The sequence below is a fragment of the Streptomyces sp. NBC_00223 genome, from assembly GCF_036199905.1.
GTDB lineage: Bacteria > Actinomycetota > Actinomycetes > Streptomycetales > Streptomycetaceae > Actinacidiphila.
In genome coordinates this window covers 6,762,501-6,877,843 of sequence record NZ_CP108109.1, presented here as the reverse complement: position 1 = coordinate 6,877,843, position 115,343 = coordinate 6,762,501, and the positions used below count along the sequence as shown (strand labels likewise).

Sequence of the window (115,343 nt, the reverse complement as noted above, 5' to 3'; positions counted from 1 at the left end):
GGGTGCTGCCACTCGCTGGAGACCTTGCCGCCGTAGCGGGCCGGCCAGGGCTCCCCCGTCTCCTCGGCCCGGCGCGCGATCAGGTCCGCCTCGGGCTGGGCGGCGTGGTGGCGCCACAGTTTCGGGTACGCGTGCGGGCGGCCCGCGAACTCGGGCAGTTCGCACAGCGGGGTGCCGTCGGCGGTGGTGGGCAGCACCGTGCAGGACGTGAAGTCGGCGGCGACGCCCACGACTTGCTCCGGCCGCACCCCCGCCTCCCGCAGCGCCTCCGGCACGGCGTGGCGCAGCACCTCGCGCCAGTCCTCGGGGATCTGAAGTGCCCAGTCCGGCGGGAGCGGGCGGCCGGTCGCGGGCAGCGCCTGGTCCACCACGCCGTGCGGGTACGGGTGGACCGCGCTGCCCAGCTCCGTACCGTCCTCGACCGCGACCACCAGGGCGCGGCCGGAGAGCGTGCCGAAGTCGATGCCCACGGTGACGGCGGGGAGGGTGCTGCGTGGCATGGTCACGGTCTCCGTTGACGCGGCGGCTCAGGGCGGTGTGGTGCTGCTGGACTCCCCGCGCCGGGCGCGATCGCACCACCTCGCGCCCAATTCTGCCGTGCGGACCGCGATGACGGGGGTGGGACGGGCGGCGAGCCCGGGCGGGCCGGGGCTTGGCTCTTACGAAGACCGGACGCTTGTTTCGTAAAGAACGCGGAAACTTGCGGCTCAGTCGTCGGCGGCCTTTCACTCACGGAAACAGGCATGCGTCGGGTTTTGTCGGGACACTCCTGCCTCGACACGTCAGCCCCCATGGGGAGTTCGGCGACCCGGCTAGTGCCGAAAGTCTTGACGGCACCTCATGTACGGCCTACGGTTCCCGAAACATTCGTGTGTGCTCCGAATCTTTCGCTCGCGCTCCTGCCCTACCGGACGTTCCCCCCACATCGCACCGCCGCGCACCCGAGAGGGCAGTCCCGGGCCGTGGCGGTGGACCCCGGAAAGGACACCACCGTCATGTCCCGAACGACTTCGACGAGGAGCCCCAGAAGGCTGCTCGCCACACTGCTGATGGGGATCGCACCACTCCTCGCGGCGTTCTTCCTGACCACGACCGCGGCCACGACCGCGCACGCGGCGTCGCTGGTCGAGGTGACCGGCTTCGGCTCCAACCCCACCAGCCTGCGGATGTACGTCTACGTGCCGAGCAGCGCGCCCGCGCACCCGGCGATCCTGGTCGCGGCCCACGGCTGCACGGGCTCCGGCCCCAACTTCTACTCCGGCACGGAGTTCGCCTCCCTCGCCGACCGCTACGGCTTCGTCGTCATCTACCCCTCGGCGACCCGCAGCGGCAGTTGCTGGGACGTGTCCTCCAAGCAGGCGCTCGTACGCAACGGCGGCAGCGACCCGGTCGGCATCATGTCCATGATCACCTACGCCGAACAGCACTACGGCGGCGACTCCGGCCGGGTCTTCGTGACCGGCGCGTCCTCCGGCGCGATGCTGACCAACGTCCTGCTCGGCGACTACCCCGACGTCTTCAAGGCCGGCTCGGCGTTCATGGGCGTGCCCTTCGGCTGCTTCGCCACCACGGACGGCTCCTCGTGGAACAGCGCCTGCGCCAACGGCCAGGTCAGCAAGACCCCCCAGGCGTGGGGCGACCTCGCCCGCGCGGGCGACCCCGGCTACAACGGGTCCCGGCCGCGTATGCAGCTGTGGCACGGCACCGCGGACACCACGCTCTACTACGCCAACTTCGGCGAGGAGATCAAGCAGTGGACCAACGTCCTCGGCGTCAGCCAGACCCCCGTCCTCACTGACACCCCGCAGTCGGGCTGGACCCGTACGCGTTACGGTTCCACCGGCACGCAGGCCCCGGTCGAGGCCATCAGCATCCAGGGCGTCGGGCACGCGCTGCCCACGAACGGGATGGCCGCGCAGGCGATCGCCTTCTTCGGCCTCGACGGCTCGGGCAGCACGACGGGCGGCACGACCACCGGCGGAACCACGACGGGCGGGACCACGACGGGCGGGACGACCACCGGCGGGACCACGACCGGCGGCACGACCAACGGCGGTACGACCGGCGGGAGTACAACTCCGCCGACCGGTGCGGCGTGCTCGGCCGTGTTCGCGGCCGTCAGCACCTGGCAGGGCGGCTACCAGGCCGAGGTGACGGTGAAGAACACCGGAAGCACGGCGCTGACCGGCTGGACCGCGTCGTGGACCCAGCCCGCGGGCCAGACGATCGCCAGCCTGTGGAACGCCGTACAGGGCACGTCCAACGGCCTGACCACGGCCAAGAACGAGGCGTACAACGGTCAGTTGGCCGCCGGCGCGAGCACCACGTTCGGCTACGTGGTCAACGGCGGCACCTCGTCCCCGACCACCCTCCCCATGACCTGCCGGCCCTCCTGACCCTCGCCCCGACGGGGGCGGCGCCCCTGACCCGACGCCGCCCCCACCCTCCGGCCCGGCTCAGGGGGCCGGGGGTGGTGGGGCCTTGTGGACGAAGGCGGACCGCAGGCGGTGGTACGGCGCCGTCGGGTCGAAGAAGGTCCGCCTCATCCGGGCCAACTCCTCCGACCGGTACGCGGCCAGCGGCTTGATCTCCTCGTCCCGCGCCCGCCGCGCCTTCTTGTCCGTGAGGCGCTGATGCGTCGACGGGTCCGCGGCCAGCGCGGTGGCCAGCGCGGCGACACGACCGGCGAACTCCCGGGGCGTACCGGGCACGAGCCGGTCCACCAGGCCGATCCGCTCCGCGGCCACCGCGCTCAGCGGCTCGGCGTCCCGCGTCAGCGCCTCGGCCGTCTCCGCGCCGACCCTGCGGGGCAGGGAGTAGGTCCAGAACTCCGAACCCGGCAGGCCCATGAGCCGGTAGTGGGGGTTGAGGACGACGCCGTCGCGGCACCACACCTCGTCCGCGGCGGCGGCCAGCATCACCCCGCCGGCCGCGGCGTTGCCGCCCAGCGCGGCGACCACGAGCCGGTCGGTGGTGGTGAGGACCGCCTCCACGAGGTCGTCGATCGCCTGGATGTTGGCCCACGACTCGGCCGCCGGGTCGGGGGCGGCCTCGATGACGTTCAGATGGATCCCGTTGGAGAAGAAGTCGCGGACGCCGCCGAGGACGACGACTCCGGTCGGCTGCGCGCAGGCGTACCGGTAGGCGTCCAGCAGCCGCCGGCACCGGTCGGTGCTCATGGCGCCGCCGGGAAAGCCGAACGCGACGAAGCCGACGCCGTCCCGCTCGCGGTAGCGGATGTCGCTGTATGTACGGCGGTCGGCGGGCAGTCGCAGCGGTACGGGAACCTCGGGCACAGGCGGCAGGTCCGCGCCCAGCGCCATCGTGGCCGGCAGGGTGAAGGTGGCCGGGCCGCCGGGGCTCCGCCGCCGCCGGAGCTGCGGAATCCACACCGCCCCGTCCGCCGTCGCCCGGCAGATCGCCTGGGCGCGGGTGGCGATGATCCGGCCCGGCTCCCCGCGCAGCCGGTCCTCCGGGTGGCCCCCGTGGAGATACCACTCCCCTCCGAGCAGGTCGTCGAGCACGCCCGGCTGGGAGTCGGCGGCGCGCAACGCGCACAGCACGCGGGTGGTGGAGTCCGTCCGCCAGTCGATACGGCGGTCGGTCTGCCGGAGGTACGGCCTGGTGCGCGCCGCGAGACTCCGCTGCGAAGCCGGCCGGTACGTACCGGAGGCGAACCGGTCGACCGCGAGCAGGACGGCTTCGAGTGCCGCGTCGGACGCCTCGCCGCGGTAGATGTCGCTCTTGCCCGTCCCCGGTGGGACCGCGAAGGGGACGGCGGCCCAGATGTCTCCCGCGTCCATCTCGGCGTCCGCCTGAAGGACCGTCACACCCCAGGTGTCATGGCCCTCGTGGACGGCCCAGTCGAGTGACGAGGGTCCTCTGTCGCCGGGCGGGCCGGGATGCACGATCAGGCAGGTGAGCCGCGACCACACGTCCTGGGGAACGGCCGTCTTCAGCATGGGGGCGATGACCAGTTCGGGCCCGTGCCTGTCGACCGCGGCGCGGACGGCCTCCTCGTCGCGGACGACCTCAACCGCCGCGAAGTGGCCTCGGTCCCGCAGCTCCGCCCGCACCCGCTGGGTCAGGCTGTTGAAGGCGCTCGCCACGAGAAGAATCCGCACCAAACCTCCAGGGCTCTCTGTCCGTCGTCGGCCCGGGTCGGTCGCCGAGGGACGGCGGGCAGCCCCGCGTCACCGAGGCGGTCCACCGCCCGCGTCGGGTCGGGCACCTGGATGCTGCACCCTGAGGCGGTCCGTTTCCGGGCGGCTCGACGGCAGCGGCGTCACGGTTGAGCCACCCGGGCGAACGGCGGGAGCGCGTACGACCGGGGCAGGCGCGTACCCCGCCCGGCGGCGTCGCGCTCCGCACGCGCGTCGGCGTCACCGCGTCCGACGCCGGATCGCGCGTTATCGTCGGGCTCAACGGCGTAGCCATGGGCGGGCGAAGGGGGACGCGGGGCGTGCAGAGCGAAGGGCGACGCGTGCCGCTGCCGTTGTCCGAGGACAACGCGCGCTGGCGGACCGTCTTCACCGAACGCACGGTCCTCGCGATCGCGCACAACGTCACCTCGGCCACCCGCCTGCTCGACCTGCTCGCGCTCTTCGACGGCGACAGACGCGTCGAGACCGTCTTCACCTGCACCGGTTCCTCGGCCCTCGACCACGGGACGCTCGAACTCTTCGAGGCCAGGGGCGTCCTGACCGTGCCCTGGGACATGGCGAAGGAGCGGACGTTCGACCTCGCCATCGCCACCAGCCGCGGCGGCGACCTGTACAACCTGCGGACACCGCTCATCGGCACACCGCACGGCGCCGGTTACAACAAGCTGCTGAACGGCAGCCGGGAAGCCTTCGGGCTCACCGCCGAGTGGCTGACGCACGACGGCCGGGTGGTGCCGTCCGCCATCGTCCTGTCGCACGAGGAACAGCTCGCGCGGCTCGCCGTCGACTGCCTCGATGCCGTACCCCTGAGCCTGGTCGCAGGCGATCCGTGCTTCGACGAGCTGTGCGCGAGCAGGCCGTTCCGCCAGGAGTACCGGGACGCGCTCGGCGTCCGTCCCGGCCAGAAACTGGTCGTGGTGTCCTCGACGTGGGGAAAGGGCTCGGCCCTTGACGCGACCCGCCCCGACGAGGACGTACTGCGCCGCACGCTCGCGGAACTCCCGTCCGACGAGTACCGCGTGCTCGCCGCCCTCCACCCCAACGCCTGGTACGGGCACGGCGCTTGGCAGACGCACACATGGCTGGCACCGCTCCTGGCGTGCGGGCTGCTGCTGCCCGTACCCGACTCCGAGACGTGGAAGGCGGCGCTGCTCGCGGCGGACGGACTTTGCGGCGACCACGGCTCCCTGACCCTGTACGGCGTGGCGCTGGGGATACCCACCGTCCTCGGTTCCTTCGCCGAGGAGAAGGTCGCACCCCGCTCCCCCATGGCCCGTCTCGGCGCGCTCGTCCCCCGCCTGTCCCGGCACCGGCCGCTGCTGTCCCAACTCCGTGACGCCGCCCGCCGCCAGGCCGACAACGCCGACCTGGCGCCGCTGCGCTCGGCCGTCACCTCACGCCCGGGCGAGGCCGCCCGGCTGCTGCGCACGCTGTTCTACGAACGGCTCGCCCTGCCCGAGCCGGACCTGCCCGCCGCCCCGCGTGCCGTGTCCGTGCCCGAGCCGCCGCCGGCCCACCGCACGTCCCCCGTGGCGGCGCCGATGTACGTGTCGTCGTCGGTCGGCGCGGAAGGCGAGCCGGTCACCGTACGCCGCTTCCACGCCGCCCTCCAACGACCCGGTCAGGAAGGCCACTTGGCGGGCGCCCATCTCGTCGCCGACATCGACGACCCGGACCGTCGGTGGCCCCGGTCGGCGGACGTGCTCTACGTACCGCTGGGCCGCGGGGCCGGCTGGAACGAGGAACGCCGGGCCGCCGCGGCCGCGCGCCACCCCGGGTGCGCGCTGATCGCCGTCGAGGAGCACGACGGCGGCTGCCTGGCGCTGTTCCGGGACGCCGGCGTACGGCTGCGCGCCAAGTGGCTTGGCCCGCGGCCGTGGTGGGCGTCGGCCGCCGTCGCGGCCTCGGTCCTGCACGACCGAATACTGTGCGGCCCTGGCCCCGCCGACGAGCACCGGGCGCCGTTCCGGGTCGAGGTGACCATCGGGGAGGGCGCCGGGACCGGCCTACTCGACGTCACCGCTCTCTGAGGCGCGCGGGCCGCCGGGGCTGTCCGGGCCGCCGCCGTCCGAGCCGTCCGTTGCCGGCCAGTCCGCCAACCTCTGCTCGACCTCGGGAACGAGTGCGCTGTTCTCGTCCCGCAACAGAGCGGCCGCTTCCGTCCAGTCCGCGCGGGCGCGGCGCACGTCCCCCCGCTCGCGCAGCAAGTCCCCCCGTACAAGCAGCGATTGGGCCCGCAGATAGCCGTTCCGACGCCCCTTCATCCCCGGCAGGGCCTCGTCGAAGGCGTCGAGCGCCTCCGCCGGATCCCCTGCCGCCAGCCGAGCCTGCCCGTAACGGAAGGTGGCTTTCGCCGTGTTGAAGCCGTCGCCCAGCTCGACGAACTGCTCCTTGGCGGAACGGAGTTCGGCCGCCGCCTCGTCATGGCGGCCGAGCCTGGTGAAGATCGGGCCTCGGTGCAGGGCGAGCAGCGCGCGGCCGCGCGGGTGGTCGACGCCGGTCAGCGCGTCGAGCGCGGCCGCCGAAAGCTCCAGCGCCTCCCGGGTGTTGCCGAGCCTGCCCTCCAGAATGGAGAGACCTTCCAGCACGCTGGACCAGGTGCGCCGCCTCCCCTCGGCCTCCTCCGCCGACCCCTCCGGCCGGTCGGGCGTGGGGCGGACGAGTTCGAGCGCCCGCCCGAACTGTGCGCGCGCCGCCTCCGGGTCGCCCGACTCCCGGCTCCACCGGTCGAGATGGGCGAAACCGAGGCCGTAGCGCATACGGGCGAGCGCGAGCAGGTCGCCGCACTCAAGGGCCGCGTCGCAGGCCACCGTGTACGTCTCGATCCAGTCGCTGTGGAAGCCGCAGCGCAGGTAGAAGGTCCACAGGCCCTGCGGCAGTCGCCACGCGGCCTCGTAGTACCGCGCGTGGTGACGGCCGGCCGCGTACGCCGTGCGGACCGCGATCCGCAGGGTCCGCCGCCGCCGTTCCAACTCCTTGACAAGAGCGTCCTGTTCGGCCGCACCGGCGCGCGGGTACGCCGCGTACGCATGCGTCGGGTCGTGCCGGTAGCGCGGGGAAAGACCGGCGTCGGAGCGTTCCGCGAGATCCACGTAGTGCTGGATCCACCGGCCCTGTACGGCGTCACGCTCGTCCTGCGACAGGTCGGCGAGGGCGCGGTCGGCGGCGTGCGCGTGGACGAGTCCGCTGACCGTACGGTACGAGCCGTCGTCCGTCCGTATGATCAGGCTGGCGTCCGCGAGCGCGCGAACGGCCTTGGTCCTGGCCGCGTCCGGGAGATCGGGCAGCATGGCCCGCACCACGTCGGGGTCGAACTCCGGTGTGGGGTGCAGGCCGACGCACCGGTAGACCGCGGCCGCGTCGGGGTCGCGCCGGCCGAGGTCGCGGTAGACGGTGCCGAAGATCTCGGCGCCGGGGACCTCGTCCAGGTCGAAGGCTTCCAGTCTGGCCCGGGGATCGGGGTCGGACACGGCGGCGGCGAAGTCCTCGATGCTGTGGGGCGGGTCGAAGAACATCTGCGCGCCGGCGATACGCAGAAACAGCGGATTGCCCTCGCACACCTCCAGGGTCCGGTCGATCTCCCGCTCGTAGCGCGCCTCGAATCCGGCCAGACCACCGGCGTTGACCAGCAGTTTTCTGCTGTGCTCCGGGCGCAGCGGCTCGATCCTGAACGCCTTGGCGTGGAAACGGGAGACGAGATTGCGCATCAGCGCGTTGCTGGTGATCACCACGACGCTGTCCGGCGATCCGGGAAGCAACTCCTCGATCTGCGCGGCGACGGCGACGTCCTCCAGCAGGACGAACACCGGTCCCCGCGCCGTGACTTGGCGGAACTTCCTTACCCGCGCGGCCGGTTCGGCGGGCACCTCCTGCACCGGTATCCGCAGATCCTGGAACCAGCCCTCCAACACGGCCATGTTGTCGGGGAGTTCACCGAAGGCGTCCCTGGCCAGGGTGGCGCTCAGCTCGGGCCCGGCGGCGAACGCCTCGCGGTGCCTGAGCAGGAACTGCCCGGCCAGCGCGGTCCTGCCGAGGCCGCGGGCGCCGTACACGTACAGGACGGTCGGTCCGGGGACACCGCGTCCGGCCTCCCAGGCGTCGTGCATGGCTTGCAGCAGGGCCTCGTTGTTCTCGTAGTCGTCCACGGAGAGCATCGAGAGACGCGCGGGCGGTACGGACGGCTCGGCGCTCGCGGGGGCCGTCGCGGCCAGCAGGTCCCTCAACGCCTCCAGCAGGGAAGCCTGTTGGTCGGCGAGCGTGCCGAGCGTCGTACGCAGCAGCGCCTCGACGCGCTCGACCGCGCCGTCCTGCCCGCCGTCCTGCCCGCCGTCCTGCCCGCCGTCCGCGGATCGGGCCGCCGCGGCGCGCAGTTGCTCCAACTCGGCGAGGACATCCGCGTCCTGCCCCTGGCGGCCGCGTCCCAGCAGGGCGGCCAGCCGCGGTCTCACCACGGACGTCCACGCGTCGGTCACGACCGACCCGGCCAGAGTCGTCAGCAGCGACGCGATCTCCGATTCCAGCAAGCCAATCCCCCGGGTCCGTACGGTCACTGTCTGCCCGTGCACGAACACCGTACGGGCTCGGCGTCGCTCTCTTCCAGAAGTTCGAGCGCGTCGACCGGAACGGGTCCGCGGCCGGGGGCCGCCACGCCCTTGGGTCAGAGCCAGCCCTTCTGCGCGGCCTTGATGCCGGCTTCGAAGCGGCTGCTGGCGTCGAGGCGTTCCATGATCGACGCCATGTGGCGGCGGACCGTACGCAGGGAGAGGCCGAGGTGGCGGCCGGCCGTTTCGTCGGTCAGGCCGGAGCCGAGCAGCCGCAGGAGCTCCCGTTCGGTCGCGGTCAGGCCCGTGTCAGGGTCCTGGGTACGGCTGGCGCCGAGCGGGACGGCGGTCTCCCAGGAGTGTTCGAAGAGGTTCACCAGGGCGTTGACCAGGCCCGGTTCGGTGACGAAGAGTGCGCCCTTGCGCGGGCTGTCGGGGTCGATGGGGACGAGGGCGCGGGCCCGGTCGGAGATGACGAGCCGCTGGGGCAGCACAGGGGCCGTCCGGACCTCGCCGCCCTGGTCGAGGAGCCAGTGGGCGTAGTCGATGGTGGCCGGGTCGTTGTGGACGCTGTCCTGGTACAGGGTTCTGATGGCCGCACCGCGGGCCGGCGCGGCGGAGTCCAGGGGACGGGACGCCGCGAGGTCGTCGGGGTGCTGGGCGGCGCCGGGATTGACCCCCAGGCACTCGAAGGACTCCTCGCCGGCCATCGTCTCCAGGCGGTCCTGTATGGCGTCCATACCCAGCAGGCGTTCGCCGTGGGCGGCGCCGGCGGCGTGGGCGGCGGCGCGCTCGGAGACCATACGGGTGATGGCGGCGCGGAAGGCGGCGACCTCGGCCTGACGGGCGGCGAGGTCGGCTTCCTGGCGCAACAGCACGTCGGCCAGGCCCACTTCGGGGCTGACCGCGCGGAACCGGCCGGGGTGGTCGCGTGAGGCGCGGACCAGCATGAGGTCCGCGAGGTGGTCCAGGGCGCTGTGCACCTGGGTCTCGCTCACGGCCAGCGCCGAGGCCATGTCGGCGACGAACGTCGTGAGCGGTGAGATCCAGCTGACCATGTCCGCCACCGAGACGGTGGGCACGCCCTCGGAGGGGACGTTCTACGTCGACGGCAGCCGGATCGCCTCCGTCGACGACGACGCCCACACCTACAGCGCGACCCTGGACACGGTCGAACTCGACGACGGACCGCACACGTTGACGGTCAGCGCGAAGAACTCCGACAGCAAGAACAGTCCCGTCTCCGCGGGCGTCCCCATCTTCGTCGCCAACAAGGCCACCGCCTCCACCGCGATGGGCGACTTCAACGGCGACGGCAAGGCCGACCTGGCCGTCCTCTACAAGAGCGGCCAGGACAGCGACGGGGTGAACCACACGGCCCTGTGGACGTTCACCAGCACGGGGTCGGGCTTCAACAACCCCGTCCGCAACTGGGAAAGCGTCGACGCCGGCACCGGCTCCTGGAACTGGGACCGCAGCAAGCTCACCTCCGGCGACTTCAACGGCGACGGCAAGGCGGACGTCGCCGTCCTGTACAACAACGGCGCCAAGGACGACGGCTACTTCCACACGGCGCTGTGGACCTTCACCAGCAACGGCACCGGCTTCGCCAACCCCGTCCGCAACTGGGAGAACATCGCCGCCGGTTCGGGCTCCTGGAACTGGGACCGCAGCGACCTCGGCTGACCGCTGAAGAGCCACCGGCCCCCGGCCCGCCGCGGAACCCCCGCGGCGGCGCGGGGGCCTTCCCTCGCCACGGCTCCGGACCAGCACCGCGAGCCGGGCCGATCACCGTAACAATTCATCGGGAATCCGCGTTTGACTGATGAAGTCAGTGGAACACCGAGGTCGGGCCTGTGCAAGGCAGGGTGTAGACCAATCTGCCGACCTTCGTATCCCAGGTCGGCAGACGAACCCGCCTTCCGCCCGAGGCCGACGCGGCCGGCCCGACAAGTGCGGCCTTCTCCTCGCCTTCGGGAAATGAAGTCACGTACGCCACTTGACAGCAAATCAGCTCCACTGGCTTCATGTGTTGCGGCACTAGGCGAGCTGGGCACACTCGGATGCCGGCTGCTGGTCCCGGTTCTCGGGACGGTACTCATGGGCTGCCCGACCCGAGCGTTTCCCCGTCGTCATCAGCCCAGCACCTCAGATGTGCACCGGACCGGCACCCCCGTGATCGACAACGCCCCGGCGTCGGCCTCCGGTCGTCCCCCCACAACCAGACAGGAGAGCTCCTGTGCCAACAGCGCTGATCAAGGTCCCGAGAACGGCGGCCGCGTTTCTACTCGCGGCCGCGGTGACGGTGACGGGTCTTCAGATCCAGTCGGCTCACGCGGCCGGCGAACCCTACCGCGACTCCTCGCTACCGGTGGCGACCCGCGTGGACGACCTGCTCTCGCGGATGACCCTGGACGAGAAGATCGGCCAGATGACGCAGGCCGAGCGAGTCGCCGTCAGCAACAGCGACATCGTCAACTACAAGCTCGGCTCACTGCTGTCCGGCGGCGGTTCCGCGCCCTCGCCCAACACGGCGAAGTCCTGGGCGGACATGTACGACGGCTTCCAGAACGCCGCGCTCACCAGCCGCCTGGGCATACCGATCATCTACGGCGTCGACGCGGTGCACGGCCACAACAACGTCCAGGGCGCGACGATCTTCCCGCACAACATCGGCCTGGGCGCCACCCGCGACCCGGCCCTGGTCCAGCAGATCGGCCGGGCCACCGCCGAGGAGGTCTCCGGCACCGGGATCGACTGGGACTTCTCGCCCTGCCTGTGCGTGGTCCGCAACGACCGCTGGGGCCGCAGTTACGAGTCCTTCGGCGAGACGCCCGCACTGCCGACGATGATGACCAGCTACATCGACGGCCTCCAGGGCACCTCCCTCAACGCACCCGGCTCCGTCCTGGCCACCGCCAAGCACTACATCGGTGACGGCGGCACCGACAACGGCGTCAACACCGGCAACGCCACGATGAGCGAGGCCGAGCTGCGCGCGATCCACCTGCCGCCGTTCCAGGAGGCCATCCGGCACAACGTGGGCTCCGTCATGATCTCGTACAACAGTTGGAACGGGGTCAAGGACCACGGCAACAAGTACCTGATCACCGATCTGCTCAAGGGCGAACTGGGCTTCTCCGGCTTTGTCGTCTCCGACTGGAACGGCATCGACGAGATCGACGGCCAGCCCGGCTTCACCGCGGCCGAGGTGACCACCGCCATCAACGCCGGCATCGACATGGTGATGGTGCCGAACGACTGGCAGAAGTTCATCACCACCCTGCGCGGTGAGGTGCAGAACGGCCACGTGCCGATGTCGCGGATCGACGACGCCAACCGGCGCATCCTGACCAAGAAGTTCCAACTCGGCCTGTTCGAGAAGCCGCTGACCGACCGCAGCTACACCCCGACCGTGGGGTCCGCCGCGCATCGCGCGCTCGCCCGGCAGGCCGTACGCGAGTCGCAGGTCCTGCTGAAGAACTCCGGGAACATCCTTCCGCTGGCCAAGACCAACAACAAGATCTTCGTCGCGGGCAAGAGCGCCGACGACATCGGCAACCAGTCCGGCGGCTGGACCATCTCCTGGCAGGGCAGCAGCGGCAACATCACCACCGGCACCACCGTCCTGCAGGGGATTCGCGCCGCCGCGGGTTCGGGCACCACGGTCACCTACAACTCCGGCGGCACGGGCATCGACAGTTCCTACAAGGTGGCCGTCGCCGTGATCGGCGAGACGCCGTACGCGGAAGGCTCCGGCGACCGACCCAGCTCGATGGGCCTGGACAGCACCGACCTGGCGACCCTCAACACCTTGAAGGCGTCCGGGGTGCCGGTGGTCGTGGTGCTCGTCTCCGGGCGCCCGCTGGACATCGCGGCCCAGTTGCCGGACTGGAAGGGGCTGGTCGCCGCATGGCTGCCCGGCACCGAGGGCAACGGTGTGTCCGATGTGCTGTTCGGCGACTACGCGCCGACCGGCAAGCTCCCCAGCACCTGGATGCAGTCGGCAAGCCAGCAGCCGATCAACGACGGTGACGGAAAGACCCCGCTGTTCCCGTTCGGGTTCGGTCTCACCTACGGCGGCACGTCGCCGAGCCACAGCGCCTACGACGTGACGCAGGCGGAGAGCTTCAGCTCGCAGTCGGGCACGCAGACCGAGACCACCACCGACACCGGCGGCGGACAGGACGTCGGCTACATCACCGCCGGCGACTGGCTCGCCTACAACGACGTCGACTTCGGAACCACCGGCGCAACCTCCGTCAGCACCCGCCTGGCCTCGGGCGCCGCCACCACCGGCACCGTCCAGTACCGACTCGACAGCACCACCGGCCCCGTCATCGCCACCGTCCCGGTCACCAGCACCGGCGGCTGGCAGAACTGGACCACCACCACCGCCAACCTCACCACGGCCGCCACCGGCAAGCACACCGTCTACCTCACCTTCACCACCAACGGAACCGGAGACCTCGTCAACCTCAACTGGTTCCAGTTCAAGCAGAGCGACAGCGTGCCGCCCAACGCCTACCAGCAGCGGCGGGCGGAGAGCTTCAGCTCGCAGTCGGGCACGCAGACCGAGACCACCACCGACACCGGCGGCGGACAGGACGTCGGCTACATCACCGCCGGCGACTGGCTCGCCTACAACGACGTCGACTTCGGGACGACCGGCGCAACCTCGGTCAGCACCCGCCTGGCCTCCGGCGCCACCACCACCGGCACCGTCCAGTACCGACTCGACAGCACCACCGGCCCCGTCATCGCCACCGTCCCGGTCACCAGCACCGGCGGCTGGCAGAACTGGACCACCACCACCACCGCCAACCTCACCACGGCCGCCACCGGCAAGCACACCGTCTACCTCACCTTCACCACCAACGGAACCGGAGACCTCGTCAACCTCAACTGGTTCCAGTTCAAGCAGTAGTTCAAGCGGCGGGTTCAGGATGTGGGTGCGAGCCCGAGAAAGCCGTCCCTCGCCGGGACGCTTCACGGCGGCCCGCAGCCGGACGGGGCCCGGTCGAGCACGATCGGCCGGCCCCCGATCCCCGGACGGACGCGCCAGGAGCGTGTCTCAGCGACGTTTTCTCAGCGACACGACCAGGTCCGCACCCGCCGCATCAGGCCCGGGTGGGCAGACTGCGACGCACTCCCTGTTGGGCTGACGAGAACCACGCGCTCGGCCGCGCGCCGGGCCCGGGGGCCGGCGTTCCTCGGCGTCTCCATGATCAACAGATCCGCCGATTATCAGAACATCCCTCATCACCAGCCGCTTTCGGCCGGACCGCCCGGAGCGGCGAGGACCGCTGCCCGCACTGCCGCGCCGCCCTCGCCGGGCCCAGCCGACCTACCCCGCCGCACGGGGAACCGGAGTCACTGCTACCGCGTGTTGACGGTCAGTGATGCGGGGTCCGGGCGTATTCGGCGCCAGGGGGACGTCCGCACGAGGGGAGACATGGTGATCGGATTTCGGCGCACAGAACGTCGGGCGAGACCGTACGGCCGGCGGCGCGGGGGCGGTGGACGCCGGGCGCTGTCGGCGGCGGTGGCCCTGTTCGCGACAGCCGCGCTGGGACTGGCCACGGCCGGACCGGCGCACGCGGGCCTGGACGGGCCGCTGGAGACCAACTACGACCAGCACTGCCTGACCAATGTCCTGCACATCGGCTCGTACGTCCTGCTCCAACCGGTGGACCGGGTCACCGTCGTGCTGGAGGCGGTCGACCACGACCCCGCCGACCAGTCGGTCCGGGTCACCTACGCCGTCCCCGGCTCGGTCGCCGCCACCACGCTGACCGGGCACTTCGATCCCGCCCTGCACAATGTCAGCTTCACCTTCGACATCACGCTCCCGCCCGCCTCCGGCACCCTGAACCTGACCTCCGCGGTGACCTGGGCCGACGGTACGGCCTTCAGCGACCAGTTCAGCAGACCCCTCCTCGGCTGCGGCACGGGGTCGACCGCGAAGGACACCAGCACCTGGAACAACTTCGTCGCCACCACCGCCACGCAGACCTGTGGAACCCAGGTGCTGCGCCTCGGTTCCACACCATTGCAAATGCCGTACGACCGGGTGACCGTGACGGTCGCGCAGGGGGCGCCGTACAACGCGTCCCTGCTGGCCGGTGACAGCTTCTGGACCGGCTACTGGGTCACCGGCGGCAGTCAGGGCAACACCGCCTACACCAGCGGGACGACGGGGACGATCGGCGCGAACGGCGCTCCGGCGACCGTCACCTACACGATCTACTTCCCGCCCGCCTCGGGAGAGCTCAACCTGCTGACGAGCGTCCGCAGCGGCAGCAGGACCTTCCCGGCGCACCTGTGGATGCCCATCACCTGCTGAGTCACCCGCCCGCGGACCATCCGTACGGCGGCCGCTGGGCCTGCCGGTCCGGGACCGCGGGGACGCCCTGGCCGCCGTCGAGGGGCCGGCGCCGCGGCTGACGCGGGTGGTCGCGGGAGCGGGCGGCGAGGAGGACGCGAAGGCCAGGTCAGTGGGTGCGGCCGCGGGGTTTGAGGGGGAACGGGGGGAGGGCCGGGGCCGCGAGACGGGGGCCGTCGTAGCCGTGGACCTCGCCGAAGGCCGTACCGCTCGCCCACTCCTCGCGCGCCCGCGCGACCTCCTCCCCCGTGCGTGCCACGAAGTTCCACCACATGACGAGCTTCTCGGCGAACGGTTCGCCGCCCAGCAGCATCAGCGCGCTGTCGTTGTCCGCGCTCAGCGCCAGCTCGCGGCGGCCGCAGCCCAGGTAGAGCATCGAGCCCGGCGCCAGCCGCACCCCGTCGACCTCGGCCTCGCCGGACATCGTGAGGACCGCGTACTCGAAGTCGGGCACCAGCGGGAGCCGGGCGGCCGTGCCCCCGGCCAGCGTGAGATCCGCGCCGACCAGCGGCGAGTACGTCGTACCGGGCGAGGTCGCGCCGTCCAGCTCGCCGAGGATCACGGTGGCGTGCAGACCGTTGCCGCCGGTCACCTCGGGCAGTTCCGCGTGGTGTTCGAAGGCGGGCGGGGTGTGCCGGTCGGCGTCGGGCAGCGCCACCCACAACTGGGCGCCGTGCAGATAGCGGGCGTGGTCGCGCGGCGACTCCTCGGAGTGCGCGATGGCCCGGCCGGAGGTCATCAGCCCCAGCTCGCGGGGCCGTACGGTCTGCTTGCTGCCGAGGCTGTCGCGGTGCAGCACCTCGCCCTGGTGCAGCCAGCTGACCGTCTGGAGCCCGATGTGCGGGTGCGGCGGCACCTGCATCCCCGGCTCGTGGGCGATGTCGTCGGGGCCGTAGTGGTCGATGAAGCACCAAGCTCCGACCATACGGCGGCCCAGATTCGGCAGTAGCCGCCGCACCACGGTGCTCTCGCCGAGCGGGACCGTACGGGCGGTGAGCAGTTCGTGGACCGGGGAGGCGGACACGTCGTCGCGGCCGCCGGACACGGTGGCGGCCGGCTTCACATCGAGGTTGCTCATGACCCGATGATGCCCTGATCATGCCGCCCACGCCCGGATCCCGCCCACCCGGACAGCCCACGCCCGGATGCCGTCCACCGGAACACCACCCGGCCACATCGAGCACCGACCCCCGCCGAGCGCCCGGCCCCGGTACAGCCCCCGCCCCACCAGCAGCCCGCCGCCGGAACCCCGCAGCGCCCCTCACACCACCGGATGCCCGCAGTGCACCAGATCCCACGCCTGACTCGTGTACGTCTCGCGCTCCCCGGCCGACAGGTGCGGGAAGTAGTCCTTGAGCCGGCTCACGACCTGCTGCTCGGACTCGTGGCAGTCGCGCATCAGGAATATCGCCTTGCGCAGGATGTCGGCGTCCATGGCCTCACTCCTCACAACCCCCGTGGGCCCGTCGCCCGCGGACCTCTCCAGCATCGCCCCGCGAGTGTCACCACTTGGGCAACGTGGCGTTCTGGATCCGCAAAGAATCGACCAGTTTCTCCGGTATGTCGGTGAGGCAGGCGCGCAGCCGCTCGCCCAGTGCCTTGGCCTGCGGATCCGCCCTGGTGGAGGCGGCCACCCCCTCCCCGAGCAGGTCGTGGACGACGAAATTCAGCGCCCGCAGATTCGGCAGCTCGTAGCGGCTCACCGGCAGCGCGGCCGTCTCGGGGAGCAGGGCCCGCAGCCGGGGTACGTCCAGATGGCCGCGCAGCCAGGCGTACGTCTCGTCGTCGCGGGCCCACACCCCGACGTTCGCGTCGCCGCCCTTGTCACCCGACCGCGCGCCGACCAGGGTGCCGAGCGGCAGCCGTACGGTACGGCCGGTCCCGGGCCCGTACCCCCGGGGCCGCTCCGGGCGCGGGCCACCGTCCACCGGGGGCACGGGAGATACGGGTACGGGCGGTACGGCGTCGGCGCGCGTCCCGGCGAAGCTGCCGCGCCCGGGCAGCCGGGGTACGGCCAGCCGGGTGCCGTTTGCGAGTACGGCGACGGTCCCGACCTCCTCCGCGGCGATCAGCGCGGGCCAGTGGACGCCGTACTCGGTGGGCTTCGGCGAGGCGTGTTCCAGGTGGAGCCCGGGGTAGGACGCGAGCGCGGTTCCGGCGACAGCGGTGAAGAAGCCGCGGCCGGCCCGCCCCGGATCGGCGTCCTTCACGGTGAGGGTGAGCCGGTCCGACTCGCCGCCGTGCTCGCGCCGCAGCTCGTAGCCGGCGAAGCCGCCGGGGCCGCCGGTCGCGTCGAGCAGGGTGGCCTCGGCGAAGTCGGCCTTGGCGTCGAGGTCGAGGCCGGTGAGAACGAAGGTGGCGGAATTGCGGTAGCCGCCACGGTGGTTGAGGCAGACCTTGAGGGTGGCGGGCGCGGGCTCGCCGGTGACGGGTCCGACCGCGACCCGGTCGGGGCCCTGCTGAGTGAGCGTCACGGTGTCGAAGCGGGCCACGACATCGGCGTTGGGGTAGGCGGGACGGCCTGTTTCGTAAAGGAGTTGGGCGGTGACCGTACCGACGGTGACCGCGCCGCCCGTGCCGGGGTGCTTGGTGATGACGCTGGAGCCGTCGGGGTGGAGTTCGGCGATGGGGAAGCCGGGGTGGACGGGGTCGGGAATCTCGGTGAAGAAGGAGTAGTTGCCGCCGGTCGCCTGGGTGCCGCACTCGATGATGTGGCCCGCGGTGACGGCTCCGGCGAGCGCGTCCCAGTCGTCCTCGGCCCATTCGAAGGCCCAGGCGGCGGGCCCGACAACCAGCGACGCGTCGGTGACCCGGCCGCAGATCACCACGTCGGCGCCCGCGCGCAGCGCCGCCGCGATGCCCCAACCGCCCAGGTAGGCATGGGCGGTGACCGGTTCGACGCCGGAGCCCGCGAGCGGGCGGCCGGTGGCCAGGTGGGCGAAGTCATGGCCGCGTGCCTGGAGTTCGGGCAGCCGGGGCAGCAGGTCGTCGCCCTCGACATGGGCCACGGAGGGGTGCAGGCCGCCGAGCGCGGCGAGTTCACGGAGTTTCGCGGCCAGGCCGGCGGGGTCGAGGCCGCCCGCGTTGACCACGATCTTGATGCCGCGCTCCAGGCACGTGCCGAGTACGTCGCGCATCTGGGCGAGGAAGGAGGCCGCGTAGCCGCCGTCGGGGTCGCGCTGCCGGGCCTTCCACAGCAGCAGCATCGTCAACTCGGCGAGATAGTCGCCGGTCAGTACGTCGATGGGCCCGCCCTCGACCATCTCCCGGGCGGCCGACAGCCGATCGCCGTAGTAACCGGAGCAGTTCGCGATACGCAGGGGCGTCTGGCGAGCGGTCACCGTACTCTCCCGTCACTTCGTCCCCGTGTCACCGACCGGTCGATCCTCTTGCCGGAGCCGGTGCCGCGCAAGACCCCGGGAGGCGCGGACGGACGGCGGTACGGCGGTGGTTGAATCGAGGGCATGACCGCATCTGACGACCCGGCGCCCGATGGCCGGCCCCCGCTGTCCGCCGACGAGATCATCGACATCGTGGACGAGCACGACCGTGTCGTCGGCACATCGCCACGCGGCGAGGCGTACGCCCAGGGGCTGCGGCACCGCTGCGCCTTCATCCTCGTCCGCGACGCCGAGGACCGGATCTTCGTCCACCGCCGGACCGCACAGAAGCTGATCTTCCCGGGCCTGTACGACATGTTCGTCGGCGGCGTGCTGGGCGCGGGCGAGTCCTACGACGAGGCGGCGCTGCGCGAGGCGGAGGAGGAGCTGGGCGTGAGCGGACTCCCGCGCCCCGAACCGCTGTTCCGCTTCCTGTACCAGGACGGGCCGCGTACGTGGTGGTCGGCGCTGTACGAGGTGCGGTGCGAACTCCCGGTACGGCCGCAGGTGGAGGAGGTGGCCTGGCACGCGTTCCTCTCCGAGGAGGAGTTGACGGCCCGGCTGCCGGAGTGGGAGTGGGTGCCGGACGGCCTGGAGGCGTACCGCCGCCTCACGCGCTGGCGCGCGAACCACTGACGGCCCGCCGACGCGGGTGCGGGCGACGGGCGTTGTACGGGCGCGGCTGCCCATCCGGACCGGCCGTCGCGCGGCTCAACGCGCCCGGCCCGTTTGGGTCCAGCGGCGTGGGCGCCCTCAACGCCCGGCCGCCAGCAGGGATTCCGCCACCGCCGTCCGCATGTACAGCACCGACCGGCCCGACCCAGTGCGCCGAGACGATCCCGGCGTTCCGCAGCGCGGTCAGGTGCTGGCTGACGCCGCCCGCCGACAGCCCGGTACGCCCGGCCAGTTCACTGGTGGACGCGGGCACGGCCGGCTCGGCGAGCAGCAGCGCCCGGGTACGGCCGAGTACGGCGGCCACCGCCTCCGAGACCGGAGGGCGTTCCCTTTCCCACACCGAACCGGCGCCCCGGCTGGGGTAGAAGAGCTGCTTGGCGACCGGCGGCGCCGCGGTCGTGGACACCGACGACCAGGCGAAGACCGAGGGGACGAGCACCAGCCCCATGTCGTTCAGATCGGTGGGCGCGTGGCAGATCTTCCGCTCGACGGTGAGCGTGCCCGCGCACCACCGGACGCTCGGATGCAGATCGCCGAGCACCGCCTCGGCCCCGTCGGCGGCCGGCCGCCTCGCCTGGTGGAAGACATCGGCCGCCAGGACCGCCCGCACCTTGGGCCAGTAGGGCGCGAGCGCCAGCTCCCAGTAGGCGGTGATCTCCGCGACGAGCCGTGCGACACCGGCGGCCGGGTCGTCGTACATCGCCTCGACCCTGGCGGTGGGCCTCCCGTGGACGCTCAGCTCGCGGCGGATCTCGGCGGCGGGGGTCGCGCCCAGCGCCCGCAGCTCGTCGGCGAGGTCGCCGGCGCAGGGCGGCGGGGTGATGAAGTCGGGGGTGCAGCCGGTGGGCGGCACGAGGTCGAGGAGCGGTCCCCGGTCGAGCCCGGCGGCGGCCGGCCGCGGCGCGACCTCCGCCCGCCGGCGGCGGTGCACCGACCGCGCGCCCATGGCCTGGCGGGCGCGGTGGGCGCGCTGCTGCTGCGGCCCGCGCCGGCCCGCCGCAACGGCCCTCGGGCGTAAGGCGGTTGCCCCGAGCGCGCGGTCCGGCACACACGGGGGTGCGCGGACCGCGACGGCCGGCCCGGTTCCGGGGTACGGGACCGGGCCGGCGGCGTGCGGGGCCGTGGCGAGCGTCCCGGTGCCCGCGCTGATCTTCGCGGCGGCCTCGCGCCGCAGGTGGGGAGGGCTCCCGCCGCAGGTGGGGGTTAGTGTGGACGGGTGAGCGACGACGGCGGGACGGGCGGCATACGGGAGTCGGCACGGCTGTGGTTCGCGCCGGGCCGGGTCCAGGAGGGCGGCTCGACGCCCGACTACCGCTTCTCGCTCGCCAACGAACGGACGTTCCTGGCCTGGATCCGTACCGCCCTCGCCCTGATCGGCGGCGGCTTCGCGGTCGACCAGTTCCTCACCGACCACCTCACGCACTGGGTACGGGTGGCGCTGTCGCTCGCGCTGCTGGCCGGGGGTGTGGCGTGCACACTGCGCGCGGTCAACCACTGGGTGCGCTGCGAGCGGGCGATGCGGCGCGGCGCGGACCTGCCGACCTCGCGTTTTCCGGCGGCACTGGCGCTGCTGATCGCGGTGATCGCGGTGGCGATGGTCGCCGCGGTCCTCTTCGGCTGGGCCGGATGACGCCCGCCGCCCCGGGCGGGCCCACGGGTTCCGGCGGGGGCTCGGTGGTGGTCGAGACCGAGCGCGACCCCGGTCTGCAACCGGAGCGGACCCGACTGGCATGGCGGCGTACGACGCTGTCGTGGGCGGTGGCGGCCGTGCTCGCGGGACGGCAGGTGCTGCACCGCGGCGGCGGGGTGGGCGCGGCGGTCGCGCTGTGCCTGGCCGCGCTGGTCTTCCTGCTCTTCCTGCGCCTCGCCCACCTGCGGATCACCCGGCTGGGCGCGGCCCGCCCGACGATGATGTCCGCGCGCGTCGCGGCCGCGGTGATGGCCTGCACGGTCTCCCTCGCGATCCTGGGCGCCGCCCTGGTCTGGTGAGGCCCCCCGGCACGGCGGGTGGCTCGCGGCCCCACGCGATGCACCCCCTGGGACGGGACTCGTCCACGCAGCCCGTACGGCGGGCTCCCCACGCACAGCGCTCAGCGCAACGCGCCGACCAGCGCCCGCACCTCACGGTCCGCGAAACCCGGCTCGCGCGCCACCGTCCGGATCAGCGCGTCGCGTACCTCGCGTGTGCGGCCCGCCGCGACCAGGGCGAGGGACTCGGCCAGGGCCTCGGGCAGCTGGCTGTGGTGCCAGGGCTCCCCCGCGTCCGCGTCGAACCAGTGCGGCGCCGGGAAGGACCCGTGCAGCTTGGGCTGGTCGTTGCCGAACCAGCACCAGACGTCCCGCGGCAGGGACACGTTGACCACATGCCCGGCGGGCAGCATACGCACCCAGGCCGCCGACTCCGGCGACTGCTGCCAGCGCCAGTGGTGGGGGCTGGTCCTGCCGCGGACGGTGACCCCCACGTACCGCAGCTTGCGGCGGATCACCGGCCACGGCTCGCGGCTCTCCTCGATCCACCCGGCCAGCTCACGGTGGATCAGCTCGAAGGTCGTGCCGCGGTGGACGGCGTCCACGACGGCCAGCGCCCGTTTGCGGCGGGCGAGCGCGTACGGTTCGAGGCCCGCGGCGGCCAGGTGCTCGCGGAAACGGCGGCGCTGGGCCGCGGTGAAGGGCGCGGTGAACCGTACGGAGACCGGCAGCCGGGTGAGCGCGCCGGGCCAGGTGCCGCCTTCGAGGGCTCCGGTGAGCAGGTCGTACACGCTGTCGAGGGAGCGGCCGACGAAGCAGAGGTCGGCCGCGCGGGAGCGGGCGAGCACCTTGCCCGTGCAGGCGACGAGTTCGGGCAGGTGCCACAGCCGGGGCGCCCCCGTGCCGTCGGTGAGCGTGCCGAGCCTGGCCGGGGCGGTGCCTCCGTGGGAGGACAGCGCCCAGCGGAAGGGCTGCGGCGGTGCGGGGCGGCGGGTGGTCACGGCGCCAGTGCAGCAGGACGGCCCGGCCGCCGTAAAGCGGATTGTCGCCAGCGGGCAAGCCAGCGGCCCGCTCAGGGCGCCAGGATGTCCAGCTCGCGCAGGGCGCCCACGCAGATCTCCCGCATCAGCTCCTCGGCGGCCCGGGCGTCGCGGGCCCGTACGGCGTCGGCGACGCGTACGTGCAGGGTGACGGCCGCCGGGTCCGGGGCGGCGAACATCACGTGGTGCTCGGTGCGCCCGGTCAGCACCTCGGCCACCACGTCACCGAGGCGTGCGAACATCTCGTTGCCCGACGCCTCCAGGATCACCCGGTGGAAGGCCACGTCGTGCACAAGGTACGCGGCCAGGTCGGCCGCCCGGCCCGCCGCGGCCATCTCGGCCGCGAGCAGGGTGAGTTCACGGCACTGCCCGGGGTCGGCGGCCGCGGCGGCGAGCCCGGCGGCGACGGGTTCCACGGCCGCGCGCAGGGTGGTCAGCGAGCGCAGCTGGCGGGGGCGGTCGGCGCCGGCGAGCCGCCAGCGGATGAGGGCGGGGTCGAAGACGTTCCACTCCTCGGTCCGGCGTACGGTGACGCCGACCCGGCGGCGGGACTCCACGAGGTGCATGGCCTCCAGGACGCGTACGGCCTCACGGATGACCGTACGCGACACGCCGTAGCGGGTCTCCAGCGCGTCGATGCGCAGTACGGTGCCGGGTGGATGCTCGCCCGAGGCGATCGCGGGGCCGAGTTCGGCCAGGACCCGGGAGTGCAGGCCGCCGCCGGCCGTACCGGTGTCGGCGGCTGTGCCCCTGACCGGGCCCGCGCTCGTGCTCGCGCCCGTGTCCCGTTCCCGTCGGTTGCGCGGCGACCCCTGCTCAGACATGAGGGCAAGCCTAGGTGGCCGTCCGCCCCCGGCCCGACCAGTGAAGTCGTATGACTTCTGCGCCATTGGACTTGAATACGTATGACCTATGGTGTTCAGTGATCGCCGGACGCCGGGTGGAGGTCTCCCCCATCTCCGCCCGGCGCCCCCCGAGGAGGTACGCAGGTATGACGGCCGCTCCCGAGAAGCTTCCCGTGATCGTGGTCATGGGGGTCTCCGGCTCCGGCAAGACGACGGTCGGCGCCATGCTGGCGGAACGGCTGGGCGTGCCCTACGCCGAGGCCGACGAGTTCCACCCGCCGCGCAACATCGCGAAGATGTCGTCGGGCCGGCCGCTGGACGACGCCGACCGCGCGCCCTGGCTCGACGCCATAGCGGCCTGGATCGTGGCGCGCGGCGACAGCGGCGGCGTGGTCAGCTGCTCGGCGCTGCGCCGCCGTTACCGGGACCGGCTGCGGGCCGACGCGCCCGATGTGTTCTTCCTCCACCTGGACGGGCCGCCGGGGCTCATCGCCTCCCGGCTGGCCGCGCGGATAGAGCACTTCATGCCGTCCGGCCTGCTGCGCTCCCAACTCGACGCCCTGGAACCGCTGACGCCGGACGAGGCGGGGGCGGTCGTCTCGATCGAGGGCGGGCCGCAGCGGATCACCGACCGGGCGATGGCCGTACTGCCGCTGTGACTCGGGGCGCGGGCCGAGGCGTGAGCCGGGACGTGAGCTGGGACGTGGCCTGAGGCATGAGCGAAGGCGCACCTGTGCGGTGCGCCCGTGTCGTCACCAGCGCGGTACGGTCGGGGACTTCCACCGCGGATCGGCCTCGCGCATCGCGGCGACGTCGTCGCGGTCGCGCATCGTGCCGTCGTCGTCCAGCCAGCGCCGGTGCAGGGTCCGCAGCGCGTCCTGGTCGAGGTCGACGCCGAGCCCCGGGCGGTCGGAGACGGTGAGCCGGCCGTCCTCGAAGACATGGCGCTCGGTGATGACGTCCTCGGTCTGCCACGGGTAGTGCGAGTCGCAGGCGTAGTCGAGGTTGGGGACCGTCGCCGCCACATGCGTCATGGCCGCCAGGCTGATGCCCAGGTGGGTGTTGGAGTGCATGGACAGGCCGACGCCGAAAGTGCGGCAGATGGCGGCCAGTTGCTGGGTGCTGCGCAGTCCGCCCCAGTAGTGGTGGTCGGAGAGCACCACCTGGACTGCGCCGCGCCGGAAGGCCTCCTCGATCTCCGGCAGGGTCGTCACGCACATGTTGGTGGCCAGCGGGACGTCCGTCCCCGCCGCGACCCGGGCCATGGCGTCGGTCGTGCTCGTCGGGTCCTCCAGGTACTCCAGCACCTCGCCGAGTTCGTCCGCGACCCGCAGTGAGGTCTCGACCGACCAGGCGCCGTTGGGGTCGAGCCGCAGCGGCTGCCCGGGGAACGCCTTGGCCAGCGCGCGGACGGCGGCGATCTCCTGCTCGGGCGCGAAGACGCCGCCCTTGAGCTTGAAGGAGCCGAAGCCGTAGGTAGCGGCGAAACGGCGGGCCTGGGCGACGATGCCCTCCGGGTCGAGCGCGGGCCCCCAGTCGTCGGACTCGCCCCGGCCGCCCGGGTGGGCGGCGAGCTTGTAGAAGAGGTACGCGCTGTACTCCACCCGGTCGCGGATCTTGCCGCCGAGCAGCGCGTGCACGGGCAGGCCGAGCGACTTGCCGAGCGCGTCCAGGCAGGCGACCTCGAAGCCGGAGATGACCGAGAGCCGCAGCTTGTCGGCGGTCTGCACGCCGCGCAGCCCGCCCACGTCCACCGAGTCCGACACGCCGGCGGGGACGCCGCAGACCTGCTCGGCGAGGGCGCTCAGGCCGTTCAGATCGCTGACCGAGCGGCCGGGGAGCGCCTTCGCCAGCGGCGCCGCGAGGTCGAGATAGCCGGTGTCGCCGTAGGTCTCGCCCACCCCGGTCGTACCGTCGGCGGTGATGATCTCGATGATGAGCCGCGGGGTGTACGGCTGGTGGAGCCCCTGGGTGTTGAGCAGCGGCGGGTCGGCGATGAGGATGGGGGTCAGCCGTACCTCGGCGACCGTGAGCGCTTCCGGCGCGGGCGCCGCCGTCGCTGTCCGTATATGTGAATTACGTTCACCCATAGATCCGGAGCGTAGGCGCCGGGCCCGGCGGGCGTCAATGAGGCATCCCGAGGGCGGCGCGGCGGAGACCGGGAGAGCTGGACTGCATACCGACTGGTCGGTACGATTCGTCGGGTACGTACGGCCGCCCCCGCACTCAGGCCCGGCGTGCTCGACCTTGACCGGCCCCGACCGGCCCACGAGGAGAGATGACGTCATGAGCGAGACCGACGACCCCCCGGGCCTGGACCTCGGCGCGCTGCGCCGCCTGCTCGACCGGGAGCGCCCCGGGCTGGTGACCGGCGAGCTGCGGGCCCGGCTGGTGGAGGGCGGCCGCTCCAACCTCACGTACCGCGTCACCGACGGCCGTTCCACGTGGGTGGTCCGCCGGCCGCCGCTGGGCCATGTGCTGGCCACCGCGCACGACATGGTCCGCGAGCACCGGGTGATCAGCGCGCTGGCCCCGACGCCCGTCCCGGTGCCGGGCACGGTCCTGCTGTGCGAGGACCCCGAGGTCATCGGCGCCCCCTTCTACGTGATGGACTTCGTGGCCGGGACGCCGTACCGCAGTGAGCGCGAGCTGCGGGCGATCGGGCCGGAGCGGACCCGGGCGGCCGTGCTCACACTGGTGGACACGCTGGTGGATCTGCACGCGGTGGACCCCGCGTCGGTCGGGCTGGCCGGCTTCGGGCGGCCCGAGGGCTTTCTCGACCGGCAGCTGCGGCGCTGGGGCAAGCAGCTCGACGCCTCGCGCAGCCGTGAACTGCCCGGCGTCGACACGCTGCACGCGGCCCTCGGCAAGACCCTGCCGGACTCCCCCGCGCCCGCGGTCGTGCACGGCGACTACCGGCTGGACAACGTGCTGATCGACGACACCGGTCGGCTCACCGCCGTGCTGGACTGGGAGATGTCCACCCTCGGCGACCCGCTCACCGACCTCGGGCTGCTGGTGATGTACAGCGAGCAGCACGACATGCCGCCGGGCCTGCCCGCCACCACGGCCGGCGCCGCACCCGGGCACCCGGACCCCCGCGAGCTGGTAGAGCGGTACGCGCTGCGCTCGCGGCGCGATGTGTCGGCGGTCGACTGGTACACGGCCTTCGCCTGCTTCAAGCTCGCCGTGATCCTGGAGGGCATCCACTACCGGTGGACTCTCGGCCATACCCTCGGCGCCGGCTTCGACCGTATCGGCGAGGTCGTCCCGTCCTTCATCGACCGCGGTCTGCGCACACTCCGGTCCTCGGCCGCCTGAGCGCGCTCGCGGACCGACCTACCCAAGGCGAGGCTGAGACCCATGGATTTCGGTTACGACACCAGGACCGAGGAACTGCGCGCCCGACTGGCCGCCTTCCTCGACGAGTTCGTCTACCCGGCGGAGGCCGTCTTCGACGAGCAGCGCGAGCAGGCCGTCGGTGACGCGCGCTGGTCTGCGCCGCCGGTGGTGGAGGACCTCAAGGCCGAGGCCGGACGCCAGGGTCTGTGGAATCTCTTCCTGCCCGGTGAGCACGGCGCCGAGCTGACCAACCTCCAGTACGCGCCGCTGGCCGAACTCACCGGCCGCAGCCCGCACTTGGCCCCGCCCGCGCTCAACTGCGCGGCGCCCGACACGGGGAACATGGAGGTGCTTGCGGAGTTCGGCACCCCGGCGCAGCGCAAGGAGTGGCTGGAGCCGCTGCTCGCGGGCGAGATCAGGTCGGCGTTCGCGATGACCGAGCCGGACGTGGCCTCCTCCGACGCCACCAACATCGAGACGCGGATCGCACGCGACGGGGACTCGTACGTCATCAACGGCCGCAAGTGGTACATCTCCGGGGCGATGAACCCCAAGTGCGCGGTCTTCATCGTGATGGGCAAGACCGATCCGGCCGCCGACCGGCACCGGCAGCAGAGCCAGATCCTGGTCCCGCGCGACACCCCGGGGCTCGAAGTGCGGCGCGGTATGCGGGTGTTCGGCTACGACGACGGTGATCACGGCGGCCACGGCGAGGTGGTCTTCCACGACGTACGGGTGCCCGTGGCGAATCTCGTCGGCGAGGAGGGCGGCGGCTTCGCCATCGCGCAGGCGCGGCTCGGGCCCGGCCGTATCCACCACTGCATGCGGCTGATCGGCATGGCCGAGCGGGCACTTGAGCTGATGTGCCGGCGGGCGGCCGGGCGGGTCGCCTTCGGCAAGCCGCTGGCCGCGCAGGGCGTCGTGCAGGAGTGGATCGCCGAAACGCGGGTGGAGATCGAGCAGTTGCGGCTGCTCGTGCTCAAGACGGCCTGGCTGATGGACACGGTGGGGAATCAGGGGGCGCACACGGAGATCCAGGCGATCAAGATCGCCACGCCGGTCGCGGTCCAGCGGATCGTCGACCGGGCGATCCAGCTGCACGGCGCGGGCGGGGTCTCGCAGGACACGCCCCTGGCGCAGCTCTGGGCGGCCGCCCGCACGTTGCGTCTGGCCGACGGGCCTGACGAGGTTCACAAGCGGTCGCTCGCTCGGCGCGAGCTCCGCAAATACGTCTAGCTGCGCGCACCCCCACCCCGGTCGACCTTCTCCCCCACGTCACGCCCCTGCCCTCAAACGCCGGGCAGGCTCTCTTTGGCCTCAATCGCCGGCCGGGCTGATCGTTGCCCTCAAACGCCGGGCGGGCTCCATGCGCCCTCAAACGCCGGGCGGGCTTGCTCTGCCCTCAAACGCCGGGCGGGCTGAGGTTTCTCCGGCCGAAGGCGCGGGGCTCGCGACCTGCCCGGCCGCGTCGCCCAAGCCCGCCCGGCGATTGAGGGCAGAGACGTCCGCAAGGCCACGCGGGTTCACCAAACCCAGCCCGGCCGGCGATTGAGGCCAACGAGAGCCCGGCCGGCGATTGAGGCCAAAGCCCGCCCGGCGTTTGAGGGCAGAGTCAGCCCGGCCGGCGCTTGAGGCCAAAGAGAGCCCGGCCGGCGCTTGAGGCCAAAGCCCGCCCGGCGATTGAGGGCACGGGGCTACGCGAGAACGACGACGCGGCCGACCGTCACGCCGTCGGCAACGCGCTGGACCGCGTCCGCCGCCCCCGCCAGAGGGACCCGCTCACTGATCAGCGGCGCGATCTCCCCCTCCGCCACGAGCCGGCTGAGCTCGTCGTGAGCGTGCCGCACGCTCACGGGATCGTGCGCCCGATAAAGCCCCCAGTGCAGCCCGAGGATCGCGTAGTTCTTGACGAGCGCGTGACTGAGCCCCGGCGCCGGAACCGTCCCGCTGGTGAAGCCGACCACCACGATCCGCCCCTCGAAGGCCACGCACTTCGTGGAGCGGGTGTACGCCTCGCCGCCCACCGGGTCGTAGACGACGTTCGCGCCGCGCCCGGCGGTCGCCTCCTTGACGACGGCCACAAAGTCCTCCGCGTACCGGTCGACCACGATGTCCGCGCCCAGCTTCCGCGCCGCCTCGGCCTTCTCCGGGCCGCCGACGACCCCGATGACCGTCGCCCCCGCGGCCTTGCCCAGTTGGACGGCCGCGCTGCCGACCCCGCCCGCGGCGGCGTGCACGAGCAGTGTCTCGCCCGGCCGCAGGGCCGCCCTGCGGTGGAGGCCGAACCAGCCGGTCTGGTAGCCGATGTGCAGCGCCGCGGCCGCCGCGTCGTCCAGCGACTCGGGCGCGGGGAACACGCCCTCGGCCGGCACGACCGCGTACTGCGCGAACGCCCCGCCGGGCAGCGCCGCCGTCGTGATGACCCGGGCGCCGGCTTCGAGCCCGGTGACGCCCTCGCCGAGCGCGGTGACCTCGCCGCACAGCTCGACGCCGGGCGTGAACGGCAGCGGCGGCCGGATCTGGTACGTGCCGCGGCAGAGCATCGCGTCGGGGAAGTTGACGTTCGCCGCCCTGACCCGCAGCAGCACCTCGCCGGGGCCCGGCTCGGGCGGGGGGACGTCGTCGAGCCGCATGACGTCCCGCGGCTCGCCGTTCTCGTGCACGCGCCATGCCTTCACGTGGTGACTCCCAAGCGGTCAGTGCCGCCGCACCGAGTGCAGCAGCAGGTCGGAGAACTCGGTGGCGACCTGGTCGGCGGAGAGCGGACCTTCCGCGTGGTACCAGATGCCGAGGTGGTGCACGGAGCCGAAGAAGTAGTCGGCGACGAGTTCGGCCCGCAGTTCGGTACGGAAGTGGCCGTCGCGCTGCCCCTCCTCGATCAGCGCGCGGAACGTCTCGTGGTAGCGGCGGCGTTCGGCCCGTACCGCCTTCTGCTTCCCGGGGCTGAGCTGGTGCATGGAACGGAAGAAGATCTTGGTGTCGTCCAGGTTCTCGATACTGGTGACGACCACGTCCGCGGCGGCCGCGGCGAGCCGGTCGGGCACGGCGGCGGCGCGCGCGACGATGGCGTCCAAGCGCTCGGTCTGGAGGCGCAGCACCCGGCCGTAGATCTCGTAGAGCAGATCGTCCTTGGAGCCGAAGTAGTGGTAGAGGGCGCCCTTGGTGACACCGGCCGCCTCGACGATCTCCTGTACGGAGGTGCGGTCGTAGCCGCGTTCGGCGAAGAGCCGGGTGGCCTCGGCCAGCAGCCGCTCCGGCACCCCGGTGGCCACGCCCGTACCAGCCCCGGTGGCCGCGCCCGTACCGGCACCGGCGCCCGCCCCCGTACCGCCGCCGCCCGCGCTGCCGCCGCCCGTCGCGTTGCGTGCCATGGCCCGTCCTCTCTGGTGAACCGGCGAGTCCCGGGCGGCGTCCCGCCCGCGTTCCGACCCGCATCCGACCGGCATTCCGACCGGTATGGACCCTATCCGGCCGCGGCCCCCGGTTCGCGGCGCGGGATCATTACGGTCCGCCGCTCTCCGCCGCCCGGGCCCGGGCCTCCTCCAGCTCCTCGTACGTCCGTTGAAGGCGGTTCATGCCGCCGAGCCAGCGTTCGGGGTCGGCGGCGCGGGTGCGGTGGTAATCGGCCACCTCGGGGTGCGGCAGGATCAGGAAGCGGTCCGCCGCTATGCCCTCGATCACCGCCTCGGCGACGTCCTCGGGTTCGATGGCGCCGGGGGCGAGGACGAGGTCGCCCGCCACGCCGGTCGAGGCGAGCATCGCGGTGCGGACGCCCTGCGGGCACACGGCGTGCACCCGGACGCCGCGGTGCCGGTAGGTGAGCGACAGCCACTCCGCGAAGGCCAGGGCGCCGTGCTTGGTCACGGAGTACGGTGCCGCGCCGATCATCGTCAGCAGGCCGGCCGCGGAGACGGTGGACACGAAACGGCCCTGCCCGCGCTCCAGCCACTCGGGCAGCAGGGCGCGGGCGGCGCGGACATGGCTCATCACGTTGACGTCCCAGGCCAGTTCCCAGGCCGCGTCCTCGGTCTCCGGGCCGCCGCCGGTGCCGACGCCCGCGTTGGCGCAGAAGACGTCGACGCCGCCGCCGAGCGCGGTACGGGCGGCGGGCACGATGCCCGAGGCGTCGCCGGGGACGACCGCGGCGCCGATCTCGTCGGCGACCGCGCGGGCGGCGTCGGCGTCGAGGTCGTTGACCGCCACGCGGGCGCCCTCGGCGGTGAAGCGGCGGGCCAGGGCGGCGCCGATGCCGCCCCCGGCCCCGGTGACGACCACCCGGGCGCCGCGCAGCGCTTCCACGACCACGACGTGTCTCCTTCGGCTCGACGCCTACCGGACCGACCCCCGGCCCTCCCGCATACTAAGCGGTCGGTCACTCCCGCCGAAACCCCGCCACGCGTCGCTCAGTGGCCGCCCTGCGGCCAGCCGGCCGCGTCGAACACCGCGACAGGGTCCAGATAGTCACGCCAGTGCGTCACCTTGCGGTCCTTGACGGTGACGACGGAGACGAAGCGGTTGTCGTAGGGGCGGCCGGTCAGGACCGACGTGCCGTGCACTTCGTACTCCAGGACGACCACCGAGGTCTCGGGGTCCCGGTGCACACGGAGGTTGTCCGCGCCGGACAGCGCCATGTAGTCGCCGTAGTCGCGGTAGAGGTCGACGATGTTCTGCCGCCCCTCGACCCGCCGGGGGTATCCCGGCACGGAGATCACGTACTCGAAGACCACGTCCTCGGCGAGGAGGTCGAAGTAGTCGTCACCGTCGACCAGGCCGCGCAGCCCCTCCGCGATGATCCGGAAGAACGGGCTGTTCGCGCCGAAGGGGGCGTCGTCACCGACGGTCCTGCTCATTTCTCCTCCAAGGTCCAGACGTGGGCGTTGCGCTCGGCGAACTCGCGGAAGGAGGTCGGCGGTCGGCCGGTGACCTGCTCGATGTCGTCGGTGGGCTTCGAACCGTCACCGGCGATGACGGCGCCGGTGAGCCAGCGCAGCATCACCGCGTAGTCCGCGGGGACGCCCGCGGCGAGTGCGCCGCTGATCCAGGCTTCCTGGTCGATGTCCTGGTGGCGGACCGGGCGCCCGCTCACAGCGGCGATGATGTCGGCGACCTCGCCGAAGCCCAGGGCCCGCGGGCCGGTGAGCGTGTACCGCGCCCCGGCGTGGGCGGCGGGGTCCAGCAGCGTCTCGGCCGCGACGGCCGCGATGTCGTCCGCGTCGACGAAGGCTTCCGTGCCCCCGCCACTCGGGACCGTGATCACCCCGTCGACGACCGGGATGTGGTCGTCGGCGAAGTTCTGCATCACCCACGCGGGGCGCAGGACCGAGTGGGTGACGGTCCGCCGGGCGGCGAGGCCGGCCTCGACGGCGGCGATGTCGATGCCCCGCGGAGCCCGGTCGGCGTTGTAGGTGCTCAGGAAGGTGACGTGGCGTACGCCGGCGGCCTCGGCGAGATCCAGGAAGCCGGCGACCTGGTCGGCGTATCCGACGCGCAGGACGGGGGTCACCAGGTAGAGCCGGTCCACGCCGGCCAGGGCGTCCGCGTGGGTGGCCGGGTCGTCCCAGTCGAATCGGACGTCGGCCCCGCGGCGGGACGCGGTACGGGTGGCGATTCCTCCTCGGGCGAGCTTCCCGGCCAGCAGTGAGCCGGTCCTGCCGGTGCCGCCCAGGACGAGTGCGGTGGGTGCTTCATTGCTCATGACTCGATGATCGTGACCCTGGACGAGTCAATCAATGTGTGTTCCGCTCGATTTTTTATGTCAGGCTCTCGAAGCCTTGACCCCGACGGTCGTTCCGCTCACTCTGCCGTCATGGACCTTTTGTACGATCATCTGGTGCGGGCGCGTGCCACCGGCGCCGTCTTCGCGCGGACGGTCGCCGAGCCGCCGTGGGGACTGCGATTGGGCGGCTCGATCCAGCTCGCGGTGCACACGGTCGTACGCGGGCGGGGATATCTGTGGCTGGACACCCCCGGGAGCGCGGTGGAGCTCTCCCCGGGAACGGTCGCTCTGGTGCGCGGTGGGCCGGACCACCACATCGGGCACGAGCCGGGCGCCGACTGCCTGGAACCCGAGGAGTTCCGGGCCCGGCACGCCCAGGCGGGCCCGGGCGACAACCCGAACGCGACGGTGTTCCTGTGCGGCGCCTACCAGTTCTCCGGCGATGTCGGCAGCGGACTGCTCGACGCGCTGCCGCAGATCATGACCCTCTCGGCGGCGATCGACGATCCCCTGCGGGACGTGATCACCCTGCTCTCACGTGAGCTGGTCCGTACCGAACCGGCCCAGCGGATCGTGCTCGACCGCCTTCTGGACCTGCTTCTCGTGCTGGCCATCCGCAGCGACTTCCGCCGCAGCGCGACCGCACCGCGCTGGTACCGGGCGTCAGGGGACCCGAGGCTGGGCGCCGCGCTGGAGGCCCTGCACGGGAACGCGGCCCACCCCTGGACGGTCACCGAACTCGCCGAGATCAGCGGCCTGTCCCGGGCCGCCTTCGCGCGGGCCTTCCGGGACGCGCTCGGCCAGGCGCCCATGCGGTACCTGACCGAATGGCGGATGACGCTGGCCCGCGACCACCTGCGCGCCGACGATCTCAGCCTGGCCCAGGTCGCCGAGGCCGTCGGCTACGGTTCGCCCTTCGCCTTCGCGGCGGCCTTCCGCCGCCGACACGGCGATCCGCCCGGAGCCTGGCGTCAGCGGGAAAGGGCAGCCGCGGGCGCCCGTCCGCTCACCACGCACCCCGGTTCTTGAGCGGGCCCGGGCTTCGCGCACCCGAAGCCGCACGCACGCACGCCGACGGGCCGGGTCCCTGGATCAGGACCCGGCCCGCCCGGTGTGTCACTCCGCCCCGCGGCTCACCTGTGCGCGGGGAACTCCACGACCTGCTGGAAGGTCGGGCGGTTCTGCCAGCTGATCCGGTCGTCCGTGACCCCGCCCAGCGGCCGCTGGACGATCGAGTCGGCGCACCACTGGTCGCCGGCCGAGCAGCCGCCGTCGTCGCCGGGGTAGACCGTGGCCGCCGAAGTGGCCGCCGCCTGCTTCAGGGTGGACAGCAGTACGTCGCGGCATGCGGCCAACTGCCCGCCGCCGCAGTACGCCTGGGCCAGCGGCCCCTGTACGGACCGGCCGAGCACCCGCCGCAGATCCTTGTCCGCGTAGCTCCACCAGCCGTACTGGAAGGAGCTGCCCGCGTGCGATCCGGTCGGCCCGTGGCCGGCCGAGGGCGACTCGTCGACGGTGAGGTCGGCGCTCAGCGCGTTGTACAGCCCGGTGCCGAGACCCGGCTGGAACTCGCCCTGGATCAGCAGCGGCCACCACGCGTCCATCACCCGTACCGCGTCCGCGTTGGCGTACGTGTGCGAACCGGCGGACGTCTCACGGCGTTTGGCGCCCGCCGTGCTCCAGGCCGTCAACTGCTGTACGGCGGTGGCCTCCTGGGAGTCGGTCACGGGGGCGGTGCCGATCACCTGGAGGAGTTCGGGCAGCACGTCCTCGCCCCGCAGGTCGGTCAGGGCAGCGTCCTCCATGGCCTTGGCGAGCGCGGAGCGGGTCACCCCGCCCGCCTGGACCAGCGCCTTGACCCGGTCCTCCAGCAGATCGGCGCGGTGCACCGAGCCGTCGCCGAAACCGGCCGCGGTGTACCCGGGCGCCTGCTTGTTGTTCCAGGACACGTAGTAGTCCTGGTCGACCGACTGCGGATGCTGCGAAGGCGGCGTGTAGTCGGCGGTGTTGTCGGTCGGGTTCCAGCCCCGCCAGTCGTACGCGGCCCGCGCCCAGACCGGGAAGGAGGCGTCCACACCGTCCGCCCGCACGGGGTTGGTGCCGCTGTTGTAGTAGGCGGTCTGCCGGGAGTCGGCGTAGAACCAGTTGAAGGTGTAGTTGATGTTCTGCGCCGCCTGCTCGAAGGAGGCGGCGTCATGGACGACACCGGGGTCGTTGAGCATCTGGAAGCCGATGATCGAGTCGGCCTCGTGCCGGTAGGAGCTGCGCAACTGCGTGTACGCGACGGGCTTTCCACCCACCGTGGCCCGGTACTCGACCGGCCCGTACGCCGTCCGCCACACCTGCATACGGTACGAGCCCGCCGCGGTGGAGTCGGCGGTGGTGGGCTGCCAGGAGTTGGTACGTTCCAGCTTCTCCATCGGGACGCAGTCGCCGTGGTAGAGGTAGTGCGTCGAGTCCTGGCACAGCTCGACGGCGTAGGTGTCGGTGACGTCCTGGGAGGCGGAGGTCGCGCTCCACGCGTAGTCCTGGCCGCGGCCCAGCTCGACGTACATGCCCAGGCCCGCGAAGGACGCGCCTCGGGCGCTGATGCCCGGGCCCTGCAACTCCTGGAGCATCAGCAGCTGTGGCGCGAAGTAGCCGGTCTGCGGACCGAAGACGGCGACCGGATGGCCGCTCGCGGTGTGGGCGCCGCTGACCACCAGGGCGTTGGACATGCCCTTGCGCGGCGCGGAGAAGAGGTTCGCGGGCAGTACGCCGGCGCTCTTGGTGGTGGCCTGGGTGGCGCCGCCGGTCGCGTCGTAGACGAGCGGTTCCGCGACGACCGAGCCGGGGTCGGGCAGCGCCTCGCCCTGCGGGTCGGCCGGCCTGCCCGCGTACGGGAAGCTGGTGCCGTCGTGGACGGTGGAGGTCGCCTCGGGGTCGTCGCGTTCGCGGAAGGACTCCCAGACCTGGGCGCCCTGGGTGACGCCGTACTTCTGCTGCGCGGCCAGCAGCGACAACGCCGACTCCACCTCTCCCCCGCCGCCGGTGCCGAAGAGCGCGCCGACCACGGAGGCGAGCGCGATCAGGTCGGTGAGCTGGAAGGGCGCGATGGTGCCCGCGTTGGTGATCGCGTCCATATGACCGGTGAGCACGTACTCGCCGGGGAAGTAACGGCCGCTCTTCGAGGCGGTGATGTAGGCGTTGATGCCGTCGATGTACGCCTGCGCGTCGGCGAGCGCCTGCTGCCCGCGCGGGCCGGCCGAGGTCGACAGCCAGTCGATCTGCGCCTGGAGGTCGGCCTCGGTGTACGGGGCCTGCCGCCAGAACTCCTGCTCCAGGCCGCGGTTGGCGGCCGCGCCGCCCGCGAAGGAGGACAACTGCCCGCGCCCGACGTGGCGGAAGAGATCCATCAGCCACAGCCGGTCCTGCCCGGCCGCGTACCCCGCGCCGAACTCGGTGCCGGAGCGGGTGGTGCCCTTGATGTGCGGGACGCCGGTGGCCTTGTCACGGGTGATGGTCACGTCGGAACGGGGGCTGGTCACCGAGGCGACCTGATTGGACGGCACCCCGAAGGACGAGTTGTTGAAGAACTTGGTGATCGTGGCGTCGGTCAGGCCCTGGTAGCCGCTCGCGAGCGAGGAGTACGGGCCGAGCTGGTCCATGGTGTGCGAAGGGCGGGTGCCGAGCACCTTGTTGGCGAGGATGTCGGCGAGGGTGGCGTTGCCGTTCTCGCCGGGCGGCAGGATGTCCGCGCACTGCCCGGCGCAGTAGTCGGCGGTGCTGTCCGCGGCGTGCGCCGCCAGTGGCCCGGGGGCCACCAGGGTGGCCCCGAGGGCCAGTAGCGCGGCGGCCGCCGCCGTTCTCAACGTACCGATGCGCCGTGGGGTCCGCAGTGGCATGTCTGCTCCTTCCGGAAGCCGGTGCGCGGAGGTTACCGCCGGTATATCGGCCCCCGGAAGATGAACATGCGTCAGCTTTTCCGAATCCTCACGCCTCCCGCAGGACGAACACGCCCCAGCCCAAGTAGCGGCGCAGGTAGGCGAGATGGGACCGGCGGTCGTGGTCGAGGAACTCCCGCATATCGGCCGCGTCGGGGTGGTCGGCGGGGACCGAACGCAGCCAGTCGGAGATCGCCCGCCACTTCTCGGCGGCGTAACGGTCCCAGCTGTCGCCGTCGGCGAGCACCATCTCGACCAGCTCCATTCCGGCCGCCTCGAACCGGTCGAGCGTGCCGACCAGCGACGTGAAGTCGTCCGGTTCCGCGCCGACCGCCTCGTACGCCTCCTCCGGCGCGGGCTCGGCCCAGTACGGCTCGCCGATCAGCATCAGCCCGCCCGGGCGCAGCGCGGGCCGCAGCAGCTCGATCGTCCCGGTGAGGCCGTCGCCGATCCAGGTGGCGCCGACGCAGGACACGATGTCGAAGGAGCCGGGTTCAGCCCGGTGCTTGGCCGCGTCGCCCCGCTCGAACCTCACCCGGTCGGCGACGCCCAGCTCGTCGACCCGCTCGCGGGCGGCGGTCAGGAACACCTCGCTGAGGTCGATCCCGAGGCCGCCGGTCCCGTAGCGCTCGGCCCAGCGGGCGAGCATCTCGCCCTTGCCGCAGGCGAGATCGAGCTGCTGCTGTCCCTCCCGCAGCCGGCAGACGTCGCCGAGGAGCATCAACTTCTCCTCGGTGTACGGGTTCAGGATGCGATGGCCGGATTCGGCGATCTCGTGGTGGCGCAGGCTCATGCGGCTCCTCGGCCGTGCGGGACCGTACGGCCCCGGGGGTGCGGGTCGCGGGCATGCTTCCTCATCCGGGCCGCGAACGCCAGCCGATGTCCCCGGTTTCGCCCGGTCGGGCGCCGCCTGTACGGGGATCGTCGCGCCGGGCGCCGGGCGCCTGCTTACGAGCCCGCCGGCCGCCTGCTTCCGGCGCCCGCCGGACGCCACGGCCTCCCCAGGCGCTCTGGCGGCTACCGATCAGTAGTGCGAGGATCGCGCCGACCGCGACTGGGCGACGAAGGGACTGTCATGGGCGAGTTACACGATCTGTCGGCGGTGGAGCAGGCGGCGGCGATCCGGGACGGCTCCCTCTCCCCTGTCGAGCTGACCGAGCACTATCTGACCCGGATCGAGCGGCTGGACGCCACCCTCGGCGCCTTCATCACGGTGACCCCGGAGATCGCCCGCAAACAGGCCGCCGAGGCCGAGGCGGAGGCCGTCGCCGCCCGCCGCGAGGGCCGCGAACTGCCCGCGCTGCACGGCGTGCCCGTCCCGGTGAAGGACCTCAACCCGGTGGCGGGCGTGCGCTGCACCTACGGCTCCGCGGCCTTCGCCGAGCATGTGCCGGAGACCGACGACCATGTGGTGACGCTGCTGCGCGAGGCGGGCACGATCCTGCTGGGCAAGACCAACACCCCCGAGTTCGGGCTGCCCTGCTACACCGAGAACAGGCTGGCGCCGCCCGCCCGTACCCCCTGGGACCTGACGCGGTCGGCGGGCGGTTCGAGCGGCGGGGCCGCGGCCGCGGTGGCGGGTGGGCTCGCGCCGATCGCGCAGGGCAGCGACGGCGGCGGCTCGATCCGTATCCCGTCCTCGGTGTGCGGGCTGTTCGGGATCAAGCCGAGCCGGGGCCGGGTCAGCGGCGGTCCCGGGCACGATGTGACCGGTCTGAGCACGAACGGCCCGATCGCCCGCACGGTCGCCGACGCGGCCGCCCTCCTCGACGTCCTGTCCGCGCCCACGCCGGGCAACCCGTACGGCGCGCCCTCGCTGCCCACCGGGGAGACCTTCGCGTCGTACGCCCGCCGCGAGCCGGGGCGGCTGCGGGTCGCCGCGCTGCCCGAGCCGCCGGTGCCGGGCGTCGAACTGCACCCCGACTGCCGGGAGGCGCACGACTCGGCGGCGGCGCTGCTGCGCGACCTCGGCCACCGGGTGGACGAGCTGGAACTGCCGTCCGACCGCTCGATCAGGGACGCGTTCAGCGCGGTGTGGGCGGTGATGGGCACGACCTGGCCGGTCGACCCGCAGGACGAGGAGAAGCTGATGCCGCTGAGCCGCTTTCTGCGGGCGGCGGGCGGTCAGGTCGGCGGGACGGCGTTCGCCCAGGGGATCCGCACCTTCCGCGCGCTCGGCCAGCGGCTCGCCGACACGCTGCTGACCGCGTACGACGTGATCCTCACCCCGACGCTCGCCAAGCCGCCGGCGCCGGTCGGGAGCCTGCGCGACGACGCCGATCCGAGGGCCGAGTTCGACGCGCTGGCCCACTTCACGCCGTACACGCCGCTGTACAACGCGACCGGGCAGCCCGCGGTGAACGTACCGCTGCACTGGACCGGGCAGGGGCTGCCGATCGGGGTGATGCTCGGCGGGCGGTACGGGGAGGAGGCCACGCTGATCTCGCTCTCCGCGCAGTTGGAGCAGGCCAGGCCGTGGGCGGGGCGGCACCCGGAGGTGTGGGCGTAGCGGAGCGAGGGGCCTCCTGGGGCGGCGGCGCGCCCGTGTGGCGGCGCGTTGACACACCGGGCCGCCGGAACCATGCTGAGCAAGCGCTTGGACACCGGCAGTCCGCCGCCGTACCGCACCCGAACGCCCCCAGGAGGCCCCCGCCATGCCGCAGCAGCCCCGCGTCTTCGCCTCGCTCGACGAACTGCGTGCCGCCGTCGGCGAACAGCTCGGCTGGACGGACTGGCTGGAGATCGACCAGAAGCGGATCGACGCCTTCGCGGAGGCGACCGGCGACCACCAGTGGATCCATGTCGACCCCGAGCGCGCGGCGGGCGGCCCCTTCGGCTCGACGATCGCGCACGGCTTCCTCACCCTGTCCCTGATCCCGTCGCTGACCCCGCGGCTCTTCCGGGTCGACGGCGTGACGATGGGCGTCAACTACGGGGTGAACAAGGTACGTTTCCCCGCACCCGTGCCCGTGGGCTCGCGGCTGCGCGGTACGGCCCTGATCGCCGAGGTGACGGAGGCGGGCGGCGGTGTGCAGCTCGTCACCCGGGTGACGATCGAGCGCGAGGGCGGCGAGAAGCCGGTGTGCGCGGCGGAGACGGTGGCGCGCTTCTACCAGTGAAGGCGACAGGTACGGGGGTGGTGGCGGGGTGACGGGGTGGTGGCCTTCAGACCGTGGGCCGGACCATCCGCAGCACGAGGTCGGCGTAGAGCGCGCCCACCTCGTCGGGCGTCCTGCGGCCCTCGGGGTTGAACCAGCGGGCCACGTCGATGCAGAGCGACAGTACGGCCAGCGTGGTCCCGGCGACCTCCGGCACGTCGAACTCCCCCGCCGTGACCCCGTCCTTGACGATCGAACGCATCGCGTCCTCGCTCTGCCGGCGCAGGGCCACGATCTCGCGGTAGTGCTCGGGCCCGAGCGCGCCCAGTTCGTACTGGACGATGCGGCCGGTGGTGTGGTGCTCGGCGTGCCAGCGGACGAAGGCCCGTACGGCGGCGGCCAGTCGCTCGGCCGCGGTGCCCTCGGCGTCCCTGGCCCCGGAGAGCATGGCCAGCGTGCGCTGGTGGCCGACCCTGCTGATCTGGTAGAGCAGCTCTTCCTTGGTCTTGTAGTGGATGTAGAGCGCGGCCGGGCTCATTCCGGCCCGGCCCGCGATGTCGCGGGTGGTGGTGGCGTGGTACCCGCGTTCGGCGAACGCCGCGACCGCGGCGATCACGAGCCGCCTGGCGGCGTCGGGGGTGACGTCGCCCCAGCCCTCGCCGGTTGCCGCCTCCGTACTCATCGCACGCTCCTCAGACCGGTCGGTTGACAGGGCCACACCCTACCGCCACGGTGAGCAAGCGCTTAGATGCTGAACGGTCGCTTAGCGTTTCGGCCGGGCCTTCGCCGTGACGGGTCCATACCGGGCCGGGTGCTGGGGCAGGGGCTGCCGGGCCGGGCCTTCGCGGCGGCGGACCCCAACCGGGCGGGCGGTCAGAACGCCGACACGCCGGTGAGCGCTCGTCCGATGAGCAGCTTGTGTATCTGGCTGGTGCCTTCGTACAGCGTCATCACCCGCGCGTCGCGCAGCAGCTTGCCCGCCGGGTACTCGTCGATGTAGCCGTAGCCGCCGAAGACCTGGAGCGCGTTGTTGGCGCAGCGCACGGCGGCCTCGCTCGCGTAGAGCTTGGCGACCGAGGACTCCGTGGCGAAGGGCAGCCCCCGGTCGATCAGGTCGGCGACCCGCCAGGTGAGCAGCCGGGCGGCGTCCACGTCCACGGCGATGTCGGCGAGCAGTTCCTGTACGAGCTGGTGGCGGGCGATCGGCGCCCCGAACTGCTCGCGCTCCCCGGCGTACCCGACGGCCGCGTCCAGGCACGCCTGCGCGATCCCGACACACCCGGCGGCGACCGACATCCGGCCCTTGGCGAGCGCGGACATGGCCACCGAGAAGCCCTTGCCCTCGGGTCCGAGCAGGGCCGACGCCGGGACGCGTACGGCGTCGAGCACGAGTTCGGCCGTCGCCTGGCCGCGCAGCCCGAGCTTGCCGTGGATCTCGCGGCGGGTCAGGCCCGGGGTGTCGGTGGGAACCAGGAACGCGCTGATGCCGCGATGGCCTTCGCCCCCCGTGCGGGCGAAGAGCAGCACGACATCGGCCCAGGTCCCGTTGGTGATGAACATCTTGCTGCCGCTGATCACATACGAGTCGCCGTCCCGTACCGCGCGGGTGGTGAGGTTCGCCGCGTCGGAGCCGGTGCCGGGCTCGGTCAGACCGAAGCAGCCGACCGCCTCACCGGAGGTGAGCCCCGGCAGCCAGGCGCGCTTCTGCCGCTCGGTCCCCCAGTGCGCGATCGACTTGGCGACCAGCCCGAGCGAGACGGAGACGATGCCGCGTACGGAGGAGTCGCCGCGGCCCAGTTCCTCGGTCACCAGGCAGTACGCGAGGTGGTCACCGCCGGAGCCGCCGTACTCCTCGTCGAGGGTCAGGCCCAGGAAGCCGAGGGCGCCGAGCCTGCGCACGATCGCCCGGTCGACGCTCTCCGCGCGGTCCCACTCCGCCGCGTGGGGAGCGATCTCGCGGTCGGTGAAGTCCCTGGCCAGGGCCCTGACGGCGGCCTGTTCCTCGGACAGTTCCAGGTTCACCGCGGCACCCGCCCTCTCTAAACTACCGCCGCTAGTTTATCAGCGGCAGCCTCTACTATGTGCGGCATGGCCCGCCCCCGCAAGCCCCTGCTCAGCCGCGACCGCATCGTGACGGCGGCGCTCGCTCTCATCGACGCGGAGGGGCTGGCCGCGCTGTCCACCCGGCGACTCGCGGCGGTGCTCGGGGTCAGCGGGCCCTCGCTCTACAACCACTTCGCCACCAAGGAGGCGATCCTCGACGCGGCCGCCGACACCGTCGTCGCCCAGGTCGATCTGTCGATGTTCGGCGAGGGCGAGGACTGGCGGACCGCGCTCCTGGAGTGGGGCCGCTCGTACCGCGCGGCGCTCACCGAGCACCCGCACATCGTGCCGTTCCTCGCCACCGGGCCCGGGCTTCGGCCGGCCGGGTTGCGGATGGCCGACGCGGTCTTCGGCGGCATGGTCGAGGCGGGGTGGCCGCCCGCGCAGGCGACCAGGATCGGCGCGCTGATGCGGTACTTCGTGACCGGCTCGGCGCTGGGCTCCTTCGCGGGCGGCTTCGTCGGCGACGCGGAGGCGTACGACCCGGCCGACTATCCGCACCTGGGCCAGGCCCATCTGCTGGCCGCGCGCCGCGAACAGGTCGACGAGAGCGCCTTCGAGACCGGGCTGCGCGCCCTCGTGGACGGGCTCGCGCTGCAATACCGGGGGCGCGGCGGCGGCGAGGGCTGACAGGATTCCGGTCATGTCACCAGCGCTCACGACCGGTTCTTCCGCCGCCCCGGACGGCTCCCTCGCGTTCGTCCAGGTCAACTACCGCAAATACGACGGCTCGCTGCACTGGAACCTGCGCATGCGGCGGCTCGGCGAGGACGAGCACGGCGTCTGGCTCGGGCTGCCGGCCCACGGCGTGATGCGCAAGGGCCACAATCCGGAGGTCTCCCTGCCGGAGGCCCATGTCGTGCTCGTCCCGCGCGCGTCGTGGTGGACGGCCATCTTCAACGCCGCGCCCGCCCGCACCGAGATCTACTGCGACATCACCACGCCGCCGCGGTGGATCTCGCCGGCCGAGGTGACCATGGTCGACCTCGATCTCGACGTGATACGCAAACGCGACGCGGACCGGCCCGTGCTCGTCGACGAGGACGAGTTCGCCGAGCACCAGGTGCGCTACGGCTATCCCGCCGACGTCATCGCCGAGGCCCGCGAGTCGGCGCAGTGGCTGCTCGCGGCGGTGACGGCCGGGTCCGGCCCCTTCGGCGGAGCGCACGAAGCGTGGCTGGAGATGGTGAGCTGAGGGGCGCGGGGGCGCGGCGGGCGTGGCGGGCGCGGGCCCGGCGAAGGCGCGGGGCGGGCACGGCGGCGGTCGTACGGGCGCCGGGCGCGGGGGCTGGGCGCGGGGGCTGGGCGCGCGACGGCGCAGGCGAGGCTCGCGGGCGGACGGACAGGCGGGCGGGCGCGGCGGGGCGGATCGCCGGGCGCGTGGGCGCGATCCGGCGGCCGACCGGGCGAGTTGGGCGTCGACGGCGGGGCAGGGGCGGGCCCCACGAGCGGCTGCCGGCCCAAGGGGGTACGAGGGCGCGCGGGCGGGTCGCACGAGCCGCCGGGCGCGGGGGCTGGGCGCGCGACGGCGCGGGCGAGGCTCCCGGGCGGCTGCCGGCCCAAGCGGGTACGAGGGCCGCGCGGGCGGGTCGCACGAGCCGCCGGGCGCGCGGCCGCGGGTCAGAACACGACGAGGGTCCGGCCGCCACGGCCCGCGGTCATCGCCTCGAACGCGGCCGGGATGCCGTCCAGGCCGACGCGGTCCGTGACCATGGCGGAGAGATCGAGGCGGCCGGCTCGTACATGCTCGGCGAGGACGGGGAGATCCTTCGCCGGGTCGCAGTTGCCGTACACGCAACCCGACAATGTGCGGCCGAAGTAGAAGAGTTCCAGCGCGGTGAAAGTGACCTGCTGGTCCTGGCCGCCGATGCCGACGACCGTCGTACGGCCGCCGCGGCGGGTGGAGGACCAGGCCGTGCGGATGGTGTCGGCGCGGCCCACGCACTCGATGGCGACATCGGCGCCGTGGCCACCGGTCAGCCGGCGCACCCGCTTGGCGGTGTCCTCGCCCGAGACGACGAAGTCCGTCGCGCCCGCGGCCTTGGCCAGCTCCTCCTTGCCGGGAGCGACGTCCACGGCGATGATCCGCCCGGCGCCCGCGATCCTGGCCGACTGGAGAACGGCCAGCCCGACACCCCCGACCCCGTACACGGCGACGGACTCGCCTTCGCGGACGGCCGCCGCGTGGTGCACCGCGCCGTAACCGGTGAGGACCGCGCAGCCGAGCAGGGCGGCGTCGGTCAGCGGCACCCCGTCGGGAAGCGGCAGGACCGCGCCCGCGGCGACGACCGTCTCCTCGGCGAACACCGCGGTGCCCAGGCCCGGGTGGAGCGGGCTGCCGTCGCTCACCAGCGTGGCGTACGGCGTGGTGGCCGCCTCGCCCGAGTTGGCGCACAGCCAGGGCTCTCCGAGCCCGCAGAAGTGACAGGAACCGCACGCGGGCGCCCAGTTGAGCACCACCCGGTCGCCCGGCCCGACATGGGTGACGCCCTCGCCCACCGCGACGACGGTGCCCGCGCCCTCGTGGCCGAGTACCGCCGGAACCGGCTGCCGCAGCGTGCCGTTGGACAGCGACAGGTCGGAGTGGCAGACGCCCGCCGCCGCGAGCCGTATCCGCACCTGGCCGGGGCCGGGCTCCGGCAGCTCGATGTCGGCGACGACCAGCGGGGCGTTGACGGCGGACAGAACGGCGGCGCGGACCACGGGATCTCCTGGGCGGTGCGGGCGGATCAGAGGCGGATCGGACTTCTCGGCGGACGGACGTACGGACAGGGCGGGCGGACAGGGCGGGCGGACAGCGGCGACGGACAGGGCGGGCGGCAGGCCCGGCGGGCGGACGGCTGCGGAGGGACCGCCACGGGCTCGGCGGGCGGCACCTCCCTCGTGGTCGAGCCCTTCGTACCGGGCCCCCTTCGGCCCCTTCGGCCCCTCCCCTCAGAGCTGAAGAGACTTCGTCTGCAGATACTCCGCCAGCCCGTGCGGACCCAGCTCGCGGCCGACCCCGGACTGCTTGTAACCGCCGAAGGGAGCCTGCGGGTTGAACCGTCCGCCGTTGATGTCGACCTGGCCGGTCTCCATCCGCCGGGCGAACGCCACGGCCGCGTCCTCGTCGGCGCCCCAGACCGCGCCCGCGAGCCCGTAGACCGTGCCGTTGGCGATCCGCAGCGCGTCCTCCTCGTCCTCGTAACGGATCAGGACGACGACCGGGCCGAAGATCTCCTCCTGGGCGACGGTCATCTCGGGGGTGACGTCGGCGAAGACGGTGGGACGTATGTAGTAGCCGGTGTCCAGGTCGTCGGGCGCCTCGGGGCCGCCCGCCACGATCCGGGCGCCTTCCTCGACGCCCTGCCGGATGTAGCCGCGCACACGGTCGAGCTGCTTGGCGTTGACCACCGGGCCGAGCCGCTCGCCCGGGACGTACTTCGCGGCGGCCGCGGCGGCGATCTCGACGGCCTCGTCGTAGCGCGCGGAGTCGATCAGCATCCGGGTCCACGCGCTGCATGTCTGGCCGGAGTTGGCGAAGACATTGGCCACGCCCACATTGACCGCGCGGGCCAGGTCGGCGCCCGGGAGGATCACATTGGCGGACTTGCCGCCGAGTTCGAGCGCGACCCGCTTGACGGCGCTGCCCGCCGCCGCGCCGATCTGCCGGCCGACGGCGGTGGAGCCGGTGAAGGAGACCAGATCCACGCCGGGGTGCTCGGCCAGTGCCTGGCCCGCGACCGGGCCAAGCCCGGTGACGAGGTTGAACACGCCCGCGGGCAGCCCCGCCTCGTCAAGGATCTCCGCGAAGAGCTGGGCGACCAGCGGGGTGTCCTCGGCGGGCTTGAGCACGACCGCGCAGCCGGCCGCGAGTGCGGGCGCGACCTTGGCGACGATCTGGTGCAGCGGGTAGTTCCACGGGGTGATCGCGCCGACGACGCCCACCGGCTCGTGGAAGACCCGGGAGTTGCCGATCCGCTCCTCGAAGGCGTGCTCGGCGGCGAGCGCGGCGAAGGTGCCCATCACGGCGGTCGGCAGGGCGGTGTGCACGGCGGAGGCGAAGCCGAGCGGCGAGCCGAGTTCGGCGGAGACGGTCGTGGCGATCTCCTTGCGCCGGGCGGTCATCAGCTCGCGCGCGGCGGCGAGCACGGCCGCGCGGTCGGCGGGCGCGGTGGCCGCCCAGCCGGGCAGCGCGGCGCGGGCGGCCCGTACCGCGTCGTCCACGTCCAGCGGGCCGCCGGCCGGGACCTGGCCGATGACCTGCTCGGACACGGGGTCGATGACGTCGATCCGGCCGATGCCGGACGCGGGCCGCCATCGCCCGCCGATGAACAGGGCGTCGTGCCCCTGGTGAACGCCCGCCGTCGTGTCCGCTGTCGCCGTGTCCGTCCTGCCGTCCACCCTGCTGCCCTCCGAGGTCGCCGCTCCGGGTCCGGCGCCCAAACTAGCGCCGTTAGTTTTAGCTGGCCAGTGCCTGCCGGGAGACCGCCGCGTGCCGAGGGTCACGGCGGGGTCCCGGGCGGTCCGGCGTAGACGTGGCGGCCCCGGTCAGTCGAGGACGGTCGCCAGATACGCGCGGACCAGTCGCTTGGTCTCGGCTATGACCCGGGGATCGCCCCTGGCGTCGGTGCGGAAGGCGAGCTGGAGGGCCGCGTCCGCGCTCTCCACGGCGACGGCCAGGGCCAGCCGCAGCCGAGGATCGGCGGGATCGCCGGTGAGCCGGTCGCCGAGCAGGGCCGGCAGCCGGTCGGCGAGATCCTGGTTGGTCTCGCCCGGCACTCCGAAGTCCACGAGCGCGAAGCCGGGCGCGGTGCGCTTCATCGCCGTGTACTCGTCGACCAGTACGTCCACCGCCGTACGCCAGTCGGTGCCGGTGTCCGGCCCGGCCAGCCGCGCGGCGGTCCGGGCCAGGAACTCGTCCAGATTGCGGTGGGCCAGCGCGTCGGCCATGGCCCGCTTGTCGGAGAAGAAGCGGTAGACCGAGCCGATGGGCACACCCGCCCGCGCGGCCACGGCGCGGGTGCTCAGCCGCTCGTATCCGCCCTCGTCGAGCAGCCGGGCGCACGCGTCGAGGATGCGTTCGAGCCGCTCGGTGCTGCGGCGCTGGACGGGAACACGGCGCAGCGCGCTGTCCGCGCCCGCGGCGCCCGCCTGTGCGGTCGTCATGGCCCACCTCCTGCTCTTCCGCCGTACCGGAACCGGGATTTCACCGGCGCTGTGCTTTCAGCCTAGGCGAGCGCGAGCACCGCGAATGAGTTGTCCACAGGCGGATTGTCCACAGGCCCGTTCGAGGGTTGCCGTCCTGATTCCTATGGCTCAGCATAGGAATCAGGACGGCAACCGCGGGAGCGCAGCATGAGTGTCACGCACAGCACGGACAACGCCGAGGCCAATGGCGGGGACAGAAGCCCGGGGCCCGACCAGGGCAAGGACCTGGAGTATTCGCCGGGCTTCGGCAACGAGCACAGCACCGAGGCGCTGCCCGGCGCCCTGCCGGTGGGGCGGAACGCGCCGCAGAGGGCCCCCTTCGGGCTGTACGCGGAGCAGTTGAGCGGCACCGCGTTCACCGAGCCGCGGGCCCGCAACCGGCGCAGCTGGCTCTACCGCATCCGCCCGTCGGCGGCCCATCCGCCCTTCCGCCGTATGGCGAACGGCTCGTTGCGCAGCGCGCCCTTCCTCGATGTCGAGCCGGACCCCAACCGGCTGCGCTGGGGGCCGCTGCCGCAGCCGCAGGAGCCGACGGACTTCGTGCAGGGCCTGGTCACCGTGGGGGGCAACGGGGATGTGCTGCGCCGCGAGGGCATCGGCATCCACTGGTACGCGGCCAACCGCTCGATGGAGAGCCGGGTGTTCTCCTCGGCCGACGGCGAGTTCCTGATCGTCCCTCAGCAGGGCGCGCTGCTGCTGCGGACCGAGCTGGGGCTGCTGCGCGCCGATCCCGGCCATGTCGCCCTGATCCCGCGCGGGGTGCGCTTCCGGGTGGAGCTGCTGGAGGACACCGCGCGCGGCTATGTGTGCGAGAACTACGGGCAGCCCTTCCAGCTCCCCGACCTCGGCCCGATCGGCGCCAACGGCCTGGCGAACGCCCGCGACTTCCTGGCCCCGGTCGCCGCCTACGAGGACCGCGCGGAGGACATCGAGGTCGTCAACAAGTTCGGCGGCAATCTGTGGGCGGCCGTCTACGACCACTCGCCGCTGGACGTGGTGGCCTGGCACGGCAACCATGTGCCGTACGTCTACGACCTGCGCCGTTTCAATGTGATCGGCTCGATCAGCTACGACCACCCGGACCCGTCGATCTTCACCGTGCTGACGTCCCCTTCGGACACCCCGGGGCTGGCGGGCGCGGACTTCGTGGTCTTCGCACCGCGCTGGCTGGTCGGCGAGGACACCTTCCGGCCGCCGTACTTCCACCGCAATGTGATGTCGGAGTTCATGGGCCTGATCGAGGGCGCCTACGACGCCAAGGCGGAGGGCTTCGTGCCGGGCGGTGCCTCGCTGCACAACATGATGTCGGCCCACGGCCCCGACCGGACCACCTTCGACCGGGCCAGCGCCGCCGAGTTGGCGCCGCAGCGGGTGGACGACGGGCTGGCGTTCATGTTCGAGACCCGGTGGCCGGTCGTGCCCACCGAGTCCGCCCTGGGCGCGGAGCACCGTCAGGAGGGATACGACGCCGTGTGGGAGGGGCTTGCGAGAAACTTCCGACCGTGACCTCCTCGCACCCCTCGTCCTCCTCGCACCCCTCATCGCCCTCGTCCGCGTCGTCCGCGTCGTCCTCCTTCGCCCCTGACTCCCTGGTCCTGAACCGCAAGCTGCCGCTGTGGTACCAGATCTCGCAGTCGCTGCGGGCGTCGATACTGGGCCGCCGCCCGGACGCCCCGCTGCGGCTGCCCACGGAGGACGATCTGGCCGCGCACTACGGCGTGAGCGTGCTGACCATGCGCCAGGCGCTCAAGGAGCTGGAGGACGAGGGACTGATCACCCGGCACCGCCGGCGCGGCACCTTCATCGAGCCGACGGCGCTGCGCGGCGCCCCGGTGAAGCTGCTCGGCTCGGTGGACGCGATCGTGGCCCAGCAGTCCGGCGGCCGTACGGCGGTGCTGGGCCACGGGACCGAGGCGCTTCCCCCCGAGGCCGCCGAGCACTTCCCCGACCTCACCGAGGCCATGGCCTACCGGCGGCTGCGCTGCGAGGAGTCGGGCGAGCCCACCAACTGGGCGGAGAACTTCGTCCGTCCGGAGCTGGCCGCCGGGATCGACCTCGCCGACCTGGAGCGCTGGCCGATGACGAAGGTACTGCGCGATGTGCTGGGGGTGCGGATAAGCCGGATCACCGACACCGTGGAGGCCCGGCTGGCCGACCCGGAGACGGCCCGGCTGCTCCAGGTGCCGCTGCTCAGCCCGATACTGCACTACACCGGGGTGACCTACGACGACTCCGGCCGGGCGGTGGACGTGGTGCGCATCCACTACCGGGGGGACCGCTTCTCCTTCACGGTGACGATGGAGGCGCCCTGAGGGCCGTCAGTAGCATGCGTGCGGTGAGCGATGACGCGCCCCTGCCGCACGATCTGATGCCGTGGCCCGTGCGCCCGCCGCGCATCGGCCGCGGCTGGCCGACGGCCCCGGAACCAGCCGGCCTGCCTGCCTGCGGGCGCGCTGGGCGCTGCTCACCACGGCCCCGGACACCGCCGCGCGCACGGCGCTGCTGCGCCCGGCCGCCTGGACCCGGACCACCACAACGGAGCTGCTGGAACTGATCAGCGTGTTGACGCTGCTGTCGCCGCTGCGTGAAGAGACCGACGACTTCGCCGCGCGGTCGGCCGCCCACGACGACGCCACGGGCCCGGGCGCGGCCGAGCTGCGGGCAGCCGGAATCCTGCCGGTGACCGCGGCCAGGCGCGGTCCGGCTTCCGTACTCGACCATCACGAGGAAGGTCCCGATGGTCAGTTCGCGCTGCTGTGAACGTGTCCGAGCCGTGCGGGCCGCTGGGGAGACGGCCGCGCGACGGGCGCACACCGAGACGCCGCGAGGGGAGCGGCGCTGAGCCGGGACGGTGTGGCCGTCGTACGTTCCGGGTGGTGAGCCGGGCCCTCGCGGGACCGGCTACCGCACCCGGGCAGCGGGTGGGTGCTTGACGGTACGGGTCAGTGGCGGTTGCCGAACAGCGACCTCCGCAGAGCACGCAGCGGCGCGAAGAGCGACACGCGGGCACCCCGATTGGCCTTGGTGTGCGCGGTGTTGCGCGAGGTCAGCTCCCGCATCAGCACGGTGGCCTCCTCGGTCTCGTGCTGCGGCGCGGCGGGGCCGGCCAGTATCGCGAGGTGCCGGTCCAGACGCGCACTGGTGGCGCCCGTACCGCAGTTGATGGCAGGCACTCTCGGCCTGCTGTGCATCGCTATCTGTTCCATTTCTCTCCCCACCCTGACGAGGGCGCCCGGCTCGGGCAGGGTAACCCTATCTCTCCGCCACGTCACGTGCGCATCCCCCGCTCACGTCCGTCGCCGGATTCACCTGCCGCCCAAGGGGGTTGACGTTCGGCGGGCCCGTGCGGCGTGAGCGGGGGGCGCCGGGCGTCAGACGGCGGCGCTGAACGCGGGCAGATAACCTCCCGACTGCCCTGCGGCCGTGGGGTGGTAGGACTCGTCAACCGGGATGGTCAGGCTGTTCAGCCAGACGGAGCCCGAGCACAGCTCGTGTCCGGTGAAATTGCCGCGGACGTCGGCGAAGCTGAAGCCGTGGTCGGCGGCCCGCTTGGCGATGACCCCGTCGAGGTCGTCGGACGCGGCGTTGATGGCGCTGCGCGAGGTGTCGCTCAATCCGATCCAGCAGTCACCGGGGACCTTGTAGAAGTGCGGGTATCCGACCACGACCACATGGGCGTTGGGGCCCTTGGCGTGAATCGCGTTGTACGCGGTGTCGAGCAGCCCCGGCAGGCTGTTGTCGACAAAGGTCCTGGCCTGGGCGACCCGGTTGAGGCAGGTGCTCTGCGAGTAGAGCACGCAGGTGGTCATGACATCGGAGAAACCGGCGTCATTGCCGCCGATGCTGATGCTGATCAGACTGGTGGACGTGTTGACCGGCCCGAGCTGGCCGCTGATGACGTCTCCGGTCTTGGCGCCCGAACACGCGGTGAAGGCGAACGACGAGGGGGCGTGGGCCGCGGCCCACAGCGAGGGATAGGCCTTGGTGCTTCGCTTGCAGTCCCCACTGGCGCTGTCGTAACTCCCCGAGCCGACCCCGGAGGAGTACGAATCGCCGAGTGCCACGTAGTTGGAGCCCGCGGAGTGTGCGGACCCGGCTCCGACGAAGGCGAGGACGGATGTGAGGATCAGCGCGGATGCGGCTGATGCAAAGCGGGACATTCTCATGAAACCTCCCTTAGCAGGTTCGCTGCCACATCCGTTGTACCGGTCGGTAACGACCGGCGGGAAGTGTCATGCGCATGAATATTGATGGGCCGTCAACAATGCGATTTCGAAAGCCTGTTGGGCTCAACAGATACATATCCGCACAGAGACGATGTAAATCAACCGAACCGGTGGATTCACCAAGCGCGCCCAGGGGTACGCCCGTACGGAAAAGCACTGTGCGAATCGGCCCGGGTGCCGGATCATGGGCCGTATGTCCGCCACACCCCGTGCACCGAGGAGGCCAGTGCCGCCGCCCACTTCCCCCGCCCGCGGCTCCGCAGGCAAGAGCGGCACGGCGGCCGATCCGTACCACGCGCTGCCCATTCATCTGCGCCTCGACGACAGCGACTCACCGTCCGACGTCGTCGACGCGCTCTTCCTCGGCCGGTTCACCTCCGGCGACCAGCCGTTCGCCCGCGGCGCCTCGCTGGAGAACGTCAAGTCCGGGCTGACCCTGCTCCCCCCGGACGCCGCCGTGCTGCGCCAGGCCCGGGACAAGGACCGCAGCGCCACCCTCGCCGAGGGCGACGGCTGGACGATCCTGATCTCCCGCTGGAGCCGCGGCGCCGACGTGACCGTGGCCGCCGTCACCGACGAACTCGCCGAGCAGGTGCTGAAGTCCTCGGTCGATGACGCCGAGGACGAGCCGGAGCCGCAGCCCGACAACGTCACCATGGGTTTCTGGTACGTCTCGCCGCGCCGCGGACCGCACCGCACCACCCGGCAGATCTCGGCCGCCACCTGGGAGGAACTGCGAGGCAACTACACCTCGCCGGTCGCCGACGCGATGGACGGCCTGATGAAGCTCACCGCGGACGACATCACCGGCCGTCTGCTGCTGCTCCACGGGCCGCCCGGCACCGGCAAGACCTCGGCGCTGCGCACCCTGGCCCGCTCCTGGCGCGACTGGTGCCAGGTCGACTGCGTCCTGGACCCCGAGCGGCTCTTCAACGACGTCGGCTATCTGATGGACATCGCCATCGGCGAGGACGACGGCACCGCGGGCGGCCGCTGGCGGCTGCTTCTGCTGGAGGACTGCGACGAGCTGATCCGCGGCCAGGCCAAGCACCAGACGGGACAGGCGCTGTCCCGTCTGCTCAACCTCACGGACGGACTGCTCGGCCAGGGACGCAATGTGCTGGTCGGCATCACCACCAACGAGGATCTGGAACGTCTCCACCCGGCGGTCGTCCGGCCCGGACGCTGTCTGGCCCGGATCGAGGTCGGCCCCCTCAGCCGGGACGAGGCGGTCCACTGGCTCGGCACCCCCGAGGGCATCGGCCGCGACGGGGCCACCCTCGCCGAGCTGTACGCCCTGCGCCGCGGTACGTCGACCACGCTCCCCTCCGCGCCCCAGGCCGCGGACGGCCTCTATCTCTGATATCTCCGATATCCCTGAGTCTTCCGCCGCGTCGGGCACCTCCGACAGGGGTGCCCGGCGGGGAGCGCCCGGGATCCGGCCCGAGGGCTACTCCCCGTACGCGGCGCGCAGCGCTTCCTCCACCGCGGCGCGCGCGTCGTCCCGGTCCAGGCCGAGGCGGCGGGTCCGCTCCACATAGGCGCTCGCCGCGGCGGCCACCTCCCGGGCGCGGGCGTCACCCGCGGCGATGTACGTACCGTGCCGGCCGCGCGTCTCGATCACACCGTCGGTCTCCAGGGCGCGATACGCCTTGGCGACCGTGTTCACCGCGAGCCCCAGCTGCTCGGCCAGCCCCCGCACGGTGGGCAGCTTGTAGTTGACCGGGAGGCGGCCCTCGCGTGCCTCCTCCGCGATCTGCCGACGCAACTGCTCGTACGGGGCCGTGGCCGCGTCCGGGTCGATGACGATCTTCAGGCTCATGTCCGGAATCCTGGCACAGCGACCGGTGCCAGCGGCACCGCACGGTCCGGGCCCGCCGGGTCGTAGGCGATGGAGTCGCCGCTCTCGTGCAGGTGGAGCAGAAAGCGCCGCCCGGCCCGGTAGGCGTCAACGCCCGCCCTGCAATAGGCGACCATGTCGTCGGGCAGGGCGTCCAGCCGGTGCCAGCCCAGCTCCGAGCACTTGTCGGGCTCCCGGTTGACCGGCTCCGCCGAGCCGGGGAGGTGGCGGGCGGCGAAGAACCAGCCGATCCTGGCCCCGCCGTCCGGAGCGCGGTGCTGCATCACCAGCACGGCTTCGACGTCCTCCGGGGCGAGTTCGACGCCGATCTCCTCACGGGCCTCGCGGATCATGGCGCTTCTGACGTCCTCGCCGTCCTCCAGATGCCCGGACGGCACATTGAGCAGACCGTCCGCGTATCCGGTGCCGTCGCGGCGGGCGAGCAGGACCTCCTCGCCGCGCAGCAGGAGCAGATGGACGTCGACGATCTCCGCGTGCCGCCTGCGCGCGGGGGCGGCGTCCCAGGACCGGCGGTCGTCCGTCTCGTCACGCGGGGAGGACCCGTCGTGCGCGGAGGACTCGTGGTACGCGGAAGGCTCTTCGCTCGGGGAAAGCTCGTCGTGGGCAGAAGACCCGCTGTGCGCGGAGGGCTCGTTGTGCATGGAAAAAGCCTGCCATCCGCCTCTGACAGTCGGGGGCCGCCCGGTCACCGGACCGGACGGCCCCGGCCGCCGGCGGCACCGCCGCCGGCCCGTGGGGATCGGCGCCGTGGGCTAACTGAACGCCGACAGGCAGGTGGTCGGGGTGGCGTGCGCCGGGTCGAGGGCGTTGGCCGCCTCGTGGAACGCGATGCGGTCGGTCAGACCGATGGCGACGTGTTCCGAGACGTCGACCGCGCACAGCTTCTGGAGCAGCACGTTGTGCACGTCGGGACCGGACAGCGCCTGGGTCGTGTACGGCGTGACGACCTCGTCGTAGACGGTCGAGATCACCGTGTAGTGCACACCGGGCACGGTGTCGCCGCCCGCGTTGAGTGTGCGCTGGAAGCTCGATCCGGCGACCTGGTCGGCCAGTCCGGGAAGGCTGCCCCGGAGGAAGCCGGAGGCGCCCGGGAAGTACGGGAGCAGCGCGGTCAGTCCGTCCAGCGTCGTGCCGTGGTTGTCGGGGGCCAGTGCGATCATGGCGTTCACCTTGGCCGCGCCGCCGAGGAACTTCAGGTAGTAGCGCGGCATCATGCCGCCCTGCGAGTGGCCGACGATGTCGACCTTGGCGGCGTGGGTGGCGGTGAGCACCCGGTCGGTGAAGTCGGAGAGCTGCTGGGCGGAGTCCGCTATCGGTCCGAGGCCGCCGATGAGCGTCTCGCCGGGCAGCATGCCGTAGTCGAAGGAGAAGACGCAGTAGCCGCGGGCCACCAGATAGGGGGCGAGGACCAGCCAGTTGTCGGTGCCGTTGGCGAAGGTGCCGTGCACGAGGACGACCGGGCGGGGGTGTTGGGCCGAGGGGTGGCAGGAGAAGTCGTTCCAGCCACTGGAGGGTGCCGCTTGGGCGGAAGCGGATGCGGCGGCGGTGGGGGCCACCGCCATCGCGGCGGCCAGCGAGAACGCGGCCAGGAGCCGTCGCCAGGGCAGCTTCATGTGATCTCCTCGCAGGGGGAAGGTGGAGACGCGCCTGTGCCCTGTGATCCGGATCACTATTGCCGGGCTCATGACAAGTTACGCACGAGTAGCCAAGGGCGGCTAGTTACGCGCGGGTAAAAAAACCGCGGCCCGCACACGCGGACACCAGGTCGGGCCGCGCGAACTCCGGTCGGGCGCGCGGACGTCGGCTCAGGCCGCGCGGACGTCGGACCGGACCGCGCGGACGTCGAGTCAGGCCGCGCGGACGTGAGGTCAGGCCGCGTCGGACAGGGTGGCGGGACGCACCGCGTGGGGGCCGAACCTGGCGCGGGCCCGGTCGGCGACGGCCTCGATCCGGCGGGCCCGGTCGTCGCCGGGGTCGAAGGCGAGCTGCCGGGAGGCGAGTTCGGCGGCGATCAGCCCCTCCGCCCGCAGCGAGACCGCGCGGACCCGGGCCCGTTGCAGCCCGAGCGACGCGTACAGCCGGTACGCGAGCGCGGTCAACGCCGGGCTGTGGCCGGTCGGTTCGCCGAGGGTACGGGTCCGGACCGTCGTGGAGCGGTCGGCGTAGTGGACGCTCAGGGTGAGGGCGCCGGCCGTCTGCCGGCCGGCGCGCAGCCGGGCGCCGAGTTCCTCGGTGAGGGCGAGCAGGGCGCGGCGGTGCAGGACCGGGTCGAGTTCGTCGCGGCCGAAGCGGTGCTCCGCGGCGAGGGCGCGGGCCGGGGCGTTGGGGGTGACCGGGACGGGGTCGATCCCCCTGGCCTGGTCGTGGAGCCGGTGCCCCGCGCTCGCGCCGACGATCCGCTGCAAGGTGCCCAGCGGGGTGGCGGCGATCCGGCCGACGGTGTCGAGGCCGTACGTGGACAGGGTCTTCGCGGTGGCGGGGCCGACACCGTGCAGCGCGGCGGACGGCAGCGGGCCGAGGAAGTCGGCGACGGCCGGCGGATCGCCGGGGACGACCCTGACCGTGCCGGGCGGCGCGTCCCGGGCGGCCAGCCGGGCGAGCAGCGGGTTGACGGCCACCCCGATCGCGCAGTCGGCGCCGTGCAGGGCCAGGGCGCGCACCCGCAGCAGCAGGGCGAGCCCGGCGGCGTCCTGGCCGAAGTAGCGCAGGCTGCCGCGTACGTCGGCCAGCGCCGCGTCGGGCGGCAGCGCCTGGACGACCGGGGTGAACCCGGCGAGCAGCGCGAGCAGTTGTTCATAGGCGTCCGCCCCGGGGACGGCGCCGGAGGGAAGACGGAAGCGCACATGGAGTACGTGCGGGGCGTACGGGGGCCGGCCGGTCATCCCGCGCTCCCGGGGCTGGAGTGCCACAGCTTGCGGCCGGTGGCGGCGCCCTCGCCGGCGGGCCGCAGATCGGCCCAGGGGTGGAGTTCATAACCGGTGGGCAGCTGGATCCGGCGGCCGTTCGCGGCGGAGGGCCCGGCGACAGGGGGCCCGCCGGCCGGCTCGGCGGCCGGGAACTCGACGGCAGGCGGCTCGGCGAGCCGTTCGGCGACGGCCTCCAGGCCGCCGGTCCTGCGGAGTTCGACGAGTTCGGCGAGGTTCCAGGCCGCGGCGCCGACCACGCTGAGGCTCTGCGGGCCGCGCCGCTGCACCACACCGCGGATCAGCAGCAGAAAGGAGTGGAAGACCGTATGGGCGCAGGCTTCGTGGCTGGTGTCGAAGAAGGCGCAGTCCACCAGGCCGGTGCCGTCGTCGAGGGTGGTGAAGATGACCCGGCGGCCGGAGCGGATCGGCGGGGTCTGGGTGGCGCCCTTGGCCCCGGCGACCAGCACGGTCCGGCCGTGCCGCACCCCGCGCAGTGCCTTGGCGGAGACGGCTCCCAGCTCGGCGAGGAAGGAGTGGTGGTCGCGCATCAGATGGCGGGAGGCGTCCATGCCGAGGACACCGAGTTCGGCGCCGAGCCGTTCGCCGGCGTCCATGTCGGGCAGGCCGGCCGGGGCGGCGCGGCCGTCGCCCCGCGGGTCCAGCGGGAGCTGGCCCTCGTGCGCGCCCCTGGCCCGCCCCTGGCGGTGGAGTTCGGCGATCCGCAGCAGCAGGTCACGGCGGTTGTCGCCGAAGGAGTCCAGCGCGCCGACCTGGGCGAGCCGTTCGGCGACCGGGCGGCCGGGGCGGGCCCGCAGCCACAGATCCTGCAACGAGGAGTAGGGCCGGCCCGCCACCAGCCGGCCGGTCTCGGCCTCGCTGATGCCGTGCACATCCATCAGCCCGAGCCGCAGCCCCCATTTACCGGACACCAGTTCGATTCGATAATCCGTGTCGGAGTGGTTCACATCCAGCGGCAGCACCGGCACCCCGCGCCGCCGGGCGTCGGCGAGCAGCAGCCGCTTGGGGTACATGCCCGGGTCGTGGGTGAGCAGCCCGGCGTAGAAGGCCGCCGGACGGTGGGCCTTGAGCCAGGCCGACTGGTAGGTGGGCACCGCGAAGGCGACGGCGTGCGCCTTGCAGAAGCCGTAGCTGCCGAAGGCGGCCAGGATCTCCCAGGTGCGGCGGATCACCTCGGGCGAGTGGCCGCGGGTACGGGCCCCGGCGCCGTACCAGGCCATCACCTGCCCCTGGCGGTCCGGGTCGGACAGCGCGCGGCGCCGCTCGTCGGCCTCGGCCCGGGTGCAGCCGGTCATGACCCGCAGGATCTCGATGACCTGTTCGTGGAAGACCACCACCCCGTGGGTCTCGCGCAGCACCGGGTCCAGATCGGGGTGCGGTGACTTCATGGGCGCGCGGCCGTGCCGGGCCTCGATGAAGGGGCGGACCATGTCGGCGGCCACCGGGCCCGGCCGGAAAAGCGATATGTCGACCACCAGGTCGTGGAAAGTGGCGGGTTGCAGCCGGCCCACCAGGTCGCGCTGGCCGGGGGACTCGATCTGGAAGCAGCCGAGGGTCTCGGCGGAGCGGATCATCTCGTAGGTCGCCGGGTCGCCGGGCGGGACCCGGGCCGGGTCGTCCAGGTCGATCCGCTCGCCGGTGGCGCGTTCGATCTCGCCGACCGCGTAGGCCATCGCGGACTGCATCCGGACGCCCAGGACATCGAGCTTGAGCAGCTTGAGGTCCTCCACGTCCTCCTTGTCGAACTGCGACATGGGGAAGCCCTCGCCGCTGGTCGGCATGACGGGGGTGCGGTCCAGCAGGGTGGCGTCGGAGAGCAGCACCCCGCACGGGTGCATGGCGACACCGCGCGGCAGGCCGTCCAGCGCCTCGACGAGTTCCCAGAGCCGGCCGTGGTCCTCGGCGGAGACGGCGCGCAGCTCGGGGAGTTCGGCGAGTGCGGTACGGGCGTCCTTGGCCCGGATGTGCGGAAAGGCCTTGGCCAGCCGGTCGACGACCACCGGGTCCATGCCGAGCGCGGCGCCCACGTCCCGGACGGCGTGCCGGACCCGGTAGGTCTCGGGCATGGCCACCGTGGCGACCCGCTCGGCCCCGAAGCGGCCGAAGATCGCCCGGTAGACATCGATCCGGCGGGCCGACTCCACATCGATGTCGATGTCCGGCAGTTCGCGGCGGCGGTCGGACAGAAAGCGCTCCATCAGCAGACCGTGCTCGACGGGGTCGGCGATGGCGATGTCCAGCAGATGGTTGACCAGCGAGCCGGCGCCCGATCCGCGCGCGGCCACCCGGACACCCATCGCCCGTACGTCGTCGACGACCTGCCCGACAGTGAGGAAGTAGGGCGCGAAGCGCAGCCGCCGGATGACGCCCAGCTCCTCCTCCAGCCGCCGCCAGTACGCGGGCCTGCGGTCGTAGCCCTTGCGGATCAGGCCGGCGGTGCAGCGCGAGTGCAGTACGCGGTCGGCGGTACGGGCGCTGCCGCCGAGAAGTTCGGGTTCGGGGAAGTGCGGGCGGCCGATGCCCAGGTCGTCCCGGGGGTCCACCTCGCAGCTCGCGGCGGTCTCCTCGGTCGCCCGCAGCAGCCGGTACGCGCCGGCCCGCCCCTCCCCCGCCGCCTCGGCGATCCGCTCGGCGATCCTGGCCATGTCGGCGGCGCCCTTGAGCCAGCGCTCGCCGCTGTCCAGCCGTTCGGGCCTGCGGGTGTCGATGGGGATCAGCCGGCGGGCCGCGTCGAGGACGTCCGCGACCTCGCCGCGGTCCGGGTCGGGGTAGCGCACGGCGTTGCTGAGCACCGCGGTCACCCCCTGCTCGGCGGCGAAGCCGACGGTACGGGCGGCCAGCCGCAGCGAGCCCGGCCCGGTGCCCCGCCTGTGATGGCAGACGGCCTCCAGCCGCAGGGCGTCGCCGTAGACCTCCCGCCAGGGCGCGATCAGCCGGGCGGCGCGGTCCGGGCGGCCCGCCGCCAGGGCGCGGCCGACCTCGGAGTCCGGCCCGAGCAGTGTGTACAGCCCGCCGTCGGTCAGGTCGTCCCAGTCCAGCCGGGGGCGGGAGCCGCCGGGCGAGGACCGTACGGGAGGCGCCGTGCCGGGGTCGGCGCCGGGGTCGACGGGCCTCGCCGCGCGGTGGGCGGCCGAGATCATCCGGCACAGGGCGGCCCAGCCGGTCCGGTTCCGGGCGAGGAAGACGGCGCGGGGCGCGCTCTCGTCGAGGAAGGCCCCGCCGCGTACGGGGGTGCGCCGGCGCCCGTCGGCCGTCTTCGGGCCCGGGCCGTCCTGGTGGCCGGGCACCGCGAGCCCGGCCCCGAGGAGCGGCCGCACCCCCGCCCGTTCGCAGGCCTTGGCGAACCGCACGACGCCGGCCACCGTGTCCCGATCGGTCAGTGCCAGTGCGTCCATGCCCCGCTCCGCCGCCCGTTCCGCCAGTTGTTCCGTGTGCCCGGCCCCGTAGCGCAGCGAGAATCCGGACACGGCATGGAGGTGCGTGAACCCGCCGCCCATCCGTTCCTCCCACTGCTCACCCACCCCCGGTCCGACCGTCTCCCCCTTCGACTCCGCTTCCCACCATAGACCAGATTTCGAACGTCCGTACGATAACCGTATCGGGCCCGCCATGCGCGGGACCTGCGCGGATACGAGGGCGCGGGGCTCACCGGGCGCGGCGGAAGGCATACGTTCGGTGGTGGCCGGGCGCCGGGGCGGGACCGTACGGGGCGGCCGGGACGGCCGGGTGGCCGGGGACGGCCGGGGCGATCGATGGAGGGGCCATCCGGGTGAGCGGCGGAACAACCGCCGCGCGGGTCGCGTTGCCGGGGAGGCCCGCCCGTAACGCCGAACTTCCGGAGTGACCATGAGTCAGGAGCCCGCCCGCAGCCCGCTGCTCGATCTGCTGAAGGAGCACAGGACCGGGGTGCTCGTCACCCTGAAGAGGGACGGCAGACCGCAGCTGTCCAATGTGGCGTTCAGCTATGACGACGCGACCAGGACCATTCGCGTCTCGGCGACCGACGACCGGGCCAAGGCCCGCAATCTGCGCCGGGACGCGCGGGCCAGCTTCTATGTCACGACGCCCGACCTGGGGGCGTATCTGGTCGCCGAGGGCGACGCCGAGGTCTCCCCGGTGGCCGCCGACCCGCACGACGCCACCGTGGAGGAGCTGGTCGAGGTCTACCGGGCGATCGGCGGCGAGCACCCGAACTGGGACGAGTACCGGGCCGCGATGGTCGCCGACCGCCGCCTGGTCATCCGGCTGCGCGCCGACCGGGCGTACGGCTGGGGCCGCGAGGCGGGCGGCACGAGCGGCCCGCTGGACTGAGCCCGCCCACCGGGGGGCGCGGCCGGGACCTCGCCCACCAGGGGCCGCCGGCCCCCGGCCCCCTCACGGCCGGTCCTCGCCCTCCCCCGCCGCCCGGGTCAGCCGGCCGGCCACCGCCCGCAGATACGCGGTGAGTTCGGCCGGCTCCCTGACCTCGAAGTCCACCCCGAGCATCCCGAGGTACATCGCCAGCGCGTCCAGCGACTCGAAGCCGGTCCGCAGTTCGCACACCCCGTCGCCGAGCGCGGTGATCGTCCCGATGGACCAGGTGTACCGGCGAGGTGTTCCGGCGAGGTGTGCAGCAGCACCCGGGCCTGGAAGCGGTAGGCCCGGGAGGTGACACCCTTGGCGACGTACGAGGCCGCGTCCTCGGGCAGTTCGCGGGGCGTGAAGCGCGGACCGGTGGGCGCCTTGGGCTCGATCCGGTCGACGCGGAAGGTCCGCCAGTCGTCCCGGGCGGTGTCGAAGGCGAGCAGATACCAGCGCCGCCCGTGGTGGACCAGCCGGTACGGCTCCACCTCGCGGCGGCTGGCGGTGCCCCCGTGGTCGCGGTAGTCGAAGCGCAGCCGCTCGCGGTCCCGGCAGGCCGCGCCGATCACGGTCAGCGTCTCCTGTCCGACCGTCGGCCCGGAGACGCGCCGCTGCACGGTGACCGCCTGCATGGCCTGGACCCGGTGCCGCAGCCGGGACGGCAGGACCTGTTCCAGCTTGGCCAGCGCCCGTACCGAGGTCTCCTCGATGCCCTCGACGCTGCCGCCCGCGCCGAGCCGCAGACACAGCGCGACCGCGACCGCCTCCTCGTCGTCCAGCAGCAGCGGTGGCAGCGCGGCGCCCGCGCCGAGCCGGTAGCCGCCCGCCGTGCCCGGGGTGGCGTGCACCGGGTAGCCGAGCGCGCGCAGCCGTTCGACGTCCCGCCGTACCGTGCGGGCGGTGACGTCGAGCCGCTCGGCGAGGTCGGGTCCCGTCCAGTCACGGCGTGACTGGAGGAGCGAGAGCAGGCGCAGCAGCCGCGCCGACGTTTCCAGCATGCGGCCCAGTCTGGCAGCCGATGAGGACAGGTTCTGACCGCGATCCCGCCTGCCGTGACCGCGATCCCACCCGCCATGGCGACCATGACGACGGCCCCCGGGAAGGCGCGGCGCCGGACCGCCGCGCCCGTCACCACGCGGACCGGCGCCCCCCACCGCGCGAGCGGCGGGGGGCGCCGGAACACAAGGAGCGCGAGGAACCCGGGGGCGCCGCCGGAGACTTCTAGTACACGCTGACCCCGTACGCGCTCAGCGCCTCGGTCACCGGCTGGAAGTACGTCGTGCCGCCGGAGGAGCAGTTGCCGCTGCCGCCCGAGGTCAGGCCGATGGCCTTGGTGCCGTCGTAGAGGGAGCCTCCGCTGTCGCCCGGCTCGGCGCAGACGTTGGTCTTGATCAGCCCGTAGACGATCTCGCCGTTGCCGTAGTTGACGGTCGCGTTGAGCGCCTGGACGGTGCCGCTGTGGATGCCGGTGGTGGAGCCGCGGCGGGTGACGGACTCGCCGACAAAGGCGTTGGCGGCGCTGGTGATGTCCTGACTGCCGACGGTGCCGTCATGGGCGACGGAGCTGTCGTAGCGGACGATGCCGTAGTCGTCGTTGGGGAAGCTGCTGCCGACCGTCGGGCCTATGTAGCTGCCCGAACTGGTGTAGTAGGCCGGGTAGCCCTCGGTGCAGTGACCGGCGGTCAGGAAGTAGTACGTGCTGCCGCTGCGGACGTTGAAGCCGACCGAGCAGCGCCAGCTGTTGGTGAGGACCGCGTCGCCGCCGGAGAGCAGCTTGCTGAAGGTGCCCTGGACACGGGTGATGCGGACGGCGTCGCCGTAGCCCGCGGTGGACGCCTTGAGCCGCGCGAGCTGTGCGGCGGTGACCTGGCTGTCGACGTTGATCTCCAGCGTGTCGCTGCGCGGGTCGACCGACCAGGCGGTGCCGGCGATGTCCGCGCCCTTGGCGGCGTCCCCGGCCTTGGCGAGCTGGGCCGTGCTGTGGCCGACCAGGCGCGGGGTGGCGCCCGAGGCGCGTACGGCGTCGGCGGCGGCCGAGGTCGTGACGTTGACGACGGTGGTCCCGCGCGCGGAGTCGTAGTAGGTGCCCGCGGTGCTGTCGGCGCCGAGGTGTGCGGCGACGGCGGCCGCGGCGTCGGGGGTCGCCTTGGCCGTGGAGGCGGCGTTCGCGGAGGGGAGCGCGAACGCCGTCGCGGCCAGCAGACCGGTGGCGACCGCGAGGAGTCGGATACGACGGGTGGACTTCACTCGTTCCTCCTGTGGGGGGTGGGAGAGGGGTCCTGGTGGGTGCCGGTGGTGACCGGCGGATGGTCGGTGACGGGTCGGCGTACGGCCGGCGGCACGTCGGGGACGCGACGACGATCCGATACCGACTTGTCGATGTACCGTCAAGTGCGCACCGATGGACGAACGCAACACGCGCCCGACGAGTACACAGGAGTATTCAGATTTCACAGGCAACACACAAGAGGCAGTTCCGGACGCCGAGTTGCGGGCATGACGGTCCCCCGGCGGTCCTGGGACCGCCGGGGCACTCGTCGGTGACGCCGTCTCAGTGGGTGAGAACCGCGCGCTCCCCCGCTTCGAGCGCGAACGGCAGCGTGTTGCCGGGCGGCGGGAAGGGGCAGATGAACCCCTCGCCCAGCGCGCACGGCGGCAGCTCCGTACGGTTCAGGTCCACGGTCAGCGAGCCGTCCTCGGCCGGCGCGGATGTGTACAGGAAGCGGAACCGGAAGCTGGTCTTCCCACTGGTCCCGTCGGCGACGACCGCCCACAGCCTGCCGTCGCCCTCGACCGCGACGGAGAGCGTGTGCTCCGATCCGTCGACCGCGAAGGACAGTTCGCCGCCGAGGCCGAGCCCGCGCTCGCGCCCGTCCGCGTTGGGCAGCCGTACGGTACGGGTCTCGTCGAACGGGCGGAAGACGCCGGGCACCACCCACCGCCCGTCCCAGTCGAACGCCTCGATGCCGGAGAACGTCCGCCGGGCGGGCGCCTCGGGGTCCCAGACCCGGACCCCGTACGAGCCCTCGCGGGCGATCACGACGATCCTCCGGCCGTCCGTCAGCAGCAGCGGCTCGCCCTCGGGCCGCAGTACGGTCGACCCGCCGTCCGCCTCGCGCACCACCGTGTCGCCGTCGAGCCGCCAGTGCCCGGCCAGTCCGGGGATCTCACCGTCGGTCAGATCCTCCAGCCAGTACGTGCCGGTCAGCGCCAGCAGTCCGTGCGGCGCCGAGACGGACACGGTCCGCCGCTCCCGCCACCGCTCCCACTCCGCGCGGCCCTCCGGGACCGAGCCCGCGCCCGGTTCCGTTCCTGGTCCCGAGCCCGCTTCCGTGCCCGCTTCCGGGGCTGTTTCCGTACTCATGACGATCACGCCTTCCACACCGGTCGGGGGAGCCCGAGATGCTCCCGCAGGGTCGTACCGCGATATGCGGTACGCAGTGATCCGCGCTCCTGGAGCAGCGGGACGACCCGGTCGACGAAGGCGTCCAGGCCGCGGCCGCCGGGCGCGGGTTCGGGCAGCAGGACATAGCCGTCCACCGCGCCGGACTGCACATGCGCGTCGAGCCGGTCCGCGAGCGCGCGCGGCGGACCGAGAAGGGGGCCGGCGAAGAGGTCGGCGAACGGACCGCCGGGCGGCGGCGGTCCGGCCGCCCGCACGCCCCCCGGCTCCTCCCCCGGTTCCTCCGCCAGGACGTATCCGACGCGCGCCAGCACCCTCGTGCCGGGGCGCGCCCGCCGGACCGCGCCCGTGACCACGGCCACCTCAGCGGCCGCGTCGTCGCCGTCCCCGATCACCACGGGCCGGCCCTGCGGCCCGCGCGGCACCGTCAACTCCGGTACGGCGGAGGCCGGACCGGCCGCGCGCCCCGCGCTGAGCCGGTCGAGCGCGGCGATCCGGCGGGCGAGCGCGTACGGTTCGCGGCCGCCGGGGCGCACCGCGGCGGCCAGCCCGATGAGGTCGGTGACCGCGGCGAGGGCGTTCAGCACGGTGAGCGGTTCCGGCCCGGTCGCCGGGGGCGCCTGGCCGGTACGGCTGTCGGCGGGCGGCGGCCGCTCGGCGAGCAGCAGGAAGTCGAACAGGCCGCGTTCCGCGGTGCGCGCGAGCCGCACATAGGCGTCGAAGTCCGGCGGCAGCGCCCGTTCGCCCTCGCCGGGAAGCTGTACGGCCAGGTGCATCCGGCGTACGGTCCCGGCGCGCGTGCCGCCGGTCATGACACCGCCTCGGCGGCCCGGTCGGCGGCGGCGAACCGGACCTCGGGGCGGTGCAGCCCGAGGTGTTCGCGCAGCGTCGCGCCCGGGTGGAAGGCGCGGAACAGTCCGCGGTGCTGGAGCAGCGCGACCGTGCCGTTGACAAAGCGTTCCAGGTCGCGCCGGGGCTCCACCGGCCGGATGTGGAAGCCGTCCACCGCGTCGGACCGCTGCCAGCGCGCGATGAGTTCGGCCAGGTCGACCGGGCCGCCGCTGAACCGTACGCCGCCGGCGCCGTCCGCCACCGGGGCGGCCTCGACACCCGGCTCGGGCCCGAGTTCGCCGCCGCAGAGGTCGACGGTGAGGTCGGCGAGCACCCGCAGCCGGTCGGGGTCGCGGCCCGACCCGGCCGCGAGCCGCCGCAGTTCGGCGCGGATCTCGCCCGCGTCCTCGGGGCGGGCGGCGCGGACGAAGGCGATGTCGGCGTACCGGGCGGCGGTCGCGCGCGCGGCGGGTTCCGTGGCGTCCACCGCGACGACCGGCCGGCCCTGCGGCGGCTTCGGCCCTCCGCCGCCGTCCCAGAACCCGGAGACGGCCGCGGTCACCTCGGCCGCGAGCCGCCACCGCGCCTCGGCCCGCTCCGCCGCGCGGCGCCGCCGGGCCGCCCGCAGCGCGGCCGGGCCGTCGGCGCCCTGCTCGGTGGCCGGGTCGGGGGCGGTGACCGCCCACCCGGCCCGGCCGTGGCTGACCCAGTCCAGGGTCGCGACGGTCAGCGCGAGGTCGAAGGGCTCCTCACGGGCGGCGTCCACGACGGGGACCAGACCGATCCGGTCGGTGGCCGGGGCGACCCGGGCGAGTACGTCGGGCGCGCAGCCGTCACCGGGGTCACCGCCGGAGCCGTCCGCGCCGCCCAGCGTGACGAAGTCCAGCGCGCCGCCCTCGGCGAGGCGGGCCAACTCCACGTAGTACGCCGCCGGATCGTGCCCTCGGCCGTCGATCGCGGCGGCGAGGTGGAGCGTACGGGTGGGGCGGCGGGCCGACGTGAAGGCGGGGCCCGGGGCGGCGGAGGCGGCCGGGGAAAAGGTGCGGGAAATCGGGGCGGCAGGCATGCGAAGGCTCCGTGGACACGCGGAAGAGGCGGAAGATGCCTTCACACAGCCGCCGTGTCCCTCAACACGGCTGGGCCCAAGGGCTTGACACGAGGCTATGCCGATGCGGTAACCGGCTGTCAAGCATGTCCGATAGGTGGACAGCGCGTCTCAGTGCGGTTGACGGAACACCGGGCGGGCTGCTGCACTGTGCGCATGCGTAGCTGTCAGCTGGTCACCCGCGACCACATCGACTTCGGTCGGGTGTGGTCGTCCTCTTGTTGTCGCCACTGACGTTCTCCCGGCCGTTCGACGGATCGTCCCGCCTTCACACACGCATGCTCGGCAGTTCTCCGCCCCTCCCTCGGGCTCTGTAACTTTTGTGACACCCTGTAACGCCCGCGACAGCCTCCAAGGCGTCGCCGCTCAGCATCCGCAGTCGCAGCACTCCGCGCACTCGCAGCATTCACAGCAGTCGCAACAGCCGTCGCACCCGTCGCACCACGGGCCGCGCCGCTGCCCCGACCAGGCGTCGTCGTGCTCACGGCAGCACAACTGACAGGTGCAGCACATACCGGTGTAGACCAGGCACCCGGCGAGCAGCCCACGCCGCCGCGGCGGTCCGGGCGGCGGCGGAAACCCGCCGGGAGCCCCGGGACCACCGGGCGCGTACGGGTTCTGCCCGGGCGGCGCCGCGTACGGGTTCCCGCTGTACGGGTTCCCGCCGTACGGGTTCCCGCCGGCCGACCCGAGCGCCGCCGCCGGCCCGTGCCCCTCCGACGCGGGCCCCTCCGACGCATGCCCCGCGAGCCCGTCCGCCCCGGGCCCCTCGTGCCCCGCGCCCGCCTGATGCGTACAGGCCCCCGTCCCGAACGCCCGGTCCACCGACCGTCCCAGCTCGTGGACGAGCAGCACATGCGCCAGCCGCCCCGACGCCGAGTTCACGAACTCCACGTCCCGCAGCGCGAGCCGTATCCCGTGCAGCGCGTCGTCGCACAGCCGCCGGGCCTCGGCGGGGTCGGTGCCGGTCGCGGCGAGCGGGTTCCAGGCGCCCGTACGGCGGTCGGCGTCCAGGTCCTCGACCGCGTCCAGCAGATGCGCGAGCCGGCCGAAGAGCCGCCCGGCCTCCTCAAGTGCCGCCCGGTTGCCGGGCCGCCCGGCCAGTACGGCGGTGTGCCCGAAGGCCGCGGCGGTGGCCGTCTCGGTGGGTTCGGTGACGGTCAGCAGCGAGGTGCCGGGCCCGGCCGCCGCCTCGACGGCGCCCTGCCGGCCGACCGCGTCGAGCAGCACCGCGGTGTCGAAGCCGAGGTCCCCGCCGGTACGCGCCCCGGCCCGGTCCCAGCGGCGGGCGACCGTACGGGCCGCCGCGGCGACCGGGCGGCGGCCGAACGCGCCGTCGCCGTCCTCGACATGGTCGCGGACCTTGGCCGAGGCGAGCACCAGCGAGACCGCCGCGGCCAGCCGCGCGCCCTCCCCCATGGCCACCGGAGCGCTGCGCATCCCCCGCAGCGGACAGGGCCCGGCGGTGCGCCGACGGTCGTCCGCGGGCGTGGACTGCGCCTCGACCAGCACCGAGATGATCAGACCGTCGTAGTTGGTGGCCACTCGCGCGAACTGCCCGTGGCCGTCCCTGAGCGCGAGACAAAGTCCACACAGATGGGCGAGCCATGAGGCCGCCATTCCTTCCGACATCCGATGCCGGCACGGTCTGATGATCCCGAACATGGTTCCCCCGCCGAACTCGCTTCTGCGACCGGCGATCATTTTATCGGCCCGGCGTACGGACTTTCGGGCCCGCAGGGGTTGGAATCCGTGTCCCACGGGGTACCCGGTGGCCATGAGGCACCAGGTACGCGTACGGCCGTACGGCCCCCTGTATCACCCGGACGTGAAGCACGTTCCCATCGAACCGTCACCCCGCTTACACCTGCCGCGCGCTGACGGTACGCCACTATCGTGTGTGTCAGTACCGTCACAAGTCGCCTGCGTGGCGGCTATCCCTTTGGCGCATCGCGAGCATCATGGATGACGATAGGACTGCGGACGGTACCGACCGCGTGTGAGAGAGGAGGCGTCCATGGGTTCGGTTCGACGGGCGAGTGCCTGGCTGGGCCTCGTCGACGACAACAGCGGCGAGGGTTACTACGACGAGGAGTACGCCGACTACGGCGAGGGCTCCGAGCGTGCCGACACATGGGTGACCGATCCACGGGTCCGGGTCGCCGCCGAGTCGGCTCACGAGGAAGGCCGTCGGATCGCCACGGTGACCCCCGACGGGTTCCGGGACGCACGCGGTATCGGCGAGCTCTTCCGCGACGGCGTGCCGGTGATCGTCAACCTCACCGGTATGGAGTCGGCGGACGCCAAGCGCGTGGTCGACTTCGCGGCCGGCCTCACCTTCGGGCTGCGCGGCTCCATCGAGCGCGTCGCCACCCGGGTCTTCCTGCTCACCCCGGCGGACTACTCGGTCATGAACGCCGACACCCGCCGCGTCGGCGACGGCTTCTTCAATCAGAACTGAACGGCACCTCTGTCGGGGGTCCGGGGGTCGCCCCCCGGAAGACACCGCGACCAGAACCGAACGGCGCCCCTCCCGGGGGTCCGGGGGTCGCCCCCCGGAAGACACCGCGACCAGAACCGACCGAACCGACCAAGGCCCTCACCGGGCCGCGCGACGCGCGGGCCCGCCTCACCCGCGGAACGCGTCGAGCCCGGTGAGCGCCTTGCCCAGCACCAGTTGGTGCATCTCGACCGTGCCCTCATAGGTCAGCACGGACTCCAGATTCGTGGCGTGCCGCATCACCGGGTACTCCAGCGAGATCCCGTTGGCGCCCAGGATCGTCCGCGCGGTACGGCAGATCTCGATCGCCTCGCGCACATTGTTGAGCTTGCCGAAGCTGATCTGCTCCGGCCGCAGCCGTCCCGCGTCCATCCGCCGCCCGAGGTGGTGGGCGAGCAGGATGCCCTTGTGGAGTTCGACCGCCATGTCGGCCAGCTTCGCCTGGGTGAGCTGGAAGCCGCCGATCGGCCGGCCGAACTGCTCCCGGCTCCCGGCGTACTCCAGCGCGGTCTCGAAGCTGCTGCGCGCCGCGCCCATCGCGCCCCACACGATCCCGTAGCGCGCGTGGCTGAGACAGCTCAGCGGCCCGCGCAGCCCGGTGACCCCGGGGAGCACGGCGTCGGCGGGCAACCGTACGTCGTCCAAGACCAGTTCGCTGGTGACCGAGGCCCGCAGGCTCCACTTGTGGTGGATCTCGGGGGCCGAGAAGCCGGGGGTGTCGGTGGGGACGACGAAGCCGCGTACGCCGTCCTCCTCGGTCCGCGCCCACACCACCGCGACGCCCGCGACCGAGCCGTTGGTGATCCACATCTTGCGGCCGTTGAGCACCCAGTCGGAGCCGTCGCGCTTGGCGTGCGTGCGCAGGCCGGCCGGGTCGGAACCGTGGTCGGGCTCGGTGAGGCCGAAGCAGCCGATGACCTCGCCCGCGGCCATGGAGGGCAGCCACCGCTGCCGCTGCTCCTCCGAGCCGTAGCGGTGGATCGCGTACATGGCGAGCGAACCCTGCACGGAGACCAGGGAGCGGATACCGGAGTCGGCGGCCTCCAGCTCCAGGCAGGCGAGCCCGTACTGGACGGCGCTCGCGCCCGCGCAGCCGTAGCCGGTCAGCGGCATGCCGAGCGCGCCGATGGCACCGAGTTCACGGGCCAGTTCACGGATGACGGGCAGCTCACCGCGCTCGTACCAGTCGGCGACGTACGGCAGCACCCGGTCGCTCGCCCAGCTCCGTACGGTGTCGCGGACCGCGAGGTCCTCGGGGGTCAGCAGGTCGTCCAGACCGAGCGGGTCGTACGGGTCGAAGGACGGCTTGTCGGCGGGCATGGCTGGACCTCCGGCCAAAAAACTAGCAGTGGTAATCCCCGGTCGGCGCCGACGTTACGGCTCAGTCCGCCGCACGTCCAGCGCGTACGGCCGGGGTCGTCCCCTGCCGTACGGGAGCGGACGCGTCCTGGGACACCGCCGCCTGTGTTCCGCGGAGCCCGCACTCCATCACCTTCGGCAGCCGCAGCGCGGCGAGCGCGCCCACGCACAGCAGCGCGGCGCTGACCAGCAGCGTCAGATGCATCCCCGCGACGAAGGAGTGGCGGGCCGCGTGCCGCAGGGCCGCGCCGGAGCCGCCGCCGAGCCGGTCGGCCACGTCGTACGCCTCGCCGAGCGAGTTGCCCGCCGCTCTGGTGTCGGCGGCGCTCACCCCGGTGGCGTGCGGGGCATAGGCGGCGTTCATCACACTGCCGAGCAGCGCTATGCCCATCCCCGCGCCCAGCTGGTACGAGGTCTCCCCGATGGCCGCCGCGCCGCCCGCCTGGTGGGCCGGGGCCTCGCTGAGCATCGACTCGTAGGCGCCGAACAGGGTGGTCTCCAGGCCGAAGCCGAGCAGCACGAAGGCGGTGGTGAGCAGCCAGGGCCGGTCGCTCTGGCCCATCGCGGTCAGCGAGAGCACGGCGAGCGCGGTGAGCGCGAAGCCGGCCGCGACCATCCGGCGCGGCCCGAAGCGGCGCAGCACCCGGGCGCCGACCAGTCCCGCGCCCATGGCGGCGAAGGTGAGCGGCAGCAGTCGCAGCCCGGTCTCGAACGGGCTCAGTCCGAGTACGAGCTGGAGATACTGCACGGCGATGAGTTCCAGCCCGACCAGGGCCAGCATGGCGAGCACGATGCAGCCCACGGAGGTGGAGAAGGCGGCCTGCCGGAACATCCGCACGTCGATCAGCGGGTGCTCACGGCGGCGCTGACGGCGTACGAAGTGGGTCAGCAGGGCCGCGCCGAGCAGCAGCGGCAGGCAGACGGCCGGGTGCAGCGGGCCCGCGCCGCCGCCGAACCGCTTGATCCCGTAGACCACGCCGAGGAGGCCGGCGGCCGCGGTGAGCGCGCCTCGGACGTCCCAGGGACCGGCGGTGTCGGACCGGGACTCCGGCAGCAGCAGTCGGCCGAGCAGCAGCATCACCACCATCAGCGGGATGTTGATCAGAAAGACCGAGCCCCACCAGAAGTGCTCGACCAGGAAGCCGCCGAGCACCGGGCCGACCGCGGCGCCGACGGCGGCGACCGCGCTCCACACGCCGATGGCCGTCGCGCGTTCGCGCCGGTCGGGGAAGACCTGCCGGAGGATCGACAAGGTGGCGGGCATGATCATCGCGCCGCCCGCGCCGAGCAGGGCCCGGGCTGCGATCAGGACGTGCGGATCGGGCGCGAAGGCGGCGAGGGCCGAGGCGAGGCCGAAGAGGGCGTAACCGATCAGCAGGACCTTGCGGCGGCCGATCCGGTCGCCGAGGGTCCCGAAGAGGATCAGCAGGGAGGCGGCGACCAGCGGGTAGGCGTCCACGATCCACAGCAGCTCCTGGCCGCCGGGCCGCAGGTCCTCGGTCAGCGCGGGCACCGCCACGTGCAGCACGGTCGCGTCGAGGGCGACGATCAGCAGGCTGGCGCAGAGGACGACCAGGATGGTCCACCGGCTGACGGGCCGCGTCATAGACGTACCTCCACGACCACTGCTTCCTCGAACGGGTGAGTCGTCGCCAGCGTACGCGAGAGCGCCATGGCCGAACGCGGTCCGTGTCACGGCCTGTCACGCCCCTGAGCGGTGACCGGCGAGCGTCCGGCGGCGGGTTCGCGGGGGCCCGCGCGGGCCTCGGATCCCGCCCGCGGGACGGGAAACGCCGGAGAACAGCGGGGAACGTCAGAGAAAGAAGGAGGGAAATAAGCAATAAATAAGAAGACGGCAACGGTGAGTACCAACGCCCGAACATAAACTCCACGACCTCCTCCCATTCATCCCAATCCGCGTCCCCCAATGGAGTGGTGAGACCCACTCCACATCACATCGTCATTACAAAGCAGGCCGTTCAGACGACCTAAGCCGTCACACGCTGTAACGTCGATTGAGTGCGTACCGATGAGAGGCTCCACCGCGCTGCGGAGAGCCCGACCAGCCGCGACCTGCCGCGGATGAGCCGAACACGCGTATGGCTGTTCGGTTCGACCGTGGTTGCCTATGTGGCGATCGTCGTCGGCGTTCTCACCACTTCCAAGTTGGTGACGCTCGACTGGCAGGTGATGCTCTGGCGTCCCTACAAGCAATGGCCGCAAATCCATGCATTTCTGGACTATTTCGTGGTGCTCGGCCAGCGCGGTCCCACAGCCGTGATGGTGCTCGCCTGGCTCGGCTGGCGGGCCTGGCGGCACCGGACCCTGCATCCGCTGCTCGTACTCGGCACCTCCCTGCTGCTGCTGAACATCACCGTGGGGGCCGTGAAATACGGCCTCGGCCGGCTCGGTCCGCATTACGCGACGAGTGTGGGCTCCGCGGAGATGTTCGCCGGCGGGGATATATTTCCGTCCGGCCACACCGCCAACGCGGTGGTGACCTGGGGTGTTCTGGCCTATCTCGCCACCACCCCGCGGGCCAGGCGGCTGGGCTCCGTGGCCAGCGCGCTGCTCGCGCTCGGTGTGGGCGCGACCACCGTCTACCTCGGTACGCACTGGGTCAGCGACGTCCTGCTCGGCTGGGCCGCTGGCCTGCTGATCCTGCTGGCGCTGCCCTGGCTGGAGCCCACCATGGCCCGGATGGAGGAATGGCTGACGGCCGCCTGGTCCCGCGTCCGCGGGAACCCGCGGGCCGACGCGGTGACCGGTCCTGCGCTGATGCCGCCGCCGGCCGAGGAGAACGAGCCCGACCGGGAGACGGTCGGCGCCCTGCCGCGCGGCACCGTGACGGCCACCGCGCCGGGCGCCAACGCCCCGCACGCCCCCGGCCGCCCGCCCGGCGGCCGCCACCACGAGCGCACCCCGCTCACCCCGGTCGGCAGCCGCCGCCCGCCGGTGGAGCGCCCGGCCCGCCCGGCGCCTCCGCTCAGCCCAGCCAGCAGTGCCGGACGCGGCCCGCGTCCACGGTGAAGTTCAGCCGCCCGACCACGTACTCCATGGTCACCACCGAGTCGGGCGGCAGACTGCGCACGGTGGTCCAGCCGCGCTCGCGGGCCCGGCGTTCGGCTTCGGGCTGAGCCAGGCCGACATACGCGTCGAGGTCGTCGTGCGGATTGCTTCCCGGAGGGTTCGGTAGCGGCGCCATACCCGCCACGGTATTCGGTGAATACCCGCCGGTCACTTATTGGCGCGGGCACACAGCTCACGCACAGTATTCGCACAATTTCCGCCGGCGCCGTCGTTCATCGAAGGCGGCGGCGGACCTTTCCGGCCATCGCCCGGGCCAGATCCCGCCCCGACAGCAGCGCGCCGAGGGTACGGCCGACGCCCGCCCGCAGCGCGGCGCTGAGCCGGGCGCCCCGCCGGGACCTGGCGGCCAGCAGCGACTGGTAGAGCCGTAGATGGCGGTCGGCGATCCTGGCCGGGTCGAAGCGCTCGGCGGAGGCCAGCGCGGCGCGGCCCATGGCCCGGCGGCGCTCGTCGTCCTCGGCCAGGGCGAGCAGGGCGGCCGCAATGGCGTCGACGTCCCCCGGCGGTACGAGCAGCCCGTCCACGCCGTCGGTGATGATCTCGCGCGGACCGAGCGGGCAGTCGGTGGACACCACCGGCAGTCCGGCCCGCATGGCCTCCACGATGGTCATCCCGAAGGACTCCACGGTGGAGGTGACGGCCAGGACCGACGCCTTGGCCAGCTCCGGCTCCAGCGGGGAGACCGGGCCCATCAGCGTCACATGCTTGCCGACGTCCAGCTCCTTGATCAGCGCCGCCAGGCTCGCGCGCTTGGGGCCCGAGCCGTACACCCGCAGGGTCCAGTCGGGGCGGGCGGCGCGGACGGTGGCGAAGGCCCGGATCAGGTCGTCGTAGCGCTTGCCCTCGGCCAGCCGGCCGGCCGCCACCACGACCGGCGCCGAGCAGTCCGAGGGCGGGAGCGTACTGGCCGGCGCGCTGTTGGGCACGGCGCTGACCGGAACGCCCGGCAGCCGTCTGCGGTAGGCGGCCGCGTCGGCCACAGTGGTGCAGGTCACCGCGTCCAGGCCCGGGTAGCCGCGGCGCAGCGTGCGGACCAGCCGGGCCGGGTGGGTGTCCAGGGTCAGGTGCTCCTGGGCGACCCGGACCAGCCGGCGCGGGGCCTGGCGGGCGAGGTGCACATTGAGGCCGGGCCGGGTGCCCACGACCACGTCGGAGTCCAGCTCCGCCAGCGTGGCGCCGATCAGTTCGTCGGTGAGCGCGCTGTACATCGCGCTCCGGCTGTCGGAGGACGGGAAGACCGCCGACGGCCGCGCGTGCAGCGGGTGGTCGAGGACGCTGTCCGGGCTGCTTTTCCGGATGTCGGCCAGATACCGCATCCGGATACGCGGATCGAAGTCGAAGACCAGATCGTCGCGGTGGCGGAAGACCGAGACGATCTCCACCTCGTGCTCGCCGACGAGTTGGCCGGCCAGATTGCACGTGGTGCGGATGGTGCCGCCTATGCCGTACGCCGTGTGGATCAGGAAAGTGATGCGCATACGTGTCCCAAGTCGCCCGGCCGGGCGCCCGGCCTTGTCTCCCGCGTGTCACCGCGCGGGAGCGGGCCGACGGGCTTCTCCGCCGACCCTAGCAACAGCCGAGAGCTGCCCGGGAGTTCCGGGGCACGGCGGCGGCCGGGGCCGGCGGGAGCGGATGGACGGCCGCACGCGACTGCGCGGCCGGGGGCGACAGGTGACGGGGTGATGGTGGAGGGGCCGCGCTCAGCCGGGCGGCCGGGAGCGGCGGGGGTACGGGGTCAGGAGAGCGACAGCACCGTTCCGGTCTCGATCTCGTCCGGGTCGGAGCCGATCACGTCCTTGTTGAGCTGGTAGAGCGACCACCAGCCGCCGTCGACGTGGTAGTCCTCGGCGATGGAGGACAGCGACTCGCCCTCCTTGACGGTGTGCACCGGGTGGGCGTGGCCGGTGTGGCCGGCGCGGCGCGCGCAGACCGGCCAGGCGTCCCAGCCCTGGACCCGCAGGACCTCCTCGGCGACCGCGATCTGCTGCTCGGGGGTGGCGAGGTCGGCGCGGGGGGCGTACTTGAGGCCGCCGAACTGCACCCAGGTGGGCTGCCAGAACTGCAGACCTCCGTAGTAGTGGTTCCCCGTGTTGATGTGCCAGTCGCCGCTGCTCTCGCACATGGCGATGTCGTCCCAGACCGACCGGTCCCGGGAGGAGGCCGTCGCGGGGGTGTCCTGCGGCGCCGCGACGGCGGGGGCCTCGGGGGCGGGGGCCGCGGCGACGGGGGCCGGGGCGGCCTGCGGGACGTCGTCGGCCGGCGGGAGGACCTGGACGACGCCGGCGGGTACGGTGGCGGCCCGGCGCCCGGTTCCGGCGGCCGCGGCGGGCTGCGCGAGCAGCGGCAGCAGGGCGACGGCACCGAGGGCGGCCAGCACCCCGGCGGCACGGGTGCCGTGGGTGCGGGCGAGTGCGCCTCGCCTGATATCGATTTGACGATTATTCGACAGTTCGATCATCAGGCCACGCTAGGCACGGTCTCGCCCCACTCCCCCGGCAACACGGCCCGCCGTGCCGCCCGCCCACCCGGGTGGACCACACCCGGGACCCGCGAACGGCGGAATCAGGGCCGCCCAGACCGTGACTCCCGCGTCGGGCCGTCCGTTGTCACTGTGCGCCGGGCAGGCCCGGCCGCCGGATCGTCCGGACCGTGTGACCGCACCACCGCACTTCCAAGGAGACTCCCGTGGCGCCCATGCTCGACGTGAGCGACGAGGTACGAGCCGAGATCGGCGAGGAGGAGACGCTGCGCCTCCTCGCGGGTGACAACGCGCCGGGGACGTACGACTGCACGTCCTGCCGGACCCCCGGCGACACCGGCCAGGAGCGGACCAGCACCGTGCTGTTCGTCGGCGACGAGACCGCTGTGCTGGCGTTCGCGCACGCGGCGTGCATTCCCTCGCAGGTCGTGCCGGTCTCGGAGGCGCAGTTGCAGGGCGCTGTGCGCAGCATCTCGATCGGCGGGCGCGGTGACGCCGGGGGCTCCCAGGGTGGTCGGGGCGGACCCGGGGGTCAGGGTGCTCCGGGCGTCGGCGCGCCCGCGCCCGCGCCAGCGCCCGCCGAGGTGCCCGCGGCCGGGCCCCGGCAGGCGGTGCTGGGCATCACCTGCGGGCTGATCATCGTCGAGGAGCAGCTGCGGCCGGCCCTGGTGGTCGAGCCGACCGGTCCGGTGGCCCGGGTGGGCGCGACCGGCGGGGGCGACGACTTCCTGCCGCTGCTGATCGAGCAGGGCTTCGTACCGCAGCTCGACCTGGAGGCGCGGCCGTCGCCGCTGGCCGGGTGGTCGGTGCTGCTGGCGATGGGCAAGCTGCACGCGGTGCTCCAGCCCGGCGTCGGCGGCGGCCCGGCCACCGCGTGGTGGCAGGCCCATCAGCCGCTCCAGGTCAGCGACGGCTGGCGGGCGGCGGTCGGCCGCACCAATGAGGTGTACGTGTACGCGGGCCCGGCCGGCGCGGTCGGCCGCCAGCCGCGCGAGGACCTGATGCGCGACGCGCTGGCCCGGGCCTGCGCCCGGGGCCTGCTGGTGGCGGCGACGATGCCGCTCTCCGGCACATAACCGCCTACCGGCGGCCCGACCCCACCACAGCGCCGCCGTACGCCCTCCCCCCGCCGCCGCGGCGGCAAAGACTGCCCTCCGGGCACAGGTTCCCGGCTCCCGGCAGAACCCGCGCCGGGGAGCGGCACGCGCGCCCGTCTCCCGCCGCCGCGGCGGGACGCGGGACCGCACGGCGAGTTCGGCACCGCCGGCACGCGCCGTACACCGTCCCACCATCGCGGCGGCAAAAACTGCCCTCCGGGCAACGATCACCGGCCGCAAGCAGCAGCAGACGATGCAGGGACGCGGACAGTGCCCTCCGGGCAAAGGTTCCCGGCCCCCGGCGGAGCCCCTGCCGGAGGGCCGACGTACGCACCCATCCCCCGCCGCCGCGGCGGGACGCGAAACGGCGGATCTCGGCGGTGCCGTACTGCCCGCACGCCGGGTCCGGCACCACCGGTCCACGCCGTACGCCGTCCCACCATCGCGGCGGCAAAAACTGCCCTCCGGGCAACGATCACCGGCCGGAAGCAGCAGCAGACGATGCAGGGACGCGGACAGTTGCCCTTCGGGCAAAGGCTCCCGGCTCCCGGCGAAGCCCCTGCCGGAGGGCCGACGTACGCACCCATCTCCCGCCGCCGCGGCGGGACGCGAAACGGCGGATCTCGGCGGTGCCGTACTGCCCGCACGCCGGGTCCGGCACCACCGGTCCACGCCATACGCCGTCCCGGCGGCAAAGACTGCCCTCCGGGCACAGGTTCCCGGCTCCCGACAGAACCCCCGCCGGGGGCGGCACGCGCGCCCATCTCCCGCCGCCACGCCGGGACGCGGAACCGCACCCCAAGTCCGGCACCGCCGGCACGCGCCGTACGCCGTCCCGCCGTCGCGGCGGGAAAGACTGCGCTGCGGGCGACGGCCTCAGTCCCCCAGCCGGGAGGCGACCCGCGCGCTCGGCGTTCGGGGTGGCTTGACGCAGTCGGAGATCGGCGATTCAGCCCTTCGGCCCGCATCCCGGGGCAGATCCCCCTCGTTGGCAGATACGTGCACACCTTTGACGCCTCCGGCCGGGCCCCGTATCAGCGCGCCATCCCGTCCATGCGCAGCGCGCAGGACTCGGCGGCGGCCGGCGGCTCGGGCACGCCCATCTACGACGCGCTCTACTCCGAGTACCGAAGGCTCTTCCGCACGCTCCCCGGCGACCGCAGCGGCGAGGAGTCGTTGCAGTTCAAGGGGTTCACGTCCTGGCAGGCGCAGTATCCGCCGTTCTCCCCCGGCGGCAGGCACCGCGGTGACGAGGACGGCCCGGCGGCACTGCCACCGGGCCGTCCCGACAACCGGCCGCGCTGAGCGCCCCGGCCGTATCGGCTGCCCGCTACTTCTTGCGGCCGCGCTTCTCCCTGACCCGTACCGACACCTGGATCGGGGTCCCGGCGAAGCCGAACTCCTCGCGCAGCCGGCGCTCGACGAAGCGCCGGTAGCCCGCCTCCAGGAAGCCGGAGGCGAAGAGCACGAACCGCGGCGGCTTGGTGCCCGCCTGCGTCCCGAACAGGATGCGGGGCTGCTTGCCGCCGCGTACCGGGTGCGGGTGGCCGGCCACCAGCTCGCCCAGGAAGCCGTTGAGCCGCCCGGTGGGCACCCGGGTCTCCCAGCCCGCCAGCGCCGTCTCGATGGCCGGGACCAGCTTCTCCATGTGCCGGCCGGTGGAGGCCGAGACATTGACCCGGGGCGCCCACTGCACCTGGACAAGATCGCGTTCGATCTCACGCTCCAGGTAGTAGCGGCGCTCCTCGTCCATCAGGTCCCACTTGTTGTAGGCGATGACGACGGCCCGGCCCGCCTCGACGGCCATCGAGATGATCCGGGTGTCCTGCTCGGCCAGCGTCTCGCTCGCGTCGACCAGGATGACCGCTACCTCGGCCTTCTCCAGCGCCGCCGCCGTACGCAGGGACGCGTAGTAGTCGGCGCCCTCGGCCAGGTGGACCCGGCGCCTGATGCCCGCGGTGTCGATGAACTTCCAGGTGACGCCGCCCAGCTGGATCAGCTCGTCCACCGGGTCGCGGGTGGTGCCCGCGATCTCGTTGACGACCACCCGGTCCTCATTGGCGACCTTGTTGAGCAGGGACGACTTGCCGACGTTGGGGCGGCCGATCAGGGCGACCCGGCGCGGGCCGCCGATGGCGTCGCCGAACGTCATGGCGGGCGCCTCGGGCAGCGCCTCGATGACGGCGTCGAGCAGGTCGCCGGTGCCGCGGCCGTGCAGCGAGGAGACCGGGAAGGGCTCGCCCAGGCCGAGGTTCCACAGCGCGGCGGCGTCGGCCTCGCCGGAGGCCCCGTCGACCTTGTTGGCGGCCAGCACCACGGGCTTGCCCGCGCGGCGCAGCAGCTTCACGACGGCCTCGTCGGTGTCGGTGGCGCCGACCTTGGCGTCCACCACGAAGACCACGGCGTCGGCGGCGGCGATGGCGTACTCGGCCTGCATCGCCACCGAGGCGTCGATACCGAGGACGTCCTGCTCCCAGCCGCCGGTGTCGACGATCTTGAAGCGGCGACCGTTCCAGTTGGCCTCGTACGTGACCCGGTCGCGGGTGACGCCCGGCCGGTCCTCGACGACGGCCTCGCGGCGGCCGATGATCCGGTTCACCAGCGTCGACTTGCCGACATTGGGCCGGCCGACGACGGCGAGCACCGGCAGCGGTCCGTGGCCGGCTCCCGCGAGGTCGTCGGCCACCTCTTCGGGGTCGAAGCCCTCCTCGGCGGCGAGCTCCATGAACTCGGCGTATTCGGCGTCGCCGAGCGCGCCGATGTCGCCGTGCTCGTTTCCCTGGTCCATGAGGTCTCTCCGTCGATCAACAAGTGGTGGTCGCCGCCGCACCGGGTGCTGCGGCGACCGATGTGGTTCAGCGGCCGGTGATCCGCCGGGCGTCGGCCAGGTGCGCGGTCAGCCGCTCCTGGACGCGCCGCGTGGCGGCGTCCAGGGCGCTGCGGGTGCGCAGTCCGCTGCCGTCACCCGCGGCGAAGGGCTCGCCGTAGACGACGTCGATCCGGGCCCGCAGCGGCGGCAGCGCGGACACCAGCGCGCCCTTGCGGGCGCTGCCGAGCACCGCGACGGGCACGACCTGCGCGCCGGAGCGGACCGCGAAGTAGGCCAGGCCCGCGCGCAGTTCGGCGAAGTCGCCGTCACCGCGGGTGCCCTCGGGGAAGATGCCGAGCACACCGCCGCGCTCCAGCACACCGAGCGCGGAGGCGATCGCCGTACGGTCGGCGCTGTGGCGGTCGACCTCGACCTGGCCGATCGCGCGCAGAAACGGGTCCAGCGGGCCGACGAACGCCTCCTTCTTCACCAGGAAGTGCACCGGGCGCGGGGAGGTGCCGATGAGCATCGGGCCGTCGATGTTGTGGCTGTGGTTGCCCGCGAGGATCACGGGGCCGGCCGGGGGCACCCGCCAGGCGCCGAGCACGCGGGGGCGCCACAGGCCGTTCATCAGGCCGATGCCGATGCCGCGCGCGACGGCCGCTCCGCGCGCGCTGGGCACGGCGGCCTGCTGGGAGGTCACCGGATGGCCCGCTTCTCCTCGACCAGAGTCACGACGCACTCGATGACCTGATCGAGGGAGAGCTCGGTGGTGTCGACCTCGACGGCGTCCTCGGCCTTGGCCAGCGGGGACGTGGTACGGCCGGAGTCGGCCGCGTCACGCCTGACCAGGGCGGCCCGGGTGTCGGCGACACTCACCGCGCCCTTGAGCTCGCCGCTGCGGCGGGCGGCGCGGGCCTCGGCGGAGGCGGTGAGGAAGATCTTGACGGTCGCGGACGGCAGCACGGTGGTGCCGATGTCCCGGCCCTCGACGACGATGCCGGCCGGGGCGGCGGCGGCCACCGCGCGCTGCACCTCCACCAGTCGGGCCCGTACCTCGGGGACCGCGCTGACGGCGCTGACCGCGGCGGTGACCTCCTGGCTGCGGATCGGGCCCGCGGCGTCCAGGCCGTCCACGGTGATGGCGGGCGCGGCGGGGTCGGTGCCGGAGACGATCGCCGGCTTGCCCGCCTGGTCGGCCACGGCCACCGGGTCGTCGACGTCCACGCCGTTGTTCAGCATCCACCAGGTGATCGCCCGGTACTGCGCGCCGGTGTCCAGGTAGCTGAGCCCGAGCTTGGCGGCGACCGCCCTCGATGTGCTGGACTTGCCCGTGCCGGAGGGGCCGTCGATCGCGACGATCACCGGATTTGCCACAGCGGTTGGCCTTCCTCGTGCACGGAAGCGGGGTGGAGGCGGGCCGGCCGACGCCGGATGCCATCCCCCAAGGTTACCGGCCCCCGGCACCTCCCTCTGCCGCCCACCCGGCCGGAGGGCGCCCGAAGCGGGCGCGCGCTCCCGGCAGGGGCCGCTCACTGCCGCAGCGCCCAGCCCCTTTCGCGCAGGGCCGCGGCCATGGTGGGGGCGCTGCGCGGCTCGACCATGAGCTGGACCAGGCCCGCCTGCTGTGCGGTGGAGTGCTCGATACGGACGTCCTCGATGTTCACCCCGGCCGCGCCCGCGTCGGCGAAGAGCCGGGCCAGCTCGCCGGGCTGGTCGCCGATGAGGACGGCGACGGTCTCGTACGCCTTCGGTCCCGCGCCGTGCTTGCCGGGGACCTTCGCGCGGCCCGCGTAGCCCCGGCGCAGTATGTCGGCGACGGCCACCGTGCCCTCCCGCCGCTTGTCGTCGTCGGCGCTCTGGAGGGCGCGCAGGGCGGTGACGGTCTCGGCGAGGTCGGTGGCGATCTCCCCGAGCACGTCGGCGACCGGGCCGGGGTTGGCGGCAAGGATGTCCATCCACATGCCCGGTTCCGAACCGGCGATCCGGGTGACGTCGAGTATTCCCTGACCGCAGAGGCGTACGGCGCTGTCCTCGGCGTGCTGGAGCCGGGCGGCGACCATGCTGGAGATCAGCTGCGGGGTGTGCGAGACAAGGGCGACCGCGCGGTCGTGGGCCTCGGCGTCCATCACCACGGGGACCGCGCGGCACAGCGCGACCAGCTCCAGGGCGAGGTTGAGCACCTCGGTGTCGGTGGCCGCGGTGGGGGTGAGCACCCAGGGGCGGCCCTCGAAGAGGTCGGCGGTGCCGGCCAGCGGCCCCGAGCGCTCCCGGCCCGCCATGGGATGGGTGCCGATGTAGCGGCTGAGGTCGCAGCCGAGGGCTTCCAGGTCCCGGCGCGGGCCGCCCTTGACGCTGGCCACGTCCAGATAGCCGCGGCCCAGGTCCCGGTCCAGCGCGTCGGCGAGGGTCGTGGCCACATGGGCGGGCGGCACGGCGACGATCACCAGGTCGACCGTTTCCGTGGGCGGTGTGGCGACCCCCGCGCCGAGGGCGGCCGCGGTACGGGCGGTGGACTCGTCGTGGTCGCTGAGGTACACGTCGACGCCGCGGGCGGTCAGCGCGAGGGCGGCGGAGGTGCCCATCAGACCGGTGCCGATGACCAGGGCGGTTCTCACTGGGCGATGTCCTTGCGGAGTGCGGAGGCGGCGCCGAGGTACACATGGACGATCTCGGACTTGGGCAGGTCGCACTCGACGTGCGCCAGGACGCGGACGACCCGGGGCATGGCTCCTTCGATGTCCAGTTCCTGCGCGCAGACCAGTGGCACATCGGTGAGGCCGAGCTTGCGGGCGGCCACCGCCGGGAAGTCGCTGTGCAGATCGGGCGTGGCGGTGAACATCACACTGATCAGATCGTCCACGGTGAAGCGGTTGCGGCGCAGAAGGGCGGTGAGCAGCTCGGTGACCTGCTCCCGCATGTGTGCGGCTTCGTCCCGTTCCAGCTGGACGGCGCCGCGGACCGCTCGTACCGCCACGTCGGGGCTCCTTCGGGTGCGTACTGGCTGCCCGACCAGGGTAGCCAGGGGTGGGGCCCGGTGAGACGGGAGCCCGCAGTTCGAGACGGGGCATCCATGCGCCCCTTGCGCCCCCCGTCCACCATGATCCCCCGGTGAAGCAGGGGAAACTCCGGCGCCCGGCCGCCGTTTCTGGCCATAATCGCCACCATGCGCGAATCGCTGGGACCGGCACCGGGGCCTGGCCCGGGGCCCGGGCCGGCGGCCGCTCCCGGACATCTTCCGGGGCACGACCTGGTCAGGGAGCACACGGTGTACGCCTGTGTGATGGGCTCGCGCGCCTTCGGGCTGGCCACGGACGCCAGTGACATCGACCGGCGCGGGGTGTTCGTCGCGCCGACCCCGCTGTTCTGGCGGTTCGACAAGCCGCCGACGCATGTGACCGGGCCGCGGGACGAGGAGTTCTCCTGGGAGCTGGAGCGCTTCTGCCTGCTGGCGCTGCGGGCCAACCCGAATCTGCTGGAGTGCCTGCACTCGCCGCTGGTCGAGCGGGCGGACCCGACCGGGCGCGAACTGCTCGATCTGCGCGGCGCGTTCCTCTCCCGCCGGGTGGACGGCACCTTCCGCGGCTACGCGGCCCAGCAGGTGCACAAGCTGGAGGCGGACATCCGCAATCACGGCGAACCGCGCTGGAAGCACGCGATGCACACGCTGCGGCTGCTGATCAGCTGCCGCGACCTGCTGCGCACCGGCCGTCTCTCGATCGAGGTGGGCGACCAGCGCGAGCCGCTGCTCGCGGTCAGGCGCGGCGAGCGCACCTGGGCGGAGGTGCGGACCTGGATGCGCGCCCTGCACGAGGAGGCCGACGCGGCCGCCGACCGTACTCCGCTGCCCGCCGAGCCCGACCAGGCCCGGGTCGAGGACTTCCTGCACCGCGTCCGCCGCGCCTCGGCCGCGCCCGCGTAGGCCCGGTCTCGCCCGCGTAGGCCCGGTCTCACCGAGCGGGCCCCACGGACCGGACCGGTCGTACGGCGGCCGGGCCGGTCATACGGCGGCCTCCCGGGTGCGGACGACCAGGTCGTGCAGGGCGTCCTGCGCGGTGGGGAGCGGCGGCAGCGCCGAGCCGGCCCGCGCCTCGGTCAGGACGGAGTGCAGGGCCTCGATGTCCGTGCTCAGCCGGTCGGCGCCGAGATCGGGGGCCGGGCCGTGCTCCGCGTCGGCCTTGCGGGCGATCAGGTCGGGGACGTAGGGCGGGGCCGTGACCTCGCCGAGCAGCGTCGGCAGATGGGCCTGGAGTTCGCCGCTGCGCATCAGATGGATGCCGGTGAGCAGCGCCCGGAAGGTGTAGAGCAGCGGCTTGAGTTCCCCGGTCTTCCCGTACAGCCGCCACTGGGTGTCCGCGAAGCCGCGGTAGTGGTGGGCGTGCCCGGAGGTGAGCACGCCCGGCGCCAGGGCGGCGAGTTCGGCGTGCGTGTCGGTGGTGTGGACGACCAGCGGGGACAGCAGCTGTTCGAGGACGTAGCCGTTGCGCCGCAGCATCAGGCGGGCGAACTTCAGCAGATCGTGGGTGACCAGATCCAGTTCCAGACCGTCCCGCCGCCACATCCGGCTCTGGGTCTGCTCGCCCTCGTACAGCCCGATGACCTCGCGCAGCGGCAGCAGATGGGCGCCGCGCAGATCGACGTCGGAGTCCACGGACGGAAAACCGTACAGATGCGCGCCGGAGACGGTCACGAAGAGCAGCGGGTGGCCCCGGCCGAGCAAATCGGTGACGACCGGGACGAGGTCGGGGACACCGGCGCGGCGCAGGGGGTCGGCTTGGATGGTCATGGGGCCATCCAAGCCGGGGACCGCCCTGGCCGCGCGGGATTTACCGGCGGTCGGGCGCCTACAGTTCGACCTCGCGCATGAGCATGCCGACCTCGGTGTTGGTGAGGCGGCGCAGCCAGCCGGACTTCTGGTCGCCCAGCGGGATCGGACCGAAGTGGGTCCTGACCAGCTTGTCGACGGGGAAGCCCGCCTCCGCGAGCATCCGCCGCACGATGTGCTTGCGGCCCTCGTGCAGGGTGACCTCGACCATGTAGTTCTTGCCGGTGTTCTGCACGACACGGAAGTGGTCGGCGCGCGCCCAGCCGTCCTCCAGCTCGATGCCGCTCTTGAGCTGCTTGCCGAGGTCGCGCGGCAACGGGCCCTGGATCGCGGCCAGATACGTCTTCTTGACGCCGTACCGCGGATGTGTCAGCCGGTGGGCCAGCTCGCCGTGGTTGGTGAGCAGGATCAGGCCCTCGGTCTCGGTGTCCAGCCGCCCGACGTGGAAGAGCCGGGTCTCGCGGTTGGTGACGTAGTCGCCGAGACACTGACGGCCGTCGGGGTCCTCCATCGTGGAGACGACACCGGCGGGCTTGTTCAGCGCGAAGAACAGATACGACTGGGTGGCGACGGTCAGCCCGTCGACCTTCACCTCGTCCCGCTCGGTGTCGACCCGCAGGCCCTGCTCGGTGACGATCCGCCCGTTGACCTCGACCCGGTGCTGGTCGATCAGCTCCTCGCACGCCCTGCGCGAGCCCATACCGGCCCTGGCCAGCACCTTCTGCAGCCGCTCGCCCTCCTGCTCGGCGCCGGGGAAGGTCTTGGGCAGCTTCACCTGCGGCTTGCTGTGCCGCTCGCGGTTGCGCTCCTCGATCTGCGCCTCCAGCTCACGGGGGCGGGCCGGCACCGGCTTGCGGCCACGGTTGCCGGTCGGCCGGGGAGCCCCGGTGCCCTTGGTACGAGGCATGCCGCCGGGCTTGTTCGCACCGGACTGGCCGGTGGTGCCGACGTCGTAGCGGCGCTCCTCGGGACGCGGCTTGCTCGGGCGCTGCGGAGGAGCGTCCGCCCGCCGCTCCTGGCCGCCGCTGCCGCCGCGGCGGTCGGCGGGGCCGCCACGCCCGGCGGAGCCACCGCGCCCGTCGGAGCTCCCCCCGCGCCGGTCGGAGCCGCCGGCACCGCGCCGGTCCGAGCCCCCGCCCCGCCGGTCGGAGCCGCCGCCGTTGCCGCTCCGGGGGTTCCGGTTGCCGCCGCTGTTCCTGTCGCTGCTTCGCATCAAGTTTCCGTAGTCGAGGTGTCGTCCGGTGCGTCCGGGTCGAACGACGGTAGCCCTTCCTGGGACTCCGCCTCGACCGCGTCCGCCTCCGGCAGGAACGGGGCGAGCTCGGGCAGCTCGTCGAGGCTGCGCAGGCCCATACGTTCCAGGAAGTAGTTCGTCGTCCTGTACAGGATCGCACCTGTCTCGGGTTCCGTCCCACCTTCCTCGACCAGCCCCCGCTGGAGGAGGGTGCGCATCACGCCGTCGCAGTTCACCCCGCGCACCGCCGAGACCCGCGAACGGCTGACCGGCTGCCGGTACGCGACGACCGCCAGCGTCTCCAGCGCGGCCTGGGTGAGACGGGCGTGCTGGCCGTCGAGCACGAACCTCTCGACGGCGGGCGCGAAGGCGGGCCGGGTGTAGAAACGCCAGCCGCCCGCGACAAGCCGCAGGTCGAAGCCCCGGCCCTCGCGGGTGTAGTCGTCGGACAGCTCGCGCAGCGCCTTGCCGACCGCGCGGCGCGGCCGGTCGAGCACCTTGGCCAGATGCTCCTCGGTGGCGGGTTCGTCCACGACCATGAGGACGGCTTCCAGGGCCGGCTTGAGGTCGAGCCCGGCGATCTCGGCGGCGAGCAGGCCGGCCGGGGGCGGGTCGCCCGGGGTGGCGGCGGTCACATCGGCCACGTCGGTCATCGCTGCTCTCCATTCGGCGCCGGGGGGTCGGGCGCGGGGTACGGCGCCGGGTCGGCGGGCTCCTTCGCGGCGGGCGCGGGCCTGGTGGGCTTCGCCGCCGCCTCCTGGTCGAACTCGTCGGTCACCAGCGGCGCCGCCGACGGGTCGGCGGCGCCGGTCCACCGGACCTGGAGCGTACCGAGGGCTTCCTCCTGGTCGAGGGCCACCGCCTTCTCCCGGTACAGCTCCAGCAGGGCCAGAAAGCGCGCGACGACGGTGAGGGTGTCGGGGGCGTCCCGGGTCAGCTCCCCGAAGGTGGCCGCGCCCAGCTCGCGCAGCAGCGCGATCACATGCTCGCCCTGCTCACGGACGCTGACCAGCGGCGCGTGGATGTGGTCCACGTACACCTGCGGCTTCGGCCTGGGCTGCATCGCCTTGACCGCGAGCCGGGCGAACCGCTCGGGGCCGACGCTGAGCACGACCTCGGGCAGCAGTTCGGCGTGCTGCGGTTCCAGGCCGACGGTACGGGGCCAACGCAGCGCCTCGCCCTCCAGCCGCTCGGCGAAGATCGCGGCGATCCGCTTGTACGCGCGGTACTGGAGCAGCCGGGCGAAGAGCAGGTCCCTGGCCTCCAGGAGCGCGAGGTCGCCTTCGTCCTCGACCTCGGCGGAGGGCAGCAGCCGGGCGGCCTTGAGGTCGAGCAGGGTCGCGGCCACGACCAGGAACTCGGTGGTCTGGTCGAGGTCCCAGTCCGGGCCCATGGCGTGCAGATAGGCCATGAACTCATTGGTCACCTTGGACAGGGCGACCTCGGTGACGTCCAGCTTGTGCTTGGAGATCAGCTGGAGGAGGAGGTCGAAGGGGCCCTCGAAGTTCGCCAGCCGGACGGTGAAGCGGTTCCCGCCGTCGGCGGCCTCGGCGGACTTGACGCTCTCGGTGGGCTCTACGGGCTCGCCGTCCGCCGTGGGAGCCGCGGGCACGGGCGTCTCGGGGACCGCCGCCTCGTACGGCTCCGGTGCGGGCTCCGGCGCGGGCGTCTCGGGACCCACCGGCTCCGGCGCCACCGGCTCGTACGGCTCCGCGTCCGGCACCCCGCGCGGCAGCGCCCTCCCGCCCCGGCCCAGCGGGCGGCGGGGGCGGTCCGGGTCGGCGGGCGTGGTGGTGGGCATCGCGGTCCTGGGTGCGGGGATCAGGACGGCAGGCTACCTCGCCCGGGTCCGGGACCGGCGGACCCCGCACGGGAAGCGCCGCGGGTCAGCGTCCCCGCAGACGCCGTACGAGGATGCTCGCGTCGCCGCGCGACTCCAGGTCGGCCAGGACCACGGCGACGGCCTCGCGGACGATCCGGCCCCGGTCGATGGCCAGTCCGTGCTCGCCGCGGAGCACCAGCCGGGCGTGCTCCAGGTCCATCAGTTCCTCGGCGGAAACGTAGACGGTGATCTTCTCGTCGTGCCGCTCGCGCCCGCTGGGACGCCGGTTCTGCCTCGGGGCCTTGCGCCGGGAGCCGGGCTGGGCCTGCTGGGAGGGCTGCTGCGGCACCGCGGTGATCGGCGGCTGTGCCTTCTGCGGCTGCTGGTTCTGGTGGTTGGCGTTCACGGGCGGCATGGGCGGCACGGCCGGTACCGAGGACGGGGTGCCCCGCTCGGCGGTGAGCGCCCTGCGGGCCTGCGGGACGTCCCGGCCGCCGTGCTCGGCGCCGCCGTCGTCCTCCCGCTCGCCTGCGGGCCGCTCGTCGCCGGGGTGGTACGCGCCCTCGGTCTCCTGGCCCTCGCCGTCCCCGCCGCCGGGGACGGACCGCAGCCGCGGGTCGCCCTGCGCCTCGGCGCCGTTGTGCTGCCGCGGCTGCGGTGCCTGGAGCGAGGCCCCGCCGGTGGTCCGGAACAGCTCGTCGGCGCCCGGCAGACTCACTCGGCGTGGCACCGGGCGAGCACCTCCCTGGCGAGCTGGCGATACGCGGCCGCGCCGACGGAGTTGGAGGCGTAGGTGGTGATCGGCTCGCCGGCCACCGTGGTCTCGGGGAACCGTACGGTCCGGCCGATCACGGTGTGGAAGACATGGTCGTCGAACGCCTCGACCACGCGGGCGAGCACCTCGCGGCTGTGCACGGTGCGCGAGTCGTACATCGTGGCGAGGATGCCGTCGAGCTCCAGCTCCGGGTTGAGCCGCTCGCGGACCTTCTCGATGGTCTCGGTGAGCAGCGCGACACCGCGCAGCGCGAAGAACTCGCACTCCAGGGGCACGATCACCGAGTGCGCGGCGGTCAGCGCGTTCACGGTGAGCAGACCGAGGGAGGGCTGGCAGTCGATCACGATGTAGTCGTAGTCGGCCAGCAGCGGCTTGAGGGCGCGCTGGAGCGCGGACTCACGGGCCACCTCGCTGACCAACTGGACCTCGGCTGCCGACAAGTCGATATTGCTGGGCAGCAGATCCATGCCGGGCACGGCAGTCTTGAGCAGTACTTCGTCCGCCGCGAGACCGCGTTCCATCAGCAGGTTGTAGACCGTGATGTCGAGTTCCATCGGGTTGACCCCGAGGCCGACCGAGAGCGCGCCCTGCGGGTCGAAGTCGACAAGCAGCACCCGGCGTCCGTACTCGGCGAGCGCGGCACCCAGGTTGATGGTCGAGGTGGTCTTGCCGACCCCGCCCTTCTGGTTGCACATCGCGACGATCTTCGCCGGGCCGTGGTCGGTGAGGGGGTTCGGGATCGGGAAGTACGGCAGTGGGCGGCCGGTGGGTCCCACGCGCTCACGGCGCTGGCGGGCGGCGTCGGGGGCGAGCGTGGCCGCGTACTCCGGGTCCGGCTCGTACTCCGCGTCCGGGTCGTAGAACTGACCGTCCTGCAGGTCGATGTCGTCGTTGTAAGGCGTCATGGCGTAAGCAGGCTGGGTCGCTGAGAGCGTCTCGGGTCGGCGGGACTCGAAGGTGCGGACCGCGACGGAACCGACGGTCATTCCTGGTTGACCACCCCCGGGAGCAAATGTCGACTCATTCACAAGTCGTCTTACCTCCTTGGTGACCAGGAAACTTCTAGACAGGTCGGCGTGACTACAGCCGACGCTTCGCGACTCTATGGCGTGTCGGTGGTTCACAGCAACACAATCCGCCGGACACGGCACGATGTGTCGGCAATCGAACGCCCGCCTGTCAAGGGCGAAACCACGCGCACGGCCGGGTCTCGACTGACAAGACCCGGCCGTGCGTGCGGAGTTGGCACAAAGTGCCGAATCAGCCCAGCAGAGCGGCCAGTTCCGCGGTGTCCAGACCGTGCGCCTCGGCCACCGGGCCGTACACCACTTGGCCTTCATGGGTGTTGAGACCGAGGGCGAGCGCCGGGTCGCGCCGCAGCGCGTCCCGCCAGCCGCGGTTGGCCAGCTCGACGATGTACGGCAGCGTGGCGTTGGTCAGCGCGTACGTCGAGGTGTTGGGGACCGCGCCGGGCATATTGGCGACGCAGTAGAACACCGAGTCGTGCACGGTGAAGGTCGGTTCCGCGTGCGTGGTCGGACGGGAGTCCTCGAAGCAGCCGCCCTGGTCGATCGCGATGTCGACAAGTACGGAACCCTGCTTCATCCGCGACACCAGCTCGTTGCTGACCAGCTTGGGCGCCTTGGCGCCGGGGATCAGCACCGCGCCGATGACGAGGTCGGCGTCGAGCACGGCCTGTTCGAGCACATATGCGTTGGAGGCGACGGTCTGCACGCGGTTGCCGAACACCTTGTCGGCCTCGCGGAGTTTGTCGACATTCTTGTCGAGCAGGGTGACATGGAAGCCGAGACCGAGCGCGATGGTGGTGGCGTGCCAGCCGGAGACGCCGGCGCCGATCACCACGGCCTTGCCGGAGACCACGCCGGGCACGCCGCCGGGCAGCACGCCGCGGCCGCCCGCCGAGCGCATCAGGTGGTAGGCACCGACCTGCGGGGCGAGCCGGCCGGCCACCTCGGACATCGGGGCGAGCAGCGGCAGCTGGCGGCCCGCGGTCTCGACCGTCTCGTAGGCGATCGCGGTGGTGCCGGACTCCAGCAGCGCGTCGGTGCACGCGCGGGAGGCGGCGAGGTGGAGGTAGGTGAAGAGGGTCTGGTCCTTGCGGAGGCGGTGGTACTCCTCCGCGACCGGCTCCTTGACCTTCAGCAGCAGATCGGCGGCGGTCCACACCTCGTCGGCGGTGGCGAGGATGCCCGCGCCCGCCGCGATGTACTCCTCGTCGGGGATGGACGAGCCGGCGCCCGCGCCTTCCTCGACGACGACCTGGTGACCGTTGCGGACGAGCTCGTGCACGCCGGCCGGGGTGATGGCCACGCGGAACTCGTTGTTCTTGACTTCGCGGGGGATGCCCACCTTCACGTGGATCACTGTCCTTGCACTCAGGGACGACAGGAAGGGTAAAACGGCGAATTCGGGAACACCGAAGTCAGTCCCGACATGCTGCCTGTTGGCACGACACATCCGGACCTGTCCGCGTTGTGCGCGGCGGGAACAGTTTAGTGAAGGAAGAGCCGCTGTCCAGCCTTACAAAGTGGCAGGTTTTTCACAGACCATTGGCTGTTTCGTAGGCTGTGCGGCGCCGGGAGGGTGAAAAGGGCGAGGTCGGCAGGTCAGCGGGCGGCCGCGGGCGAGGCGCGCGGGGGCAGCGGGCCCCGCAGACGGGGCTCGCGCGGGCTCAGAGGTCGGGGAACTCGCCGGGGCGGAAGAGCCGCCGGGCCGCCGCGCGCTGGAGCCGGGCGCCGCCCTGGTCACCGAGCCGTTCCAGGGTGTCGGCGAGCCGCAGCAGCACCGCCGCCTCAAGGCGGCGTTCACCGGCCTGCCGGGCCCAGTAGAGCGCGTCACGGCAGCTCCGCAGCGCGTCCTCGGGGTGGCCCGCGTACTCCTGGACCCTGGCCGCCTCGGTCAGCGCGCGGGCCTGCGAGGCGAGGTCGCCCAGCCGCCGGTGGACCCGCGCGGCCGACCGCCACTCCCGCAGTGCGGGCCCGTAACGGCCGAGGTAGGTCAGGACCGAGCCGATCCTGGCGTGCAGCCTGGCCTGCTGGACGAACTCCCCGCGGGCCTGCCGCAGGGCCAGCGCGCGGCCGAACCAGTCGGAGGCGCGGGCCAGGTCCCGCCGCTCCTGGTACGTGCTGCCGAGCGCCTCCATGATCCGGCCCTCGGCCTCGGTGTCGTCGCACACCCTGGCCGCGTCCAGGGCCCGGCGGTACGTCTCGATCGCCTGGTCGCCGCGGCCGGCCTCCGCGTCCAGGTCGGCGAGGTTGATCAGGGCCGCGGCCTTCTCCCGGTGCAGCCCGCGGCGCTCGGCGACGCCGAGTACGAGGCGGTGGAGTTCATAGCGCTCGGCGGCCATCGTGCCGCCGCCGGGGAAGGCGACCAGGGCCCGGACGAGCGCGGCGATCAGCCGCCGGGCCAGGGTGTCGAGTTCGCCGTCCGCCACGGCGGCCCGGGCGGCGGCCTTGAGCGCGGGCAGCCGGGAGCGCAGCCAGTCGGCCGCCGCCGGGGAGGACGCGAAGCGCAGGGCTCGCGGCAGCCCGTCGCCGGGGGTCTCCTCCCCCTCCAGCGCGGCACGGCACGCCTCCAGCAGCCGTACGGTCCGCTCCAGCATCCGGGCCCGCGCGAGGCGTACGTCCTCGGGCCGGTCGGTGCTCTCCACCAGCCCGCGCAGCAGCGGTTCCAGGCAGCCGGGGACCTGGTAGCACTCCTCCGGGCCGCCGGAGAGCAGCGCGTTGCCCACGAAGTCGTCGAGTGTGCTCTGCGCGGCCGCCACCGAGCACCCGGCGAGCGCGGAGGCGACCTGGGCGTCCACCGCTCCGGCCGGGGCGAGCACCAGCAGCCGCAGCATCCGCGCGGCGGTGGCCGGCAGGTCCTCGTAGACGACCCGGAAGGCGCGGGTCAGCTCGGCGGGGGCGCTGGCGCGGGGCGTGTCGGAGGCCGCGGCCTTGTCGGCGGAGGGCTTGTCCGTGGCTACGGCCGACCGCTTGCCGGAGGCCGGCGGCTTGTCGCCGGCAGCGGCCGGTGCGCGCTCGGGCGGCCGGACGAACGGGGTGGCCGGGGTGGCGCGCAGCCGGGCGGCCGCGTCGGAGACCGACAGCCGGGGCTGGGCGGCCAGCCAGGCGGCGACCAGCCGCAGCGCGGTGGGGTGGCCGGCGATCTCCTGGACAAGGCTCTCGGCGGCGCGCGGGTCGTTGGTGACGCGGGTGTCGCCGATGGTGTGGGCGAGCAGTTCCAGGGCCGCGGGGGTGTCCAGCCCGCCGAGGGTGCACGGTCGGACGTCGGGGACGCCGGGCAGCGGACCGTCCGAGGTGGCCACGACGAGGCTGCCGGGCGCCTCCGGCAGCAGCCGGGCGAGCTGGTCGGAGTGGCGTACGTCGTCCAGCACGAGCAGCAGCCGCCGCCCGGCGGTGGCCGCGCGCAGGGCCTCGACGGCGTCGGTCCCGACCGCCTTGGCGTCCAGGGCCCGCAGCAGGGTGCGCGCGGCGCGGCGGACCGGTACGGGGTCCCCGCCGGGGGCGGTCAGCCGTACGAAGAAGTGCCCGTCGGGGTACGCGTCGCCGACCTCCCGGGCCAGCCGCAGGGCCACGGCGGTCCGGCCGACGCCGGGGCGTCCGACGACGAGCAGCACCCGGGCGCGCGCGGCCCCGGCCTTGCCCGCCGCGCCGAGCCCGGGCCGCTCGATCTCGCCCCGCAGCTCGCCCAGCTCACGTTCCCGCCCGGCGAAGAACCCGCCCCCGGCGGGCATCGTCCCGACGCGCCCGCCGCCGCCTCCCGCGGCGGACGGGCGCCCGGCAGCGGCGGGTGCGTCGGGACGGGCGGGCGGGGCGCCGCGGCTCGGCCCGGCGGACCGGGGTCCGGCAGGAACAGGCCCGGCGGGTACGGAAGCGGCGCCGGCGGACGTGACGGGAGCGGCCTCGGCCGGCGTGGCGCTCACGGCCGCCGAGGGCGCGGCCTCGGCCTCGGCCGGCCCGGCGGACGGCGCCGGCGGCGGGTTGAGCGCCTGGTCCGTCACGGGGCACGCTCCCGGCTGGTGAGGTGGTCGTCGCGTGCGCCGAGCCTAGTTCACAGCAGGCACACATCCCCAGGGTCCGACGCGGCCGGGGACCTCAATGATCACCCCATCGGATCATCCCGCCGCCCACGGCCCCCTGACCGCAGCCACCACAGCGGCCGTACCCCCCGTACCCCCGCGAAGCGAACCTCCCTACACGGTGAACGGCCTCGCGGGCCACGGCGCCTCCGCCGGCCGCAGCGCGTCCAGCCCGTCCCCGGCCAGCGCGGCCGAGAGCGCGAGCACCCCGAGGACCAGGCAGCTGTTGTGCAGCTCGCCCGCCAGGATGCCCGCGACCAGCTCGGGCAGCGGGACCCGGGCGTACTCCATGTCGGCCTCCTCCTCGGAGACCGCGAAGCGCTCGCCGTCCGCGTCGGAGACGTTCCGCGCGAGGAAGATCCGTACCGCCTCGTCGGAGCCGCCGGGCGTGGTGAAGACGTCGGTCAGCACCCGCCAGTCCTCGGCCTTGACGTGCGCCTCCTCGTACAGCTCGCGCTGGGCGGCGTGCAGCGGGTTCTCGCCGGGGATGTCGAGCAGGCCCGCCGGGATCTCCCAGAGCCTGTGCCGCACCGGGTGCCGGTACTGCTTGAGGACCAGCACCCGGTGGTCGTCGTCCAGGGCGAGCACGGCCACCGAGCCGGGGTGGACCTGGTAGTCGCGGGTGACGGTGCTGCCGTCCGGCATGACCACCGCGTCCGTGCGGACGGCGGTCTTCTTGCCGGTGAACGGGGTGGAGCTGGCCGTGACCTGCCACTCCTGCGGGGTGTCCTTGAGCATGCTGCGCCCTCCGGGTGCGAGTCCTGTGCCGGTCCCGGGTCCGGCCGAGGGCCCGGGTCGGTGATCCGTCTCCGTGATCATCCCCGTTTCGCGGCCACCGCGGCCTTCACCAGTCCGGCGAAGAGCGGGTGCGGCCGGGTCGGGCGGGATTTCAGCTCGGGGTGCGCCTGGGTCGCGACCAGGTACGGGTGCACATCGCGCGGGTACTCGACGTACTCCACGAGCTTGTTGTCGGGCGAGGTGCCCGAGAAGACCAGCCCGGCCTTCTTCTCCAGCTCGGCCCGGTAGGCGTTGTTGACCTCGTAGCGGTGCCGGTGGCGCTCCTCGACGTACGGCTGGTCGCCGTAGACCTCGCGGACGATCGAGCCCTCGGCGAGCTTGGCCGGGTAGGTGCCCAGCCGCATGGTGCCGCCGAGGTCGCCCTTGCCGTCCACGATGTCGAGCTGCTCGGCCATGGTGGAGATGACCGGGTGGGCGGTGGCGGGGTCGAACTCGGTGGAGTTGGCGTCGGCGATCCCGGCCAGGTTGCGGGCGGCCTCGATGACGACGCACTGCAGGCCGAGGCAGAGCCCGAGCAGGGGCACGCGGTGCTCACGGGCGAAGGTGATCGCGGCGACCTTGCCCTCGACCCCGCGGTCGCCGAAGCCGCCGGGCACGCAGATGGCGTCGACGTCGGCGAGGTGGGCCGCGGCGCCGGCCGCGGTCTTGCAGTCGTCGGAGGTGACCCACTTCACATGGACCTTGGCGTTGTTGGCGAAGCCACCGGCCCGCAGCGCCTCGGTCACCGACAGATAGGCGTCGGGCAGGTCGATGTACTTGCCGACCAGCGCGACCGTCACCTCGTGCTCGGGTTCGTGGACGCGCTTGAGCAGGTCGTCCCACTGCGCCCACTCGACATCGCGGAACGGCAGGTCGAGCCGCCGGACCACATACGCGTCCAGGCCCTCGGTGTGCAGCACCTTGGGGATGTCGTAGATCGAGGGCGCGTCGATCGCGGCGACCACCGCGTCCTCGTCGACGTCGCACATCAGCGAGATCTTGCGCTTGATCGCGATCGGCACCGGGCGGTCGGCGCGCAGCACGATCGCGTCCGGCTGGATGCCGATGTTGCGCAGCGCGGCCACCGAGTGCTGGGTGGGCTTGGTCTTGAGCTCGCCGGAGGGGCCGATGTAGGGCAGCAGCGAGATGTGGACGACGAAGACGTTGTCCCGGCCGACCTCGTGCCGCACCTGGCGTACGGACTCCAGGAAGGGCAGCGACTCGATGTCGCCGACGGTGCCGCCGACCTCGGTGATGACGACGTCCACGTCGTCGGTGGCCATCCGGCGGATACGCGACTTGATCTCGTTGGTGATGTGCGGGATGACCTGCACGGTGTCGCCGAGGTATTCGCCGCGGCGCTCCTTGGCGATCACCGAGGAGTAGATCTGGCCGGTGGTGACGTTCGCGGAACCGGCGAGGTTCACGTCGAGGAAGCGCTCGTAGTGCCCGATGTCCAGGTCGGTCTCGGCGCCGTCGTCAGTGACGAACACCTCACCGTGCTGGAACGGGTTCATGGTGCCCGGGTCGACGTTCAGATACGGGTCGAGCTTCTGCATGGTGACGCGCAGACCGCGCGCCTTGAGCAGTGCACCGAGGCTGGAGGCGGTGAGCCCCTTGCCGAGCGAGGAGGCCACGCCACCGGTGACGAAGATGTGCTTGGTCGTCGTGGATTTCGGCCCAATTGCCAAGAGGGGGCTCCCGTGGTCGCGAGGTGAGGGTCGGGACGGCGTTCGTTCTGGGAGCGCCGTCGCGGCGGTTCAGTGGTTCGGCCCACCGGCCCACGGGCTACCAGGGTAACAGCGACAGCGGCCCCCACCAGCAGGTGGCACAGCCCGCGGCCGGGTCCGTGATCGACTTTGTGGGTCCACGAGCGACGGCGTGGCGGCTGTGTGAAGACTTCGTGTCGGCACCGCGTGGCACTCGGGGGGACAAAGTGCGCGTTACGCTCGGACGCAGGCCGGAAGACCGCGTGTGCAAGCGCTTTCGGATCCTCTGCCGGTGAGGTGGCAGGGGTCCGGCCCACCGGCTCGGCGAAGATCGCCGAGAGACGCACACCGCCCTCTCCGAGGACGTATTCTGCTCGAACGCATTGCGCGAGCCGACCGGCACCGGCACCATCCCCGCCCTTCTCCGGATCATGAGCTCGTCCAAAGATCCAGATTTTCATCCCCCCAAAACCGCAAGGTTTCCCCCATACCGCAAGACCGTCCCAAGCGGGGGCGGCGCCGTGTTCGACTGGAGTTGCACGTGGCCGGGCGTATCGAGGACTACGCACTCATCGGTGATATGCAGACCGCCGCACTGGTCTGCAGGGACGGCACGGTGGACTGGCTCTGCCTGCCGCGCTTCGACTCACCGGCGGTGTTCGCCGGACTGCTCGGCACCGACGAGCACGGGTTCTGGCGGATCGGCCCGGCGTATGCCGAGGGCACCGAGCCGCCGACCGCGACCCGCCGCCGTTACCGCGGCGAGTCGCTGGTGCTGGAGTCGGAGTGGGACACCCGTACGGGCACCGTACGGGTGATCGATCTCATGCCGCCGCGTGACGGAGCACCCCAGGTGATCCGGATCGTGGAGGGCGTCAGCGGCCGTGTGCCGATGCGCTCGGCACTGAGGATGCGATTCTCCTACGGGCAGATCACCCCGTGGGTGCACAAGATCGGCGACCGTACGGTCGCGGTGGCCGGGCCGGACTCGGTGTGGCTGGACACGGAGGTGGACACCTTCGGTGAGGACCTGACCACGTACTCCGACTTCACCGTCGCGCCCGGGGACCGGTTCGCCTTCACCATCAGCTGGGAGCCCTCCCACAAGCCGCAGCCCGCGCTGGCCGACCCGGAGGGGTCGCTGACCGCCACCGAGGACTTCTGGCGCGAGTGGGTCGAGCAGTGTACGTACACCGGCCCCTACCGGGAGGCCGTGGTCCGCTCGCTGATCACGCTCAAGGCCCTGACCTACGGGCCGACCGGCGGGATCGTGGCCGCGCCCACCACCTCGCTGCCCGAGGACATCGGCGGGGTGCGCAACTGGGACTACCGCTTCACCTGGCTGCGGGACGCGGCGATCACCCTGTCCTCGCTGCTGCGCACCGGCTACCGCGACGAGGCCCGCGCCTGGCGCGAGTGGCTGCTGCGCGCGGTGGCAGGCGACCCGGAGAATCTCCAGATCATGTACGGCATCGCGGGCGAACGCGAGCTGGGCGAGAACGAGCTGCACTGGCTGCCCGGCTACGAGGGCTCCACCCCGGTCCGGATCGGCAACGGCGCCGCCCATCAGCTCCAGCTCGACGTCTACGGCGAGGTCACCGAGGCGCTGCACCTGGGCCATATGACCGGCCTGGCCCGCAACGACAACGCCAGCGCGCTCCAGCTCAAGCTGATCCGCTACCTGGAGAAGCACTGGAACGAGCCGGACGAGGGCATCTGGGAGGTCCGCGGCCCGCGCCGGCACTTCGTGCACTCCAAGGTGATGGCCTGGGTCGCGGTGGACCGTACCGTCAAGCTCATAGAGTCCGGCGAGGTCGAGGGCCCGCTGGACCGCTTCAGGGAGCTGCGCGACGAGATCCACTACGACGTGTGCGAGAAGGGCTACGACCGGCAGCGCAACACCTTCACGCAGTCCTACGGCTCGCGTGAGCTGGACGCCTCCTTGCTGCTCATCCCCCAGATGGGCTTCCTGCCGCCCGACGACAAACGGGTGATCGGTACCATTGAGGCGATCCAGCGCGAGCTGTCCACCGAGGACGGCTTTGTGATGCGCTACCCCACCTCCAACGTCGACGAGAATCTCGACGGGCTGCCCGGTGACGAAGGGGCCTTCCTGGCCTGCTCGTTCTGGCTCGCGGACGACCTGGCGATGATCGGCCGGGTCGACGAGGCCCGCCGGCTCTTCGAGAAGCTGCTCGCGCTGCGCAACGACCTCGGGCTGCTCGCGGAGGAGTGGGACCCGCGCCGCCAGCGCCAAGTGGGCAACTTCCCCCAGGCGTTCAGCCATGTGCCGCTGATCGACACCGCGCTGCGGCTCACCGCGTGCGGCGCCTTCCCGACGTAACACCCGTCGGCCCGGGGCGGTTTGGGCTTCAGCCCCGGGTCAACTCGTCGTAGACGCTGAGCACCTGGGCCACCGTGTCGTCCTCGGTGGGCCAGGTCGCGGCCTGGGCCCGGCCCACGATGGCCAGCGCGGTACGGCGGACCGGGTCGGCGAGCAGGCCGGTGACCGCGCGGGCCAGCGCGCCCGCGTCGCCGTACGGCACCAGGAGGGCGGCGTCGCCGACGAGTTCGGGGGTGCCGCCGACCGCCGTGGCGACCAGCGGGACTCCGGCGTGCAGGGCCTCCTGGGCGATCAGCGAACGGGCCTCCCAGCGGCTGGGCAGCACCACCAGGTCGGCGGCGGACAGCAGTTCGGGCACGTCGTCACGGCGGCCGAGCAGGGTCACGGGCAGCCGCTCGGTCGCGATTCGCCGTTCCAGCGCGGCCCGTTGGGGGCCCTCCCCCGCGATGGCGACCAGCGGCCGGGGTTCGCGGGTCGCCCAGCGCCCGGCCGCGTCGAGCAGCACGTCGTATCCCTGGTGCGGCTCCAGCCGGCCGACCGCGAGCAGCAACGGGCGTTCGGCCGCGCCGAGTTCGGCCCTGATCCGCTGCTTCTGACGCTCCCCGTCGGCGGGCGGCCGCGGCGGGCGGGCCGTCGGGCGCGGTACGGCGGCCGGTGCCAGCCGTACGTCGGCGGCGCCGTAACCCCGGGCCCGGTCCACCAGGTCGGAGGAGACGCCGAGTACGACCCCGGCGCGGCGGACCGCCCCGCGCTCCAGCCAGCGCAGCGCCAGGCCGCGGCCGCCCTCGGCGGGGATGTCGCTGCCGTGCCAGGTGACCACGAGCGGGGTACGGCGGCCGCCGAGCGCGACCGAGGCCAGCAGGCCCGCGCGCAGGCCGTGCGCGTGGACCACGCTCGCGTGGGTGAACACCGTGCGCAGCGCGGCGATCGCGGGGGCGTCGGCGGCGGCGTACCGGCCGAGCTCCACGGGGGTGAACCCGGCCCCGGCGGCGCTGAACCCGTACACCGCCTCGACCGCGGCGGGGGCGCAGACGGTGACCTCGACCCCGCGGGCCACCAGGCCGCCGGCCAGCGAGCGGACATGCGCGCCCGCCGCCGTGCTCAGTACGTGCACGGCGTGCAGCTGCCCCTGGACGGGGTGGGAGGTGCTGCTCACGCGGGGTCCTGCTCCTGACTCGGCGACGGTCGGGTATCTGCTCGGCGGGACGGCCGGCGGCTGCTGCTGTTCGACTCGTCCAGGATGCCAGGCCCGGCGCCGGACACCACGGTCGAGGGCGACGCCGTGCCCGCCCGCCCCGACCAGGGATCACCCATACGGGTGAACTACCCGGCCCCAGGAGTCAACCTGCCGTACTCCGGGGGCGTTCCACAGCCGTTCGTCCCCGGCCAGCCGGTCACCCGCGACCGCCATCGCGACGACCGCGGTGGCGTGCAGCAGCAGGCCGGCCCGCCCGTTGGACGTCGCTATCGCCGCGCCGAGGGCGGCGCCCAGCGCGTGCGCGCCCGCGTCGCCGAGCATCGTCCGCTCGCTCAGATCGTCCCTGAGCACGGCGGCCGCGGCGCCCACGGGCGCGGCGGCGAGCACCGCGCCGGGGCCACGCCGCAGCAGGCCGGGGGCGCCGACCGCGATCACCGCCTTCGCGGCGCGGCCGGGGGCGACGTCCACGAGGTTCACGGCGTGGGCGGCCCCCGCGATCACCACGCCGGCCAGCAGCCGGTCGAGCGGGCGGGTCTTGAGCAGCGCTCCCGCGGCGAGTCCGGCCGCGCTGACACCGAGCAGTTTGACGCCGCCCGAGGTGAGCCGACCCTCCCCCAGCGCGCGGAGGTGCGCGGCGAATCCGCGCTCGTCCGGTGAGCCCTTCTGGTCGTCGTACGCGCCGCAGACGCCGGCCGCCAGCGCGGCGCCGACGGCGGCGAGCCGGGTCCGGGCGCCGAGGCCGCGGGCGGCGGCGATGGCGGTGGCCGCGCCGGCGGCCACGGCGAGGCCGCCGTACAGCTCGACCCCGCGGCCGGCGTAGTTCGTGCGCTGCCACAGCCGGGCCTCGACGGGGGGTCGGCGCCGCAACTCCCCGTACGCGGCACGAGTCGCCGCGGCCGCGGCCATGGCAACGGAGATCCGTCCGTTCTGCGCGGTCATCCTGGCCCTCTCTCCGTCTCCCCTCGCGGGGTGGGCGTCGCTCTCAAGTGCACGTCCATGCGGTGCCCTCGCCGGGCGGGCCCCGCATACCAGGTGCACGTCCATGCGGTGCCCTCGCCGGGCGGGCCGCCGCTTACCAGGTGCACGTCCGTGCGGGGCCCTCGCCGGGCGGGCGCCGCATACCAGGTGCACGTCCGTGCGGAGTTGCCCGCGCCTGCGGCGCGAGCCGTCTCCCGCCCGCACCACCCGTGCGGATTCGTACCCCCGTGCGGGTGGCCCCTGCAGGGGTTCGCCGCCGTCGGCGGGTACCACCCACAGGGGCCACCAGCAGACAAGTACGAAACCCGCACGGGTGGTGCGGGCGGGATCGACCCCGCGCCGCCAGGCGCGGGCACCCCGCACGGGCGTGCACCCGAGAACGACGCCCCGCCCCGCGAGGGACCCCGCACGGGCGTGCACCCGAATGTCGGCCCGCACCCCGCGAGGGACCCGCACCCGAAAAACCAGCCCCGCCCCGCGAGGGACCCCGCACGGACGTGCACCTCGTGGACAGCGCGCGCCCCGCGAGGGACCTAGCGCGCAGCCTTCGCCGCAGCGAGCAGCTCCTCCGCGTGCGCCCGCCCCAACTCGGAATCCTCCAACCCCGCCAGCATGCGCGAAAGCTCCCGCACCCGCGCCTCCCCCTCCAGCACGGTCACCCCACTGCGCGTCACCGACCCGTCATTCGTCTTCTCGACCAGCAACTGCCGGTCGGCGAACGCCGCCACCTGCGGCAGATGCGTGACCACGACCACCTGCGCCGTACGCGCCAGCCGCGCCAGCCGCCGCCCGACCTCGACCGCCGCCTTGCCGCCGACGCCGGCGTCGACCTCGTCGAAGAGATACGTCGGCACGGGGTCGGACCCCGCGAAGACCACCTCGACCGCGAGCATCACCCGGGACAGCTCACCGCCGGAGGCACCCTTGGCGATCGGCCGCGCGGGAGCGCCGGGGTGCGGGGCCAGTTGCAGTTCCACCTCGTCGGCGCCGCTCGGCCCGAAGGCCACCGCCCGGCCGCCCACCTCGATCCCGTGCCCGGGATCGGCCGCGTCGGTCTGCCGGAGGGCGACCGTCACCCGCGCGTGCGGCATCGCCAGCTCGGCCAGTTCCGCGGTGACGGCCGCCGCGAACCGGTCCGCCGCCTCCCCCCGGGCGTCGCTGAGGCTCTGGGCGAGCCCGCCCAGCTCGGCCCGCAACCCGTCCCGTTCCGCCGCGAGTTCGGCGATCCGCCCGTCGTCGCCCTCCAGCTCGTTCAGCCGCGCCGCGCTCACCTCGGCCCAGGCGAGCACCCCGTCGATGTCGGCGGCGTACTTGCGGACCAGGTGGTTGAGTACGGCCCTGCGTTCCTCCACCGCGGACAGCCGCAGCGGGTCCGCGTCGAGGTTGTCGGCGTATCCGGCCAGTTCACCGGCCACGTCCCCGAGCAGGATGCCGACCTCGCCGAGCCGGGCCGCCAGCTCGGCCAGTACGGGGTCGTGGGCGCTCGCCGAGTCCAGCGCGCGCTGCGCCCCGGCGACCAGCGTGCCGGCGTCCACGCCCTCCGGGTCCTCCGGATTCCCGGCGAGCGCGGCGTGCGCCACGGTCGCCGCGGAGGCCAGCGCCTCGGCGTGTCCGAGCCGTTCCGCCTCCGCGGCCAGCTCCGTGTCCTCGCCGGGCTGCGGCTCCGCGGCCGCGATCTCCTCGACGCCGAAGCGCAGCAGATCCGCCTCCTGGGCGCGCTCGCGGGCCCGCGCGGTCAGCTCGTCGTACTCCGCGGCGACCTCGCGCAGCCGCCGGTACGCCGACCCGTACTTCGCCAGCGGCACGGCCACCGCGTCGCCCGCGTACCGGTCGAGCGCCTCGCGCTGCCGGGCAGGCCGCAGCAGACCCTGCTGGTCGGTCTGGCCGTGCACGGCCACCAGGTCGTCGGCCAGCTCGGCGAGCAGCCCGACCGGGACCGTACGGCCGCCGACGTGCGCCCGGGACCGGCCCTCGGCCGAGACCGTACGGCTGATCAGCAGCGCGCCGTCGTCCAGCTCGGCGCCCGCCTCCTCGGCGCGCGTCCAGGCGCGGGCGTCGGGGCCCATGGTGATCCGGCCCTCGACCACCGCCTGCTTGGCGCCGATCCGCACGAGCGCGGGGTCGGCCCGCCCGCCGAGCAGCAGACCGAGGCTCGTGACGACCATGGTCTTGCCCGCGCCTGTCTCACCGGTCACCGCCGTGAAGCCGGGTGACAGCTCCACCACGGCGTCCTCGATGACTCCCAGCGACCGAATCCGCATTTCCTCCAACACGGATACGACCATACGAGGTTTGCGACCGTACGCGCGACGCCCGCCGCGCGCCTCCCGCGCCCGGACCGCCGCGTAGCCCCCCGTCAACCTCCGCGGAACCCCCGCCGGACCGCTTCCGGGACTACCTCGGCGCGCCCCGCCAGCCCGCGACCGGCAGCGCGAACTTCGCCACCAGCCGGTCGGTGAAGGAGGCGTGGTGCAGCCGGGCCAGCCGGACCGGGACCGCGCCGCGCCGCACCTCGACCCGTGCCCCCGCGGGCAGCTCCACGGTCCTGCGGCCGTCGCACCACAGCACGCCGTGCGGGGTCTGCGGCTGCACCTCCACCGCGAGCACCGAGCGCGGCGAGGTCACCAGCGGCTTGGCGAAGAGCGCGTGCGCGCTGATCGGCACCATCAGCAGCGCCTCGACCTCCGGCCAGACCACCGGCCCGCCCGCGGAGAACGCGTACGCGGTCGAGCCGGTCGGGGTCGCGCAGACCACACCGTCGCCGCCGAAGCCGGACACCGGGCGGCCGTCGACCTCGGTGACGACCTCCAGCACCCGTTCGCGGGACGCCTTCTCCACGGACGCCTCGTTGAGCGCCCAGTCGGTGTGCACGATCCGGCCGTCGTTGCGGACCAGGACGTCGAGGGTCATCCGCTCCTCGACCTCGTACTCCTTGGTCACCACCCGGTCCACGACCTTGTCGAGGTCGTCGCGCTCGGCCTCGGCGAGGAAGCCGACCCGGCCGAGGTTGACGCCGAGCATCGGCACGCCCGAGGCGCGGGCGAACTCGGCGCCGCGCAGGATGGTGCCGTCACCGCCCAGCACGATGATCAGTTCGCAGCCCTGTACCGATCCTGGCCCGACCTCGCCGACCAGTTCGACCGCGGCGGGCAGCGGCAGGTCGGCGGCCTCGTCCTCCAGCAGCCGTACGCCGATGCCCGCCCGCAGCAGGCCGAGCATCACCCGCTCGGCACTGCGGATCGCCTCTTCCCGCCCGGTGTGCGTGAGCAGGAAGACCGTACGGTCCTGAGGTTGGCTATTCACGGTCAACGGGGCCCCTCCGCCACAGCTCGGTCGACTTCGGCCGGGTCCAGCGCGGGGGCGCCGGCGCGCAGCCACAGAAAGTACTCCACGTTCCCGGACGGACCGGGCAGCGGACTGGCGGTCACGCCCAGTGCTCCCAGCCCGAGTTCGGCGGCCTGCGCGGCCACCTTGCGCACACTCTCGGCGCGCAGCTGCGTACTGCGGACGACACCGCCGCTGCCGAGCCGTTCCCTGCCCACCTCGAACTGCGGCTTGACCATCAGTACGAGGTCCGCTTCGGGCGCGGCGCAGCGGACCAAGGCGGGCAGGACGAGGCCGAGCGGGATGAAGGACAGGTCGCCCACGATCACGTCGGCCGGCTTGCCGTCGATGTGATCGAGCGTCAACTCCCTTACGTTGGTGCGGTCCTTGACGATCACCCGGTCGTCGCTCTGCAACGACCAGGCGAGTTGGCCGTAGCCGACGTCGACGGCGACCACCTCGGCGGCGCCGTTGCGCAGCAGCACATCGGTGAAGCCGCCGGTCGAGGCACCGGCGTCCAGCGCCCGGCGGCCGGCCACGGTCAGGCCCAGCGGGGTGAACGCGGCCAGCGCGCCCGCGAGTTTGTGGCCGCCGCGCGAGACGTAGTCGGGCTCGTCGGTGTCCTTCGCGACGACCACGGCGGCGCTGGTCTCCACCTGGGTGGCGGCCTTGGTCGCGGTGGCGCCGCCCACGCTGACCCGGCCCGCGGCGATCAACTGGCTTGCGTGCTCCCGGGAGCGCGCGAGATTCCGGCGCACCAGCTCAGCGTCGAGTCGGCGTCGTGCCACGTACGGTTCAGCCCCTGTTCTCATCCAGCGCGGTGAGCGCGTCGCGCAGTCCCGCGTGCACGTCCTCGTACACCTCGATGTGCGCCTCGGTCGGCAATGCGTCCGCGTCGGTCAGCCGCACAACCGCGGCGTCCACGTCAGCATTCCCCGTCGGCGAGACGGTCACCCCCAGGGGACCGCCGGCAGTGGTCCCACCGGCCTCCCCAGTCTCCCCCGTGGGGGTGTGGTCATCCGCGGGGGCGTCCGGGTCCGTGGGGGCGGGGTGGTCGTACGGCTCACTCATCGCCGGTGCCCGTTCCGCTGTCGCGCGGCTCGGCGGCCTTCTTCGCCGGGGCGGTCCTGCGCGCGGGCGCGGTCTTCCTGGCGGTCGTCTTACGGGCGGGGGCCCCGGGGTCGGGTACGGCGGCACCCCCGGCGGTCTTCTTCGCGGCCGTCTTCTTCGGCGTCGCCTTCTTCGGTGCGGGCGCCCCGGGATCGGGTACGGCGGCCTTCTTCGGCGCGGGCGCCTTGCGGGCGGGCGTCACCGGGTCGGCTGCCGCCGAGGTCGACGCGGTCCTCCTTGGCGCGGCCTGCTTCGGGGCGGGCGCGCCCGGGTCGGGTACGGCGGAACTCCCGGCGGTCTTCCTCACCGCCTTCTTGGGCGTGGCCTTCTTCGTGGTGGCGGTCTTCGGCGTGGCCGTCCTACGGGCGGCCGGTGGGCGCTTGGCCGCCGGGGCCTTCTTCACCGCGGCCTTCCGAACGGGCGCGGGCTGCACAGGCTCCTCGGCCTTGCCGGTGTCCGAGGGAGCGGTCTGCTCACCCGCCGCCGGGCGCGGCGCCGCCTTCGTTCCGCCGGAGCCGCCCCGCCGTACCGGGCCCGCCGCGTCCGCCGGGACCACCGCCCGCTTGCGCGGGCCGGCCGCCCGCTTCGGCGCGCGGGGAGCCGTACCCGCTGTCCCGGCCTTCTGTGCTTCCGCCGACGACGTGCCGGACGACGGCTTCGCCTCCGGCGTGTCCAGGTCGACCGGGACGTGCTCGACCGGCGGGTTGGGGACTCGGGCGGTCGGCGGGGTGGGCGCGGGCTCGGACGGCGGCGGAGTCGTCGGCGCGTCCTGCGGGGTCTCCAGGTTGCGGATACGGCGCTCCATCGCCTCAAGGACGACGCCGACCTTCGTGACCTCGTCGGCGATGCGGCCGACCCGGCTCATCGCCTTGTCGACCTCCTCCCGGACGATCCCGAGCAGCAGGTCGCGGTTGGCCCGGCCGGAGGCCATCAGCTCGTCGGCGAGGCTCTGCACCTCGGGCGGAATCGCGGAGTTGATCCGCTGCTGGAGTACCGCGGGGTCGATCCCCGCCTGCTCCAGCAGCTCCTTCGCCGCCTCGATCGTGCGTCGCCGGGTGGCCTCGGTCAGGCCGCCCGCGATCTGCAGACAGGTACGCAGTGCGTCCCGCATCGCTCACACTCCTCGCCTCGCCGTTGACACATGCGGTCCCGACGCTACCGCCTCCGGCGCCCGCGCCCGGCTGTCGATGCCCTGCGGTACCGTCATCCGGACGTACCGCACGACCGGGAGGCGCCGCGCCGATGGCCACCATCGAGGAGTGCCGCAGCGCGCTCGACCAGTTGTCGGCGAATCTCGCCAAGGCCGACGACGGGGTGCGGAGCGCCACGGCGCTGGACCGTTCGCTCAGTTGCCGCATCACGGATCTGGACCTGACCTTCGTGGGCCGGCTGGCCGGCGGCCGGATCCAGGACGTGACGACCGTGCCCGGTGAGCCCGCCGAGAAGGCGCAGATCCGGCTGACGATGACGGGCGACGACCTGGTCGCCATGGTCGGCGGCCAGTTGAACTTCGCCAAGGCGTGGGGGTCGGGCCGGGTCAGGGTGCAGGCGAGCCTGCGGGACGTGCTGCGGCTGCGCTCGCTGCTCTGAGCGCGCCCGCAGCTCCGGCTGCCCGGCGCTTCGGCGTGCGGGCGGCACTGCCGCGAGGGACGGCGGCGGGGTGCCCCGTAAGTGTGACGGGTGGGTAGTGACGGTCGACCGACGGAAAAGTTAGGTTAGCCTACCCTCACTAAGCACATCACCACGAAGAAGGTGAGCTCACGCCATGTCCCCCATGCCCTACCAGTTCTTCCACCCCCGGGTGGTCCGCACCCAGCGGCTGTCCCCCACGCTGATCCGGGTCGTGCTCGGCGGCGAGGAGCTGGCCGGGGTGGTCAGCGGCGGCCGCGATCAGCGGCTCAAGCTGTTCCTGCCACAGCCGGGGCAGGACGCGCCCGTGCTGCCCGAAGTGCTCGACCCCGACTGGTACTTGCGCTGGCGCGAACTGGACCCGGACGTGCGGGGCGTCATGCGGACGTACACACTGCGGGACGTACGGCGGGACCCGGCCGAGATCGACATCGACTTCGCGCTGCACGGCGACCTCGGCCCGGCCTCCCGCTGGGCGCAGCGGGCCGCGCCCGGCGACCGGCTGTCCGTCCTCGCGCCGGCCGTCGAGGACAACGGCGGCGTCGACTTCTGCCCGCCGGACGGTACGGACTGGGTGCTGCTGACCGCCGACGAGACGGCGCTTCCGGCGGTCGCGAGCATCCTGGCGTGGCTGCCGGCGGGTATGCCGGTCAAGGCGTGGATCGAGGTCGCCCACCCCGAGGACCGGCTGCCGCTGCCGACGAAGGCCGACGCCGACATCACCTGGCTGCTCCGGGGCGCGTCGGAGGCGTCGGGCCTGTCGCGCGGCGACCGTACGGGGGCGCTGCTCGCGGCGGTCGGCGGGGCCGGCTTCCCGTCCGGTACGCCCTACGCCTGGCTGGGCGGCGAGTCCGCGGCCATCCGCGCGCTGCGCCGCCACCTCGTCCAGGACCGCGCCTTCCCGCGCCGCGCGATCACCTTCACGGGTTACTGGCGCCAGGGCACGACGGAGGACGACCTCCTCACCGAAGCGCTGACGGCCTCCCACGCCTGAGCGGCCCGCCCGTCCGGCGAGCGCCAACCGCCCCACCCCGGTCGAGGCGGGAAACCCGCACACACGTGCGCACGGCGGCTGCCGACGCCTGAGCGGCCCGCCCGCCGGGCGAGCGCCGACCGCCCCACCCCGGTCGGGGCCGGAAACCCGCACGGACGTGCGCACGGCGGCTGCCGACGGCCGAGCCACGGGCCTGGGCGGTGCTTCTGCGCCGACGTGGCGCGCTGTGCCTCGCCGTGAGGCTTCGGGGTGGGCGAGTGGCCCATTCTTTTCCCGCCGCGACGGTGGGTCGCGGGATGGTGGTGTCCGGCGGTGCCTGCCGGCGGACGGGGCGAGCCTGGCTGCGACAGGCGGGGCTCGCCGGGTGGTGGACGAAGCACCCCGCGATCGGGAGCACCCCGCGCCCGTGAGACGCGGGAACCCCGCGCGGGCGGTGCCCCGCGACAGCCCGGCCCCCACGCGGTCGGCGGGCGCCGAGGGCGGACGGCACCCGCGGCGCGGATCGCCCGCCCGCGTGGGCGGTGGCCCGGTACGGCCCCCGGGCCCCGGAGCCCGCGCCAACACGCGCCACGCGGCGGCGGGCCCGGCTATCGAACCGCGCCCGGGGCTACAGCTCCAGGCGGGTCAGGGCCTTGGCCGGGTCGAGCTCGGACGAGCTCTCGCCCGCAGCGCCCCACGCCGCCGCGCACAGTGCCCGCAGGCCGTCCAGCGGCTCGCCCTCGCCCGCCAGGGCGAGCGTGTCGCCGGCCACGGACGCGGTCCACCCCCCGCACGTGGGACCGTCCGCGGAAGAGCCGACCTCGGGGTGCGGCACCAGCAGGTCCCGCAGATCCCGGCCCACGTACGTGGGCCGGTGCCGCGGCTCGGCGGCGAGCAGCGCCGCCGGGGACGTCACCCCCGTCAGGACGAGCAGCGAGTCCACCCCTGCCGCGAACGCCCCCTCGATGTCCGTGTCGAGCCGGTCCCCCACCACCAGCGGCCGCTTCGCCCCCGTCCGCAGCACCGTCTCACGATGCATCGGGGGCAGCGGCTTCCCCGCCACCTGCGGCTTCCCACCGGTCGCGAACCGTACCGCCTCCACCGCGGCGCCGTTGCCCGGCGCGATCCCCCGCGCGCTGGGGATCGTCAGGTCCGTGTTGGACGCGAACCACGGCACCCCCCGGTTCACCGCGTAGGCCATCTCCGCGAGTTGGGCCCACCGCAGCTCGGGCCCGTACCCCTGCACGGCCGCCGCCGGGTCGTCCTCCGCGGACTCCACCGGCCGCAGCCCGCGCTCGCGCAGCGCCGCGAACAGCCCCTCGCCGCCGACCGTCAGCACCTTCGCGCCGGCCGGCACCTGCTCGGCCACCAGCCGGGCCACCGCCTGCGCGGACGTGACGACCTCGTCCGGGGTCGCGGGCACCCCGAGCCGCGTCAGATGCTCGGCGACGGCCTGCGGCGTACGCGACGCGTTGTTCGTCACGTACGCCAGCCGCATCCCGTGCCCGCTCGCCGCCTCCAGCGACTCCACCGCGTGCGCGATGGCCTCGCCGCCCGCGTAGACCACTCCGTCGAGGTCGAGCAGCGCGGTGTCGTAGGCCGCGTCGAGCGGTCGTTCGCTGGCGTGCGGACTGGTCGGGTGGGTCATGACGGGCTCGCTCCTCGTATGTCGTCGATGACCCGATCATCCCTCATGCCCGTGGCGGACGTAGCATGCCTCGGTGAGCAACTCCGGTCCCACCAGCGCTCGAGGGCTGCGGCTGGCACCCTTCCGCGGGCTGCGCTACGTGCCGGAACGCGTCGGCAGCCTCGCCGCGGTCACCTCTCCGCCGTACGACGTCGTGGTACGGCCCGACGGCCAGCGGTACTTGGAGACCGCGGACCCGCACAACGTCGTCCGGCTCATCCTGCCCGACGCCGAGACCCCGGCCGCCCAGCACCGCAAGGCCGCCAGGACCCTCGACCGCTGGCTGGACGAAGGCGTCCTCGCCCCCGACCCGCGGCCCGCGCTGTACGTGTACGAGCAGCGCGACGGCGACCACCTCCAGCGCGGTGTCATCGGCGCGCTGCGGCTGAGCCCGCCCGAGGACGGTGTCGTCCTGCCGCACGAGGACGTCATGGCGGGCCCGGTCGCCGAGCGCGCCGCCCTGATGCGCGCCACCGGCGCCAACCTCGAACCCCTGCTGCTCGCCTACCGCGACGGCGACGCGACGGCCCGCCTGGTCGACCGCACGGCCGCCGACGCCCCGTCGCTGCTCACGACCACGACCGAGGACGGCGTACGGCACCGGCTGTGGGCGCTCACCGACCCCGCCGACCTGGCCGCGATCGACGCCGACCTGGCCCCGCGCCAGGCGCTGATCGCGGACGGCCACCACCGCTGGGCCACCTACCGCCGGCTCCAGGCCGCCCAACGCCCGGGCACACCCTGGGACTTCGGACTCGTCCTGCTCGTGGACACGGCCCGCTACCCGCTGCGGGTACGGGCGATCCACCGCGTACTGCCGCATCTGCCGCCGGCGACCGCGCTGGAGGCGGCGCGTACGGTCTTCCGGGTCAGGCCGGTGCCGGGGCCGTTGGACCGCGCGCTGGACACCCTCGCGGAGGCCGCCGCCGACGGCAACGCCTTCCTGCTCGCGGGCGACGGCTTCCACCTGCTCGACCGGCCCGACCCGGCACGCGTCGAGGCGGTCGTCCCCGCCGACCGGCCGGGGGCGTGGCGCCGGCTGGACGCCACCGTGCTGCACTCCCTGCTGCTCGACGACGTCTGGCGGGTGCCCGACTCCCCCGCGCACATCCGCTACATCCACGACACGGCGGCGGCCGTCGGACTGGCCGAACAGCACGGCGGTACGGCGGTGTTGATGCACCCGGTCCGCGAACAGGTGGTCCTCGACCTCGCCCGGCAGGGCGTGATGATGCCGCGCAAGTCGACGTCGTTCGGGCCGAAACCGGCGAGCGGGCTGGTGATCCGGAGCCTGGAGCTGGACTGAGGTCGCTCTGTCCTGGCGGGCGTTCAGGCTCGGGGTCGAGGTTGGAGTCGGGGTCGGGTCCGGACATGGCTGAGGGCGGCACTCGCGGGATGCGGGTGCCGCCCTCAGTCGTGGGTCATACGGTGCTGCCGGGTCGGTCAGTCCTCGTCGTGGGAGGGCTCGCGGAAGGGCGAGACCAGGAAGGACGAGGGATCGGCGTCGTCGGCGTCGTCGGTCGCGTCGGCCTCGGGGGCCTCGGGGGCGTCAGCGGGCTCGTCGGCGGCGGCCTTTTCAGGGGCCGCGGCGGCGGGCGCCTCGGACTTGGCGTCGGCCTCCGAGTCGGCGTCGGCGTCGGCGGGGTCGTCCCCGTCCTCGTCCTCGTCGGGGAGGTCGCCCTCGTCCTCCTCGTCGTCCTCGAGGTCGTCCTCATCGGTGACGTCGTCGTCGGTGAGGTCGTCGTCAGCCGCGTCGTCGTCGGCGGTGTCCGCTTCCGCGTCGGCGGCGGTCGGCGCGGCCTGGTCGTCGTCCTCGGCCGCTTCACCGTCGAAGACGTCCACGAACTCGACGCCGTCGAGCTGGGCGAGCCGGTCGGACGCGTCGGTCGTACCGTCGTGGTCGGCCTCCAGCGCCTTCGCGAACCAGTCGCGGGCCTCGTTCTCCCGGCCGACGGCCAGCAGCGCGTCGGCGTAGGCGTACCGCAGCCGCGCGGTCCACGGGTGCACGGCGTGGGACGCCAGCTCCGAGCTCTGCAGGGTGACCACGGCCGCCTCGGCCTGGCCCAGGTCCTGCCGGGCGCCGGCCGCGACCAGGCGCATCTCCACCTGTCCCGCCTTGTCCAGCTTCTGCACCTCGGGCGCGCCCGCCATCTCCAGGGCCCGCTCCGGACGGCCGAGGCCGCGCTCGCAGTCGGCCATGACCGGCCACAGGTCCACGGTGCCGGTCATCCGCCGGGTCGCCCGGAACTCCGCCAGCGCCTCGGCGTACCGCTCGGAGGCGTACGAGGCGAAGCCCGCCGCTTCCCTTACGGCCGCGACGCGGGAGGCCAGCCGCAGCGCGACGCGCGAGTACGCGTACGCCTGCTCCGGCTCCTCGTCCAGCAGCCGCGCGACCATGACGAGGTTGCGCGACACGTCCTCGGCGAGGGTCTTCGGCAGGCTCATCAGCTCCTGCCGCACGCTCGGGTCGATCTCCTGGCCGGTCACCTCGTCCGGGATCGGCAGCCGCTTGATCGGCTCGCGCTCGTCGCGCCGGTCGTCACGGCCGCCGTGGTTCTCGAACCTGCCACGGCCCTGGACCGCCGGACGGCGGCTCTGGCCGCGGTCCCGGTCCCGGTCGTTGTCACGGTACGGGCCGCGGGGGCGGTCGTCGCGCGGCCTGTCGTCACGGGGACGGTCATCGCGACGGAAGCCACCACGGTCGTCCTCGCGGCGCGGACCACGGGGGCGGTCGTCACGGGGGCGGTCGTCACGGCGGAAGCCGCTGCCGCCGGTGGGACGGTCGTCCCTGGGGCGGTCGTAACGCGGCCTGTCCTCACGGGGACGATCGTCGCGCGGGCGATCGTCGCGCGGCCTGTCATAGCGCGGACGGTCGTCACGGGGACGGTCGTCCCTGGGCCTGTCATCGCGACGGAAGCCGCCGCCGGTGGGACGGTCGTCCCTCGGACGGTCATAACGGGGACGGTCCTCACGCGGCCTGTCGTCACGGGGACGGTCGTCACGACGGAAACCACCACCGGCACCCCCGCCCGGACGGTCGTCACGCCGGAAGCCGCCACCACTCGGACGGTCATCACGACGGAACCCACCACCCGTGGGACGGTCACCACGCGGGCGATCGTCGCGCGGCTTGTCGTAGCGCGGACGGTCGTCACGGGGACGGTCGTCCCTGGGCCTGTCGTCGCGACGGAAGCCGCCGCCGGTGGGACGGTCGTCCCTCGGACGGTCATAACGGGGGCGGTCGTCGCGCGGCCTGTCGTCACGGGGACGGTCGTCACGACGGAAACCACCACCGGCACCCCCGCCCGGACGGTCGTCACGCCGGAAGCCGCCACCACTCGGACGGTCATCACGACGGAACCCACCACCGGTAGGACGGTCACCACGGGGACGATCGTCACGCGGACGGTCATCCCTGGGACGGTCGAAACGGGGGCGGTCGTCGCGCGGACGGTCGCCATGACGGAAACCACCGCCGGCGCCACCGCCACCGCCGCCGGGACGGTCGTCACGGCGGAAGCCGCCACCGCTCGGGCGGTCGTCACGACGGAACCCACCACCCGTGGGGCGGTCACCGCGGGGACGGTCGCCACCGGGGCGGTCGTAACGCGGGCGGTCGTCACGGCGGAAGCTACTGCCGCCGCCGGCCCCGCTGTTGGGACGGTCGTCGCGACGGTAACCACCGCCGGCGCCGGTGGGACGGTCACCGCGCGGGCGGTCGTCACGACGGTCATCACGTCGATCGTCACGACGGTGTCCGCCGGCGGGACGGTCACCGTCCCTCCGCGGGCCGCCGCTGCGGAAACCTCCGCGGTCGCCGCCGCCGGTCGGGCGCGAGTCCCGGCGCTCAGGGCGCTCGGGCCGGTCTTCGGGCGAGTTGGACATCGACGTGACTCCTGTCGGATCGTACTGCTGTAGTGCAAGTCTCCCGCAGTCGCGGGGAGGGTGCGTTTCGGGGAAAACAAAAGGACCCCCGATCCCAGCGCTCAGGCCAGGACCGAGGGTCCAGAAAGATTGTTCGGCGGTGTCCTACTCTCCCACAGGGTCCCCCCTGCAGTACCATCGGCGCTGAAAGGCTTAGCTTCCGGGTTCGGAATGTGACCGGGCGTTTCCCTAACGCTATGACCACCGAAACACTATCGGGCCGTCCCGCAATACGGGACATCGACAGAGTCCAAGCGAACAAGCACACTTTTCAGTTGAGTGTTCACCGGTGCGACTGTTCGCAACCCGGGAACCAAACAGTGGACGCGAGCAAATGAGGACAAGCCCTCGGCCTATTAGTACCGGTCAGCTCCACCCCTTACAGGGCTTCCACATCCGGCCTATCAACCCAGTCGTCTACTGGGAGCCTTACCCCATCAAGTGAGTGGGAGCCCTCATCTCGAAGCAGGCTTCCCGCTTAGATGCTTTCAGCGGTTATCCCTCCCGAACGTAGCCAACCAGCCATGCCCTTGGCAGGACAACTGGCACACCAGAGGTTCGTCCGTCCCGGTCCTCTCGTACTAGGGACAGCCCTTCTCAAGACTCCAACGCGCACAGCGGATAGGGACCGAACTGTCTCACGACGTTCTAAACCCAGCTCGCGTACCGCTTTAATGGGCGAACAGCCCAACCCTTGGGACCGACTCCAGCCCCAGGATGCGACGAGCCGACATCGAGGTGCCAAACCATCCCGTCGATATGGACTCTTGGGGAAGATCAGCCTGTTATCCCCGGGGTACCTTTTATCCGTTGAGCGACGGCGCTTCCACAAGCCACCGCCGGATCACTAGTCCCTACTTTCGTACCTGCTCGACCCGTCAGTCTCACAGTCAAGCTCCCTTGTGCACTTACACTCAACACCTGATTGCCAACCAGGCTGAGGGAACCTTTGGGCGCCTCCGTTACCCTTTAGGAGGCAACCGCCCCAGTTAAACTACCCACCAGACACTGTCCCTGATCCGGATCACGGACCGAGGTTAGACATCCAGCACGACCAGAGTGGTATTTCAACGACGACTCCACCACGGCTGGCGCCGCGATATCAAAGTCTCCCACCTATCCTACACAAGCCGAACCGAACACCAATATCAAGCTATAGTAAAGGTCCCGGGGTCTTTCCGTCCTGCTGCGCGAAACGAGCATCTTTACTCGTAATGCAATTTCACCGGGCCTATGGTTGAGACAGTCGAGAAGTCGTTACGCCATTCGTGCAGGTCGGAACTTACCCGACAAGGAATTTCGCTACCTTAGGATGGTTATAGTTACCACCGCCGTTTACTGGCGCTTAAGTTCTCAGCTTCGCCACACCGAAATGTGACTAACCGGTCCCCTTAACGTTCCAGCACCGGGCAGGCGTCAGTCCGTATACATCGCCTTACGGCTTCGCACGGACCTGTGTTTTTAGTAAACAGTCGCTTCTCGCTGGTCTCTGCGGCCACACCCAGCTCACACAGCAAGTGTGCTCACCAGACGTGGCCCCCCTTCTCCCGAAGTTACGGGGGCATTTTGCCGAGTTCCTTAACCATAGTTCACCCGAACGCCTCGGTATTCTCTACCTGACCACCTGAGTCGGTTTAGGGTACGGGCCGCCATGAAACTCGCTAGAGGCTTTTCTCGACAGCATAGGATCATCCACTTCACCACAATCGGCTCGGCATCAGGTCTCACCCTCATAAGAGACGGATTTGCCTATCTCTCGGGCTACACCCTTACCCCGGGACAACCACCGCCCGGGCTGGACTACCTTCCTGCGTCACCCCATCGCTTACCTACTACCACCTCGGTTCAGCGGCTCCACCACTCCCACCTCATCCGAAGACTCAGCAGGCGGCTTCACGGCCTTAGCATTAATGGGCTCGATACTGGGCGTTTCAAAGCGGGTACCGGAATATCAACCGGTTGTCCATCGACTACGCCTGTCGGCCTCGCCTTAGGTCCCGACTTACCCTGGGCAGATCAGCTTGACCCAGGAACCCTTAGTCAATCGGCGCAAGAGTTTCCCACTCTTGTATCGCTACTCATGCCTGCATTCTCACTCGTGAACCGTCCACCACTGCCTTCCGGCGCAGCTTCACCCGGCACACGACGCTCCCCTACCCATCACAGCCTCCGTTGGGAGTACATGCTGCAATGACACGACTTCGGCGGTACGCTTGAGCCCCGCTACATTGTCGGCGCGGAATCACTTGACCAGTGAGCTATTACGCACTCTTTCAAGGATGGCTGCTTCTAAGCCAACCTCCTGGTTGTCTCTGCGACTCCACATCCTTTCCCACTTAGCGTACGCTTAGGGGCCTTAGTCGATGCTCTGGGCTGTTTCCCTCTCGACCATGGAGCTTATCCCCCACAGTCTCACTGCCGCGCTCTCACTTACCGGCATTCGGAGTTTGGCTAAGGTCAGTAACCCGGCAGGGCCCATCGCCTATCCAGTGCTCTACCTCCGGCAAGAAACACACGACGCTGCACCTAAATGCATTTCGGGGAGAACCAGCTATCACGGAGTTTGATTGGCCTTTCACCCCTAACCACAGGTCATCCCCCAGGTTTTCAACCCTGGTGGGTTCGGTCCTCCACGACCTCTTACAGCCGCTTCAACCTGCCCATGGCTAGATCACTCCGCTTCGGGTCTTGAGCGTGCTACTCAACCGCCCTATTCGGACTCGCTTTCGCTACGGCTACCCCACACGGGTTAACCTCGCAACACACCGCAAACTCGCAGGCTCATTCTTCAAAAGGCACGCAGTCACGACAGCAACGTGCAAGCACGCACTGCGACGCTCCCACGGCTTGTAGGCACACGGTTTCAGGTACTATTTCACTCCGCTCCCGCGGTACTTTTCACCATTCCCTCACGGTACTATCCGCTATCGGTCACCAGGGAATATTTAGGCTTAACGGGTGGTCCCGCCAGATTCACACAGGATTTCTCGGGCCCTGTGCTACTTGGGTGGTCTCCAAGAGAGCCGTACAGATTTCAGCTACGGGGGTCTTACCCTCTACGCCGGACCTTTCGCATGTCCTTCGCCTACCCATACGGTTTCTGACTCTCCGACCGGCCGGCAGACCGATCAAGGAAACTCCCACAACCCCGCCCACGCAACCCCTGCCGGGTATCACACGTAAACGGTTTGGCCTCATCCGGTTTCGCTCGCCACTACTCCCGGAATCACGGTTGTTTTCTCTTCCTGCGGGTACTGAGATGTTTCACTTCCCCGCGTTCCCTCCACATGCCCTATGTGTTCAGGCATGGGTGACAGCCCATGACGACTGCCGGGTTTCCCCATTCGGACACCCCCGGATCAAAGCTCGGTTGACAGCTCCCCGGGGCCTATCGTGGCCTCCCACGTCCTTCATCGGTTCCTGGTGCCAAGGCATCCACCGTGCGCCCTTAAAAACTTGGCCACAGATGCTCGCGTCCACTGTTCAGTTCTCAAGCGACGACCAGTCACCCGCGACCAACGCTGCATGCGTCGTCCACG

General features: G+C 72.7%; 94 protein-coding genes, 2 rRNA genes and 2 pseudogenes (1 of these 98 only partly in view). 31 read left to right on the top strand and 67 right to left on the bottom strand.

Annotated features, from left to right (window positions below; all coding sequences use genetic code 11):
- Positions 1–500: the 5' portion of a ribulokinase gene (gene araB, locus OHA30_RS29365; protein WP_328916890.1), read on the bottom strand. 1,177 nt of this gene lie to the left of the window's left edge; 500 of the gene's 1,677 nt are visible here — the first part of the coding sequence; the start codon lies at positions 498–500; its stop codon lies beyond the left edge, outside the window.
- Positions 501–995: 495 nt separating this feature from the next.
- On the opposite strand from araB, the gene OHA30_RS29360 reads away from it, so the two are divergent.
- Positions 996–2,396 (top strand): extracellular catalytic domain type 1 short-chain-length polyhydroxyalkanoate depolymerase, encoded by a 1,401-nt coding sequence (locus OHA30_RS29360; protein ID WP_328916889.1) that lies wholly within the window; start codon positions 996–998, stop codon positions 2,394–2,396.
- A 60-nt stretch (positions 2,397–2,456) separates the two neighbouring features.
- Here OHA30_RS29360 and OHA30_RS29355 read toward each other — a convergent pair whose 3' ends face one another.
- Complete coding sequence (locus OHA30_RS29355; protein WP_328916888.1) at positions 2,457–4,124, bottom strand: hydrogenase maturation protein; 1,668 nt, start codon at positions 4,122–4,124, stop codon at positions 2,457–2,459.
- 338 nt (positions 4,125–4,462) lie between these two features.
- Between OHA30_RS29355 and OHA30_RS29350 the strand changes: the two genes are divergently transcribed.
- Complete coding sequence (locus OHA30_RS29350) at positions 4,463–6,193, top strand: hypothetical protein (protein WP_328916887.1); 1,731 nt, start codon at positions 4,463–4,465, stop codon at positions 6,191–6,193.
- On the opposite strand, the gene OHA30_RS29345 is transcribed toward OHA30_RS29350, so the two are convergent.
- Positions 6,170–8,728 (bottom strand): tetratricopeptide repeat protein, encoded by a 2,559-nt coding sequence (locus OHA30_RS29345; RefSeq protein WP_328916886.1) that lies wholly within the window; start codon positions 8,726–8,728, stop codon positions 6,170–6,172. The two genes, OHA30_RS29350 and OHA30_RS29345, sit on opposite strands and share 24 nt — an antisense overlap.
- A 92-nt stretch (positions 8,729–8,820) precedes the next feature.
- Positions 8,821–9,786: a helix-turn-helix transcriptional regulator gene (locus tag OHA30_RS29340; protein ID WP_328916885.1), complete on the bottom strand. Its 966-nt coding sequence runs from the start codon at positions 9,784–9,786 to the stop codon at positions 8,821–8,823.
- On the opposite strand from OHA30_RS29340, the gene OHA30_RS29335 reads away from it, so the two are divergent.
- The 3 genes from OHA30_RS29335 to OHA30_RS29325 all read left to right on the top strand — a co-directional run bounded on the left by OHA30_RS29335 (position 9,761) and on the right by OHA30_RS29325 (position 15,050).
- A complete protein-coding gene (locus OHA30_RS29335) occupies positions 9,761–10,390 on the top strand; it encodes an FG-GAP repeat domain-containing protein (RefSeq protein ID WP_328916884.1) in 630 nt (209 codons plus the stop codon). The two genes, OHA30_RS29340 and OHA30_RS29335, sit on opposite strands and share 26 nt — an antisense overlap.
- Positions 10,391–10,943: 553 nt before the next feature.
- A complete protein-coding gene (locus OHA30_RS29330; protein ID WP_328916883.1) occupies positions 10,944–13,631 on the top strand; it encodes a glycoside hydrolase family 3 N-terminal domain-containing protein in 2,688 nt (895 codons plus the stop codon).
- 618 nt (positions 13,632–14,249) lie between these two features.
- Positions 14,250–15,050, top strand: coding sequence for a hypothetical protein (locus OHA30_RS29325; protein WP_328916882.1), 801 nt, complete (start codon positions 14,250–14,252; stop codon positions 15,048–15,050).
- Positions 15,051–15,198: 148 nt separating this feature from the next.
- Here the strand turns inward: OHA30_RS29325 and OHA30_RS29320 are convergent, their stop codons facing one another.
- The 3 genes from OHA30_RS29320 to OHA30_RS29310 form a co-directional block, all read right to left on the bottom strand.
- On the bottom strand, positions 15,199–16,167 hold the full coding sequence (locus tag OHA30_RS29320; protein ID WP_328916881.1) for a pirin family protein: 969 nt from the start codon (positions 16,165–16,167) through the stop codon (positions 15,199–15,201).
- A 183-nt stretch (positions 16,168–16,350) separates the two neighbouring features.
- The gene (locus OHA30_RS29315) at positions 16,351–16,524 is read right to left on the bottom strand and encodes a hypothetical protein (protein ID WP_328916880.1); all 174 of its coding nucleotides are present in this window, start codon (positions 16,522–16,524) and stop codon (positions 16,351–16,353) included.
- A gap of 67 nt (positions 16,525–16,591) precedes the next feature.
- Positions 16,592–18,430, bottom strand: coding sequence for an acyclic terpene utilization AtuA family protein (locus tag OHA30_RS29310; RefSeq protein ID WP_328916879.1), 1,839 nt, complete (start codon positions 18,428–18,430; stop codon positions 16,592–16,594).
- A 123-nt stretch (positions 18,431–18,553) separates the two neighbouring features.
- Here OHA30_RS29310 and OHA30_RS29305 point away from each other — a divergent pair, with 123 nt between their 5' ends.
- A complete protein-coding gene (locus tag OHA30_RS29305) occupies positions 18,554–19,105 on the top strand; it encodes an NUDIX hydrolase (RefSeq protein ID WP_328916878.1) in 552 nt (183 codons plus the stop codon).
- On the opposite strand, the gene OHA30_RS29300 is transcribed toward OHA30_RS29305, so the two are convergent.
- Complete coding sequence (locus tag OHA30_RS29300; protein ID WP_328916877.1) at positions 19,080–20,090, bottom strand: DUF5937 family protein; 1,011 nt, start codon at positions 20,088–20,090, stop codon at positions 19,080–19,082. The two genes, OHA30_RS29305 and OHA30_RS29300, sit on opposite strands and share 26 nt — an antisense overlap.
- A gap of 270 nt (positions 20,091–20,360) precedes the next feature.
- On the opposite strand from OHA30_RS29300, the gene OHA30_RS29295 reads away from it, so the two are divergent.
- Complete coding sequence (locus tag OHA30_RS29295) at positions 20,361–20,774, top strand: YidH family protein (RefSeq protein WP_328916876.1); 414 nt, start codon at positions 20,361–20,363, stop codon at positions 20,772–20,774.
- A complete protein-coding gene (locus OHA30_RS29290; protein ID WP_328916875.1) occupies positions 20,771–21,133 on the top strand; it encodes a DUF202 domain-containing protein in 363 nt (120 codons plus the stop codon). The genes OHA30_RS29295 and OHA30_RS29290 overlap by 4 nt, the downstream gene beginning before the upstream one ends.
- A 101-nt stretch (positions 21,134–21,234) precedes the next feature.
- Here the strand turns inward: OHA30_RS29290 and OHA30_RS29285 are convergent, their stop codons facing one another.
- Positions 21,235–22,113, bottom strand: coding sequence for a hypothetical protein (locus tag OHA30_RS29285; protein ID WP_328916874.1), 879 nt, complete (start codon positions 22,111–22,113; stop codon positions 21,235–21,237).
- A gap of 71 nt (positions 22,114–22,184) precedes the next feature.
- Positions 22,185–22,976: a FadR/GntR family transcriptional regulator gene (locus OHA30_RS29280; RefSeq protein ID WP_328916873.1), complete on the bottom strand. Its 792-nt coding sequence runs from the start codon at positions 22,974–22,976 to the stop codon at positions 22,185–22,187.
- A 167-nt stretch (positions 22,977–23,143) separates the two neighbouring features.
- Between OHA30_RS29280 and OHA30_RS29275 the strand changes: the two genes are divergently transcribed.
- The gene (locus tag OHA30_RS29275; RefSeq protein ID WP_328916872.1) at positions 23,144–23,656 is read left to right on the top strand and encodes a gluconokinase; all 513 of its coding nucleotides are present in this window, start codon (positions 23,144–23,146) and stop codon (positions 23,654–23,656) included.
- A 93-nt stretch (positions 23,657–23,749) separates the two neighbouring features.
- Here OHA30_RS29275 and OHA30_RS29270 read toward each other — a convergent pair whose 3' ends face one another.
- Positions 23,750–25,087: a glucarate dehydratase family protein gene (locus OHA30_RS29270; protein ID WP_328916871.1), complete on the bottom strand. Its 1,338-nt coding sequence runs from the start codon at positions 25,085–25,087 to the stop codon at positions 23,750–23,752.
- A 196-nt stretch (positions 25,088–25,283) separates the two neighbouring features.
- Here OHA30_RS29270 and OHA30_RS29265 point away from each other — a divergent pair, with 196 nt between their 5' ends.
- On the top strand, positions 25,284–26,318 hold the full coding sequence (locus OHA30_RS29265) for a phosphotransferase family protein (protein WP_328916870.1): 1,035 nt from the start codon (positions 25,284–25,286) through the stop codon (positions 26,316–26,318).
- A 42-nt stretch (positions 26,319–26,360) separates the two neighbouring features.
- Positions 26,361–27,575: an acyl-CoA dehydrogenase family protein gene (locus OHA30_RS29260; protein ID WP_328916869.1), complete on the top strand. Its 1,215-nt coding sequence runs from the start codon at positions 26,361–26,363 to the stop codon at positions 27,573–27,575.
- A 458-nt stretch (positions 27,576–28,033) separates the two neighbouring features.
- Here OHA30_RS29260 and OHA30_RS29255 read toward each other — a convergent pair whose 3' ends face one another.
- The 5 genes from OHA30_RS29255 to OHA30_RS29235 all read right to left on the bottom strand — a co-directional run bounded on the left by OHA30_RS29255 (position 28,034) and on the right by OHA30_RS29235 (position 32,034).
- Positions 28,034–29,017, bottom strand: a complete 984-nt coding sequence (locus OHA30_RS29255) for an NADPH:quinone oxidoreductase family protein (protein WP_328916868.1) — start codon at positions 29,015–29,017, stop codon at positions 28,034–28,036.
- A gap of 18 nt (positions 29,018–29,035) precedes the next feature.
- On the bottom strand, positions 29,036–29,710 hold the full coding sequence (locus tag OHA30_RS29250; RefSeq protein WP_328916867.1) for a TetR/AcrR family transcriptional regulator: 675 nt from the start codon (positions 29,708–29,710) through the stop codon (positions 29,036–29,038).
- Between the two features lie 130 nt (positions 29,711–29,840).
- The gene (locus OHA30_RS29245) at positions 29,841–30,638 is read right to left on the bottom strand and encodes an SDR family oxidoreductase (protein ID WP_328918044.1); all 798 of its coding nucleotides are present in this window, start codon (positions 30,636–30,638) and stop codon (positions 29,841–29,843) included.
- Between the two features lie 104 nt (positions 30,639–30,742).
- Positions 30,743–31,189, bottom strand: a complete 447-nt coding sequence (locus OHA30_RS29240; protein ID WP_328916866.1) for a nuclear transport factor 2 family protein — start codon at positions 31,187–31,189, stop codon at positions 30,743–30,745.
- Positions 31,186–32,034 (bottom strand): NmrA family NAD(P)-binding protein, encoded by an 849-nt coding sequence (locus OHA30_RS29235; RefSeq protein ID WP_328916865.1) that lies wholly within the window; start codon positions 32,032–32,034, stop codon positions 31,186–31,188. Before OHA30_RS29235 ends, OHA30_RS29240 begins: the two co-directional genes overlap by 4 nt.
- A 111-nt stretch (positions 32,035–32,145) precedes the next feature.
- Between OHA30_RS29235 and OHA30_RS29230 the strand changes: the two genes are divergently transcribed.
- A complete protein-coding gene (locus OHA30_RS29230; protein WP_328916864.1) occupies positions 32,146–33,084 on the top strand; it encodes an AraC family transcriptional regulator in 939 nt (312 codons plus the stop codon).
- A gap of 104 nt (positions 33,085–33,188) precedes the next feature.
- On the opposite strand, the gene OHA30_RS29225 is transcribed toward OHA30_RS29230, so the two are convergent.
- Both OHA30_RS29225 and OHA30_RS29220 read right to left on the bottom strand, forming a co-directional pair.
- Entirely contained in the window at positions 33,189–35,939 is a 2,751-nt protein-coding gene (locus tag OHA30_RS29225) for a penicillin acylase family protein (RefSeq protein WP_328916863.1), read from the bottom strand.
- Between the two features lie 88 nt (positions 35,940–36,027).
- Positions 36,028–36,771, bottom strand: a complete 744-nt coding sequence (locus OHA30_RS29220) for an SAM-dependent methyltransferase (protein ID WP_328916862.1) — start codon at positions 36,769–36,771, stop codon at positions 36,028–36,030.
- Positions 36,772–37,053: 282 nt separating this feature from the next.
- Here OHA30_RS29220 and OHA30_RS29215 point away from each other — a divergent pair, with 282 nt between their 5' ends.
- Complete coding sequence (locus OHA30_RS29215; protein WP_328916861.1) at positions 37,054–38,487, top strand: amidase; 1,434 nt, start codon at positions 37,054–37,056, stop codon at positions 38,485–38,487.
- A 145-nt stretch (positions 38,488–38,632) separates the two neighbouring features.
- Positions 38,633–39,097, top strand: a complete 465-nt coding sequence (locus OHA30_RS29210) for a MaoC family dehydratase (protein WP_328916860.1) — start codon at positions 38,633–38,635, stop codon at positions 39,095–39,097.
- Between the two features lie 46 nt (positions 39,098–39,143).
- Here the strand turns inward: OHA30_RS29210 and OHA30_RS29205 are convergent, their stop codons facing one another.
- Both OHA30_RS29205 and OHA30_RS29200 read right to left on the bottom strand, forming a co-directional pair.
- The gene (locus tag OHA30_RS29205; RefSeq protein ID WP_328916859.1) at positions 39,144–39,758 is read right to left on the bottom strand and encodes a TetR/AcrR family transcriptional regulator; all 615 of its coding nucleotides are present in this window, start codon (positions 39,756–39,758) and stop codon (positions 39,144–39,146) included.
- A 191-nt stretch (positions 39,759–39,949) separates the two neighbouring features.
- The gene (locus OHA30_RS29200) at positions 39,950–41,098 is read right to left on the bottom strand and encodes an acyl-CoA dehydrogenase family protein (RefSeq protein ID WP_328916858.1); all 1,149 of its coding nucleotides are present in this window, start codon (positions 41,096–41,098) and stop codon (positions 39,950–39,952) included.
- A gap of 66 nt (positions 41,099–41,164) precedes the next feature.
- Between OHA30_RS29200 and OHA30_RS29195 the strand changes: the two genes are divergently transcribed.
- Positions 41,165–41,809: a TetR/AcrR family transcriptional regulator gene (locus tag OHA30_RS29195; RefSeq protein ID WP_328916857.1), complete on the top strand. Its 645-nt coding sequence runs from the start codon at positions 41,165–41,167 to the stop codon at positions 41,807–41,809.
- Between the two features lie 13 nt (positions 41,810–41,822).
- The gene (locus tag OHA30_RS29190; RefSeq protein ID WP_328916856.1) at positions 41,823–42,374 is read left to right on the top strand and encodes a DUF402 domain-containing protein; all 552 of its coding nucleotides are present in this window, start codon (positions 41,823–41,825) and stop codon (positions 42,372–42,374) included.
- Positions 42,375–42,799: 425 nt separating this feature from the next.
- On the opposite strand, the gene OHA30_RS29185 is transcribed toward OHA30_RS29190, so the two are convergent.
- The 3 genes from OHA30_RS29185 to OHA30_RS29175 form a co-directional block, all read right to left on the bottom strand.
- Positions 42,800–43,882 (bottom strand): Zn-dependent alcohol dehydrogenase, encoded by a 1,083-nt coding sequence (locus OHA30_RS29185; protein ID WP_328916855.1) that lies wholly within the window; start codon positions 43,880–43,882, stop codon positions 42,800–42,802.
- Positions 43,883–44,113: 231 nt separating this feature from the next.
- Positions 44,114–45,496 (bottom strand): aldehyde dehydrogenase family protein, encoded by a 1,383-nt coding sequence (locus OHA30_RS29180; RefSeq protein WP_405786036.1) that lies wholly within the window; start codon positions 45,494–45,496, stop codon positions 44,114–44,116.
- 213 nt (positions 45,497–45,709) lie between these two features.
- The gene (locus tag OHA30_RS29175; RefSeq protein ID WP_328916853.1) at positions 45,710–46,327 is read right to left on the bottom strand and encodes a TetR/AcrR family transcriptional regulator; all 618 of its coding nucleotides are present in this window, start codon (positions 46,325–46,327) and stop codon (positions 45,710–45,712) included.
- A gap of 189 nt (positions 46,328–46,516) precedes the next feature.
- Between OHA30_RS29175 and hmgA the strand changes: the two genes are divergently transcribed.
- The 3 genes from hmgA (at position 46,517) to OHA30_RS29160 (ending at position 49,129) form a co-directional block, all read left to right on the top strand.
- Positions 46,517–47,875, top strand: coding sequence for a homogentisate 1,2-dioxygenase (hmgA, locus tag OHA30_RS29170; protein WP_328916852.1), 1,359 nt, complete (start codon positions 46,517–46,519; stop codon positions 47,873–47,875).
- Positions 47,876–47,958: 83 nt separating this feature from the next.
- On the top strand, positions 47,959–48,681 hold the full coding sequence (locus OHA30_RS29165; RefSeq protein WP_328918043.1) for a GntR family transcriptional regulator: 723 nt from the start codon (positions 47,959–47,961) through the stop codon (positions 48,679–48,681).
- A 61-nt stretch (positions 48,682–48,742) separates the two neighbouring features.
- Positions 48,743–49,129: a hypothetical protein gene (locus tag OHA30_RS29160; protein ID WP_328916851.1), complete on the top strand. Its 387-nt coding sequence runs from the start codon at positions 48,743–48,745 to the stop codon at positions 49,127–49,129.
- Positions 49,130–49,311: 182 nt separating this feature from the next.
- Here OHA30_RS29160 and OHA30_RS29155 read toward each other — a convergent pair whose 3' ends face one another.
- A complete protein-coding gene (locus OHA30_RS29155; protein ID WP_328916850.1) occupies positions 49,312–49,575 on the bottom strand; it encodes a hypothetical protein in 264 nt (87 codons plus the stop codon).
- 165 nt (positions 49,576–49,740) lie between these two features.
- Positions 49,741–50,535 (bottom strand): SGNH/GDSL hydrolase family protein, encoded by a 795-nt coding sequence (locus OHA30_RS29150; RefSeq protein ID WP_328916849.1) that lies wholly within the window; start codon positions 50,533–50,535, stop codon positions 49,741–49,743.
- 253 nt (positions 50,536–50,788) lie between these two features.
- Between OHA30_RS29150 and OHA30_RS29145 the strand changes: the two genes are divergently transcribed.
- Positions 50,789–51,958, top strand: a complete 1,170-nt coding sequence (locus OHA30_RS29145; RefSeq protein WP_405785077.1) for a DUF5925 domain-containing protein — start codon at positions 50,789–50,791, stop codon at positions 51,956–51,958.
- A gap of 87 nt (positions 51,959–52,045) precedes the next feature.
- On the opposite strand, the gene OHA30_RS29140 is transcribed toward OHA30_RS29145, so the two are convergent.
- The 5 genes and pseudogenes from OHA30_RS29140 to OHA30_RS29120 form a co-directional block, all read right to left on the bottom strand.
- Positions 52,046–52,417 (bottom strand): GntR family transcriptional regulator, encoded by a 372-nt coding sequence (locus OHA30_RS29140; protein WP_328916847.1) that lies wholly within the window; start codon positions 52,415–52,417, stop codon positions 52,046–52,048.
- Positions 52,414–53,022: pseudogene (locus OHA30_RS29135) on the bottom strand (NUDIX hydrolase); the annotation flags it as partial. The gene OHA30_RS29140 and the pseudogene OHA30_RS29135, both read right to left, overlap by 4 nt.
- A gap of 186 nt (positions 53,023–53,208) precedes the next feature.
- The gene (locus tag OHA30_RS29130) at positions 53,209–54,069 is read right to left on the bottom strand and encodes an esterase/lipase family protein (RefSeq protein ID WP_328916846.1); all 861 of its coding nucleotides are present in this window, start codon (positions 54,067–54,069) and stop codon (positions 53,209–53,211) included.
- A gap of 255 nt (positions 54,070–54,324) precedes the next feature.
- Positions 54,325–55,338 (bottom strand): DNA polymerase Y family protein, encoded by a 1,014-nt coding sequence (locus tag OHA30_RS29125; RefSeq protein WP_328916845.1) that lies wholly within the window; start codon positions 55,336–55,338, stop codon positions 54,325–54,327.
- A complete protein-coding gene (locus OHA30_RS29120; protein ID WP_328918042.1) occupies positions 55,335–58,877 on the bottom strand; it encodes a DNA polymerase III subunit alpha in 3,543 nt (1,180 codons plus the stop codon). The genes OHA30_RS29125 and OHA30_RS29120 overlap by 4 nt, the downstream gene beginning before the upstream one ends.
- Before the next feature lie 349 nt (positions 58,878–59,226).
- Between OHA30_RS29120 and OHA30_RS29115 the strand changes: the two genes are divergently transcribed.
- The gene (locus OHA30_RS29115) at positions 59,227–59,691 is read left to right on the top strand and encodes a PPOX class F420-dependent oxidoreductase (protein WP_328916844.1); all 465 of its coding nucleotides are present in this window, start codon (positions 59,227–59,229) and stop codon (positions 59,689–59,691) included.
- Positions 59,692–59,754: 63 nt separating this feature from the next.
- Here OHA30_RS29115 and OHA30_RS29110 read toward each other — a convergent pair.
- From OHA30_RS29110 to OHA30_RS29085, 6 genes and pseudogenes are all read right to left on the bottom strand, one after another.
- Positions 59,755–60,719 (bottom strand): annotated as a pseudogene (locus OHA30_RS29110) (helix-turn-helix transcriptional regulator).
- A 223-nt stretch (positions 60,720–60,942) separates the two neighbouring features.
- A complete protein-coding gene (locus OHA30_RS29105; protein ID WP_328916843.1) occupies positions 60,943–61,968 on the bottom strand; it encodes a S1 family peptidase in 1,026 nt (341 codons plus the stop codon).
- A gap of 304 nt (positions 61,969–62,272) precedes the next feature.
- Complete coding sequence (locus OHA30_RS29100; RefSeq protein ID WP_328916842.1) at positions 62,273–63,085, bottom strand: DUF1684 domain-containing protein; 813 nt, start codon at positions 63,083–63,085, stop codon at positions 62,273–62,275.
- A 5-nt stretch (positions 63,086–63,090) separates the two neighbouring features.
- Positions 63,091–63,936 carry an LLM class flavin-dependent oxidoreductase gene (locus tag OHA30_RS29095; protein WP_328916841.1) on the bottom strand — a complete coding sequence of 282 codons (846 nt, stop codon included), beginning with the start codon at positions 63,934–63,936 and terminating at the stop codon, positions 63,091–63,093.
- On the bottom strand, positions 63,933–65,021 hold the full coding sequence (locus OHA30_RS29090) for an LLM class flavin-dependent oxidoreductase (RefSeq protein ID WP_328916840.1): 1,089 nt from the start codon (positions 65,019–65,021) through the stop codon (positions 63,933–63,935). The genes OHA30_RS29095 and OHA30_RS29090 overlap by 4 nt, the downstream gene beginning before the upstream one ends.
- Positions 65,022–65,426: 405 nt before the next feature.
- The gene (locus OHA30_RS29085) at positions 65,427–66,725 is read right to left on the bottom strand and encodes a DUF5685 family protein (RefSeq protein ID WP_328916839.1); all 1,299 of its coding nucleotides are present in this window, start codon (positions 66,723–66,725) and stop codon (positions 65,427–65,429) included.
- 352 nt (positions 66,726–67,077) lie between these two features.
- On the opposite strand from OHA30_RS29085, the gene OHA30_RS29080 reads away from it, so the two are divergent.
- Positions 67,078–67,521, top strand: a complete 444-nt coding sequence (locus OHA30_RS29080; RefSeq protein WP_328916838.1) for a cell division protein SepF — start codon at positions 67,078–67,080, stop codon at positions 67,519–67,521.
- A 168-nt stretch (positions 67,522–67,689) separates the two neighbouring features.
- Here OHA30_RS29080 and OHA30_RS29075 read toward each other — a convergent pair whose 3' ends face one another.
- Complete coding sequence (locus OHA30_RS29075; protein ID WP_328916837.1) at positions 67,690–68,880, bottom strand: acyl-CoA dehydrogenase family protein; 1,191 nt, start codon at positions 68,878–68,880, stop codon at positions 67,690–67,692.
- A gap of 61 nt (positions 68,881–68,941) precedes the next feature.
- Positions 68,942–70,525 carry an MFS transporter gene (locus OHA30_RS29070; protein ID WP_328916836.1) on the bottom strand — a complete coding sequence of 528 codons (1,584 nt, stop codon included), beginning with the start codon at positions 70,523–70,525 and terminating at the stop codon, positions 68,942–68,944.
- Positions 70,526–70,938: 413 nt separating this feature from the next.
- Here OHA30_RS29070 and OHA30_RS29065 point away from each other — a divergent pair, with 413 nt between their 5' ends.
- Positions 70,939–71,949 carry a phosphatase PAP2 family protein gene (locus OHA30_RS29065; protein ID WP_328916835.1) on the top strand — a complete coding sequence of 337 codons (1,011 nt, stop codon included), beginning with the start codon at positions 70,939–70,941 and terminating at the stop codon, positions 71,947–71,949.
- On the opposite strand, the gene OHA30_RS29060 is transcribed toward OHA30_RS29065, so the two are convergent.
- The 3 genes from OHA30_RS29060 to OHA30_RS29050 all read right to left on the bottom strand — a co-directional run bounded on the left by OHA30_RS29060 (position 71,906) and on the right by OHA30_RS29050 (position 74,467).
- Positions 71,906–72,124 carry an I78 family peptidase inhibitor gene (locus OHA30_RS29060; RefSeq protein WP_328916834.1) on the bottom strand — a complete coding sequence of 73 codons (219 nt, stop codon included), beginning with the start codon at positions 72,122–72,124 and terminating at the stop codon, positions 71,906–71,908. The genes OHA30_RS29065 and OHA30_RS29060 overlap by 44 nt on opposite strands.
- A 97-nt stretch (positions 72,125–72,221) precedes the next feature.
- Positions 72,222–73,487 carry a glycosyltransferase family 4 protein gene (locus OHA30_RS29055; protein ID WP_328916833.1) on the bottom strand — a complete coding sequence of 422 codons (1,266 nt, stop codon included), beginning with the start codon at positions 73,485–73,487 and terminating at the stop codon, positions 72,222–72,224.
- A gap of 257 nt (positions 73,488–73,744) precedes the next feature.
- Complete coding sequence (locus OHA30_RS29050; RefSeq protein ID WP_328916832.1) at positions 73,745–74,467, bottom strand: LysM peptidoglycan-binding domain-containing protein; 723 nt, start codon at positions 74,465–74,467, stop codon at positions 73,745–73,747.
- Positions 74,468–74,703: 236 nt separating this feature from the next.
- On the opposite strand from OHA30_RS29050, the gene OHA30_RS29045 reads away from it, so the two are divergent.
- The gene (locus OHA30_RS29045; RefSeq protein ID WP_405786038.1) at positions 74,704–75,564 is read left to right on the top strand and encodes a hypothetical protein; all 861 of its coding nucleotides are present in this window, start codon (positions 74,704–74,706) and stop codon (positions 75,562–75,564) included.
- 1,074 nt (positions 75,565–76,638) lie between these two features.
- Positions 76,639–76,890: a hypothetical protein gene (locus OHA30_RS29040; protein ID WP_328916830.1), complete on the top strand. Its 252-nt coding sequence runs from the start codon at positions 76,639–76,641 to the stop codon at positions 76,888–76,890.
- 25 nt (positions 76,891–76,915) lie between these two features.
- On the opposite strand, the gene der is transcribed toward OHA30_RS29040, so the two are convergent.
- The 5 genes from der to aroH form a co-directional block, all read right to left on the bottom strand.
- Positions 76,916–78,373, bottom strand: coding sequence for a ribosome biogenesis GTPase Der (gene der, locus OHA30_RS29035; RefSeq protein WP_328916829.1), 1,458 nt, complete (start codon positions 78,371–78,373; stop codon positions 76,916–76,918).
- A 67-nt stretch (positions 78,374–78,440) separates the two neighbouring features.
- Positions 78,441–79,025 (bottom strand): lysophospholipid acyltransferase family protein, encoded by a 585-nt coding sequence (locus OHA30_RS29030; RefSeq protein ID WP_328918041.1) that lies wholly within the window; start codon positions 79,023–79,025, stop codon positions 78,441–78,443.
- 68 nt (positions 79,026–79,093) lie between these two features.
- A complete protein-coding gene (gene cmk, locus OHA30_RS29025; RefSeq protein WP_328916828.1) occupies positions 79,094–79,771 on the bottom strand; it encodes a (d)CMP kinase in 678 nt (225 codons plus the stop codon).
- Positions 79,772–79,926: 155 nt separating this feature from the next.
- Positions 79,927–81,012 carry a prephenate dehydrogenase gene (locus tag OHA30_RS29020; protein ID WP_328916827.1) on the bottom strand — a complete coding sequence of 362 codons (1,086 nt, stop codon included), beginning with the start codon at positions 81,010–81,012 and terminating at the stop codon, positions 79,927–79,929.
- On the bottom strand, positions 81,009–81,371 hold the full coding sequence (gene aroH, locus OHA30_RS29015) for a chorismate mutase (protein WP_328916826.1): 363 nt from the start codon (positions 81,369–81,371) through the stop codon (positions 81,009–81,011). Before aroH ends, OHA30_RS29020 begins: the two co-directional genes overlap by 4 nt.
- A gap of 189 nt (positions 81,372–81,560) precedes the next feature.
- Here aroH and OHA30_RS29010 point away from each other — a divergent pair, with 189 nt between their 5' ends.
- Positions 81,561–82,316 carry a nucleotidyltransferase domain-containing protein gene (locus OHA30_RS29010; protein ID WP_328916825.1) on the top strand — a complete coding sequence of 252 codons (756 nt, stop codon included), beginning with the start codon at positions 81,561–81,563 and terminating at the stop codon, positions 82,314–82,316.
- Between the two features lie 78 nt (positions 82,317–82,394).
- Here OHA30_RS29010 and OHA30_RS29005 read toward each other — a convergent pair whose 3' ends face one another.
- The 10 genes from OHA30_RS29005 to OHA30_RS28960 all read right to left on the bottom strand — a co-directional run bounded on the left by OHA30_RS29005 (position 82,395) and on the right by OHA30_RS28960 (position 94,619).
- Positions 82,395–83,180 (bottom strand): nucleotidyltransferase domain-containing protein, encoded by a 786-nt coding sequence (locus OHA30_RS29005; protein WP_328916824.1) that lies wholly within the window; start codon positions 83,178–83,180, stop codon positions 82,395–82,397.
- A 58-nt stretch (positions 83,181–83,238) separates the two neighbouring features.
- Complete coding sequence (locus OHA30_RS29000; protein WP_328916823.1) at positions 83,239–84,432, bottom strand: pseudouridine synthase; 1,194 nt, start codon at positions 84,430–84,432, stop codon at positions 83,239–83,241.
- Positions 84,432–85,106, bottom strand: coding sequence for an SMC-Scp complex subunit ScpB (gene scpB, locus OHA30_RS28995; protein WP_328916822.1), 675 nt, complete (start codon positions 85,104–85,106; stop codon positions 84,432–84,434). The genes OHA30_RS29000 and scpB overlap by 1 nt, the downstream gene beginning before the upstream one ends.
- Entirely contained in the window at positions 85,103–86,254 is a 1,152-nt protein-coding gene (locus OHA30_RS28990) for a segregation and condensation protein A (protein ID WP_328916821.1), read from the bottom strand. Before OHA30_RS28990 ends, scpB begins: the two co-directional genes overlap by 4 nt.
- An 85-nt stretch (positions 86,255–86,339) precedes the next feature.
- Positions 86,340–87,005, bottom strand: coding sequence for a hypothetical protein (locus OHA30_RS28985; protein WP_328916820.1), 666 nt, complete (start codon positions 87,003–87,005; stop codon positions 86,340–86,342).
- Positions 86,990–88,036 (bottom strand): ParA family protein, encoded by a 1,047-nt coding sequence (locus OHA30_RS28980; RefSeq protein ID WP_405785087.1) that lies wholly within the window; start codon positions 88,034–88,036, stop codon positions 86,990–86,992. Before OHA30_RS28980 ends, OHA30_RS28985 begins: the two co-directional genes overlap by 16 nt.
- A 274-nt stretch (positions 88,037–88,310) precedes the next feature.
- Positions 88,311–89,426: an alanine dehydrogenase gene (gene ald, locus OHA30_RS28975; RefSeq protein ID WP_328916819.1), complete on the bottom strand. Its 1,116-nt coding sequence runs from the start codon at positions 89,424–89,426 to the stop codon at positions 88,311–88,313.
- A gap of 316 nt (positions 89,427–89,742) precedes the next feature.
- Positions 89,743–92,073, bottom strand: a complete 2,331-nt coding sequence (locus tag OHA30_RS28970; protein WP_405785089.1) for a tetratricopeptide repeat protein — start codon at positions 92,071–92,073, stop codon at positions 89,743–89,745.
- A 192-nt stretch (positions 92,074–92,265) separates the two neighbouring features.
- Entirely contained in the window at positions 92,266–92,889 is a 624-nt protein-coding gene (locus OHA30_RS28965; protein WP_328916818.1) for an NUDIX hydrolase, read from the bottom strand.
- Between the two features lie 77 nt (positions 92,890–92,966).
- A complete protein-coding gene (locus tag OHA30_RS28960) occupies positions 92,967–94,619 on the bottom strand; it encodes a CTP synthase (RefSeq protein ID WP_328916817.1) in 1,653 nt (550 codons plus the stop codon).
- 547 nt (positions 94,620–95,166) lie between these two features.
- Here OHA30_RS28960 and OHA30_RS28955 point away from each other — a divergent pair.
- A complete protein-coding gene (locus tag OHA30_RS28955) occupies positions 95,167–96,981 on the top strand; it encodes a glycoside hydrolase family 15 protein (protein WP_328918038.1) in 1,815 nt (604 codons plus the stop codon).
- Between the two features lie 28 nt (positions 96,982–97,009).
- Here OHA30_RS28955 and OHA30_RS28950 read toward each other — a convergent pair whose 3' ends face one another.
- From OHA30_RS28950 to OHA30_RS28920, 7 genes are all read right to left on the bottom strand, one after another.
- Positions 97,010–98,137, bottom strand: coding sequence for a glycosyltransferase family 4 protein (locus OHA30_RS28950; protein WP_328916816.1), 1,128 nt, complete (start codon positions 98,135–98,137; stop codon positions 97,010–97,012).
- Positions 98,138–98,287: 150 nt separating this feature from the next.
- Positions 98,288–99,118 carry a hypothetical protein gene (locus OHA30_RS28945; RefSeq protein WP_328916815.1) on the bottom strand — a complete coding sequence of 277 codons (831 nt, stop codon included), beginning with the start codon at positions 99,116–99,118 and terminating at the stop codon, positions 98,288–98,290.
- Between the two features lie 572 nt (positions 99,119–99,690).
- Positions 99,691–101,442: a DNA repair protein RecN gene (recN, locus tag OHA30_RS28940; RefSeq protein WP_328916814.1), complete on the bottom strand. Its 1,752-nt coding sequence runs from the start codon at positions 101,440–101,442 to the stop codon at positions 99,691–99,693.
- A gap of 109 nt (positions 101,443–101,551) precedes the next feature.
- Positions 101,552–102,460, bottom strand: coding sequence for an NAD kinase (locus OHA30_RS28935; RefSeq protein ID WP_405785091.1), 909 nt, complete (start codon positions 102,458–102,460; stop codon positions 101,552–101,554).
- Positions 102,461–102,462: 2 nt separating this feature from the next.
- Complete coding sequence (locus tag OHA30_RS28930) at positions 102,463–103,293, bottom strand: TlyA family RNA methyltransferase (RefSeq protein ID WP_328916812.1); 831 nt, start codon at positions 103,291–103,293, stop codon at positions 102,463–102,465.
- Entirely contained in the window at positions 103,277–103,405 is a 129-nt protein-coding gene (locus OHA30_RS34100; protein WP_405785093.1) for a hypothetical protein, read from the bottom strand. Before OHA30_RS34100 ends, OHA30_RS28930 begins: the two co-directional genes overlap by 17 nt.
- A 139-nt stretch (positions 103,406–103,544) precedes the next feature.
- Positions 103,545–104,702, bottom strand: a complete 1,158-nt coding sequence (locus OHA30_RS28920; protein WP_328916810.1) for a histone — start codon at positions 104,700–104,702, stop codon at positions 103,545–103,547.
- A gap of 131 nt (positions 104,703–104,833) precedes the next feature.
- Here OHA30_RS28920 and OHA30_RS28915 point away from each other — a divergent pair, with 131 nt between their 5' ends.
- Positions 104,834–105,181: an SCP2 sterol-binding domain-containing protein gene (locus tag OHA30_RS28915; protein WP_328916809.1), complete on the top strand. Its 348-nt coding sequence runs from the start codon at positions 104,834–104,836 to the stop codon at positions 105,179–105,181.
- Positions 105,182–105,356: 175 nt separating this feature from the next.
- Positions 105,357–106,214 carry a siderophore-interacting protein gene (locus OHA30_RS28910; protein ID WP_328916808.1) on the top strand — a complete coding sequence of 286 codons (858 nt, stop codon included), beginning with the start codon at positions 105,357–105,359 and terminating at the stop codon, positions 106,212–106,214.
- 607 nt (positions 106,215–106,821) lie between these two features.
- Here the strand turns inward: OHA30_RS28910 and OHA30_RS28905 are convergent.
- Complete coding sequence (locus OHA30_RS28905) at positions 106,822–107,841, bottom strand: HAD-IIA family hydrolase (RefSeq protein WP_328916807.1); 1,020 nt, start codon at positions 107,839–107,841, stop codon at positions 106,822–106,824.
- 73 nt (positions 107,842–107,914) lie between these two features.
- Between OHA30_RS28905 and OHA30_RS28900 the strand changes: the two genes are divergently transcribed.
- Positions 107,915–109,186 carry a DUF1015 domain-containing protein gene (locus OHA30_RS28900; RefSeq protein WP_328916806.1) on the top strand — a complete coding sequence of 424 codons (1,272 nt, stop codon included), beginning with the start codon at positions 107,915–107,917 and terminating at the stop codon, positions 109,184–109,186.
- 137 nt (positions 109,187–109,323) lie between these two features.
- On the opposite strand, the gene OHA30_RS28895 is transcribed toward OHA30_RS28900, so the two are convergent.
- Entirely contained in the window at positions 109,324–110,394 is a 1,071-nt protein-coding gene (locus tag OHA30_RS28895) for a hypothetical protein (RefSeq protein ID WP_328918037.1), read from the bottom strand.
- A gap of 36 nt (positions 110,395–110,430) precedes the next feature.
- Between OHA30_RS28895 and OHA30_RS34095 the strand changes: the two genes are divergently transcribed.
- The gene (locus tag OHA30_RS34095; RefSeq protein WP_443045137.1) at positions 110,431–111,798 is read left to right on the top strand and encodes a hypothetical protein; all 1,368 of its coding nucleotides are present in this window, start codon (positions 110,431–110,433) and stop codon (positions 111,796–111,798) included.
- A gap of 98 nt (positions 111,799–111,896) precedes the next feature.
- Here OHA30_RS34095 and rrf read toward each other — a convergent pair.
- Together rrf and OHA30_RS28880 are read right to left on the bottom strand one after the other, a co-directional pair.
- Positions 111,897–112,013 (bottom strand): 5S ribosomal RNA (gene rrf, locus OHA30_RS28885).
- A gap of 127 nt (positions 112,014–112,140) precedes the next feature.
- Positions 112,141–115,266, bottom strand: a 23S ribosomal RNA gene (locus OHA30_RS28880).
- Positions 115,267–115,343: the final 77 nt, after the last annotated feature.

Excerpts from the sequence above, each read along its gene's own strand:
- OHA30_RS29360 (WP_328916889.1), top strand. The coding sequence starts at position 996 with ATGTCCCGAACGACTTCGACGAGGAGCCCCAGAAGGCTGCTCGCCACA.
- OHA30_RS29335 (WP_328916884.1), top strand. The coding sequence starts at position 9,761 with ATGTCCGCCACCGAGACGGTGGGCACGCCCTCGGAGGGGACGTTCTAC.
- OHA30_RS29320 (WP_328916881.1), bottom strand. The coding sequence starts at position 16,167 with ATGAGCAACCTCGATGTGAAGCCGGCCGCCACCGTGTCCGGCGGCCGC.
- OHA30_RS29315 (WP_328916880.1), bottom strand. The coding sequence starts at position 16,524 with ATGGACGCCGACATCCTGCGCAAGGCGATATTCCTGATGCGCGACTGC.
- OHA30_RS29305 (WP_328916878.1), top strand. The coding sequence starts at position 18,554 with ATGACCGCATCTGACGACCCGGCGCCCGATGGCCGGCCCCCGCTGTCC.
- OHA30_RS29300 (WP_328916877.1), bottom strand. The coding sequence starts at position 20,090 with ATGGGCGCGCGGTCGGTGCACCGCCGCCGGCGGGCGGAGGTCGCGCCG.
- OHA30_RS29290 (WP_328916875.1), top strand. The coding sequence starts at position 20,771 with ATGACGCCCGCCGCCCCGGGCGGGCCCACGGGTTCCGGCGGGGGCTCG.
- OHA30_RS29280 (WP_328916873.1), bottom strand. The coding sequence starts at position 22,976 with ATGTCTGAGCAGGGGTCGCCGCGCAACCGACGGGAACGGGACACGGGC.
- OHA30_RS29275 (WP_328916872.1), top strand. The coding sequence starts at position 23,144 with ATGACGGCCGCTCCCGAGAAGCTTCCCGTGATCGTGGTCATGGGGGTC.
- OHA30_RS29270 (WP_328916871.1), bottom strand. The coding sequence starts at position 25,087 with ATGGGTGAACGTAATTCACATATACGGACAGCGACGGCGGCGCCCGCG.
- OHA30_RS29265 (WP_328916870.1), top strand. The coding sequence starts at position 25,284 with ATGAGCGAGACCGACGACCCCCCGGGCCTGGACCTCGGCGCGCTGCGC.
- OHA30_RS29260 (WP_328916869.1), top strand. The coding sequence starts at position 26,361 with ATGGATTTCGGTTACGACACCAGGACCGAGGAACTGCGCGCCCGACTG.
- OHA30_RS29250 (WP_328916867.1), bottom strand. The coding sequence starts at position 29,710 with ATGGCACGCAACGCGACGGGCGGCGGCAGCGCGGGCGGCGGCGGTACG.
- OHA30_RS29240 (WP_328916866.1), bottom strand. The coding sequence starts at position 31,189 with ATGAGCAGGACCGTCGGTGACGACGCCCCCTTCGGCGCGAACAGCCCG.
- OHA30_RS29235 (WP_328916865.1), bottom strand. The coding sequence starts at position 32,034 with ATGAGCAATGAAGCACCCACCGCACTCGTCCTGGGCGGCACCGGCAGG.
- OHA30_RS29230 (WP_328916864.1), top strand. The coding sequence starts at position 32,146 with ATGGACCTTTTGTACGATCATCTGGTGCGGGCGCGTGCCACCGGCGCC.
- OHA30_RS29225 (WP_328916863.1), bottom strand. The coding sequence starts at position 35,939 with ATGCCACTGCGGACCCCACGGCGCATCGGTACGTTGAGAACGGCGGCG.
- OHA30_RS29220 (WP_328916862.1), bottom strand. The coding sequence starts at position 36,771 with ATGAGCCTGCGCCACCACGAGATCGCCGAATCCGGCCATCGCATCCTG.
- OHA30_RS29215 (WP_328916861.1), top strand. The coding sequence starts at position 37,054 with ATGGGCGAGTTACACGATCTGTCGGCGGTGGAGCAGGCGGCGGCGATC.
- OHA30_RS29210 (WP_328916860.1), top strand. The coding sequence starts at position 38,633 with ATGCCGCAGCAGCCCCGCGTCTTCGCCTCGCTCGACGAACTGCGTGCC.
- OHA30_RS29205 (WP_328916859.1), bottom strand. The coding sequence starts at position 39,758 with ATGAGTACGGAGGCGGCAACCGGCGAGGGCTGGGGCGACGTCACCCCC.
- OHA30_RS29195 (WP_328916857.1), top strand. The coding sequence starts at position 41,165 with ATGGCCCGCCCCCGCAAGCCCCTGCTCAGCCGCGACCGCATCGTGACG.
- OHA30_RS29190 (WP_328916856.1), top strand. The coding sequence starts at position 41,823 with ATGTCACCAGCGCTCACGACCGGTTCTTCCGCCGCCCCGGACGGCTCC.
- OHA30_RS29175 (WP_328916853.1), bottom strand. The coding sequence starts at position 46,327 with ATGACGACCGCACAGGCGGGCGCCGCGGGCGCGGACAGCGCGCTGCGC.
- hmgA (WP_328916852.1), top strand. The coding sequence starts at position 46,517 with ATGAGTGTCACGCACAGCACGGACAACGCCGAGGCCAATGGCGGGGAC.
- OHA30_RS29155 (WP_328916850.1), bottom strand. The coding sequence starts at position 49,575 with ATGGAACAGATAGCGATGCACAGCAGGCCGAGAGTGCCTGCCATCAAC.
- OHA30_RS29150 (WP_328916849.1), bottom strand. The coding sequence starts at position 50,535 with ATGAGAATGTCCCGCTTTGCATCAGCCGCATCCGCGCTGATCCTCACA.
- OHA30_RS29145 (WP_405785077.1), top strand. The coding sequence starts at position 50,789 with ATGTCCGCCACACCCCGTGCACCGAGGAGGCCAGTGCCGCCGCCCACT.
- OHA30_RS29140 (WP_328916847.1), bottom strand. The coding sequence starts at position 52,417 with ATGAGCCTGAAGATCGTCATCGACCCGGACGCGGCCACGGCCCCGTAC.
- OHA30_RS29130 (WP_328916846.1), bottom strand. The coding sequence starts at position 54,069 with ATGAAGCTGCCCTGGCGACGGCTCCTGGCCGCGTTCTCGCTGGCCGCC.
- OHA30_RS29125 (WP_328916845.1), bottom strand. The coding sequence starts at position 55,338 with ATGACCGGCCGGCCCCCGTACGCCCCGCACGTACTCCATGTGCGCTTC.
- OHA30_RS29120 (WP_328918042.1), bottom strand. The coding sequence starts at position 58,877 with ATGGGCGGCGGGTTCACGCACCTCCATGCCGTGTCCGGATTCTCGCTG.
- OHA30_RS29115 (WP_328916844.1), top strand. The coding sequence starts at position 59,227 with ATGAGTCAGGAGCCCGCCCGCAGCCCGCTGCTCGATCTGCTGAAGGAG.
- OHA30_RS29100 (WP_328916842.1), bottom strand. The coding sequence starts at position 63,085 with ATGAGTACGGAAACAGCCCCGGAAGCGGGCACGGAAGCGGGCTCGGGA.
- OHA30_RS29095 (WP_328916841.1), bottom strand. The coding sequence starts at position 63,936 with ATGACCGGCGGCACGCGCGCCGGGACCGTACGCCGGATGCACCTGGCC.
- OHA30_RS29090 (WP_328916840.1), bottom strand. The coding sequence starts at position 65,021 with ATGCCTGCCGCCCCGATTTCCCGCACCTTTTCCCCGGCCGCCTCCGCC.
- OHA30_RS29085 (WP_328916839.1), bottom strand. The coding sequence starts at position 66,725 with ATGTTCGGGATCATCAGACCGTGCCGGCATCGGATGTCGGAAGGAATG.
- OHA30_RS29080 (WP_328916838.1), top strand. The coding sequence starts at position 67,078 with ATGGGTTCGGTTCGACGGGCGAGTGCCTGGCTGGGCCTCGTCGACGAC.
- OHA30_RS29075 (WP_328916837.1), bottom strand. The coding sequence starts at position 68,880 with ATGCCCGCCGACAAGCCGTCCTTCGACCCGTACGACCCGCTCGGTCTG.
- OHA30_RS29070 (WP_328916836.1), bottom strand. The coding sequence starts at position 70,525 with ATGACGCGGCCCGTCAGCCGGTGGACCATCCTGGTCGTCCTCTGCGCC.
- OHA30_RS29060 (WP_328916834.1), bottom strand. The coding sequence starts at position 72,124 with ATGGCGCCGCTACCGAACCCTCCGGGAAGCAATCCGCACGACGACCTC.
- OHA30_RS29055 (WP_328916833.1), bottom strand. The coding sequence starts at position 73,487 with ATGCGCATCACTTTCCTGATCCACACGGCGTACGGCATAGGCGGCACC.
- OHA30_RS29050 (WP_328916832.1), bottom strand. The coding sequence starts at position 74,467 with ATGATCGAACTGTCGAATAATCGTCAAATCGATATCAGGCGAGGCGCA.
- OHA30_RS29045 (WP_405786038.1), top strand. The coding sequence starts at position 74,704 with ATGCTCGACGTGAGCGACGAGGTACGAGCCGAGATCGGCGAGGAGGAG.
- OHA30_RS29040 (WP_328916830.1), top strand. The coding sequence starts at position 76,639 with ATGCGCAGCGCGCAGGACTCGGCGGCGGCCGGCGGCTCGGGCACGCCC.
- der (WP_328916829.1), bottom strand. The coding sequence starts at position 78,373 with ATGGACCAGGGAAACGAGCACGGCGACATCGGCGCGCTCGGCGACGCC.
- OHA30_RS29030 (WP_328918041.1), bottom strand. The coding sequence starts at position 79,025 with ATGAACGGCCTGTGGCGCCCCCGCGTGCTCGGCGCCTGGCGGGTGCCC.
- OHA30_RS29010 (WP_328916825.1), top strand. The coding sequence starts at position 81,561 with ATGCGCGAATCGCTGGGACCGGCACCGGGGCCTGGCCCGGGGCCCGGG.
- OHA30_RS29005 (WP_328916824.1), bottom strand. The coding sequence starts at position 83,180 with ATGACCATCCAAGCCGACCCCCTGCGCCGCGCCGGTGTCCCCGACCTC.
- OHA30_RS29000 (WP_328916823.1), bottom strand. The coding sequence starts at position 84,432 with ATGCGAAGCAGCGACAGGAACAGCGGCGGCAACCGGAACCCCCGGAGC.
- scpB (WP_328916822.1), bottom strand. The coding sequence starts at position 85,106 with ATGACCGACGTGGCCGATGTGACCGCCGCCACCCCGGGCGACCCGCCC.
- OHA30_RS28990 (WP_328916821.1), bottom strand. The coding sequence starts at position 86,254 with ATGCCCACCACCACGCCCGCCGACCCGGACCGCCCCCGCCGCCCGCTG.
- OHA30_RS28980 (WP_405785087.1), bottom strand. The coding sequence starts at position 88,036 with ATGACCGTCGGTTCCGTCGCGGTCCGCACCTTCGAGTCCCGCCGACCC.
- OHA30_RS28965 (WP_328916818.1), bottom strand. The coding sequence starts at position 92,889 with ATGCTCAAGGACACCCCGCAGGAGTGGCAGGTCACGGCCAGCTCCACC.
- OHA30_RS28945 (WP_328916815.1), bottom strand. The coding sequence starts at position 99,118 with ATGACCGCGCAGAACGGACGGATCTCCGTTGCCATGGCCGCGGCCGCG.
- recN (WP_328916814.1), bottom strand. The coding sequence starts at position 101,442 with ATGGTCGTATCCGTGTTGGAGGAAATGCGGATTCGGTCGCTGGGAGTC.
- OHA30_RS28930 (WP_328916812.1), bottom strand. The coding sequence starts at position 103,293 with ATGAGAACAGGGGCTGAACCGTACGTGGCACGACGCCGACTCGACGCT.
- OHA30_RS28920 (WP_328916810.1), bottom strand. The coding sequence starts at position 104,702 with ATGCGGGACGCACTGCGTACCTGTCTGCAGATCGCGGGCGGCCTGACC.
- OHA30_RS28915 (WP_328916809.1), top strand. The coding sequence starts at position 104,834 with ATGGCCACCATCGAGGAGTGCCGCAGCGCGCTCGACCAGTTGTCGGCG.
- OHA30_RS28910 (WP_328916808.1), top strand. The coding sequence starts at position 105,357 with ATGTCCCCCATGCCCTACCAGTTCTTCCACCCCCGGGTGGTCCGCACC.
- OHA30_RS28905 (WP_328916807.1), bottom strand. The coding sequence starts at position 107,841 with ATGACCCACCCGACCAGTCCGCACGCCAGCGAACGACCGCTCGACGCG.